Origin of the sequence: Streptomyces sp. NPDC047130 (genome assembly GCF_040643475.1) — a bacterium.
Taxonomy (GTDB): Bacteria; Actinomycetota; Actinomycetes; order Streptomycetales; family Streptomycetaceae; genus Streptomyces.
Map to the genome: position 1 here is coordinate 56,883 of NZ_JBEYUK010000005.1, position 111,289 is coordinate 168,171.

104 protein-coding genes and 2 pseudogenes (2 of these 106 only partly in view) are annotated in these 111,289 nt (G+C 73.1%); 48 read left to right on the forward strand and 58 right to left on the reverse strand.

Features of this window, described 5'->3' with window-relative positions:
- Positions 1-190, reverse strand: partial view of a methyltransferase domain-containing protein gene (locus ABZ836_RS09430; RefSeq protein ID WP_356132666.1) — the 5' end (the start) only. 557 nt of this gene lie to the left of the window's left edge; 190 of the gene's 747 nt are visible here — the first part of the coding sequence; the start codon lies at positions 188-190; its stop codon lies off the left edge, out of view.
- Positions 191-207: 17 nt separating this feature from the next.
- Positions 208-1,125, reverse strand: coding sequence for a ribosome small subunit-dependent GTPase A (gene rsgA / locus ABZ836_RS09435; RefSeq protein WP_361140945.1), 918 nt, complete (start codon positions 1,123-1,125; stop codon positions 208-210).
- Positions 1,126-2,214: 1,089 nt separating this feature from the next.
- Between rsgA and ABZ836_RS09440 the strand changes: the two genes are divergently transcribed.
- Positions 2,215-2,928 carry a PQQ-binding-like beta-propeller repeat protein gene (locus tag ABZ836_RS09440; protein WP_361140947.1) on the forward strand — a complete coding sequence of 238 codons (714 nt, stop codon included), beginning with the start codon at positions 2,215-2,217 and terminating at the stop codon, positions 2,926-2,928.
- Between the two features lie 643 nt (positions 2,929-3,571).
- Here ABZ836_RS09440 and aspT read toward each other — a convergent pair.
- From aspT to ABZ836_RS09460, 4 genes and pseudogenes are all read right to left on the reverse strand, one after another.
- Positions 3,572-5,275, reverse strand: a complete 1,704-nt coding sequence (gene aspT / locus ABZ836_RS09445; protein ID WP_361140949.1) for an aspartate-alanine antiporter — start codon at positions 5,273-5,275, stop codon at positions 3,572-3,574.
- A gap of 449 nt (positions 5,276-5,724) precedes the next feature.
- Positions 5,725-5,808: pseudogene (locus tag ABZ836_RS09450) on the reverse strand (sporulation protein); the annotation flags it as partial.
- Between the two features lie 503 nt (positions 5,809-6,311).
- Positions 6,312-6,779: an SRPBCC family protein gene (locus tag ABZ836_RS09455; protein ID WP_356132674.1), complete on the reverse strand. Its 468-nt coding sequence runs from the start codon at positions 6,777-6,779 to the stop codon at positions 6,312-6,314.
- Positions 6,780-7,092: 313 nt separating this feature from the next.
- Positions 7,093-7,641 (reverse strand): TetR family transcriptional regulator, encoded by a 549-nt coding sequence (locus ABZ836_RS09460; RefSeq protein ID WP_356132676.1) that lies wholly within the window; start codon positions 7,639-7,641, stop codon positions 7,093-7,095.
- Between the two features lie 105 nt (positions 7,642-7,746).
- Here ABZ836_RS09460 and ABZ836_RS09465 point away from each other — a divergent pair, with 105 nt between their 5' ends.
- Both ABZ836_RS09465 and ABZ836_RS09470 read left to right on the forward strand, forming a co-directional pair.
- Entirely contained in the window at positions 7,747-8,988 is a 1,242-nt protein-coding gene (locus ABZ836_RS09465; RefSeq protein WP_356132992.1) for an MFS transporter, read from the forward strand.
- A 321-nt stretch (positions 8,989-9,309) separates the two neighbouring features.
- Complete coding sequence (locus ABZ836_RS09470; protein ID WP_361140951.1) at positions 9,310-9,894, forward strand: hypothetical protein; 585 nt, start codon at positions 9,310-9,312, stop codon at positions 9,892-9,894.
- Positions 9,895-10,037: 143 nt separating this feature from the next.
- Here ABZ836_RS09470 and ABZ836_RS09475 read toward each other — a convergent pair whose 3' ends face one another.
- From ABZ836_RS09475 to map, 11 genes are all read right to left on the reverse strand, one after another.
- Positions 10,038-10,913, reverse strand: a complete 876-nt coding sequence (locus tag ABZ836_RS09475; protein WP_361140953.1) for an alpha/beta hydrolase — start codon at positions 10,911-10,913, stop codon at positions 10,038-10,040.
- Between the two features lie 474 nt (positions 10,914-11,387).
- Positions 11,388-11,588 (reverse strand): hypothetical protein, encoded by a 201-nt coding sequence (locus ABZ836_RS09480; RefSeq protein ID WP_356132682.1) that lies wholly within the window; start codon positions 11,586-11,588, stop codon positions 11,388-11,390.
- 177 nt (positions 11,589-11,765) lie between these two features.
- Positions 11,766-12,638 (reverse strand): hypothetical protein, encoded by an 873-nt coding sequence (locus ABZ836_RS09485; protein WP_356132684.1) that lies wholly within the window; start codon positions 12,636-12,638, stop codon positions 11,766-11,768.
- A 312-nt stretch (positions 12,639-12,950) separates the two neighbouring features.
- Entirely contained in the window at positions 12,951-13,211 is a 261-nt protein-coding gene (locus ABZ836_RS09490; RefSeq protein WP_356132686.1) for a hypothetical protein, read from the reverse strand.
- Positions 13,212-13,250: 39 nt separating this feature from the next.
- Positions 13,251-13,931, reverse strand: coding sequence for an SMI1/KNR4 family protein (locus ABZ836_RS09495; RefSeq protein WP_361140955.1), 681 nt, complete (start codon positions 13,929-13,931; stop codon positions 13,251-13,253).
- 95 nt (positions 13,932-14,026) lie between these two features.
- Positions 14,027-15,241 (reverse strand): PP2C family protein-serine/threonine phosphatase, encoded by a 1,215-nt coding sequence (locus ABZ836_RS09500; protein ID WP_361140957.1) that lies wholly within the window; start codon positions 15,239-15,241, stop codon positions 14,027-14,029.
- 193 nt (positions 15,242-15,434) lie between these two features.
- Positions 15,435-15,953: a hypothetical protein gene (locus ABZ836_RS09505; protein ID WP_361140959.1), complete on the reverse strand. Its 519-nt coding sequence runs from the start codon at positions 15,951-15,953 to the stop codon at positions 15,435-15,437.
- 34 nt (positions 15,954-15,987) lie between these two features.
- Positions 15,988-17,034, reverse strand: coding sequence for a PP2C family protein-serine/threonine phosphatase (locus ABZ836_RS09510; RefSeq protein WP_361140961.1), 1,047 nt, complete (start codon positions 17,032-17,034; stop codon positions 15,988-15,990).
- A 347-nt stretch (positions 17,035-17,381) separates the two neighbouring features.
- Complete coding sequence (locus tag ABZ836_RS09515; protein ID WP_361140963.1) at positions 17,382-18,887, reverse strand: oxygenase MpaB family protein; 1,506 nt, start codon at positions 18,885-18,887, stop codon at positions 17,382-17,384.
- Positions 18,884-19,594, reverse strand: a complete 711-nt coding sequence (gene uppS / locus ABZ836_RS09520) for a polyprenyl diphosphate synthase (RefSeq protein ID WP_361141192.1) — start codon at positions 19,592-19,594, stop codon at positions 18,884-18,886. The genes ABZ836_RS09515 and uppS overlap by 4 nt, the downstream gene beginning before the upstream one ends.
- Before the next feature lie 367 nt (positions 19,595-19,961).
- Entirely contained in the window at positions 19,962-20,729 is a 768-nt protein-coding gene (gene map, locus ABZ836_RS09525) for a type I methionyl aminopeptidase (protein WP_361140965.1), read from the reverse strand.
- Between the two features lie 61 nt (positions 20,730-20,790).
- Between map and ABZ836_RS09530 the strand changes: the two genes are divergently transcribed.
- Positions 20,791-21,069: a helix-turn-helix transcriptional regulator gene (locus tag ABZ836_RS09530; RefSeq protein WP_356132698.1), complete on the forward strand. Its 279-nt coding sequence runs from the start codon at positions 20,791-20,793 to the stop codon at positions 21,067-21,069.
- Positions 21,070-21,175: 106 nt separating this feature from the next.
- On the opposite strand, the gene ABZ836_RS09535 is transcribed toward ABZ836_RS09530, so the two are convergent.
- Entirely contained in the window at positions 21,176-22,123 is a 948-nt protein-coding gene (locus ABZ836_RS09535; RefSeq protein WP_361140968.1) for a helix-turn-helix domain-containing protein, read from the reverse strand.
- Positions 22,124-22,260: 137 nt separating this feature from the next.
- On the opposite strand from ABZ836_RS09535, the gene ABZ836_RS09540 reads away from it, so the two are divergent.
- Complete coding sequence (locus tag ABZ836_RS09540; protein WP_361140970.1) at positions 22,261-23,283, forward strand: saccharopine dehydrogenase NADP-binding domain-containing protein; 1,023 nt, start codon at positions 22,261-22,263, stop codon at positions 23,281-23,283.
- A 125-nt stretch (positions 23,284-23,408) separates the two neighbouring features.
- Entirely contained in the window at positions 23,409-24,239 is an 831-nt protein-coding gene (locus ABZ836_RS09545) for an aminoglycoside adenylyltransferase family protein (RefSeq protein WP_361140972.1), read from the forward strand.
- On the opposite strand, the gene ABZ836_RS09550 is transcribed toward ABZ836_RS09545, so the two are convergent.
- The gene (locus ABZ836_RS09550; RefSeq protein ID WP_361140973.1) at positions 24,167-24,712 is read right to left on the reverse strand and encodes a hypothetical protein; all 546 of its coding nucleotides are present in this window, start codon (positions 24,710-24,712) and stop codon (positions 24,167-24,169) included. The two genes, ABZ836_RS09545 and ABZ836_RS09550, sit on opposite strands and share 73 nt — an antisense overlap.
- Positions 24,713-24,818: 106 nt before the next feature.
- The gene (locus ABZ836_RS09555) at positions 24,819-25,913 is read right to left on the reverse strand and encodes a DUF2332 domain-containing protein (protein WP_361140975.1); all 1,095 of its coding nucleotides are present in this window, start codon (positions 25,911-25,913) and stop codon (positions 24,819-24,821) included.
- 84 nt (positions 25,914-25,997) lie between these two features.
- On the opposite strand from ABZ836_RS09555, the gene ABZ836_RS09560 reads away from it, so the two are divergent.
- Positions 25,998-26,339 carry a DUF6233 domain-containing protein gene (locus tag ABZ836_RS09560; RefSeq protein WP_361140977.1) on the forward strand — a complete coding sequence of 114 codons (342 nt, stop codon included), beginning with the start codon at positions 25,998-26,000 and terminating at the stop codon, positions 26,337-26,339.
- A 114-nt stretch (positions 26,340-26,453) separates the two neighbouring features.
- Here ABZ836_RS09560 and ABZ836_RS09565 read toward each other — a convergent pair whose 3' ends face one another.
- The 4 genes from ABZ836_RS09565 to ABZ836_RS09580 form a co-directional block, all read right to left on the reverse strand.
- Complete coding sequence (locus ABZ836_RS09565) at positions 26,454-27,893, reverse strand: GH1 family beta-glucosidase (protein WP_361140979.1); 1,440 nt, start codon at positions 27,891-27,893, stop codon at positions 26,454-26,456.
- Between the two features lie 64 nt (positions 27,894-27,957).
- A complete protein-coding gene (locus ABZ836_RS09570; protein ID WP_356132714.1) occupies positions 27,958-28,878 on the reverse strand; it encodes a carbohydrate ABC transporter permease in 921 nt (306 codons plus the stop codon).
- A 15-nt stretch (positions 28,879-28,893) separates the two neighbouring features.
- Complete coding sequence (locus ABZ836_RS09575; protein WP_361140981.1) at positions 28,894-29,886, reverse strand: sugar ABC transporter permease; 993 nt, start codon at positions 29,884-29,886, stop codon at positions 28,894-28,896.
- 93 nt (positions 29,887-29,979) lie between these two features.
- Complete coding sequence (locus ABZ836_RS09580; RefSeq protein ID WP_361140983.1) at positions 29,980-31,290, reverse strand: extracellular solute-binding protein; 1,311 nt, start codon at positions 31,288-31,290, stop codon at positions 29,980-29,982.
- Between the two features lie 326 nt (positions 31,291-31,616).
- Here ABZ836_RS09580 and ABZ836_RS09585 point away from each other — a divergent pair, with 326 nt between their 5' ends.
- A complete protein-coding gene (locus ABZ836_RS09585) occupies positions 31,617-32,633 on the forward strand; it encodes a LacI family DNA-binding transcriptional regulator (protein ID WP_356132720.1) in 1,017 nt (338 codons plus the stop codon).
- 58 nt (positions 32,634-32,691) lie between these two features.
- Here the strand turns inward: ABZ836_RS09585 and ABZ836_RS09590 are convergent, their stop codons facing one another.
- The gene (locus ABZ836_RS09590) at positions 32,692-33,459 is read right to left on the reverse strand and encodes a DUF899 family protein (RefSeq protein WP_356132722.1); all 768 of its coding nucleotides are present in this window, start codon (positions 33,457-33,459) and stop codon (positions 32,692-32,694) included.
- A 194-nt stretch (positions 33,460-33,653) separates the two neighbouring features.
- Here ABZ836_RS09590 and ABZ836_RS09595 point away from each other — a divergent pair, with 194 nt between their 5' ends.
- The 3 genes from ABZ836_RS09595 (at position 33,654) to ABZ836_RS09605 (ending at position 35,612) form a co-directional block, all read left to right on the forward strand.
- On the forward strand, positions 33,654-33,905 hold the full coding sequence (locus ABZ836_RS09595) for a ribbon-helix-helix protein, CopG family (RefSeq protein WP_361140986.1): 252 nt from the start codon (positions 33,654-33,656) through the stop codon (positions 33,903-33,905).
- Positions 33,905-34,294, forward strand: a complete 390-nt coding sequence (locus tag ABZ836_RS09600; protein ID WP_356132726.1) for a toxin Doc — start codon at positions 33,905-33,907, stop codon at positions 34,292-34,294. Before ABZ836_RS09595 ends, ABZ836_RS09600 begins: the two co-directional genes overlap by 1 nt.
- Positions 34,295-34,361: 67 nt before the next feature.
- Entirely contained in the window at positions 34,362-35,612 is a 1,251-nt protein-coding gene (locus ABZ836_RS09605) for an MFS transporter (RefSeq protein ID WP_361140988.1), read from the forward strand.
- 126 nt (positions 35,613-35,738) lie between these two features.
- On the opposite strand, the gene ABZ836_RS09610 is transcribed toward ABZ836_RS09605, so the two are convergent.
- Positions 35,739-36,215, reverse strand: a complete 477-nt coding sequence (locus ABZ836_RS09610) for a MarR family transcriptional regulator (RefSeq protein WP_356132730.1) — start codon at positions 36,213-36,215, stop codon at positions 35,739-35,741.
- Between the two features lie 30 nt (positions 36,216-36,245).
- On the opposite strand from ABZ836_RS09610, the gene ABZ836_RS09615 reads away from it, so the two are divergent.
- Together ABZ836_RS09615 and ABZ836_RS09620 are read left to right on the forward strand one after the other, a co-directional pair.
- Positions 36,246-37,331 carry a bifunctional NAD(P)H-dependent oxidoreductase/GNAT family N-acetyltransferase gene (locus ABZ836_RS09615; RefSeq protein WP_361140990.1) on the forward strand — a complete coding sequence of 362 codons (1,086 nt, stop codon included), beginning with the start codon at positions 36,246-36,248 and terminating at the stop codon, positions 37,329-37,331.
- Between the two features lie 252 nt (positions 37,332-37,583).
- On the forward strand, positions 37,584-38,882 hold the full coding sequence (locus ABZ836_RS09620) for a vanadium-dependent haloperoxidase (protein WP_361140992.1): 1,299 nt from the start codon (positions 37,584-37,586) through the stop codon (positions 38,880-38,882).
- Between the two features lie 103 nt (positions 38,883-38,985).
- Here the strand turns inward: ABZ836_RS09620 and ABZ836_RS09625 are convergent, their stop codons facing one another.
- The 4 genes from ABZ836_RS09625 to ABZ836_RS09640 all read right to left on the reverse strand — a co-directional run bounded on the left by ABZ836_RS09625 (position 38,986) and on the right by ABZ836_RS09640 (position 43,752).
- Entirely contained in the window at positions 38,986-39,690 is a 705-nt protein-coding gene (locus ABZ836_RS09625) for a helix-turn-helix domain-containing protein (protein ID WP_361140994.1), read from the reverse strand.
- A 90-nt stretch (positions 39,691-39,780) separates the two neighbouring features.
- Positions 39,781-41,109 carry a hypothetical protein gene (locus tag ABZ836_RS09630; RefSeq protein WP_356132736.1) on the reverse strand — a complete coding sequence of 443 codons (1,329 nt, stop codon included), beginning with the start codon at positions 41,107-41,109 and terminating at the stop codon, positions 39,781-39,783.
- A 135-nt stretch (positions 41,110-41,244) separates the two neighbouring features.
- Entirely contained in the window at positions 41,245-42,357 is a 1,113-nt protein-coding gene (locus tag ABZ836_RS09635; protein WP_361140996.1) for an ABC transporter substrate-binding protein, read from the reverse strand.
- A 216-nt stretch (positions 42,358-42,573) separates the two neighbouring features.
- The gene (locus ABZ836_RS09640; protein WP_361140998.1) at positions 42,574-43,752 is read right to left on the reverse strand and encodes an MFS transporter; all 1,179 of its coding nucleotides are present in this window, start codon (positions 43,750-43,752) and stop codon (positions 42,574-42,576) included.
- Between the two features lie 59 nt (positions 43,753-43,811).
- Here ABZ836_RS09640 and ABZ836_RS09645 point away from each other — a divergent pair, with 59 nt between their 5' ends.
- Positions 43,812-44,921, forward strand: a complete 1,110-nt coding sequence (locus ABZ836_RS09645) for a winged helix-turn-helix domain-containing protein (RefSeq protein WP_361141000.1) — start codon at positions 43,812-43,814, stop codon at positions 44,919-44,921.
- On the opposite strand, the gene ABZ836_RS09650 is transcribed toward ABZ836_RS09645, so the two are convergent.
- A complete protein-coding gene (locus tag ABZ836_RS09650; protein ID WP_361141194.1) occupies positions 44,837-45,274 on the reverse strand; it encodes a nuclear transport factor 2 family protein in 438 nt (145 codons plus the stop codon). The two genes, ABZ836_RS09645 and ABZ836_RS09650, sit on opposite strands and share 85 nt — an antisense overlap.
- Positions 45,275-45,425: 151 nt before the next feature.
- Between ABZ836_RS09650 and ABZ836_RS09655 the strand changes: the two genes are divergently transcribed.
- The gene (locus ABZ836_RS09655; RefSeq protein ID WP_356132744.1) at positions 45,426-46,001 is read left to right on the forward strand and encodes a PadR family transcriptional regulator; all 576 of its coding nucleotides are present in this window, start codon (positions 45,426-45,428) and stop codon (positions 45,999-46,001) included.
- A gap of 126 nt (positions 46,002-46,127) precedes the next feature.
- Here ABZ836_RS09655 and ABZ836_RS09660 read toward each other — a convergent pair whose 3' ends face one another.
- Entirely contained in the window at positions 46,128-47,027 is a 900-nt protein-coding gene (locus ABZ836_RS09660) for an NAD(P)-binding domain-containing protein (RefSeq protein WP_361141002.1), read from the reverse strand.
- A 51-nt stretch (positions 47,028-47,078) separates the two neighbouring features.
- On the opposite strand from ABZ836_RS09660, the gene ABZ836_RS09665 reads away from it, so the two are divergent.
- On the forward strand, positions 47,079-47,444 hold the full coding sequence (locus tag ABZ836_RS09665) for a helix-turn-helix domain-containing protein (protein WP_361141196.1): 366 nt from the start codon (positions 47,079-47,081) through the stop codon (positions 47,442-47,444).
- Between the two features lie 174 nt (positions 47,445-47,618).
- Here ABZ836_RS09665 and ABZ836_RS09670 read toward each other — a convergent pair whose 3' ends face one another.
- From ABZ836_RS09670 to ABZ836_RS09690, 5 genes are all read right to left on the reverse strand, one after another.
- Positions 47,619-49,121: an MFS transporter gene (locus ABZ836_RS09670; protein WP_361141004.1), complete on the reverse strand. Its 1,503-nt coding sequence runs from the start codon at positions 49,119-49,121 to the stop codon at positions 47,619-47,621.
- Positions 49,121-50,938: an IucA/IucC family siderophore biosynthesis protein gene (locus tag ABZ836_RS09675; protein ID WP_361141006.1), complete on the reverse strand. Its 1,818-nt coding sequence runs from the start codon at positions 50,936-50,938 to the stop codon at positions 49,121-49,123. Before ABZ836_RS09675 ends, ABZ836_RS09670 begins: the two co-directional genes overlap by 1 nt.
- Positions 50,935-51,462, reverse strand: a complete 528-nt coding sequence (locus ABZ836_RS09680) for a GNAT family N-acetyltransferase (protein ID WP_356132999.1) — start codon at positions 51,460-51,462, stop codon at positions 50,935-50,937. Before ABZ836_RS09680 ends, ABZ836_RS09675 begins: the two co-directional genes overlap by 4 nt.
- Positions 51,463-51,512: 50 nt before the next feature.
- Positions 51,513-52,826, reverse strand: a complete 1,314-nt coding sequence (locus ABZ836_RS09685; RefSeq protein ID WP_356132751.1) for a SidA/IucD/PvdA family monooxygenase — start codon at positions 52,824-52,826, stop codon at positions 51,513-51,515.
- A gap of 99 nt (positions 52,827-52,925) precedes the next feature.
- A complete protein-coding gene (locus tag ABZ836_RS09690; protein ID WP_356132753.1) occupies positions 52,926-54,473 on the reverse strand; it encodes an aspartate aminotransferase family protein in 1,548 nt (515 codons plus the stop codon).
- Positions 54,474-54,731: 258 nt separating this feature from the next.
- Between ABZ836_RS09690 and ABZ836_RS09695 the strand changes: the two genes are divergently transcribed.
- The 11 genes from ABZ836_RS09695 (at position 54,732) to ABZ836_RS09745 (ending at position 66,444) form a co-directional block, all read left to right on the forward strand.
- The gene (locus tag ABZ836_RS09695; RefSeq protein WP_361141009.1) at positions 54,732-56,903 is read left to right on the forward strand and encodes a penicillin acylase family protein; all 2,172 of its coding nucleotides are present in this window, start codon (positions 54,732-54,734) and stop codon (positions 56,901-56,903) included.
- The gene (locus ABZ836_RS09700; protein WP_356132757.1) at positions 56,900-57,511 is read left to right on the forward strand and encodes a GNAT family N-acetyltransferase; all 612 of its coding nucleotides are present in this window, start codon (positions 56,900-56,902) and stop codon (positions 57,509-57,511) included. Before ABZ836_RS09695 ends, ABZ836_RS09700 begins: the two co-directional genes overlap by 4 nt.
- Before the next feature lie 46 nt (positions 57,512-57,557).
- On the forward strand, positions 57,558-58,163 hold the full coding sequence (locus ABZ836_RS09705; RefSeq protein ID WP_361141011.1) for a dihydrofolate reductase family protein: 606 nt from the start codon (positions 57,558-57,560) through the stop codon (positions 58,161-58,163).
- Positions 58,164-58,267: 104 nt separating this feature from the next.
- The gene (locus ABZ836_RS09710) at positions 58,268-59,206 is read left to right on the forward strand and encodes an aldo/keto reductase (RefSeq protein ID WP_356132760.1); all 939 of its coding nucleotides are present in this window, start codon (positions 58,268-58,270) and stop codon (positions 59,204-59,206) included.
- Positions 59,207-59,224: 18 nt separating this feature from the next.
- On the forward strand, positions 59,225-59,572 hold the full coding sequence (locus ABZ836_RS09715) for a MerR family transcriptional regulator (RefSeq protein WP_361141013.1): 348 nt from the start codon (positions 59,225-59,227) through the stop codon (positions 59,570-59,572).
- Positions 59,573-59,645: 73 nt separating this feature from the next.
- Complete coding sequence (locus ABZ836_RS09720; RefSeq protein WP_361141015.1) at positions 59,646-60,611, forward strand: ATP-binding cassette domain-containing protein; 966 nt, start codon at positions 59,646-59,648, stop codon at positions 60,609-60,611.
- Complete coding sequence (locus ABZ836_RS09725) at positions 60,608-61,429, forward strand: ABC transporter permease (protein WP_361141017.1); 822 nt, start codon at positions 60,608-60,610, stop codon at positions 61,427-61,429. The genes ABZ836_RS09720 and ABZ836_RS09725 overlap by 4 nt, the downstream gene beginning before the upstream one ends.
- Positions 61,430-61,434: 5 nt before the next feature.
- On the forward strand, positions 61,435-62,016 hold the full coding sequence (locus tag ABZ836_RS09730) for a TetR/AcrR family transcriptional regulator (RefSeq protein WP_361141019.1): 582 nt from the start codon (positions 61,435-61,437) through the stop codon (positions 62,014-62,016).
- 639 nt (positions 62,017-62,655) lie between these two features.
- On the forward strand, positions 62,656-64,626 hold the full coding sequence (locus tag ABZ836_RS09735) for a tetratricopeptide repeat-containing protein (RefSeq protein ID WP_361141021.1): 1,971 nt from the start codon (positions 62,656-62,658) through the stop codon (positions 64,624-64,626).
- A 141-nt stretch (positions 64,627-64,767) separates the two neighbouring features.
- Positions 64,768-65,361 (forward strand): DinB family protein, encoded by a 594-nt coding sequence (locus ABZ836_RS09740; RefSeq protein ID WP_356132772.1) that lies wholly within the window; start codon positions 64,768-64,770, stop codon positions 65,359-65,361.
- Between the two features lie 192 nt (positions 65,362-65,553).
- Positions 65,554-66,444, forward strand: coding sequence for an NAD-dependent protein deacetylase (locus ABZ836_RS09745; RefSeq protein WP_356132774.1), 891 nt, complete (start codon positions 65,554-65,556; stop codon positions 66,442-66,444).
- Between the two features lie 195 nt (positions 66,445-66,639).
- Here the strand turns inward: ABZ836_RS09745 and ABZ836_RS09750 are convergent, their stop codons facing one another.
- A complete protein-coding gene (locus tag ABZ836_RS09750) occupies positions 66,640-68,391 on the reverse strand; it encodes a glycoside hydrolase family 6 protein (protein WP_356132775.1) in 1,752 nt (583 codons plus the stop codon).
- A 443-nt stretch (positions 68,392-68,834) separates the two neighbouring features.
- On the opposite strand from ABZ836_RS09750, the gene ABZ836_RS09755 reads away from it, so the two are divergent.
- Together ABZ836_RS09755 and ABZ836_RS09760 are read left to right on the forward strand one after the other, a co-directional pair.
- Complete coding sequence (locus tag ABZ836_RS09755; RefSeq protein ID WP_356132776.1) at positions 68,835-69,983, forward strand: cellulose binding domain-containing protein; 1,149 nt, start codon at positions 68,835-68,837, stop codon at positions 69,981-69,983.
- A gap of 222 nt (positions 69,984-70,205) precedes the next feature.
- Entirely contained in the window at positions 70,206-71,543 is a 1,338-nt protein-coding gene (locus ABZ836_RS09760) for a sugar porter family MFS transporter (protein WP_361141024.1), read from the forward strand.
- A 125-nt stretch (positions 71,544-71,668) separates the two neighbouring features.
- Here the strand turns inward: ABZ836_RS09760 and ABZ836_RS09765 are convergent, their stop codons facing one another.
- Positions 71,669-71,878, reverse strand: a complete 210-nt coding sequence (locus ABZ836_RS09765; RefSeq protein ID WP_361141203.1) for a hypothetical protein — start codon at positions 71,876-71,878, stop codon at positions 71,669-71,671.
- 166 nt (positions 71,879-72,044) lie between these two features.
- On the opposite strand from ABZ836_RS09765, the gene speB reads away from it, so the two are divergent.
- The 3 genes from speB to ABZ836_RS09780 all read left to right on the forward strand — a co-directional run bounded on the left by speB (position 72,045) and on the right by ABZ836_RS09780 (position 74,508).
- Entirely contained in the window at positions 72,045-73,121 is a 1,077-nt protein-coding gene (gene speB, locus ABZ836_RS09770) for an agmatinase (protein WP_361141026.1), read from the forward strand.
- Positions 73,122-73,214: 93 nt separating this feature from the next.
- The gene (gene trxA, locus ABZ836_RS09775) at positions 73,215-73,541 is read left to right on the forward strand and encodes a thioredoxin TrxA (RefSeq protein ID WP_361141028.1); all 327 of its coding nucleotides are present in this window, start codon (positions 73,215-73,217) and stop codon (positions 73,539-73,541) included.
- Between the two features lie 196 nt (positions 73,542-73,737).
- Positions 73,738-74,508 carry a Type 1 glutamine amidotransferase-like domain-containing protein gene (locus ABZ836_RS09780; protein WP_361141030.1) on the forward strand — a complete coding sequence of 257 codons (771 nt, stop codon included), beginning with the start codon at positions 73,738-73,740 and terminating at the stop codon, positions 74,506-74,508.
- 38 nt (positions 74,509-74,546) lie between these two features.
- On the opposite strand, the gene ABZ836_RS09785 is transcribed toward ABZ836_RS09780, so the two are convergent.
- On the reverse strand, positions 74,547-75,614 hold the full coding sequence (locus tag ABZ836_RS09785; RefSeq protein ID WP_356132782.1) for a glycoside hydrolase family 43 protein: 1,068 nt from the start codon (positions 75,612-75,614) through the stop codon (positions 74,547-74,549).
- 102 nt (positions 75,615-75,716) lie between these two features.
- Here ABZ836_RS09785 and ABZ836_RS09790 point away from each other — a divergent pair, with 102 nt between their 5' ends.
- Positions 75,717-76,709, forward strand: a complete 993-nt coding sequence (locus ABZ836_RS09790) for a phosphotransferase (protein WP_361141032.1) — start codon at positions 75,717-75,719, stop codon at positions 76,707-76,709.
- A gap of 82 nt (positions 76,710-76,791) precedes the next feature.
- Here the strand turns inward: ABZ836_RS09790 and ABZ836_RS09795 are convergent, their stop codons facing one another.
- Together ABZ836_RS09795 and ABZ836_RS09800 are read right to left on the reverse strand one after the other, a co-directional pair.
- Positions 76,792-77,268: a lamin tail domain-containing protein gene (locus ABZ836_RS09795; RefSeq protein WP_356132786.1), complete on the reverse strand. Its 477-nt coding sequence runs from the start codon at positions 77,266-77,268 to the stop codon at positions 76,792-76,794.
- A gap of 406 nt (positions 77,269-77,674) precedes the next feature.
- Positions 77,675-78,859 carry an FAD-dependent oxidoreductase gene (locus ABZ836_RS09800; protein WP_361141034.1) on the reverse strand — a complete coding sequence of 395 codons (1,185 nt, stop codon included), beginning with the start codon at positions 78,857-78,859 and terminating at the stop codon, positions 77,675-77,677.
- A gap of 107 nt (positions 78,860-78,966) precedes the next feature.
- Between ABZ836_RS09800 and ABZ836_RS09805 the strand changes: the two genes are divergently transcribed.
- The gene (locus ABZ836_RS09805; protein ID WP_356132790.1) at positions 78,967-79,548 is read left to right on the forward strand and encodes a TetR/AcrR family transcriptional regulator; all 582 of its coding nucleotides are present in this window, start codon (positions 78,967-78,969) and stop codon (positions 79,546-79,548) included.
- A 10-nt stretch (positions 79,549-79,558) separates the two neighbouring features.
- On the opposite strand, the gene ABZ836_RS09810 is transcribed toward ABZ836_RS09805, so the two are convergent.
- Both ABZ836_RS09810 and ABZ836_RS09815 read right to left on the reverse strand, forming a co-directional pair.
- The gene (locus ABZ836_RS09810; RefSeq protein WP_361141036.1) at positions 79,559-81,181 is read right to left on the reverse strand and encodes a hypothetical protein; all 1,623 of its coding nucleotides are present in this window, start codon (positions 81,179-81,181) and stop codon (positions 79,559-79,561) included.
- Positions 81,178-81,936, reverse strand: a complete 759-nt coding sequence (locus ABZ836_RS09815) for an ABC transporter ATP-binding protein (protein ID WP_361141038.1) — start codon at positions 81,934-81,936, stop codon at positions 81,178-81,180. The genes ABZ836_RS09810 and ABZ836_RS09815 overlap by 4 nt, the downstream gene beginning before the upstream one ends.
- Positions 81,937-82,084: 148 nt before the next feature.
- Here ABZ836_RS09815 and ABZ836_RS09820 point away from each other — a divergent pair, with 148 nt between their 5' ends.
- Positions 82,085-82,903, forward strand: coding sequence for a DUF2785 domain-containing protein (locus ABZ836_RS09820; RefSeq protein ID WP_361141040.1), 819 nt, complete (start codon positions 82,085-82,087; stop codon positions 82,901-82,903).
- Between the two features lie 57 nt (positions 82,904-82,960).
- On the opposite strand, the gene ABZ836_RS09825 is transcribed toward ABZ836_RS09820, so the two are convergent.
- Positions 82,961-83,386, reverse strand: a complete 426-nt coding sequence (locus ABZ836_RS09825) for a MarR family transcriptional regulator (RefSeq protein WP_361141042.1) — start codon at positions 83,384-83,386, stop codon at positions 82,961-82,963.
- Positions 83,387-83,546: 160 nt separating this feature from the next.
- Here ABZ836_RS09825 and ABZ836_RS09830 point away from each other — a divergent pair, with 160 nt between their 5' ends.
- The gene (locus tag ABZ836_RS09830; protein ID WP_361141044.1) at positions 83,547-85,685 is read left to right on the forward strand and encodes an MMPL family transporter; all 2,139 of its coding nucleotides are present in this window, start codon (positions 83,547-83,549) and stop codon (positions 85,683-85,685) included.
- A 258-nt stretch (positions 85,686-85,943) separates the two neighbouring features.
- Positions 85,944-86,126: a hypothetical protein gene (locus tag ABZ836_RS09835; RefSeq protein WP_356132802.1), complete on the forward strand. Its 183-nt coding sequence runs from the start codon at positions 85,944-85,946 to the stop codon at positions 86,124-86,126.
- A gap of 67 nt (positions 86,127-86,193) precedes the next feature.
- Here the strand turns inward: ABZ836_RS09835 and ABZ836_RS09840 are convergent, their stop codons facing one another.
- Both ABZ836_RS09840 and ABZ836_RS09845 read right to left on the reverse strand, forming a co-directional pair.
- On the reverse strand, positions 86,194-86,562 hold the full coding sequence (locus ABZ836_RS09840) for a SpoIIE family protein phosphatase (RefSeq protein ID WP_356132804.1): 369 nt from the start codon (positions 86,560-86,562) through the stop codon (positions 86,194-86,196).
- Positions 86,490-87,170 carry a CGNR zinc finger domain-containing protein gene (locus ABZ836_RS09845; RefSeq protein ID WP_361141047.1) on the reverse strand — a complete coding sequence of 227 codons (681 nt, stop codon included), beginning with the start codon at positions 87,168-87,170 and terminating at the stop codon, positions 86,490-86,492. Before ABZ836_RS09845 ends, ABZ836_RS09840 begins: the two co-directional genes overlap by 73 nt.
- Positions 87,171-87,230: 60 nt before the next feature.
- On the opposite strand from ABZ836_RS09845, the gene ABZ836_RS09850 reads away from it, so the two are divergent.
- From ABZ836_RS09850 to ABZ836_RS09860, 3 genes and pseudogenes are all read left to right on the forward strand, one after another.
- Positions 87,231-88,013, forward strand: a complete 783-nt coding sequence (locus ABZ836_RS09850) for an AzlC family ABC transporter permease (RefSeq protein ID WP_356132808.1) — start codon at positions 87,231-87,233, stop codon at positions 88,011-88,013.
- Positions 88,010-88,309 (forward strand): AzlD domain-containing protein, encoded by a 300-nt coding sequence (locus tag ABZ836_RS09855; protein ID WP_356132810.1) that lies wholly within the window; start codon positions 88,010-88,012, stop codon positions 88,307-88,309. The genes ABZ836_RS09850 and ABZ836_RS09855 overlap by 4 nt, the downstream gene beginning before the upstream one ends.
- A gap of 21 nt (positions 88,310-88,330) precedes the next feature.
- Positions 88,331-88,657: pseudogene (locus ABZ836_RS09860) on the forward strand (NUDIX domain-containing protein); the annotation flags it as partial.
- 310 nt (positions 88,658-88,967) lie between these two features.
- On the opposite strand, the gene araD reads toward ABZ836_RS09860, so the two are convergent.
- Positions 88,968-89,732, reverse strand: a complete 765-nt coding sequence (gene araD / locus ABZ836_RS09865) for an L-ribulose-5-phosphate 4-epimerase AraD (RefSeq protein ID WP_356132814.1) — start codon at positions 89,730-89,732, stop codon at positions 88,968-88,970.
- 312 nt (positions 89,733-90,044) lie between these two features.
- On the opposite strand from araD, the gene ABZ836_RS09870 reads away from it, so the two are divergent.
- On the forward strand, positions 90,045-91,118 hold the full coding sequence (locus ABZ836_RS09870; RefSeq protein WP_361141050.1) for a LacI family DNA-binding transcriptional regulator: 1,074 nt from the start codon (positions 90,045-90,047) through the stop codon (positions 91,116-91,118).
- Positions 91,119-91,280: 162 nt separating this feature from the next.
- On the opposite strand, the gene yjfF is transcribed toward ABZ836_RS09870, so the two are convergent.
- From yjfF to ABZ836_RS09890, 4 genes are all read right to left on the reverse strand, one after another.
- Positions 91,281-92,303, reverse strand: coding sequence for a galactofuranose ABC transporter, permease protein YjfF (yjfF, locus tag ABZ836_RS09875; protein WP_356132816.1), 1,023 nt, complete (start codon positions 92,301-92,303; stop codon positions 91,281-91,283).
- Positions 92,300-93,415: an ABC transporter permease gene (locus ABZ836_RS09880; RefSeq protein WP_361141053.1), complete on the reverse strand. Its 1,116-nt coding sequence runs from the start codon at positions 93,413-93,415 to the stop codon at positions 92,300-92,302. Before ABZ836_RS09880 ends, yjfF begins: the two co-directional genes overlap by 4 nt.
- Positions 93,412-94,971, reverse strand: coding sequence for a sugar ABC transporter ATP-binding protein (locus ABZ836_RS09885; protein ID WP_356132820.1), 1,560 nt, complete (start codon positions 94,969-94,971; stop codon positions 93,412-93,414). Before ABZ836_RS09885 ends, ABZ836_RS09880 begins: the two co-directional genes overlap by 4 nt.
- A 77-nt stretch (positions 94,972-95,048) precedes the next feature.
- Positions 95,049-96,044 carry an ABC transporter substrate-binding protein gene (locus ABZ836_RS09890; protein ID WP_361141055.1) on the reverse strand — a complete coding sequence of 332 codons (996 nt, stop codon included), beginning with the start codon at positions 96,042-96,044 and terminating at the stop codon, positions 95,049-95,051.
- A gap of 337 nt (positions 96,045-96,381) precedes the next feature.
- On the opposite strand from ABZ836_RS09890, the gene araB reads away from it, so the two are divergent.
- The gene (gene araB / locus ABZ836_RS09895) at positions 96,382-98,088 is read left to right on the forward strand and encodes a ribulokinase (RefSeq protein WP_361141057.1); all 1,707 of its coding nucleotides are present in this window, start codon (positions 96,382-96,384) and stop codon (positions 98,086-98,088) included.
- A 147-nt stretch (positions 98,089-98,235) separates the two neighbouring features.
- Positions 98,236-99,759 (forward strand): L-arabinose isomerase, encoded by a 1,524-nt coding sequence (araA, locus tag ABZ836_RS09900; protein WP_361141059.1) that lies wholly within the window; start codon positions 98,236-98,238, stop codon positions 99,757-99,759.
- A gap of 93 nt (positions 99,760-99,852) precedes the next feature.
- Here araA and ABZ836_RS09905 read toward each other — a convergent pair whose 3' ends face one another.
- Both ABZ836_RS09905 and ABZ836_RS09910 read right to left on the reverse strand, forming a co-directional pair.
- Complete coding sequence (locus ABZ836_RS09905) at positions 99,853-101,076, reverse strand: aminotransferase class V-fold PLP-dependent enzyme (RefSeq protein WP_361141061.1); 1,224 nt, start codon at positions 101,074-101,076, stop codon at positions 99,853-99,855.
- A gap of 98 nt (positions 101,077-101,174) precedes the next feature.
- Positions 101,175-101,810 (reverse strand): helix-turn-helix domain-containing protein, encoded by a 636-nt coding sequence (locus ABZ836_RS09910; protein WP_361141063.1) that lies wholly within the window; start codon positions 101,808-101,810, stop codon positions 101,175-101,177.
- Positions 101,811-102,004: 194 nt separating this feature from the next.
- Here ABZ836_RS09910 and ABZ836_RS09915 point away from each other — a divergent pair, with 194 nt between their 5' ends.
- Complete coding sequence (locus ABZ836_RS09915) at positions 102,005-102,772, forward strand: SDR family NAD(P)-dependent oxidoreductase (RefSeq protein ID WP_361141065.1); 768 nt, start codon at positions 102,005-102,007, stop codon at positions 102,770-102,772.
- Positions 102,773-102,907: 135 nt separating this feature from the next.
- On the opposite strand, the gene ABZ836_RS09920 is transcribed toward ABZ836_RS09915, so the two are convergent.
- Positions 102,908-103,255, reverse strand: a complete 348-nt coding sequence (locus ABZ836_RS09920; protein ID WP_356132832.1) for a DUF3140 domain-containing protein — start codon at positions 103,253-103,255, stop codon at positions 102,908-102,910.
- Positions 103,256-103,373: 118 nt separating this feature from the next.
- Here ABZ836_RS09920 and ABZ836_RS09925 point away from each other — a divergent pair, with 118 nt between their 5' ends.
- Together ABZ836_RS09925 and ABZ836_RS09930 are read left to right on the forward strand one after the other, a co-directional pair.
- Positions 103,374-103,595, forward strand: a complete 222-nt coding sequence (locus ABZ836_RS09925) for a hypothetical protein (RefSeq protein ID WP_356132833.1) — start codon at positions 103,374-103,376, stop codon at positions 103,593-103,595.
- A 58-nt stretch (positions 103,596-103,653) separates the two neighbouring features.
- Complete coding sequence (locus ABZ836_RS09930) at positions 103,654-106,293, forward strand: SpoIIE family protein phosphatase (RefSeq protein WP_361141067.1); 2,640 nt, start codon at positions 103,654-103,656, stop codon at positions 106,291-106,293.
- A 53-nt stretch (positions 106,294-106,346) separates the two neighbouring features.
- Here the strand turns inward: ABZ836_RS09930 and ABZ836_RS09935 are convergent, their stop codons facing one another.
- Positions 106,347-107,141, reverse strand: a complete 795-nt coding sequence (locus tag ABZ836_RS09935) for an SDR family oxidoreductase (protein ID WP_361141069.1) — start codon at positions 107,139-107,141, stop codon at positions 106,347-106,349.
- Between the two features lie 64 nt (positions 107,142-107,205).
- On the opposite strand from ABZ836_RS09935, the gene ABZ836_RS09940 reads away from it, so the two are divergent.
- Entirely contained in the window at positions 107,206-107,361 is a 156-nt protein-coding gene (locus ABZ836_RS09940) for a hypothetical protein (protein ID WP_356133012.1), read from the forward strand.
- Positions 107,362-107,404: 43 nt separating this feature from the next.
- Here ABZ836_RS09940 and dps read toward each other — a convergent pair whose 3' ends face one another.
- Both dps and ABZ836_RS09950 read right to left on the reverse strand, forming a co-directional pair.
- Positions 107,405-107,968, reverse strand: a complete 564-nt coding sequence (gene dps / locus ABZ836_RS09945; protein WP_356132838.1) for a DNA starvation/stationary phase protection protein Dps — start codon at positions 107,966-107,968, stop codon at positions 107,405-107,407.
- Positions 107,969-108,202: 234 nt separating this feature from the next.
- Positions 108,203-110,473, reverse strand: coding sequence for a catalase (locus ABZ836_RS09950; protein WP_361141071.1), 2,271 nt, complete (start codon positions 110,471-110,473; stop codon positions 108,203-108,205).
- A 351-nt stretch (positions 110,474-110,824) separates the two neighbouring features.
- Here ABZ836_RS09950 and ABZ836_RS09955 point away from each other — a divergent pair, with 351 nt between their 5' ends.
- Positions 110,825-111,289 carry the 5' portion of an FAD-dependent oxidoreductase gene (locus ABZ836_RS09955; RefSeq protein WP_361141073.1) on the forward strand. The gene runs 897 nt beyond the window's last position, so 465 of the gene's 1,362 nt are visible here — the first part of the coding sequence; its start codon is at positions 110,825-110,827; its stop codon lies beyond the right edge, outside the window.

A 111,289-nucleotide genomic window follows, 5' to 3' on the forward strand; every position in this document is an offset into this window, starting at 1 on the left:
CGGTGCCCGTGAAGCCCAGGTCGCGGGCCCAGGTGCACAGCATTTCGCCCGATCCGCTGGCCAGGTCGAGCACGCGGGTCCCGGCGGGGAGGCGGAGGGACTCGCCCAGGACGGCGAACTGGTCCGCGGTCAGCGGGTTGTGGATGCGGTGGTTGCCTTCGCGGATGGTGAAGATGCGGGGAAGGTCCATGACCTGATTCCTTTCCGTCATGCCTTGAAATTCGGGGACCGCTTGAGGGCGCGCACCTGGCGCGAGATCTGCTTCAGGGGCCGCTCCAGCTCGGCGCGCAGCCGCGCGTCGGTGCGGGCCGCGGCGTAGGCGTTCTCGCGCCGCAGCCGGTGGTAGCTGTCGAGGCGCCGCTGGTCGAGACGGCCCTCCTCGACGGCGGCCATAACCGCGCAGCCCGGCTCGGTGGCATGGGCGCAGTCCGCGAAGCGGCAGTCGTCCGCCAGCTCCGTGATCTCGGCGAAGGTCTGCTCCAGGCCCTCGTCGGCGTCGTGCAGGCCCACGCCGCGCAGGCCTGGGGTGTCGAGCAGGACCCCGCCGTGGGGCAGCGGCAGCAGTTCCCGCCACGCGGTGGTGTGCCGGCCCTTGCCGTCGCCGCCGCGCACCGCGCCGGTGGCCAGCAGGTCCTCGCCCAGCAGGCGGTTACCGAGCGTGGACTTGCCCGCGCCCGAGGGCCCGAGCAGGACGACCGTGCCCGACAGGACCGCGGTCAGCACGTCCAGGCCCTCGCCGGTGGTGGCGCTGGTGACCAGCACCTCCGCACCCGGGGCGACCTCGGCCACCTCGGCGGCCGCGGACGCGGGATCGGTGCACCGGTCGGCCTTGGTCAGCACCACCACAGGCACGGCGCCGCTCTCCCACGCCAGGGCGAGCATCCGCTCGATCCGCCCCAGCTTGAGCGGGTCGGCGAGGGAGACGGCTACCGCCACGGTATCGACGTTCGCGGCCAGCACCTGGGCCTGCGAGGTGCGCGACGAGGTGGAGCGGACCACCGCGGTCCGTCGCTCCAGCACCTCCACCACGGTGGCGGACGTCGCCGCGCCCGCCGGCCGGACGGCCACCCAGTCGCCGGTGCACGGCGCCAGCCGGTCACCGGTGCCTGAGGAGGGGAGGACCATTGCGCGGACTGGACCGGTCTCGGCGGCGATGTCGCACAGACCGCGCTCGGTACGCACGACACGGCCAGGGATCAGTCCCGCGTCCTTCGACGGACCGAAGGACCGCTCACGCTCCGTATCCCAGCCGTAGGCGACCAAGGTCGGGAAGCCCGGGGGGCGGGAGAGAGCAGATGGGTGTGAAGCGTGTGGGTTGAACAATTGAAGAGACCCTTGAGAGGGGGTCTCGCCGGACGTCAGACGTGCCGGAACCACTCCCGCACATGGGAGGCTGGCAGAGGAAAGGTCAGGCCGAGACCCGAGAGATGCGAACGAGTCGGGCACCGCACACAGCGGTGGTCACCACGACCGTCATCGCGCATCTCCTCCGATCTCCAGGAGTGGCCTGGTTGCCACTTCCATGGAAACCCTAGCATCTTCTGTGAGCTTCTGCGTCTGCCCCGGGTAACGCCGAGCTTCTTCTGAACAGCGCTTCAGTCTTCTCCGAGTCCCACGCATGTTGGTTCGAGGCGGGCTTTCCCTGCCGCGTGCGCCGGCCGACCTTGGCGAAGATCTTCTACTGCTCCCAGAACTCGAGCACGGCGTGCTCCTGGGCGGGCAGGTCGACCCGGGCGGGCACCTGGCGGCACGTCGCCGCTGTCGGTACGTGGGCGCTGTCATCAGCGGCTTCCTTCAACGGACGTCGCTGCCTTCTCGCGGTCCGCCATCGTCTCCTTGAGCGACGCTGATGATCACCGGTCCCATACGCTGTACGCCATCCGAGTGGCTGGACCAGGGGTGGGGATCCGTATGTCGGAGCGAACGAACAGCGACCGAAGAGGCGGCACGGCAGCGCCGAGAACGTGGCGATCCGTACTCCGTGGCCTGACCGCACTCGGCATCCTGCTCGCGATCGTGGTCGGCATCGCCTGGTTGTTCCTGGGCAACACGGGCTACTGGCCGGGGTCGTCGATGACGAACGGCCTGGGAGACCCCGGCCAACAATGAGGCACCCGAGGACAGCACCCACCAGGCCTGGCTAGTGCGCGACACCCTCGTCCGCGCCCGCTACGACGCCGTCACCGGCTTCGACGCCGCATCAGGCAGAAAGCGGTGGGAGTTCACCCCGCCTCGCCGCACCGACATCTGCGCCACCAGCTCCACCGCCGACGGCACCCACGTGCTGATCGCGTACGACGAAAGCCCCAGCACCCCGACGGGGGATGCTCCACCGTCGCCGCGCTCGACCTCACCGACAGCCGCGAGCTGTGGCACACCGCCCTCGTCCTGGCGAACGGGGACACCTACAACCGCATCGGCGCCCTTGCCGTGGGCGGCGGACTCTCCGTGGTCCTCGACACCGGAACCGGAAAGGACGCCCCCGCCGTCCGCGCCGTCGATCTGCACACCGGCTCCGCGCGCTGGACGGCCGAGGTACCGAAGGGCTGCGCCGCCTTCCGGGCGGCCACAGTGTCGAAGCGAGTCCTGGCCGTGCTGGCCTGCGGCGGGGAAATGAAGCTGGCCGCCTTCGACCTGGCCGACGGCAGTGAACAGTGGACCACGTCCCTCGGCACCCGCCACGGTGTCACCACCGACGCAAGCGTGACGATCACGGCCGCCGAGAGCCGATCGTGCTGCGGGTGGACGAGGGCGTCCGGGGCATCGACGCCTTCCTCACCTTCGGGCCGGATGGCCGTCTCGGGGCGCGGATCCAGGTCACCGGCGACAGTTTCGGTTCGATCGGCACCGACGTGGCCGTCTCCGACGGACGGCTCTTCGCGTTCACCGACGGCGGCAAGCGGGGGCTCCTCGCGGCGTTCGACCTGAAGACCGGCGACGAGTTGTGGCAGGCAGGCATCGGCGGCGCCGCCTACGTCGTCCAGGGACTGCACGCGAAGGCCGGCCAGGTCATGGCCACGCAGAGATCCTCCAAGTACGGAGACGTCCTGTACGTCTTCGACGGCGCCACCGGCAACGAAGCGGAGGACCGCGCATTCCGGGACAGCACGGGCTCCGTCGACGACCTACTCCGTACGAGGACCGGATCATCGCCATCCGCTCGGGCAGCCACGCCAAGCCCTTCACCGCGTACGAACGCTGGTGGTGGCCGCCGCCATGAACGACACCGGCCGTCCGCTCACTCGGCACCGGTACTCGTCCGGTACTGCAACGGTGCTGAGGGACGGTGGCGTCGTCGTTCGCAGTGGACCAGGTCGGCGTCCCACTCGATCCGGTTCGGCGGGCGGTGGAGCCGGTCCGGACCTGCGTGGCCGGCTTCCTCCGTCAGTGTCCAGCCGTTCTCCCGCTGCAGCGGGTTGTCGGCCCGCGCATGTCGGCTGTCGAAGGCGAAGTGCTCGGTGAGCATCTGGACCTGGGACTTGTCCTTGAGCCTGAACGGGGAGAGCTGTGCGAGGGTGCGGATCTCCTCACGGGTGAAACGGATCCCCGGGCACGGCGGGGTGTCCTTGCATCAGTGATGGAGGATGACGATGACCGCTCCCCAGATGGTGAGCAACACGTTGCCCACGGCGTAGGGGATGGTGTAGCCGAGGGTCGGAATCTGTGAGCGGGCCTGCTCGTTGACGGCGCCGATCGCCGCCGTGGTGGTCTGTCCGCCGGCGAGGACGCCCATGAGGACCGGGAATCGGATCTTCTGGATGTAGTGGCCGACGAGGAAGCCGACGAGGAGGGGGACGACGGTCGCGGCCGCGCCCCACAGCAGCAGTCCCCAGCCGGCGCTGGAGAGTCCGCCGGTGAAGCTGGGCCCGGCGTTGATGCCGACGACTGCGACGAAGAGGCACAGCCCGAGGGTGTCCATGAACCACTGGGCACCCGGCGGGACGTTGCCGAAGGTCGGGTACTTGCCGCGGATCCACCCGAAGACGAGGCCCATGATCAGGGCGCCGCCGGAGGTGGACAGGGAGATGGGCACCCCGGAGACGGTCAGCGCCGGAATGCCGACGCAGCCGCCGAGGAACACTCCGAGGCCGACCCACAGCATGTCGGTGGCGTAGGAGGTGGGGACCGGCTTGCCGATGGCCCTGACCGCAGGATCGACCAGGCGGCGGGGACCGGTGAGGACGAGGGTGTCGCCGTGTTCGAGCACGGTGGACAGACGGTAGGGGAACTGCGCGCCCGCCCGGTAGTAGCGGTCCAGGAAGACACCTGTCATGAAGGGCTCGCGCCGCAGTTGCGCGACGGTTCGGCCCAACTGTTCCTTGTTCGAGGCGACGACGTGCAGTGTCTCGGTGCGGTAACCGAGGAGTTCGACGTCGTCGGTCTCCGGCCCGAGGTGGGAGCGGGGATCGAAGTCGGTGAGGGAGCCGCGCAGCGCGCTCACGGCCACCACGTCGCCTTGGCGCAGGACAGTTTCCTGGGTGTGGTCGATGATCTGTCCGTCGCGCCGGACCCGGGTGAGGTAGATCCTGCGGCCGAGTTCCTCCTGCTGTCGCTCGAAGTCGCCGATGCTCAGGCCGGCCAGCTCAGGACGATCGAGGCGGTAGGCGCGCAGGACAACCTCGTAGTAGCCCTCCGCCTGGTCGGGGGCGTCGTCGGGTGTGTCCAGTTCCTTGGCCAGCTGGGCCGATTCCTGCGCCAGGTCGCGCCGGTAGACCCGAGGCAGTACGTCGGCCAGGAGCAGTGCGCAGAGGATCGTGCCGAGGGGGTAGGTGACTGCGTAGCCGACGGCGACCAAGTTCTCCTCGGCCTTGATCCGGGAGGCGGACAGACCTGGCAGGTTCCCGATGGCGTCCTGAGCCACACCGATGACGGCGGACTGGGTGAGGGCACCGCCGAGGAGGCCGGCCGAGAGCCCGGGTCCGTAGTCCAGCATGACGGCGAAACCCCAGGACACCAGGAGTCCCGCCACGCAGACGACGAGCGCGTTCACCACCTGCGGAACTCCGCCGCTGCGGAGGCCCCGGAAGAACTGGGGGCCCACCTTGTAACCGAGGGCGAAGAGGAACAGGGTGAAGAAGAGGTTCTTCACCGTGTCGTCGATGCCGACCTTGAACTGGGCGCCCAGCAGCAGTCCGGCCACCAGGCACCCGGTGACCGAGCCGAGGGCGACGGTCCGGTAGCGGATCCGTCCGAGAAGGAAGCCCAGGGCGACGGTGACGAAGATGAGCAGCTCGGGATGGGGATCGAAGACGTTGCGCTCGAGGAAGTCGATCATTGAGGGACGCTCCCAGCTTCCCAGGCATGCCGTTCACACCGCTGAGAACGACGGGGGCGGGGCGCCGCTTCTCCACCAGGTGGCCTGCCGCCGGACAGAAGGGGACCGCGATGTCCTGAATCGTCCTTGATCATTTACACGGCAGCCTCACTCCCAGACTCGAGGCGCATTCCGTAATACGGCACACTCCGGGACATTAGCATCGATACTTGCGCATACGACTCATATCGCCACGTAAGTGCCGAGGTGCTGGCACGCCTCGATGCCCCCGCGCACGTCGCCGGACGACGCGGTCGCCCAGGCGCCGCGCCGCAGACCCCTCCGCGAGCCCCGTGCCGCTCACGTCCGCGGGATCGATGACGAGGCCGGCTTCCTCCCGTGTCCCCCACCGGACACGCGACCGCGGAAGCCAACGCGGATGCTGGACCTGACCCTGCTGACGCCAGGACCAGGAAGATGACCTCCAGTTCCCGCATGGCGTGCGCGTACTGCGCGGCGGGGGTCAGTTCGATCTCCTGGCAGAAGGGCAGCTGCCCATGCGCGCAGGGCATGGACGGACGCAGCCGTACGCGGGCACGCCCATACCCTGCTGCACGCCACGGCCGCCCTGCCCACGGCGAACGCCCGAGCACATGGGGGGGTTGAGGGGCGCCGGTCGACGCAGGCGACATCGCCGCCGCCCGCCATGCCGGCCTGCAGGCCGCACAGCACTCGATCCGACGCGGCTGCCCCATCGTCTGCACCTGAGGTCCACCCTCGGTCCCACTGGTCTCCCGGCGCACATCACGCACCGCGCACGCGGTGCTCTGGAAGGTCCGCCGTGCGGGGACGACGTTGCGGCCCACGACGTCCTGCTGCACGCGGTCGTCCCAGGGACGTTCGGTGAGCACGACCTGCCCGCGGGCGGCCACGTCTCTGTGCGGGCCGGTGGTTTTCACCTGGCTCACCGTCGGAAATGCTGGAATCACAAGGCCACAGGTGTGATCGACCGCTTCTTCGACGACGTGGCGCTGGCCCGCGGCGCAGCCAACCCGGCTCAGCCGGCCGCTTCGACGTACGACGCCAGGTTGGACAGCGAGGAGGCGATCCCAGCCTCGTGGACCTCTTGGTCGATGCCGGACGGCACGTCCGTGGCTGTCACGGTCACCTCGGTCCCGTCACCGGCGGGAGCGAGGTGCCAGGTCATCGTCATGGTGCCCGCGTACGACGGATCGTCGGCCTCGAACACCGCCTGCTGCACCACGCGCTCCGCTGGCACCAGGTCGGCGAACCGGACGTCGACCACATCTGTCGCGTCCGACGTCTTGCCGGGGCTGTCGGAGGGGTCGAGGTGGACGAGGACCATCCGGAACCCTCCACCAGGCCGGGGATCCCACCGCTCGACCCGCCCGCGCATGCCGTCCGGCGGCAGCCAGACCTCGAGGGACTCACGGTCGAGGAGTGCGCCGTAGACGGTCGCCGGTGGTGCCGCGATCATCCGGGTTACGCGGTCTGTCCTGCCCATGGCCCGATCCTAGGACTGGGGACCCGCCAGGCCCATCCTTGTCGACCGACCCGCCGAAGGGGTCGGCCGGGAAGCGGGATGCGGGATGCGGGGTGCGGGACCAGCAAGGCGCATGACAGCCGGTCCGCAGGTCCTGACCGTTCCTCGTGGATGGCATGCGGTGGCCTCGCTCGCGGGGACGGCAGCCTGGGCGGCTTCTCCGGCTTCGGCCGGCTCCATGGTCGGCTGGTCGCCGGCGGCGGGCGAACCCCGGTGCGGTGGGAGCGTCTGGTGCGGCGCACCGGCGGGCGCGTTGCAGCCCGGGCGCGGGCTGTCACATGCTGACCGCGCGCACGACCGCGGCGACGTCCTCGCGGCTCATGGGTTCGGCATCCATGGAGTTGTGGATGCTCAGTCCCTCCACCAGTGCGTCCAGGGCCCGGGCGGTGCGCGCGTCGAAGTGCCGGCTCAGCGAGGCGCGGCTGGCCGCCATCCAGGACCGCATCACGTGGAGCAGCGCCGGGCAGCGCGAGGCGAAGGCGTACAGCTCGTAGCTGAGCACCAGTTCGCGTGGACTGCCCCAGAGCGTGCCGCAGATGATCTCCACCACGGCGGCTCGTGCTTCCTCGACGTTCTCGGCCGCCTCCAGCGGTTCCCGGTAGCGCGCGGACATCGATTCCGCGAGCCGGGTGAACGCTTCGACGAGCAACTGGTGCCTGCCCTCGAAGTAGTACGTCATCGACCCCAGGGACACCCCCGCCGCCTCTGCGATGCGTCGCTGGGTGGCCCCGGTGACGCCGTGCTCGGCGATGACGTCGAGGGCCGAGTCGATGATGCGGTCCCGGCGTCCCGGGTCGTTGGGACCACGCAAGCTGCCCGACATGATCTTCTCCTTTCCGGGGCCACCCCCCAGCGTGTACGTTCGTACACACTTACTCCGTAGGCGGCTGCGCCCGCGGTACCTCACGTCTGGATCGAGTCCGCAGTGATAGACCTGGCCACACGCCGCCGCCGTACGGCATTGTTCCTCTTCTTCCTCATGCCGGGCCTGTCGATCTCCTCCTGGGTGACCCGGACACCTGACATCAGGGATCAACTCGGTGCGTCCACCGCTGAGATGGGCATCGTGCTGTTCGGCCTGTCGGTCGGCTCGATGCTGGGCGTGCTCGGCTCCGGAGCGCTGGTGGCGAGATTCGGCACCCGGCCGGTCATGGGAGTGGGAACCGCCCTCGTCATCCTCAGCATGGTGGTGATCGGGTGCGGCGCTCTGTGGTCGTCGGCGCCCACCGTCATGGCGGGGCTGTTCCTCTTCGGCGCCGGCATGGGCGGCGGTGAGGTCGCCGTCAACGTCGACGGCGCCGAGGTCGAACGGATCACCGGCAGCACCGTCCTGCCCACCCTGCACGGCTTCTTCAGCCTCGGCACCGTCGCCGGGGCCTCGCTCGGCATACTGTGCACCGCCGTCGGCTTCCCCGTGCACTGGCACCTGGCAGCCGTCGCCGCCGTCACCACCGCGGCCTTCGTGTACGCCCTGCGTGCCATCCCTGACGGCGTCGGCCGCACGCGCGCCGAAAAGGAGACCGGCCCGGAGGGAAAGCGGCGTCGGCCCGCGGTCTGGAAGGACCGGCGTCTGGTCCTGATCGGCGGCATCGTCCTGACCATGGCCCTGGCTGAGGGAGCGGCCAACGACTGGCTGCCGCTGCTCATGGTCGACGGGCACGACATGGACCCCGCCCTCGGATCGGCCGTCTACGCCGGCTTCGCCGCGGCCATGGCGGTCGGCCGCTTCGGCGGAGGCTTCTTCATCGACCGCTTCGGCCGCGCACCCGTCGTCCGCGCCAGCGCGGTCTCCGCCGCGCTCGGCCTGGCCGTGGTCATCTTCTCCGACAACGCCGTCCTCGCCGGTGCCGCCGTCCTCCTGTGGGGGCTGGGAGCAGCACTGGGCTTCCCTCTGGCCTTGTCCGCCGCCGGCGACTCCGGCCCCGACTCAGCCGCCCGCGTCAGCCTCGTCGCGATGATCGGCTACGTCGCCTTCCTGGTGGGGCCCCCGGGCCTGGGCTTCCTCGGTGACCACTACGGCCTGCGCGCTGCGATGACCGTCGTCCTGGCATGCGTCGCCCTGGCCGTCTTCCTCGCCCCGGCCGTCGGCACCCGCCATGTGACACCGCCGCCTTCCGCCGACGCGCAGCACGAAGCGATCCCCGAACGGCACGACCGCACCGCCCCCTGACCGCCCTTGCCCACGTGATTCCGGCCGCGAACGACTTGTTCGGGCTCAACCGTCTGCGCCACTCAGGTCGCACAAGCGGCTGACGCCTCCCGGGTCCGGCGTCGACAGGCCCGTGCGGACACACACACCGGTGTGAATCGCGCACCTGCGGTGGTCTCACGCACTCCCTGGGCGCTTCCCCGCGTTCGCAGGACAGTGAGCGTCACGGAGGAGGCCCCTCCTCCGGGCGGATCACCCGTGCCGGGCCTGGGACGCAGACTCGCACGGCCGCCGTCGCCTCCACACCTGGGCCCTCACGGGGTTCACCGGAAGGACTTCACCATGGCGAAAGGTACCGGCACCGCACGCAGGATCAGTCCACGCACCGTGTTCACCGGTCTGACAGCGTTGCTGTGTGTGCTCGTCAGCCTCATGTCCGCCGCGGGTCCCGCCGGCGCACGCGAGAGCGGTCTGCTGGACGTCACCTGCACCCCGCCCAGCAGCAACACCGTCGTCTACAGCACGCCGTTGACTCTCGCCCCGCAGTCGGTCGGGCTGACGTCGTCCGTCCAACTCGGTCCGTGCGTCTCGGTGTCGACGCCCGCCCTCACCTCCGGAACCTCGGTCGTCAGCGCGCCGCCCGCGTCGCGCAGCTGCCTGGACCTGCTGTCGGCAGGCACGGAGACCAGGACGGTCACCTGGAACACCGGGGCCACCAGCGCCCTGTCGCTGAACCGGACCGTGACGGTGGCCGGCGCGGCCCTGGTGGTCACCTTCACCGGCACGGTCACCTCCGGGCTGTTCGCCGGAGACACGGTCCTGATGACCATCACCGGCCCCTCCACCGACATCACCCTGTGCACGCTCGGACTCGGCACCGTCCCCAGCACGTTCGGTCTGGTGACCCTGGAGATCACCTCCGCGTGATCCCGCCCGCCTCACCGGGCGGGGCGAGTGACCACCGCTGATGCCACAGGCACCGGCCCCTCGTCATCGTCGGCCCCGTCCTGAATCTGCTCAGCAGCAGTTCGGGCGGTGTACGTCCGGTGCGGCAGCGGGGCCGGGCGGGGTCAGCGTGTGGCGCGGTAGGCGGCTGTGATGTGGCGGGTCACGACGTCCGGGTGGGACATCATGACGACGTGTGAGGAGTCCTTGACCTCGACGGTCCTGCTCCCGGCGCGTTCCGCCATGAAGCGCTGCAGGGCCGGCGGGATGACGCGGTCGGTGCCCGCCACCACGTACCAGGACGGCAGGGACTTCCAGGCCGGCGGCCCGCTGGGCCCCGCCAGACCGCCCAGAGCCCCCGGACGCTGGGAGACCGCCATCACCCGGGTCACGGCACGCGGCAGGTCACCGGCGAAGACGTCGTGGAACTTCGCCGGGTCGATGTATCCGTCGGCGTCCCCGCCGCCGGGCAGCGGACGGGTCACGAGCGCGCCCTCGAGTTCGCTGCCGGGGAACCTGCCGGCCAGTTGCAGTGCGCTCTCGCCCTCGTCCGGTGCGAACGCGGCGACGTAGACGAGGGCCTTGACGTGGTCGTGGCCCCGGGCGGCGTTGGTGATGACTTCCCCGCCGTAGGAGTGGCCGACCAGGATCACGGGCCCGGGCAGCGTGGCGACGAGGGCGGACAGGTACGCGGAATCACCGGCGAGGTCGCGCAGCGGGTTGGCCGGCGCGATGACCTGGTGTCCGTCCTTCAGCAGCCGGGCGGTGACCTCGTTCCAGCCGGAGGCGTCGGCGAAGACGCCGTGGACGAGGACGACGGTGGTACCGGTGGGCCGGGCGGCGGCACCGTCCGCGACGGCGGCGGCCGATGAGGGTGCGGGCCCGGTGCCGGGGCCGGGGCGGGCGGAGGCAGGAGGTGCGGTGCCGAGGGTGAGGGCGGCGCCGCCCGCAGCGATCAGTCCGCCGAGCACACGGCGGCGGGGGTGGCCTTCAGGAGTCATCGCCGGGGGGCCTTTCGGTTCGGTCCAGCGGGCGGGGAGGTACGGCGGGCCGGGAGGTACGGCGGAGCCGAGGGCCGGGGCCGTAAAGGGGGCGCCGGCCTGGGACCGCTGCCGGAACCGATCGTTCACACCGGCTGCCGTGCGCCGGTCAGGCTCGCCGGTGGGGTCCCGGCGTTCACCCATGCCGGCGCCTGGACGGAGGGGGACGGGGGGACAGGGGCGCAGGGACACGTCACGCCGGTGGCCGGCGGAGCGCTTCGGGCTGTGCGGGGGTGCTCGGCGCGGCAGCCGCTTTCGGCGGACGTGCCAACAGCATGCGCGTCTCATCGACGATCCAGGCCGTCGGCTCCGCTCCGAGCGGCGCATCGCCGCATGTGACTCGCGGGACTCAGCGAATGGGTGCGGCCAGCGATGCTTCGTAAGGATCCTGCCGCGCTCCGACGGGCATCGCGGCGGGAGCCGGCAGGGGTGTGCTCACTGTGGTGCGGGCGGGCCGGAGCGGTCCGGGGTCGCGGGGTCCGGGGTGTGCCGCTGGGCGTCCTCGTCCGGTGTGTGTTCGCTGTCCTCCGGTTCGCCGGTGAGGCGGCTGGCGAGACGGTAGGCCACGGTCACGTCGCGGTACTGCTGTCCGGGCGTCACCCGCGGAGGAAGGTTGGTCCTCCTGGTACGCGACACCGACTCACGGGCTCCCGAGCCGGGGAAGGAGACCCTCGTTCGTGGGGTGACGGCGAAACGCAGACGCTCGCCGCGGACGACCGCGTCGAACGAGACGTCCGGGGCCGGGCCGGCAACGCCGGGAGGCTCGTCGGCGGACGGCTCGGGCGTGGGGGGAGGTGGCGCTGGGGTGTCCGTTCAGGGCGGTTCGCCGTGTTTCCCGGTACCGCGTCGGCCGGTGGGGCGCGGCGCCACAGCATCGTCCTCGGGGGCACGGCGCCGGCGCGAGGAACGCCGGTCCTCGGCACCGGAGCCGGCACGCGCCGACCGCTGCCGTCCAGCCGGCCGGTCGGCAGGGGGCGTGCGGCGCGTGCTGGACGCCGGCGGTGCGGCGGAAGCTCCCGCCCCGGTCCCGGTCCGGCGAGTCGTGTCACCGGCGCCCGCGACGGCACCGCCCGCCGCGCCGCCCACCTCCTCGACAGCTTCCGCCGCATCCGATCCGACGTCTCCGGCGAGTCCGCCGACTCCCCGGCCGACCTCCCCGACGGCCTCGCCCACGTCGTCCCCCACCGCCTCGACGGCGGTCCCGGCCGCCTCGCCGACACCGCCCACGGCCGTGCCGGCGCCCCGGCCCAGATCCTGCACGGCCGAGCCCATCCGCCGCACCAGATCCGCCATGATCTGCGGATTACGGTCGAGCGTGGTCAGCACCCGGTCGATGATCAGCGCGACGTTGTCCAGCCGGACCTTCAACCGGGCCTGCGCCTCCACCCCGGAGATCCCGAGATGCACCTGGCCCAGAGCGACATCGGCACCCACGTTCAGCTTGAGAAGGTCGAGCACCTCGGCCTGCAGGGACACGCGGGCCCGTAGATCCTCCACATCGAGATCGATCTCATCGACCCTCAGCTCCGGCACGTCGAGGAAGACGTCCGGATCCCCCTCGGGCGACGGACGGCCCACCGTGGTTCCGGCACCGCCTCCGGCCGGCAGGTCCTCGTAGTCGTAAAGTTCCGGCTCCTGCGCGGCACTCGCCGCGTCACCGCCACCGTTCTCGCCGTGCTGCCCCATCGCCGCGCCTCCACGAACTCGCCCGGGCGTTCCGTCATGCATGCACTGCTACCAGTCTGACGCGAACCATCCCGAAGCGACCAGAGCACCGCAAGTCACCGGAAACGCACCACACCCCACTCCCCCGCCCACCACAGGCGCCCCCGCCTCGGGAGCGGCAGGCAGCGGGAGCGCCGCCAGCAGAGCCGAACGGGTGAACCGGCGGGCGAGCGGGACCGCGGACGCGGGCCCGTACCGAACAAGGCACAGGCGGAGGGCGCGGCGCTGTGTCCCCGGGCGACCGTGCACGCCGCCGGAGGGAGGGGCCGCCCATCACGCGCGCCTCACGGCAGCCTGAACACTGTCGTAGGCGACCACCAGGAAGGTGACGTGCGCGGCACTGCCGGTGTGCCGGAACGTCGACGCGCCGAAGGAGCGGGAGTCCTCGCAGCCCGTGTTGCCTACCAGCGGACAGGCCTGCGCACGGTGGGCACCGCTCATCTCCACGGCCGGGGGCCGGGCGGCCACCTCCCACCCCGGCATCACCGCCCGGTCCGGCCGCCTCTCCGGGACCTGGTCCCTCGTCAAAGCCACCGCCGCAACCGACCAGCCAATCGGATCGGTCGGGGTGGCTCAGCCTGGTTCCCGTGCTGTCGCCTCGGCTTGACGCAGCCAGCCGGTGTACCAGGAGGCGAAAGTCATCGGCGTCCCGTCGTCATGCAGATGCGGCGCCAGATCGGTCTCGTCCGCGCGGTCGTCCCTCCACACGGTGCCCCGGTGGGGGCCGCTGACCACCAGCCAGTCACGCAGCGCGCACCCGCGGTGGGAGATGACGAAGGCGCCGACGGTGCGATCGGGATCGAACATGACAGCGTCCCAGCGTCCGTCCCACGCCTCCATGGCGTCGTCGAACTCCTCGCTCTCGTCGAAGTCCTCCTCCTCGGGGCACTCGGCCGCCAGTTCCTGCAGCAGCTCCGGGTCCGGGCCCTGCTCGGGAAACGGCTCGGCGAGCCGGGACAGATCCGCCAGTTCGGCGCCGTCGCCCTCCCACCGCCAGCGGCCTTGTATCCGCCGCACCGGGAACACCCCGTAACCGGGGCCCGCGCCGCCCGCTCCGACGCGCAGAAGGAAGGCACGGAAGTCGTCCGGCAACGTCACCTTCATCTGCGCCTCGAGCTCGGCGAGCTCGGTGTGGCCGAGCGGCTGCTCCAGCACCCATCGATGCCCTACAGCCCCGAACACGCCGCCACCCGCAGAGGACGACCCCAAAGCCTCGACCCGTTCACGGACTCCCGCCCACTGTTGATCGTTCATGAGCACACGGTAGGGACCCGCCGAGGAAGGTGGACCGGCCGGGCAGTCTCGTACCGCATGACCGACCGGGCGCTTGGCACCGCTGCTCACCCGGATCAGTCGGAGAGGTGGTCCTGGGGTCGCCACTCGATCAGGAGGATCGTGGCGTCGTCGTTCAACCGGTCGCCGTGGTGGTCGAGGATGTCGTGGATCAGCAGCCTCAGGATCTCCGCCGGACGCTGTCCCGCGGCGGCCGAGCGGATGATGAAGTCCGTGAACCGGGCCAGGCCGAACTCGTCGCCGCCGCGGCGCGCCTCCGTCACACCGTCCGTGTAGAGCAGCACCCGGTCACCGGGTTGCAGAGCCGCCTCGTGAACCGTACGGGCGGCACCCGCCCCGCCGACCAGACCGTGCAGGCCCATCGGGGGCTGCGGAGGGCGCTCCAGCGCCTTGTCCAGGACTCGCTGGCCCCGGATCAGCAGCGGGGCGGGGTGACCGCAGTTGATCCAGCGCAGCACCCCGGTCTCCGCGTCCAGCTGGCACACCAACCCCGTACAGAACTGGTCGGGAAGCCACTGGCCGAGAGCGCCGTCGACCGACGCGATCATGTCCGGCAGATCGGCACCCGACCGCCGAGCGTTACGGCAACACGCGATCGCGACGGCCGTCGTCAGGCCCGAGGCGAGGTCATGCCCCATCGAATCGAAGATCGCCGCGTGCAGGACGTTCCGCGTCAGCGAGTGGTCGAAGGCGTCCCCGCCCAGGTCGTAGGCCGGCTCCAGCACGCCCGTCGATGTCACCGACGTCGTCCCGATGCTCCGCGGCGGCAACAGGGCCCGCAGCATCTCCGTATGCACGTGCATCGACCGCGTGCGGATGCGCGACACGAACCAGTCGCTGTACGTGCGTTTCGACGTCACCACCATCGACAGCGTGTGCGCCAGCAGACGGCACCGGCGCAACCGCGTCGCGTCCATCGCCTCCGCCCGCACACCCAGCACGCCCAGCCGTTCCGCGCCGTCGACCAGCGGCAGCCACACCAGCAATTCGTCGAGCTGCTCCTCGACCCGGACCGACAGGGTCCGGTACGCCCACCCCGCGGCACTGTGATCCACGGGGTACGGAGCATCCTGCTCGTCCAGGGGGAGCAACACCCGCTGCTGGAGATCGACGAGGTACACGGCCGCACCCGACAACCCCATCACCCGGGCGCAACGGTCCACCGTCCCCGGCAACTGATACGGGACGATCGCATGGACATCCGCGAGCATCGACTCCAGCAACCGCTCGTCAAGACCGGAGACCCCCGCGCTCTCGAACTCGTCCGACATCACGCCACCTCCACACCCACCCCACTCTCACACGCACCACCCCGCGCCACACCCCGGCAACACCCGAACACGCCGCCCGGCCCGCACCGGCGCCCGGACGGGAACCGGAGAACCCCGCCGCGGGACGGGCGGACGACCGGGTCGTACCGCTCCACCTGTGAACCACCTGTGCATGGAGGAACGCCGTCGAGCGTCAGTCGTCCGCGGCGACGAGGAGCGTGATCCGCCCGGTCGAGCGGTCGACGAGCACGAACTCGTGGAATTGATCGTGCACGCGTCCCCAGTCATGAATCGCTTCATCGCCGAGTTCGGCGAGGTAGTAGATGTCATCGGCTGCGGCCACGCGGGCGAACACCTCCCGCTGCAGATCCTCCTCCAGGTCGGTGGGCACGTTCCGGAGAGGCTCCACCCAGTCCCGGATGATCCGCACGGCCTTTTCCTGGCCGATGGACCCGTACAGGTCGGGAGTGATCGACCGGAGCCAATAGGGACCGTGCCGGGTCCCGTCCGGCAGAACACCCCCACCCGCGTAGTCGTCGCGGAACTGCTCGTGCCCGATGAGTGCGGCAAGCAGTTCCCTGCCGTCAGCCGACTCCGCGGAGAAGCTCAGCTGCTTGATGTCGACCCAGCGAAAACCGTGCTCCTTGGGATCCGGCATAGAGCGTCGGAAGTTGATGAAAGTGTCGCCTTCGTGAACGAGCCCGTTGTCCATGGCGCCAGCCTAGGCAGCAGGCCCCCTGGCCGGGTCACGCCCGGGGGTCTGGGTGGGTGTCGGTGGGGCGGCGGACCGCGAGGAGGGCGACGTCGTCGGTGAGGCGACCGTGGGTGTGGTCGAGGACCGCGTCCAGGACCAGGGTCAGCAGACGGGCCGGAGCGACACCGGCCGGCTCGTCCGCGGCCAGCCGCTCCAGCCAGGTCCGCAACGGGAAGTACTCCCCCGTGGGGCTCCGCGCCTCCGTCACCCCGTCCGTCACCAGCAGCACCGTCTCGCCCCGTCCGAAAGGCACACGCCGCACCGCCGGCGTCATGCCGACCAGATCGGCCATGCCGATCGGCGCGCCCGCCTGCTCGGGCAGCCGCCGCACACCCTGCGGCCCGATCACCAGCGGCCCCTCGTGCCCGAAATTCACCACCTCCACGACATCGGCATCGTTCTCGGGAAAGGCCAGAACGACCGCGGTCGCGAAACGCTCCATGTCGTCACCGCAGGCCTCACGCAGGCGGTTGTGCCGGACCAGACCGTTGTCCATCCGCCATGCCACCACGTCCAGATCACGCTCGTGATAACCCGCCTCCCGGAAAGCACCGGTCACCGCACCGGCCGTCGACACAGCGGGCAAACCCTTTCCCTGGACGTCGCCCAGAACCACCCGCGCCCCGAAAGGGGTGTCCAAGACGTCGTAGAAATCACCACCGACTTGCGCCTCCACATCCGCCGCCTGATAACGCGCAGCGGAATCCACACCGCCCCACCCGGGCGGAATGGGGCGCAGAATGACCTCCCGCGTCGCCTCCGCGGAACTCTGCAAATGACGCACGTACGTATATGCGCGCACCCGCAGAATGGAGGTCAGAACGGCAAGAACCGAAGCCGTCACCTGCAGGAGGAAATCCTCCGTCCGGATCACCGCCTCCGGATGGACCACGTCGATCCACCGATTCAGCCCCAGAACCAGCACGGCGAAAAAGGCTGTCATCCACGGCGAGCACACACCCGCCGCAAGCAGAGGCACCATCAGCAGCCAATTCACGACACGAATCGACGGCCCCAACTCCCCCACCAGGAAAATCACCAGCAAACAACCCGCCGGCAACAACCACGCGACCCCGGAAGGGCGCCTCGGCGCGGGCCCGCCGTCTCCCGCCGGCCCACCCCCACCGAAATAACCACTGCGAAGAGCGCGCATCATCACCCACCCAGTCTCCACTCCGCCCACAACCCAGCAGGAACAACCACACCGAGCCGCAGTGCTTTTCCGACGGGGCCACCGATCGGGTGGTGGCCACCGTGCGGGGGGGCGGGGTCGAGCGGGCCGTCCGGGTGACGGTGAGGAGGAGGAGCGACCCACGGTACGGCTGAGGTCCGAGGACGCCCGCCGGTGCGGTGCGGGCAGGGGCGCCGTCGTGCGGACGTGGTGTGTCAGGCGTCGGCGAGGAGGGGGTCGTAGGGGGTGTTCGGCCGGCGGCCCGACATGAAGGAGAGGAAGTCGCCCACGAAGGCGCTGCGCCCGTAGGTGCCGTCGGTGGTGACCAGGTCACGGTGGAAGGCGGTGCGGAAGAGCGCGCGGTACTCGTCCGCGTCGATGGTGCCGTTGCCGTCCTTGTCGCAGGCGTCGAAGAGGACCTCGGCGACGCGGATGAGCGCGGGGCCGGCGAGGGACGGAACGGCGGCGGCGTACTCGTCGATGCCGACCCTGCCGTCGCCGTCCGTGTCGAGGCTGGTCTGGAGCTCCTTCCACCAGGCGGCGAAGGCGTCGTAGAGGCGGGTCTCCTCGGGCTCGTCCAGGTCGAGGCGGGTGGCCAGTTCGCGTGCCATGGCGGCGAGGTCGGGCCAGTCGAGGTGGCCGTCCCCGGTCTGGTCGAGCACCTGGTGGAAGAACTCCTCCGCCGAGCGGCGGCCCTCTCCGGTGGCCGTCGTGGTGGGCGGGACCGGGTCGGGGTGGGTCCCGGTGTCGCCGCCGAGGGGGGTGACGAGGCGGAGCAGGGCCGTGGCGCGCTTCACCCGGGCGCGCAGGGCGCTGACGGTCCGCGCCCGGGGGTCGTCGCTGTCGGGCGAGAGGGAGAGGGTCTCGATGATGGTCCCGGCGTCGATCCAGCCCTTCGGCAGGAAGCGGGCGAGGCCGGCGGCGAGGTAGGCGCCCTGCATGAGGGTGGGGGCGCCGGGCGTCTCGGGCAGGCCCGCCTTGCGCCGGTAGGACTCGGGCAGTGAGGCGACGGTGATCGCGCCGAGGAGCGGGCCGACGACGGCGCGGCCGGCCGCCCACAGGGTCGGCGCGCCGTCGAGCAGTGCCGGGGCGGGCAGGTGGTCGAAGAGCCGGAAGAGGATGACGCGGGCCGCTTCGGTGTCCTCCAGTTCGTCCTCGACGACCCGGTCGAAGTAGCGCCAGAAGTCGTTGAGGTTCTCGGGGAGCTCCCTGGCGTCGCCGTCGAGCGCGGCGAGGTAGGCGCGGTACTCGGCGTACGTGCGCTCCATGGTGTCCTGGTCGAGCGGTTGGCCGCTCAGCCGGCACATGGTGACGGCGCTCTCGAAGAGGGTGGCGACCACCCACGCGCGGGTCGGGCGGTCCATGGCGTCGTAGGCCCGGCCGCGGGCGTCGGTGCCGCTCATGCGGGCGTGCAGCCGGTTGAGGCGGGCGGCCTCCCGTTCCCGGACCGCGGGGTCGGCGTCGAACATGCGGCGCATGCTGACGAAGGTGTTGCGCAGCCGGCGCCAGGGGTGGGCGATGAAGGTGGAGTTCTCGGCGAGTGCGGCACCGACCTGCGGGTGGGCGGCTTCCAGGACGGTGGCGCGGATGAGGGCCAGCGCCCAGCGCGGGTCGTCGAAGAAGGCGCGGAACGACGAGTCCTCCGGCGACCGGGGTGTCCCCTCGGCCGCGCCGGTACCGGTACCGGTGCCGCTGCCGGTGCCTGTGCTTGCGGTTGTCATCGGGTGTCTCCGTTCGTCTGGGTCGGCACGCCGCCGAAGCGGCGGTCACGGCCCCGGTAGGTGTGCAGGCAGGCGAGGAAGTCGGGGGCACGGAAGTCCGGCCAGAGCACCTCGGGGAAGACCCATTCGGCGTAGGCCACCTGCCAGAGCATGAAGTTGGAGATGCGCTGTTCGCCGGAGGTGCGGATGGCGAGGTCGACGTCCGGGGTGTCGGGGAACGGCAGGTGGTCCGCGAAGAGTTGCTCGGTCACCTCGTCGGCCGGTGTCCCGGCGCGGATCAGCGACCTGGCGGCCTCGACGATGTCCCGGCGGCCGCCGTGGTCGAAGGCGACGGTCAGGGTCATCCCCCGGTTCTCGGCGGTGAGCGTCGCCAGGTCCTCGAAGTCCTGGGCCAGGTGGCGCGGGATGCGCGGGTCCGAGGCCCCGAGGAAGCGGCAGCGGATGCCGCGGGCGAGCAGCAGCGGCGCGTGCTTGCGGACGACCCGGCGCACCAGGCGCATCAGGTAGTCGACCTCGGGGCCGGGACGGCTCCAGTTCTCGGTGGAGAAGGCGTACAGGCTGAGCCACTGGACGCCGGCCGCCCGGGCGGCCTCGATGATGTCGACGACGGTGGTCTCCGCGGCCCGGTGGCCCGCCGTCCGGGGCAGCGAACGCTGCTGTGCCCAGCGGCCGTTGCCGTCCATCACGCAGGCCACGTGCCGCGGCACGGCACGGGCCGGCGCTTCGTGCCGCCGCTGCTCGGCGTCGTCCCCCGGGCCGGCGGGACGGTCCACCGTCGCCGCGCCCGCCTGCCGGATGCCGTGGTACGCCACGGCCGGTCCCGTGCCGCCCCGAGCGGCACGGTCGGCCTTCCCGCGTTCGGTCACTTCCACCCCGCGTCCCCCCTGTCACGCCCGCCCCACCGGGGCGTTGTCTGTGAGGAGTCTGGAGGCGTGGAGGGGGCGTGATCGGCCGAACGGGTGGGATGTCACCCTTGGGTCATGTGCGCGAGTCCTCGCGGGTGGGGGGCTTTCTCCGGTAAACGCGGATCGGTGATCTTTTCGGCCGCTGCCTCACCCGTCGCCGCGCGTGCGGTTAGAGGAGGGTGAGGATGCGGGGGCCTTCGTCCGTGACGGCGACGGTGTGCTCGATGTGGGCGGCGCGGCTGCCGTCGGCGGTGCGCAGGGTCCAGCCGTCGGGGTCGACCCGGTAGGCGTCGCGGCCGCCCGCCATCAGCATGGGTTCGATGGCGAGGGTCAGACCGTGGCGCAGGCGGTAACCGCGGCCGGGGCGGCCGCGGTTGGGCAGGTGGGGGTCCTCGTGCATCCGGCGGCCGATGCCGTGTCCGCCGAAGTCGGCGGGCATGCCGCAGCCGGCGGCGTGGGCGACCGAGCCGACGGCGTGGGAGATGTCACCGGTGCGGCCCCCGGCCCGGGCCGCGGCGATGCCGGCGTCGAGGGCCCGCTGGGTGGCGTCGATGAGCTCCAGGTCGGCAGGGCGCGGGGTCCCGACGGTGAAGGTGATGGCGGCGTCGCCGGTCCAGCCGTCGAGCTCGGCGCCGCAGTCGACGCTCACCAGGTCGCCGTCCTCGAGCCGGTAGGCGGTCGGGATGCCGTGGACCACGGCGTCGTTCACCGACGTGCAGACGACGGCCGGGAACGGGACGGGGGCGAAGGAGGGCTGGTAGCCGAGGAACGGCGAGCGTGCTCCGGCCTCGTCCAGGACCGCGCGGGCCGCCTCGTCGAGCTCCCGCAGCGACACGCCGACCCCGGCCGCGTCACGTGCCGCGGCCAGGGCGCGCGCCACGACGCGTCCCGCCTCCCGCATGGCGTCGAGCGCCGCGTCCGTCTTGATCTCGACCATGTGCTGTGACTCCCCGCATCCGGATGGACCCAATACTTATACCGGTATTAGTATCACGGTCATGGTGCGCACTCCACTGACCCCCTGGGAACGCGAACGCGGCGAGCGGTTCGGCGCGCTGCTGCGCCGGGCACGCGGCGACCGGAGCATGGCCGAGGTCGCCGCCGCGGCCGGTGTCTCCGCCGAGACCCTGCGGAAGATCGAGACCGGCAGGGCCCCGACGCCGGCCTTCTTCACCATCGCCGCCCTCGCCGCCGCGCTCGAGGTCTCCCTCGACGAGCTCGCGGCGGCCTGCGCGCACGAGGCCGAGCAGGCGGAACGGACGCCGCTGTCGGCGTGAGACGGCGTACCCCGCTCGCCCGTCGTGACGCGACGGCGCGGTTGCTCAGGGCACGGGTCCGTGGCCCCGGTGCGTCCCGGACGGCGCGGGGCGAGGCATGTGCTGGTCAGCCGAGGCGGGAGCGGAAGGTGCGCCGGTAGGTGTCCGGGGGGACGCCCACCGTCCGGTGGAAGTGGCGGCGCAGGGTGGTGGCGGTGCCCACGCCGGTAGCGGTGGCGATGGAGTCGATGCCGTCGTCGGTGGTCTCGAGCAGTTCCTGCGCGTGGCGGATGCGCTGGGTGAGCAGCCAGCGCAGCGGAGTGGTGCCCGTGACGGAGCGGAAGAGGCGGGTCAGGTGGCGGGAGCTCATCCCCGCCTTGCGGGCCAGGTCCTCGACGGTCAGCGGCTGGTCGATCCGTTCGACCGCCCACGGCAGCAGGTCGGCCAGCGGGTGGTTGTCGGGTGTGGGCACCGGGGTGGCGACGAACTGGGCCTGTCCGCCGTCCCGGTGCGGCGGGACCACCAGCCGGCGGGCCACCGCGTTCACCACCGCCGAGCCGCGGTCCAGGCGGACCACGTGCAGGCAGAGGTCCATCGCCGCGGCCTTGCCCGCCGAGGTCAGCACGCTGCCGTTGTCCACGTAGAGGACGTCCGGGTCGACCTCCACCCGCGGGTGGCGCGCCTTCAGTTCGTCCGTGTGCGCCCAGTGCGTCGTGGCGCGCAGGCCGTCGAGCAGGCCGGCCGCGGCCAGGACGAACGCGCCGGTGCACAGGGACACCACGCGGGCCCCCGCGTCGTGTGCCGCCCGCACCGCCGCCACCAGTTCGGCGGGCAGCGGCTCGTCGAGGTCCGCCCAGCCCGGCACGACCACCGTGTCGGCGTCCGCCAGGCCCTCCAGTCCGCGGTCCGGTTCGAGGAGGAACCTGCCGCTGCCCACCGGCCGCGGGCCGCACACCACCAGCTCGTACCACGGTCCGGTCACCGCCGCCGGCCGGCTCCCGAACACCTCGACGGCCAGGGCGAGTTCGAAGTTCAGCATGCCGTCGGTGACGGCGATCGCGACGGTGTGATCCATGTCCGGAAGTGTACGCATCGTGTCACTGCAGACACTCACGGATGGCCGACACCGCCCGACAGGATGGTCATCGACAGCGCGCACACCGCCCGGCGACCGCCGGCCACGGAAGGTGGCGCCGACACCGAGGAGACACCATGCGTGAGGTAGCCGTCTACGGGGCGTACGGGCACACCGGCCGGTTCGTGGTCGCCGAGCTGCGGGCGCGGGGTTACCGTCCCGTGCTCACCGGACGGGACGCCGAGAAGCTGAAGGCGCTCGCCGCCACCGAGGACGGGCTGGAGGTCCGTCCCGCCGCGGTCGACGATGCCGCCGCCCTCGACGTCGCCCTCGCCGGCACCGTCGCCGTCGTGAACTGCGCGGGTCCCTTCGCCGAGACCGCCGCCCCCGTGATCGAGGCCGCGCTGCGGGCCGGCATCCCCTACGTCGACGTCGCCGCCGAGATCGAGGCCAACGTCGACACCATCGCCCGGTACGCCGACCGGGCCCGGGAGGCCGGCACCGTGGTGGTTCCCGCCATGGCCTTCTACGGCGGTCTCGGCGACCTCCTGGTCACCGCCGCCCTCGGCGACCGGACCGACGCCGACGAGGTCCACGTCGCCTACGGCCTCAACAGCTGGCACCCCACCGCCGGGACGCGCGTCGCCGGCGCCGTCTCGCGGCGCCGCCGCGAGGGCCGCCGGGTCCGCTACTCGGGCGGCCGCCTGGAGTACCGTGACGACGCCGCCCCCACGCTCACCTGGCCCTTCCCCGAGCCGGTCGGTGCGCGCGAGGTCATCGGCGAGTTCTCCATGGCCGACATCGTCACCGTGCCCAGCCACCTCGCGGTGCCCGAGGTCCGCACCTACATGACCGTCGAGGCCGCCCGCGACATCGCCTCCCCCGACACCCCCACCCCCTCCGCCGCCGACGAGCAGGGCCGGTCCGACCAGACCTTCCTGGTCGACGTCCTCGTGCGCCGCGACGGGGTCGAGCACCGCGCCACCGCCCGGGGACGCGACATCTACGCCGTCACGGCCCCCCTCGCCGTCGAAGCCGTCGACCGGATCCTCACCGGCCGCACCCGCGCCACGGGCGTCGCCACCGCCGGGCGCGTGTTCGACGCCCCGGACTTCCTGCGGGCGCTGTCCGAGCACCTGACCGTCGAGCTGAACGACTGATCCCCGGGTGTTCCGGGTCGAGCCGCAACTGTTCGGACCGGGAGGGCAGGGGCGGCAGGTGGAGGATCTTGCGGCGTCCCGTGAAATGACGTGCGGCCGGACGCGGGAGCGGGGAGGCTGGACCGGTGGACGAGGGCCGGGAAGTGGTGCGGGTCGTGGGCCGGGTGCTGGGCGGCGACGTCGTCGGCTGCTACCTGTACGGGTCGTCCGTACTGGGAGGGCTGCGCCCGGCGAGCGACGTCGACGTGCTGGTCGTCACCCGCGGGCGGATGGACGAACCGCAGCGCCGGGAGCTCCTCGACGGGCTGCGGGCCGTCTCCGGCACGCGCGCCGGTGCGCGTCCGCTCGAGGTCACCGTGGTCGTGCGGTCCGACGTCCGGCCGTGGCGGTATCCGCCGACGGCCGACTTCCTCCACGGGGAGTGGCTGAGCGAGGAGTACGAGGCCGGGCTGGTTCCGCGACGGACGCCGATGCCGGACCTGGCCCTGACGATCACCATGGTCCTGTCCGGCGACCGCGCGCTCACCGGCCCCGCCCCGGCGCGGGTCCTCGACCCCGTCCCGCACGCCGACCTGGTGCGGGCCTCCGTCGAGGGGCTTCCCGACCTGCTGGACGAGCTGGCCACCGACACCCGCAACGTCCTGCTGACCCTGGCCCGCGTCTGGTACACGCTCGGCACGGGCCGGATCGCGCGGAAGGACACCGCGGCCGACTGGGCGCTCGCCCGGCTCCCGCCGGAGTTCCGCCCGGCGCTGGAGCACGCGCGGCGCCTCTACCTCGAGTCCGGTTACGCGGAGGAGTCGTGGAGCGAGGAGCTGCGCGCGGGGGTGCGGCCGCTGGCGACGCGGGTGCTCGCCGAGATCGACCGGCTGCGCCCGCCCGGTCACCCGCCGGCACGAGGGGCCTCCCGGACGAACGCGGCCAGTTCGTCGGCGGATTCCGGAGTGAGACGGTAGAAGCCCTGGAGGCCGGTCGAGTTCTCGAGGCGGTCGTCGACGACGTGCTTCAGCTGCCGTGTCCGCCCCTTGAGGTTGCGCCAGGTGAGGCGGGACAGGAGGTCCCCGGGGATGGGCAGGTCGAAGCGCACGGGCGTGGCGTCGACGTGCACGGGCTCCGCCCCGCAGCCGCCGGAGCCGAGCATCCACCAGTCGTCGTGGCCGGGGAACGGCGGGTCCTCCCAGGTCGCCCGCGGGGCTCCGCAGCACTCCTGGTGGTCCCGGTCGACCACGCGCATCCGGGTGACGACGTGGACGACGCACCGGTCGACGTGGAGCGCGTACACCTCGTCCCCGGCCACGGCCCGCGACCACGTGGGGAGGGAGGAGTGCACGCCGCTGAAGGCGACGGGCGGCCGCTCCCCCACCAGGCCGGCCTTGCGCAGCGCACTGCATCTCTCGTGGGTCCACAGGACGGTGAAGGCGTCGGTCATGCGGATCATCGTAAGGACGGGGTCCGACAGTGCGTTCGGGCCTGATGCGACGGCAGATCCCCTGGTGGGGCGGGGTGTCGGGGGAACCGGCCCGGCGGGCGGCCCGTCAGGCGCCGGTGTCCGCCAGCCAGGCCAGCAGCCGGCCCCGGGACCAGCAGCGGCCGACGGCCTCGACCGTCGTGGCGGGTCCGTCGTACAGCGCGATGCCGAGGATGCTGTGGCCGGAGGCATGGCGGTCGCCGAAGGTCGGTACCGACGGCGCGACGCCGACCCCCTCCGCCGACACCCACGCCACCGGCCGCCGCGCCGCAGCCTCGTCGAGGCGGTGCAGGAACCGCAGCCGGCTCTCGGGTGGAAGCCGCGCGAGCGCCCAGGCGGTGGTGACGACCGGCAGGGCGTCGGCGGGAACGGCGGCGAAGGCCTCGGGGAGCGTCTCCAGGGGGTCGCCGCGCACGAGCAGCGGAGGGTTCTGCTCCGTCAGCGCGATCTCGGCGTCGAGCAGGGCGGCCGCCTCGTGCCGGTCCGGCGGCAGGCAGGCGCGCAGCCACCCGGCCTCCTCCGCGTCGGTCACGTCGATCGGGTCGTGGTCCAGGCCGAAGCGCGCGGCCACCCGGGGCAGGTTCCGTACCGGGAGGGGCCGGTCCCCGACGACCCCGGCGGACTGCCGCACGGGCGAGGAGGCGTCGCCCAGTGTCTGGCCGTTGCCGTACGCGACGGTCGCGTGGACGGCGTTGAGGTTGAGGCCGGCGGAGCAGCCGACGTCGATCAGGGCGATCCGCGGGGCGCCGAGCCGGTGCGCGGCCTCGGCGACGAGCGGCAGGAGCACGGTGTGGCGTCCGGTCTCTTCGGCGCGGACCCGCCGCCGCCCGGCGATCGCCGCGACCTGGCCGGCCAGCCGCGGGAGGGCGGCGACGGCCGCGACGGCCGCCGCGTCGGGGTCGCCCGCGGTGTAGGCCGCCGCGAGTTCGGGGGCCTGCCCGGTCAGGGCGAGGTGGTGCAGGGCGGCGAGGACGAGCGCCGGCTGCCGCCGGCGGGCGGGCGCCTCCTCCACGGCCCGCAGGGCGGCGTCGGACGCGCCGACGGCGAGGGCCACCCGCTCGTACAGCGGCGAGACCCGTGCGGCGCCGGTCTTGCCGAAGCGCCGGAAGGCGTCGGCGAGGGTGCGGGGTTTCGGGGCGGTCGCGGGCCGGCTGCCGGGCATGCGGGGAGTCTAGGCGGCGGGGTGACCGGCTCGGAGCGGTTCCCGGGAGCCGGAGCCCAGCGCTTCGAACGTATACTCGATTGCGTGACCGATCCCGATGCCGAGCCCTCACGGCTCGCCCTTCTGCGCTTCCTCGAGCGGGTGCAGCAGCGCGACCTGGAGCGCACCCGGCGGTGGATCGCGCAGGAGGAGCAGCGGGCGGCGGCGGTCCGGGACCGCCGGGCCGACGGCTGCCCGGAGCCCGAGTGGCTGATCGAGCACGGGCTGACCGGCCGCTCCCCCGTCTACGTGCATGTGGGCGGTTGCTGGAGCGGCGGCAGGCGCAGTCGTGCCGTCGCCCGGGACCAGGCGCGCCGTGCCCTGGCCGACGGGATCCAGCCCTGCCCCCAGTGCCGGCCGGACACGGAGCTCGGCCTGCTGGAGTGAGGGGCCCGGGCCCCCGGGACACGGGCCCGCCCCCGGCCCGGGGGAGCGGGCGTTCGGGGGCGGGTCCGCGGTGCGGCGACGTGCGGGCTGTGGGACGCCGCACCAGGTCTCGGGTCAGGCTCCGGGGACGACGCCGGTGCGGGCGACCTCGGAGTACCAGCGGGCGCTGGCCTTGGGGATGCGGGTGCCGGTCGGGTAGTCCACGTAGACGGCGCCGAACCGCTTGCTGTAGCCGTAGCCCCACTCGAAGTTGTCCAGCAGGGACCACAGGAAGTAGCCCCGGACGTCCGTACCGTCCTCGATGGCGCGGTGGACGGCGGCCAGGTGGTCGCGCACGTAGTCGATCCGGGCCGGGTCGTTGACGTTGCCCTCGGGGTCGGCGTAGTCGTCGAAGGCCGCGCCGTTCTCCGTGATGATCAACGGGAGGTCGGGGAACTCGGTGCCGAAGCGGCGCAGCAGCTCGTACAGGCCGGTGGCGTCGACGGCCCAGCCCATGGCGGTGGTCTCGCCGGGCGGCTGGTGGAAGGCGACCTCGTCGGCGGCGGGCCAGGGGGTGTGGGCGCTGCGGCCGTGTCCGTCGGAGGTGTGGGTGCCCGAGCCGTCGGCGCGGGAGACCACGGTGGGCGTGTAGTAGTTGACGCCGAGGAAGTCCAGGGGCTGGTGGATCTGCCGGAGGTCGCCGTCGTGGACGAAGGACCAGTCGGTGAGCGTACCGGTGTCCTTGAGGAGGTCCTCGGGGTAGGCGCCCTCGAGCATCGGGCCGGTGAAGACCCGGTTGGCCAGCGCGTCGATGCGGCGGACCGCGTCCCTGTCGTCCTCGGTCCGGCTGAGGGGCCGCACGTGGTGGATGTTGAGCGTGACCGAGCACTGGGCGTCCGCCGGGAGCGCGGCGCGCAGCGCCTGGACGGCCAGGCCGTGACCGAGGTTGAGGTGGTGGGCGGCGCGCAGGGCGTCGACGGGGTTGGTGCGGCCGGGGGCGTGCACGCCGGAGCCGTAGCCGAGGAAGGCGCTGCACCAGGGCTCGTTCAGGGTGGTCCAGGTCTTGACCCGGTCGCCGAGGGCGTCGGCGGCCAGGCCCGCGTACTCGGCGAACCGCTCGGCGGTGGCGCGCTCGGGCCAGCCGCCGGCGTCCTCGAGCTCCTGGGGCAGGTCCCAGTGGTAGAGGGTGGCGACCGGCTTGATGCCCTTCTCCAGCAGCTCGTCGACCAGGCGCCGGTAGAAGTCGAGCCCCTTCTGGACGGCCGGGCCCCGGCCGGTGGGCTGGATCCGCGGCCAGGCCAGGGAGAACCGGTAGGCGCCGATGCCGAGGTCGGCCATCAGGGCGACGTCCTCGCGCCAGCGGTGGTAGTGGTCGGTGGCGATGTCTCCGGTGTCGCCGTTGCGGACCTTGCCCGGGGTGCGGGAGTAGGTGTCCCAGATGGACGGCGTGCGCCCGTCCTCGGCGGCGGCGCCCTCGATCTGGTAGGAGGCGGTCGCGGAGCCCCAGAGGAAGCCCTGCGGGAAGGTGAGGCCGGCGCCGGGGGTGGAGGTGGCGGCCTGTGCGGCGGTGCCCATGTTTTTCCTTTTCGCGTTGGGGGACGAGGGGGACGAGTGGGGGTTGCCTGGTGTGCGTTCTCCGTCAGCCCTTGACGGCGCCCGCCATGACGCCGCTGACGATCTGGCGGCCGAAGACGATGAACATCAGCAGCAGGGGCAGCGTGCCGAGCAGCGCGCCCGCCATGATGAGGGACTGGTCGCGGATGTAGCCGGCGCTGAGCTGGGTGAGCGCGACGGGGACCGTGGGGTTGGTCATGTCGAGCGCCACGAACGGCCAGAAGAAGTCGTTCCAGGCGTGCACGAACGTGATCATGAAGAGCACCGCCATCGCGGGGCGCGCGATGGGCAGGACGATGCTCCAGAAGATGCGCAGCGAGTGCGCGCCGTCGACGCGGCCGGCCTCGACGAGTTCGTCGGGCAGCGCCTCGGACAGGTACTGGCGCATGAAGAAGACGCCGACGGCGCTGACGAGGGTGGGGAAGATGACGGCGGGCAGCCGCTGCGACCAGCCCAGCTCGGCCATCATCATGAACAGCGGTACCACGCCCAGCTGCGGCGGCACCATCATGGTGCCGATGACCAGCATCAGCAGGATGTTGCGTCCCTTGAAGCGCAGCTTGGCGAAGGCGAAGCCGGCCAGCGTCGCGAACATCACCGTGGACATGGCGATGACACCGGCCACGATCAGGCTGTTGATCATGGCCTGGCCCATCGCCGCCTCGTCCCAGGCGCGGGCCAGGTTGCTGAAGAGGTTCGGGCCCGGCAGGAACGGCGGCGGCGTCTCGCTCACCCGCGTGTTGTCGGTGGAGGCCGCCACCATCGTCCAGTACAGCGGGAAGATCGACAGGAGGGCCGTGATCCCGAGGAGGATGTAGGCGAGCGGGCCGGCGTGGTGCTGGCGGCCGGCGCCCTGGCGCAGGGAGATGCGGCCGGTGGGCGGCTTGGCCGGGTCGGCGGTCCGGGCCGGCGTCTTCGTCGGGACCGGGAGGCTTTCTGTGGTCATGGAGGTCTCTCCTGGTCAGGACGTGCGGGAGCGCAGGCGCTTGATCAGTGCCTGGGCCGCGAAGACGATGATGAGGAGGAGGAACATCGCCCAGGCGACGGTCGCCGAGCGGCCCATCTGGTAGTTCTTCCAGCCCTCCTCGTACAGCAGCAGGCCCAGCGTCTGGTACTGGTTGTCCACGCCGCCGGAGATGCCGTTGGGGCCCTGGCCGAAGATGAGCGGCTCACCGAAGAGCTGGGTGGCGCCGATGGTGGACAGCACGATGGTGAAGACCACGGTGGAGCGGATGCCGGGCACCGTGACGTGGATGAACTGCTTCCAGCGCGAGGCTCCGTCGATGGCCGCGGCCTCGTAGCGCTCGGCGGGGATGGCCTGCATGGCGGCCAGGTACAGCAGGGCGTTGTATCCGGTCCAGCGCCAGATGACGATCGTGGAGATGGCGAGCTGGGCGGGCCACTTGTCGCCCTCCCAGTTCACCGGGTCGATGCCGAACAGGCCGAGACCCCAGTTGATCATGCCGAAGTCACGCTCGAAGATCATGGTGAACACCAGGGCGGCGGCGCCGACCGAGGTGGCGTAGGGCACGAGCGAGGCGACCCGGAAGAACAGCGAGCCGCGCATCCGGTAGTTGAGCAGGTGGGCGAGGCCGAGCGCCATCAGCAGCTGCGGCACCGTGGAGATGATGCCGATGGTGATGGTGTTGCCGAGCGCGTTCCAGAACCGCGTGTCGCTCCAGAGTTCGACGTAGTTGTCGAACGCCACCCACTCCATGATGTCCAGAGTGGCCAGTTCCACCCGGTGCAGGGAGATCCACGAGGTGTACACGAGCGGGTAGAAGCTGAACGCGGCGAACACGACGAAGAACGGCGCCACGAACACGTAGGGCGCGCCCTTGACGTCCAGCCGGTGCAGCAGCGCGCCGCGACGGCGACGGCCGCCGTCGCCGGCCTTCGGGGCAGGGCCTTCGCGTCCCTCGCCGATCTGAGCCTTGGTGGTGGAGGTGGCCACCGGACTTCCTTCCTGAGAGCAGAGGTACGAGCCGGGGTCCGGGCCCGCCGGTGTGCGTCACCGGCGGGCCCGGGCTGCCGGGAGGAGCTACGGTCAGCCGACCGCCTTCTCGATGCGCTCCGAGGTGGTCTGCCACGCCTCGTCCCGCGGCGTTCCCCCCTCGACCAGGGCCAGGCCCTGGGAGAAGATGTCCTTGATCGAGCCGTCCTTGCGGCCCAGGACCTGCTCGTCCGGGATCTCCTGGGCGGCCTCGCCGAAGATCCTGCCGATCGGGGCGCCGCTGAAGTACTCAGAGGTCCGGTCCTTGACGGCCGGGTCCTCGAGGGCCACCTGCGAGGAGGGCACGCTGCCCTGCTGCTTGAAGATGTGGGCCTGCTGCTCGGGGGCGGTCAGCCAGGCGACGAGCTTCTTGGCCTCCTCCTTCACCGGGCTGGCCTCGACCACGCCGAGGAAGGAGCCGCCCCAGTTGGCGCCCTTGGGGGCCTTGGTGACGTCCCACTTGCCCTTGTGCTTGTCGCCGGCCTTCTCACCGATGTGGCCGAGCATCCAGGCCGGACAGACGGTGGTGGCGAAGGTGCCGTTGGACAGGCCCGGGTCCCAACCCGGCTGGAACTGCGGCAGCTTGGCGGACAGGCCGGACTCCGCCGCCTCGGTGGCGAGGTTCCACGCCTCCTCGACGGCCGGGTTGTCCTGGTAGATCAGCTCGCCCTGGGCGTTGTAGAACTGCTCCGAGTGGCCGTAGATCATGGCGTTGAACAGGCCGCTGGAGGCGTCGATGTAGGCGACCTTGCCGCCCTTGTGGTTCTTCTTGAAGGTCTTGCCGACCTCCACGAACTTGCCCCAGTCGCCCTCCCACAGCTTGGCGACCTCTTCGCGGTCGGTGGGCAGACCGGCGGCCTCGAAGTGGTCCTTGCGGTAGCAGACGGCCATCGGGCCGATGTCGGTGCCGAGGCCGAGGACCTTGCCGTCCTTGGTGGTGATCTGCGCCTGCTTCCAGGGCAGGAAGTGGTCGGTGTCCGCCATCCCCTTGAAGTCGGCGAACTTGTCGGCCTGCGTGTCGACGATCTCCTTGGCCCGGCCGATCTCGATGCCCTGGATGTCCTTCAGGCCCTTGCCGGCCGCCAGCTTGGTCTGCAGCGCGGTGTAGTAGGTCTGCTCGTCGCCGGCCACCTCGGCCTGGATGTCGACGTTGGGGTTCTCCTTCTCGTACTGCTCGATGAGGCCGGTCTCCTTGAAGCCCATCACCCCGTACATGCCCATGGTGATGACGACCTTGCCGTCCTTCTTGCCGCCACCGGTGACGGACTCGTCGCCGCCGCCGCAGCCGGCGAGGAGCGACATGGCGCCGACGGCCGCGACCAGCGCGACCGCTTTCGTACGCAACGACCTGTTGACAGGGGTCATGTTTCTTCCTCCAAGCGACGGCGCTGACGCACCGGAGTTACGAGGTCTGTAAAGAGCCACGGCAAGCGGGACGGTTCAGGGCGAACGCGTCTGAATCGCCGGGTGGGAACGTTCCCAACGCGTGGTGGGAACGTTCCCACCGGCGGATGGAACACTCGTACGTACGACCGCTCATGTCAATATCGTGAAACCAACTTGTTGCCGGGACCGTGCTCGCGGTTCAAGGGAGCGTGCTCGCACCGGTGGCCGTCCGGGCCGCCGGGCGTCTGCCACAATTGCGGCGATCATGCTCGCGGTCGATGCCGCGGTCGCCGAGGGAGAAGTGCATGTCACAGGGCCGCCCGCCCACGATCAAGACCGTCGCCGCCCGTGCCGGAGTGGGGCGGACCACGGTCTCCCGCGTCCTCAACGGCTCGGAGCTCGTCAGCACCGAGGCGCGGGCCCGGGTCCTGAAGGCGATCGAGGAACTCAACTACGTTCCCAACTCGGTCGCCCGGGGTCTGGTGACCAGCCGGACCGAGTCGGTGGCCCTGGTGATTCCCGAGTCGGAGAGCCGGCTCGGTTCCGAGCCGTTCTTCGCCGCGCTGATCCGCGGGGTCAGCGGGGCGCTCACCGAGACCGGCACCCAGCTCCAACTGGTGCTGGTGCGGGACCAGTTGGAGCGGGATCAGCTGACCGCCTCGATCGCCACCCGCCGCGTGGACGGGGTGCTGCTGGTGTCGGTGCGCGCCCAGGAGCGGGTGGCGGCCATGCTGGAGGAGATGCGGCTGCCCACCGTGCTGGCCGGCCGCCGCGGCGAGGACGAGCGGCTGAGCTACGTCACCTCGGACAACGTCGGCGGAGCCACGGCGGCGGTCGGCCACCTGCTGGACCGGGGGCGGCGCCGGGTGGCCACGATCACCGGCGCCCTGGACATGGACGTGGGCGTGGGCCGGCTCGCGGGCTGGCGCCTGGCGCACGAGCGGGCGGGCCTGCGGGCGGACGAGTCGTTGGTGGAGGCCGGGGACTTCTCCGAGGAGGGCGGTCGGCGGGCGATGCGTTCACTTCTCGAACGCGCGCCGGATCTGGACGCCGTCTTCGCCGCGTCCGACCTGATGGCGGTGGGGGCCCTGGCCGAGCTGCGCTCGCTGGGGCGACGGGTGCCGGACGAGGTCGCGGTCGTCGGCTTCGAGGACTCCGTGCTGGCCCGGCACACCAATCCGCCGCTGTCGACGGTGCGTCAGCCGGTGGAGGAGGTCGGCCGGACGATGGCGCGGATCCTGCTCGCGGAGATCGCCGACGCGGACGCGGAGCGGCAGCACGTGACGCTGCCCACGGAGCTGGTGGTGCGGGAGTCCTCCTGATCCGCGCCCGGGCCGGGGCCGCGGTCCGTCGCGCCTGGGGCCGCGGCGGGCGAGGCGGTCAGTGGTAGGGGCCGTGGCGGCCGAGGGTGTCCACGGGGGTGGCGCCGGGGCGGGTCCACTGGGGCGCCGGTCGGCTCGTCGGGCCCCAGGTCGCGTTGCCGTCCGCGTCCGTGCGCCAGTACCAGCACGGCTCGTTCCCCTCGGGCCGCCCCTCGGGCTTGTCCTCCCACGCCTCGCCGCGCCCGTAGGGCGTCATGTCCAGCAGGCCCATGGAGCCGTTGGCGCGCTCGGTGCCCCGGCCGGTGGTGGCGTACGTGAGGAAGGTGCGCTCCCCGTCGCGGAGGTAGGAGGTGAGGTACCCCATGCCGCCGCCGACCGGCTCGTCCAGGCCGCGCACCGAGTACCAGGGCTGGGTGTAGCCCATGAACGCGGTGTACGAGGCGATCTCCTCCCAGGGACCCGTGGTCACCAGGGCGAACGAGACGCCGCGGGCGTTGAGGTACACGGCGTCCCTCAGGTGCCAGGCGGTGGTGGTGCAGCCCTCGCACTGGCCCTGGGGCGGAGCGCCGTCGTACCACATGTGCTTGTACACGACGAGCTCCTCCCGCCCCTGGAAGAGGTCGAGGAAGGGGACCGGCCCGTCGCGGCCGACGACCTCGACGGTGCCGTCGAACTCGACCATGGGCAGCCGGCGGCGGGCCGCCGCGATGGCGTCCCCTTCGCGGGTGTGGGCCTTCTCCCGGACCAGGAGTTCGTCACGGGCGGCCTGCCAGGTGGCCCGGTCGACGACGGGCGGGCGGCCGGGGAGCTCGCCGGCGCTGGTCATGGTGTCCTCCGTGGGGGCGTGGGGCCGTGGGGCCGTGGTGTCGGGTCCACTGTCCCGTGCCGGGGCAGCGGTCGCCGGGCGGCCACCCCGACGGTTCACCGGTACAGACCCCCGCGGTGGCCGGAACTCATCGCCGGTCCCGGCCGGAAACCGGGCGTCTTCGCCATGTACAGCGTTCGCTGTACGCTGGACCCATGTCGAAGTCCGTGACCATCCGCGTCCCCGACGAGGTGCACGCCCGGCTGCAGGAGCGGGCGGCCCGGGAGGGCAGCACCGTGACGGCCATCCTGACCGAGGCCGCGCTGCGCGACCCCCGGCTCTCCGACCCCGCCTCGCTGGCCCGTGCCGCGGCGTGGGTGCGGCACCACGCGCAGGAGTTCGCCGAGGCGTTCCCCGAGGAGGAACCGGCCGTCGGCCCGCGCGGCGGCGAGGCCGACGCCGCCTGATGGAACTCCTCGTCGACCTGGCGTGGCTGCTCGAGCGCCAGGCACTGCTCATGCCGCACGAACTGGACGTGGCCGACTACTCCGCCCTGGCCGCCGCCGTCCAGCGGCACCGGGTCAACACGCCGCGCATCGGCTACGAGCCGGACAACGCCTGGCGTGCCGCGGCGCTGCTGGTGACCATCGCCCGGGAGGAGCCGCTGCCCGCCCGCAACTCGTTCTTCGCCGCGCTGGCGGCCGTGGAGTACATGGCGCGGGCCGGGGAGCCGGTGGAGCCGCCGCGGGGGGCGCTGCCCGATCTGCTGAGGCGGGTGCGGACGTACGGGGTGGACGTGTACGCCACCGCCGAGTCGCTGCGCGCCTGGAGGGTCCGGCCGCCGCACCGGGGGTGACGGCTGCCTGCCCGGCGGGGGCCCCAGGTCCGCGGAGTGCGTGGAGTGCGTGGGAGAGGCGTACGGCATGGAGCGCAGGGGGGTGTCGGCTCAGCGGTTCGGGTGGTTCCGGGCGGCGTACGCGGCGAGTGCGTACGGCACCTGGCTCGGGTTCGGGGCGTTCCCCCTGATCGCGATCACGGTGCTGGACTGCGGTCCGGCCGAGGTGGCGGCGCTGGCCGCCACGGGGCGGGCGGTGGGGGCCGTGGCGGCGGTGCCGATCGGGCCGTGGGTGGAGTTCCACCGCAAGCGGCCGGTGATGGTGGCGACCGCTCTGGCCCGCTGCGTGGCCCTGGTGAGCGTTCCCGCGGCGTACGCGCTCGGACTGCTCGGGTTCACGCAGTTGCTCGTGGTCTCCGTGGTCGTCGCGGCCTCCACCATCGCCTTCGGCGCGGCCTGCGGGGCGTACCTGAAGGAGGTGCTGCCGCCGGAGGAGCTGCTGGTGGCCAACGGGCGGCTGGAGTCGACGACCTGGACGGCGACCCTGGTCGGGCCGCCGCTGGGCGGGATGCTGACCGGGGTGTTCGGGCCGGTGACGGCGGTGCTGGCCAACACGGCCGGCCACCTGCTGTCGGCGTTGGGCGTGGTGGCCGTGGGTGGGGCGGAGCCTCGCCCGGAGCGCGCCCCCGCACGGCGGATGCGCGCGGGTGAACTGCTGGCCGGCTGGCGCCATGTGCTGGGCCATCCGGTGCTTCGGCCGCTGTTCCTCAACGCGGTGGTGGTCAACGGGCTGATCATGGCCGCCGAGCCGCTGCTCGCCGTCCTGCTGCTGGGACCTCTCGGGTTCAGCCCGTGGCAGTACGGGCTGGCCTTCGCCGCCCCGTGCGTCGGCGGGCTGGTGGGCTCACGCCTGGCCCGCCGACTCGTGGCGCGGTACGGGCAGCGCCGGGTGCTGCTCACGGCGGGTGCGGCGCGCGTCTGCTGGCCGTTGGGGCTCGCGTTCGTGCGGCCCGGGGTCGGCGGTCTGGTGCTGGTGATCGTCGTGCAGTTCGGCCTGGTGACCTGCTGTGCCGTGTTCAACCCGGTCCTGGCCACCTGCCGGCTCGAGCACACCGGCCGGGACAAGGTGGCCCGCACCCTGTCCGCGTGGTCGGTGAGCAGCAGTCTCACCATCGCCGCGACGACCGCGGCCTGGGGCCTGCTGGCCGCCGCGACGGGGCCGCGTGCGGCGATCGGTGCCGCGGGGGTCCTCCTCCTCGCCACTCCCCTGCTGCTGCCGCGCCGTGCGGGCGCGGCGGGTCGGTCCGGGGTGCGCGAGGAGGAGGCCGGCGCCGGCTGAGGGCGGCCGGGCGCGCGCCGGTGCCGCGTGCAGCCGGTGCCGCCGTGCAGCCGGTGCCGCGATGGTGCCGGTGCGCCCAGGACAGCCGGTGCCGCGGTGGAGCCGGTTCGGCCCGGGCTCCGGGGGTCACTCCCCGGCGTCCTGGACCTTCGCCGCGATGCGTTCGAGGGCCTGGAGGTCCTCGGGCGTCAGCCGGTCGACGAAGTGGCGCCGGACCGAGTCCAGATGGGCGGGGGCGGCGGCCTCGAGGGTCTCCATGCCGTCGTCGGTGAGCACCAGGAGGCAGCCCCTGCCGTCCGCCGGGTCGGGCTCGCGCCGCAGGAGCCCGCGCGCCTCCATGCGGGTGGCGTGACGGGAGAGCCGGCTGCGCGACCACCGCATCTTGGTGGCCTGTTCCCGCAGGGTGCTGGTGCGGTCCGGCCGTTCGGACAGCGTGCTGAGCACCTCGTAGTCGGGCTCCGAGAGCCCGACGGCCGCCAGGTCACGGGCGGTCGCGGCCTGGACGGCGATCACCATGCGGCGGTAGGCGCGCCAGGCCCGTTCCTCGTCCTGATTCAGCCAATTCACGGTCCCGGCCGACTGGTTCTCCGTATTCGTTGACATGGAACCAATCTACTCCGTACTTTCATTTCCATGTCAACGAAAACGATGCGTGTCCTCGTCCTGGTCTGCAGCACCCGTCCCGGCGCCCTCGGCCCGGTGGTCGGCAGGTGGCTGACCGAAGTCCTCGAGCCCCGTGCGGGCGAACTCGACGTCGAACTCGTCCCGGTCACCCTCGGCGAACTGGCGCTGCCCTTCCTCGACGAGGAGGAGGAGCCGGCCTCGGGCGTCTACGCCCACGAGCACACCCGCAGGTGGAGCGCGCTGGTGGACGGCGCGGACGGCTTCGTCGTGGTCACGCCGGAGTACAACTACGGGATGCCCGCGCCGTTCAAGAACGCCCTCGACTACCTGACCCGCGAGTGGGCGTGGAAGCCGATGGGCTTCGTCAGCTACGGGCACACCTCCGCGGGCACCCGCTCGGTGCAGCACGCCAAGCAGGTGGTGACCACGCTGCGTCTGGTGCCGCTGGGCGCCACGGTGGCCCTGCGGATCCGCGACGCGGTGGAGGACGGACAGGTACGTCCGAACCCCGCGCTCGCCGCGTCGGCCGTGGGCCTCCTGGACGAACTGGTCCGGGTGTCGCACGCGCTGCGCCCCCTCCGTGAGCGGGCGCGTCCCGGCCTCCCGGCGGGACCGCTGCCGGGCTCTTACCTGCGCCCGCTGACCCCGGACGACGCCGCCGAGGTTCTGATCCTGCAGCGGTGCTGCTGGGTGGAGGAGGCCGTCGCCAACGAGAGCCTGGACATTCCGGCCCTGCACGAGTCGCTGGAGCAGGTGCGGGAGTGGCTGGGAACCTGGCGGACCACCGGCCTGTGGCGGGACGGCCGCCTGCTGGGGATGGTGCGCAGCCGTCGTGACGGGACGGACTGGCACGTGGGCCGCCTGGCGGTGGTGCCCGACCTGCGGGGCCGGGGGCTGGGGCGCGAGCTGCTGCGGATCGGCGAGGCCGGCGCCGGGGCGGCGTGCCGCCGGTTCGTGCTGCACACCGGCGCGCGCAGCGAGCAGAACATCCGCCTCTACCGCGGTGAGGGGTACCGGATCGTGCCCCTGCCGGAGGACGACGGCACGGTGTCGTTGGTGAAGGACGTGAACTCCGCGCCGGTTCCGGTCGGTTGAGGAACGACGGGGGTGCGGGGCGGGGCGGGTCCGGCGCGGGCGGGGGGCAGGCGGGTGAGTGCGGCGGTCGTCCGGCACGGGCGGCGAGGCCCGCGTTGCGGCCCGCGCGGTGCGGAGCCGCGGTCGGGAGGCGGCGTCCGCACGAGCCCCGCGCGCCTCGACGCCGTGTACTCCGACCGGGCCGTCCGAGGTGCCCCGGGGCGCGACGGAGCGCAGAGTTCTGCCGGGGGAACTGGTGCGAGGAGCCTCACGATGCGCAGGAGAACCCGGTGGGCGTCGCCCGCCCCCTTGATGCGACTGGCCGTCGGTCTGGCCGTGCTCGCGTCCACCCTTCCGGTCGCGGCGGCCGTGGCCGCGGAGCCGGGTGCGCCCCCGGCCGCCCGGGACCCGGCCGTGGTGGCGCGGTGGATGCGCGTCGCCGCGGAGACGATCGAGACCGAGGTGGACGGCACACCGCCGGACCGGATGTTCTGGGAGGCGTACGCCGCGACGGCCGTGTACAACGCGGTGACCGGGATCGAGGGGCGGTACGCGCCCTACCGGTGGCGGGCGCACGCACCGCGCGGGGCGTCCTCCGCGGCCGCCGCCGCGAGCGCCGCCCACCGGCTGCTGCGTCACTACTTCCCCGGCTCGGCGGCCAAGCTGGACGCGGCCTACTCCGCGACCCTGGAGCAGATCCCCGACGGGCGGGCCGAGACCGAGGGCGTCGCCTTCGGCAGACGTGCGGCAGATCACTTCGCGAAGCTGCGCGAGCGGGACGGGCGAAACGCTCCCGTGTCGTTCGACAAGCCGCCCGCGCCCGGGGTCTGGCGACCGGCCCCGCCGGCCTTCGCACCCTTCTCCAACGCCTGGCTCGGGCGGATGCGGCCTCTGCTGCTCCACTCCCCCGCCCAGTTCCGGCCCGGACCGCCGCCGGCGCTCGCCTCGGAGCGTTATGCCCGGGACCTCAACGAGGTGAAGGCGTACGGCGCCAGGGAGAGCACCGTCCGTACGCCGGAGCAGACGGACACGGCGCGGTTCTTCACCGAGCTGGACGTGCCCGGCGCGCTGGGCGACCACGCGGCACGGCGCCGTCTGGACATCGCCGACACGGCCCGCCTGTACGCGGCGGTGCACGCCGCCCAGGCCGACGCGATCGTCGCCGCCTGGGACGCCAAGCTGCACTACGGGACCTGGCGTCCGGTCACCGCCATCCACCTGGCCGACACGGACGGCAACCCGGCCACCGAGGCGGACCCCGGCTGGGAGCCCCTGCTGCCCACGCCGGCCCATCCGGACTACCTGAGCGGTCACGCCGCCACCGCCGGGGCGCTGACCGGCGTGCTCACGGGGCTGCTGGGCCACGACCGGATCGACCTCACCATCCGCTCCGTGCGGGGTGGTTCGACGCGGCACTACGAGCACGCCGGGCAGTACGACCGGGACGTGGTCGACGCCCGGGTGTTCGCCGGCATCCACACCCGCTCGGCCGACACCGCCGCCAACCGGGTCGGGCACCGGGTCGCCGACCGGGCCCTCGAACGGTACTTCCGGCCGGTCCGGCACCGGTGAGGGCATTGGTGCCGGCACCGGCACCGGTGCCGGTCACGCGCGGCGGCGCCCTCTCGTCCCTGCCTGCCGCCCCTGCCTGCCGTCCGGCCGGCGGGTCGTCAGCTCAGGCCGCCTGCCGGTCCTGGGACGCGGGGACGTCGGCGCCCAGCAGTTCCCGGAACGCCTCGGCGCCCTCGGCGGTGACCGCCAGGGCGCGCCCGCTGCCGATCCGTCTGACCCACCGGCGCTCCAGCGACGTCGTGCACAGCGCGGCGCCCAGGGTTCCGGCGAGGTGCGGGCGGCGCTCGGTCCAGTCCAGGCAGCTCCGCACCAGCGGGCGCCGACTCCCCGGGGGCTGCTCGAAGCGCAGCGCCTCGGCCGCCCACGCGCGGCCCGCTGCGGTGACGGCGAGCCCGGAGTCCACGGACACCAGGCCGCGGGCGGTCATCGCATCCGTGAGGGCAACGCCCAGGGCTCCCGCGAGGTGGTCGTAGCAGGTGCGGGCGCGGGCCTCGGCGCTGCGCCTGACCGATTCCCGCAGGTTCCGCGGCGGGCGCGGATCCTGCGAACCGTAGAAGGCCAGGCTCTCGATCAGCGCGGCGACCTCCGGCCCGGCCAGCCGGACGTAGCGGTGCCGGCCCTGGCGTTCCTCGGCCAGTACGCCGCCCGCGATGAGCCGGGAGAGGTGCTCGCTGGCGGTGGAGGGCCGCACGCCGGCGTGCCGCGCCAGTTCGCCGGCGGTCCAGGCCCGGCCGTCGAGCAGGGCCTGGCAGAAGGCCGCACGGGTGCGGTCGGCGAACAGGGCGGCGGTATCGGCGAGCGGCGGCATGACTTCATGATGCCGCAGGGACGGTTCGGGGAACGCCGAACGGTCGACGTCCGGGGTCAGGGCTCCGAACCGTCGACGTCCGGGGGCCGGTCACGCGTCCCGGTGGCGGGCACACGCCGAGCGGAGTTCCTCGAGCAGGTCCGGGTACCGCTCGCCGTACGTGTGCACGGCGTGCCACACCGCGCCCAGTGCGGCGCGGAGCGGGTCGGTGTCCGCCGCGGCGACCACGGCCGTGACGGCGAGGTGCTGCTGCGAGACCCGTGTGGTGACCCTCGGACCGTCCGCGCCCCGCGTGACCATGACGGCGCCGCCCGCGGCGGGCACGGCGGGTGCGGCCGACGCGGCGGGCCCGTTCGGCACGAACGCGCCGAGCCGGCGGCCGAGACCGGGGCGGGCAGGCGTCGCCTCTGCCGGTCGCGCGGCCGGGACCCATGTCCACGCGGCGCTCTCGTGCGTGGCCGGCCGGTACGGGGGCCGCTCGGGAGGCTCCGCAGGGCTCGAGGAGCGGTGCGGCACCCGGGGGTCGGACGTCAGCGTCTCCCGCAGCCGGTCCGGGTCGTCGAACGGCGGTGGCAGCGGGTGCCCCCGCGTCAGCGCGCCGAGCGCCCGGGCGACCCAGGGAACCGCGGTCAGGTCCGCCGTCTCGCAGGCCCGCCGGGCGGCCAGCAGTGCCACCGCGCGCTGGGCCTCGGGTCCCAGCGTGTCCAGGGTGTGCGCCAGGTCGCTGTCGTGGCGGAGCAGCGGCCGGGCGGCGTCGGCCATGGTGCGCAGCCTCTCGCCGGGCAGGCGCCCGCCCCACGTCCACCGCTCCCGATCCAGCCGCCGCTCCTCCGCCGCACGCTCGGCCGCCTGCCGGGCCAGGCGTTCACGCTCGGCCCGCTGCTCCGGCGTGGGCGGCGGGGGAAGTTCGCGCGCGAACCGGTGCCAGTGGGCGGCCTGGCGGGACGTCTCGCGGAGGATACGGTCCGGACCCGGTGGCGCGGGCCAGAACTGGAGCAGGTACCGCTCCGGCTCCGTGCTCGGTCCGGTGTCGTGCTCGCGGCCCTGGTCCATGCCGCGGGCGCAGTACCGCACCCGGTGGTCGGCCGGGGCGAGACCGAGGTCCCAGGCTGCTTCGCCCGCCCACTGCACCAGGCGGGTGCTGGCCGACACGGGGCGGAAGGACACCTCGACCACGTCTTCCCAGGCCGGGTCCGGTGGCGGAGGCGGCTCCTCGTGGACCTCGACGGTGAAGGCGACCCTGCCCGTGTGAAGTCCGGTGGTGAGCCAGAGCGCGCCCGGCACCGCGGCCCCGCACAGCCCGGCCGTCCGACCGGCGAACGCCTCGGCGAGGCCTTCCGTGCCTGTGCCGTCCGGATCGCTCTCGACGTAGATCTGTCCGTAGGCGACGAACACCTCGCCCGTGACCGGTCTGCGCATGACCACTCCTTCCGCTCGTCGCCCGGCGCGGCGGTCCGTGCGGGGTCCGACGCACCGTCACCCGTCCCATGCTGCCGCCCGGCACCGACAACCGGGCGGCGGACGGGCGCGGCCTGCGGACGGCCCGACCGGGCGTCAGCCGGTGAAGAGCGTCCGGAGGTGGTCGGGCCGCTCGGGGTCGCGGTCGGCGACGGCGACCGGGGGCCAGGTCCACTGCCAGACGTCGCTGCCCGGCGGCCGGGAGAAGCGGACCGTGCCACGGGTGCCCTCGACTTCCAGGTGCGGCCAGGACGCGGCGAGGTCCGCCCGGTCCGTGCCGTGGGTGCGCAGCGCGTGGGCGAGGACGGTCACGGTGTCGTAGCCCTCGAAGGCCACGAACGAGGGGGACGCGGTGAGCCGCTCCCGCAGGGCGGCGCCCACCCGTGTGCCGAGCGGTCCGAGCCGCTCGGGCAGGTAGCGCAGGAAGGGGACGCCGGTGCCCGACCGGCCCAGCAGTGCCGCCCAGTCGGCGAACTCGGGCTGGCCGGCGGGGGCGCCGAGGGTGAGGCCGGCGAGGCGCGGGTCGCTGCGGACCGCTTCGACGACGGGCACCGCGGGTCGCGGGTGGCCGACGAGGAGCAGCAGGACGGTGGCGCCGTCGGCGGCGAGTTGGGCGCACAGGGCGTCGGGGGTGAGGGCGCGCATGTCGAACTCGGTGACGGTGCCCCCGCGTGGGGCGACGTGGTCGCGGAGGACGCGGGCTCCCGCCGCCCAGTAGGCGCTCGGTTCGGCGGCCAGGGCGATGCGGCTGTGCCCGGCGGCGAGCAGGAAGTCGGCGTAGAGCCGCCAGCCGTGGGACTGGGCCGGGGCGATACGGGCTACGAGGTCCGTGGGTTTCTCGGTGAGGTCGTCGAGGACCGCCGAGGAGCAGAGGAACGGCAGCCCCAGGGCGTCCGCCGTGGTGGCGACCGCCTGGGCGACGACGCTGTGGTACTCCCCCGCGAGGGCCGCCACGCCGAGGCGGTCGAGCTCGTCCACCGCCGCCGCGGCCCGCCGGGGGTCGGCCGCGGTGTCACGGACGATCAGTTCGAGCGGCCGCCCGCCGATGCCGCCGCCGTCGTTCACCTCGCCGGCGGCCAGCTCGGCCCCGGCCAGCAGGTGCCGGCCGGCCTCCACCCAGCCGGGCCGGGTCAGGGGGACGAGTAGGCCGATCCGGACGGGAGACACGCCGGTCCCCCGGGTTCCGGGTGGGGAGGCTGTTGGGTCCATGCTCCGACCTCCGGTGCACCGATGGAACTGCGGCCACCCGAACGGCTGGTCGTCTCGGCGGCTTCACGATCCGCTCGGGCGCGCAGCCTATCCCCGCGCGGGCCCGCGATCCAGGCTTGTGCCGCCCTCGTGGACGCGAACCTCCGAAGTCCCGCGCGTGCGCCCGCACTTCGCGCCGCGGGAGAGCCGGCTCGGCCCGGCGACGGGAGAGCCGGCTCAGCCCGCCGCGGGGGCCGGTGCGCGTCCTCGCAGGCCGGGGGCGAGAGCCAGGGTGACGGCGACGGAGGCGAGCGCCATCGCCGTCATGGCCACGGCGGGTGTGGTGAGTTCGGCGACGGTGCCGGCGAGGAGGGCGCCGATCCCCTGGAGGGCGAGCAGGCCGGAGGAGTGCAGGCCGAGGGCCTGACCGCTGAGTTCGTCGGGGGTGAGCCGCATCAGGCGCTCCTGGAGCAGCAGGCTCGCCGAGAAGCCCACGGAGGCCAGGGTCACCGCGGCCAGCGCGGCGGGGAGCCCGGGCTCGAGGAAGAAGAGCAGGTAGGGGGCGGCGAGCAGCAGCCGCAGGGGTGCGCCGAGCCGTTCCCGCCACCGGGGCGGGAGGAAGCGGCCGGCGATGGTGTCGCCGGCGAGCATGCCGAGGGCGGCGAAGGAGAAGAGGAGTCCGGCGTGTTCCGGGTCGTAGGAGACGAACAGGGATTCGCAGCCCACCACGAGCCCGTTCGGTACCCACAGCGCCAGGTAGACGTGGCGGCGGGGAGAGGAGGACCAGAGGCGCGCGTTGACCCGCCAGGTGGCCGCGGCGGACGGGCGGCCGGTCGCCCGGGGCGGGCGGTCGGTGAGGCCGAGGCGGGTGACCGCCGCTGCGGTGACGTACAGGAGCGCGGCGACGAGCAGGGCGCCCTGCGGTGAGAGGAGGGCGACGAGGACGCCTCCGAGGGCGTAGCCGCAGATCTGGAGGGTGCCGACGGCCATGTTGAGCACCGAACGGCCCAGCAGGTAGCCGTCCTTGGTGAGGATCTCGGTGAGCAGGCCGTAGCGGACGCCGCCGCCCACGGAGGCGATCAGCCCTTCGGCCGCCAGGACCGCGAAGATCACCCATATCGGCACGGCGGGGATCGCCTGGACCGCGGTGGCCGTGGCGAAGATCAGGGGGAGGCCGGTCATCGCGGCCCGCGGGCGCAGGCGGTCGGCCGCCGACAGCAGCGTGGCGGCGCCGACGAGTTGGGCCAGGGACGGCCCGAACATGGCGAGGGCGGAGAGCAGCGGGGAGCCGGTGGCGGAGTGGACGAGGTTGCCGAGGGCGAGGCCGGCCACCGTGGTGGCGGCCACGGAGAGGGCGGTGCCGGCGAAGAACGGCGTGAACTCGGGCGTGCGGAAGAGGTCCCGGTAGGTGCGCATGGCGGGAGTGTCCGAGGCGTCACCGCGGCGGCGTTAATGTTTCGCGGGGAGGCGAAAGCATGGGTCTGTGGCTGCTGGACGCGGACACGTTGGCGCGCGGCCGGTTCGTCCTGTCGCCGCTGGCCGAGACGGTCGCCGCGCTGATGGACCTGGACCAGGCGGTGGCCTTCCATCCGGGACAGCGCGGGTGGCTGGCGGCCCATCTGCCGGCGTTCCGCGAGCGGTTGGCCGGGGACGCGGTCGCCGCGGCGGTGGTGGCAGCCGGGTTCCGGTCCAGCTGGCTCGCCGACTTCCTCATCCCGACCCCGGTGGGTGAGGGCGTCCCGGACGTCGACGAGGAACTGCGGCGGGTCCGTGGCACCCCGCCCGCCAGGGCCCGCGCCGACCTGGCGCTCGCGCTGGGCGGCGATCGGCTTCCGCCCGAGCTGTACGGCGACGACGTGCCCGAACGGGCGGCGGCCCTGCTGGAGTGGGTCTGGACGGAGACGGTCCTGCCGGACTGGGAGCGGCGGCGGCAGGTGCTGGAGGCCGATGTGGTCGCCCGTACGCGGCAGCTCGGCGACGGCGGGTGGGCGGCGGCCCTCGACGGGCTGCGCCCCCGGACGCGCTGGCTGGGCGAGGGCCGGTTGCAGATCAACGCCTACGACAATCCGCCGCGTGACATCCGTGGCTCCCAGCTCCTGTTCGTGCCGGTGTCCTCGCGACGCGGCTGGGTGAGCTGGGACGAGCCGCACCGGTACGCCGTGGTGTACCCGTGCTCGGGTGTGCTGGCCGGGGCGGAGGAGCGGCCCGCGCCCGAGGCGCTGCGCGCCCTGCTGGGCGCGGGGCGTGCCCGGATCCTCACCCTGCTGGCGGCGCCGATGAGCACCTCCCAGGTGACGGCGGCGACCGGGATGGCGCTGGGCTCGGTGGGGCGGCATCTGAGGGTGTTGCTGGACGCGGGACTGGTGCGGCGACGGCGCGCGGGACGGTGGGTGCTGTACTACCGGGCCGAGGTGGGTGACCTGCTGGTCGAGGCCGCCGGGGGCGGGCGGCCCGCGCGGGCGCGGACGGGCACGGCCCCGCGCCCGTCCGGCGCGGCCGGTCACCGCCCGGTGGGCGCCGGTACCAGTCCGTCCTCGGCCAGCCCGGCCAGGACCGCCTCGCCGAGGGCGTGCACGGCAGACTGAGGGCGGACCATGACGGTGAACTCCTTGATGCGGCCGTCGTCGTCGAAGTGCAGCAGGTCGATGCCGTGGATGCCCTTCCCGCCGGCCTTGGCGCGGAAGAGCAGCACCGCGGAGTCGGCGGTGCCGCCGTCGCCGCTGGTCTGCGAGGTGCCGGTGAATTCGCCGACGTAGTGGAAGTCCTCGAAGACGCGCAGCAGGACCCCGAAGAGGCCCATCACCATGGGCCTGCCCTCGAACGGGGTGAACTTCACCGGGCTGTAGAGGCGGATGTCCTCGGTGAACAGGTCCTGGAGCGCCGCGAGGTCACGGCGGTCCACGGTGGCGCGGAAGAGGTCTGCGGTGCTCGTGCTCATGGCGGTCAGCTCCCGGTACCGGTAGTCATGAAATTGACTAGTCAGATTCATGACTACCATAGGCCGGAGCCGGACGACAGAGGCAGCACGGCAGCACGACCGAGGCAGCACGGCAGAAGCAGCACGACCGAGGCATGGGGAAGGCGACGCGATGGCGCTACGGCACGCCGTGCTGGCGGCACTGCTCGACACGGAGCTCAGCGGTTACCAGCTGGCCAAGGCGTTCGACCTGGGGGTGGCGAACTTCTGGCACGCCCAGCCGCAGCAGCTCTACGCGGAGCTGTCCCGGCTGGAGCGGGACGGGCTGGTCGAGGGGCGCGAGGTGGTCCAGGAGAGCCGTCCCAACAAGCGCCTGTTCCGGGTGACGGAGGCGGGTCTGGCGGAGCTGGAGGGGTTCACGGCCGCCTCCGCGAAACCCTCGTTCGTCCGCGACGACCTGCTCGTCAAGGTCCAGGCGGCCGACCACGTCGACACCGGGGTACTGATCGCACGACTCGAGGAACGCTCCGCCGCCGCCCGGGCCAAGGCGGACCTCTTCGGCGCGCTGCTGCGCGGGATGCGCGGCGACCGCACGGAGGAGGAGTTTCTGCGTGACGGCGACCGCGTCGGGCCCTACCTGACCTGCCTGCGCGGCCTGGCCTTCGAGGAGGGCAACCGCGACTGGTGCGAGCGGACCGTCGCCGTCCTGCGGGCGCGGCGAGCGGCTCGCGGGCGGACGCCGGGGTAGGGACGCCTGGGCAGGGACGCCGCGCTCCGCCGGACGCAGGCAGGGGCAGGCAGGGGCGGGGGCAGAGGCACAGGCGGCCTGGTCGACGCGTCCTCCCCCCTCCCCCCTCCCCCGCCCCCAGGGACCTCAGCCGCGGCGCCCCATGAGGTCCACGAGCCGGGTGAGCTCGTCGCCTCCGTGGCCCAGTCCGATGGCCCGGCGGGCCAGGCCCTCCGCCGAGCGGATCACGCTCGCGTCGATGCCGTGGGCCTCCGAGGTGTGGACGATGTGGGCCATCGTCGACGCCGCCGAGGTGAGCGGGTTGACCCTGGCGGCGTACGTGCCGTTGTCCACCTCGACCGCGGCCTCCTCGAAGGCGGGCGGCAGGATGGCGCCGATGCCCTTGGCGAACGGGGCCAGCTCCTGCGCGCCGATGCCCTCTGCCCGGGCGACGGCCAGCGCGTGCATGTAGCCGGTCATCGCGGTCCACCAGATGTCGAGCAGCGCGATGTCGTACGCGGCCGCCCGGCCGATGTCCTCGCCCAGGTGGGTGTGGGTGCCGCCGAGTGCGTCGAGCACGGCCCTGTGCTCCCGGTAGAGCTCCTGCGGGCCGCTGTGGATGAGGACCGCGTGCGGCGTGCCGATGGTGGGAGCCGGCGTCATGATCGCGCCGTCCAGGTAGCGGACGCCGTGCTCGGCCGCCCAGGCCGCGGTCCCGCGGGCGCGGGCGGGAGTGTCGGCGGACAGGTTGACGACGGTGCGGCCCTTGAGCGCGGTGGCGACCTCGGGGCGCCGCAGCACGGAGTCCGCGGCGTCGTAGTTGACCACGCACACGACGGTCAGGTCGCTCGCGGCCACCGCCTCCTCGGCCGATCGGACGCCGACCGCACCGCGTGCGGCCAGTTCCTGGTCCCGCCCCGGTGTTCGGTTCCAGACGGTGGTGGTGAACCCGGCGTTCAGGAAGGCGCTCGCCAGGGCCCGGCCCATCGGACCGAGACCGAGCACCGTCACGGTGGGCCGGGGGGTGGGCTGGACTGCTGCGGACATGGTTCAACTCCTGCTTAGAATCGGCACGACCGAGGAAACGGGGTGGTGGTGATGGTGCGCAGCCGGGCACAGGACCCGAACGTCTGCGGGGTGACCGCCGCGATCGCCGTGATCGACGGCAAGTGGAAGACGGGTCTGCTCTGGGCGCTCGAATCCGCTCCGAGGCGGCCGGGGGAGCTACGCAGACTGCTGCCGGGCCTGAGCGAGAAGGTGCTGACTCAGGCGCTGCGCGACATGGAGGCCGACGGCCTCGTGCACCGGGAGGTGCACGACGTCCTTCCGCTGAAGACCGTGTACTCCCTGACGGAGTTCGGCCGGGACCTCTCCGAGGCCCTGGCGCCCCTCTCGGACTGGGGCCACCGCCGGCTGGACATGCTCGCCGCGGGGCTGTCCGCGGAGGAGGGTACGGCCTCCTGACACATCGTTCTCCTCCGTTCCCTCCGGTTCGGACGGCCCCTCGACCGCGCACCACCAGGTTCCCCCGGCTGCCGCTCGCCGCCAAGTACGCACAAAAAAGTGGCTGTGCCGCGGGCCGTGGCACGGCCGCCCCGGCAGTGCCCGCCGCTTGCTCCCCCTGCGGCGGGCCCGCCCCTACGGGTGCCCCACCGCGCCGATCGCGACCCCGTCCTCCGCGGGTCCCGCCCGTCCCTTCCCGTGCCGGGCGCGGTGCAGCAGGTACGCGGTGGCCAGTCCTCCCGCCACGACCGCCGCCGCCCCCAGGGCCTGCCCGGTGCGCGCCGCCGCCGCGAAGGCGTCCAGCACGGCCGATCCGCTCTCCGCACCGGCGCCTTCCAGCACCGCGGCCAGCGACGCGGAACCGGCCGACCCGGGCTCCTGCGCGGCGAGACGGCTGCTGACGACCGCGCCGAGAACCGCCACGCCCAGACTGCCCCCGACCTCGCCCATGGTGCCGTCGACGGCCGCGCCCGACCCCGCCCGGTCCGCGGGGATCGAGCCCATCACCGCGGCGACGATGGCCGGGTTGGCGATGGCGCAGCCCACCCCCATCAGCAGCAGTCCGGCCAGCAGCACTGGGTAGCCGCCCCGGTCCAGCACGCCGGCCACCGCGAACCCGGCGGCCAGCAGGCCCATGCCGAGGGCCACGGCACGGACCTCGCCGAGCCGGGCGATCATCCTCGGTGCCACACCGCGGATGTTGAGGACCACCACGCTCAGCGGGAAGGGCGCCATGTACAGCCCGGCCTCCAGCGCGGAGTAGCCCCGGACGTACTGGAGTTGCTGGGCGAGCAGGAACAGCGCCCCCGCGCTGCCGAAGCTGATCAGCAGGACCCCAGTGACCGCGCCGGTGAAGCGGGGGTTGCGGAAGAGCTGGGGCGCCAGCACGGGGTCGGCGCAGCGCCGCTCCCACACCACGAGCGCGGTCAGCGCGACCGCCGCGGTCGCGGTGGCGGCGAGTACCGGGAGGGAGCCTGCGCCGTGCTCCGGCCAGGAGGTCACCGCGTGCACCAGCGCCACCACGCCGATGGCGGACAGGACCGCGCCGGCCACGTCCGGGCGCCCGGCCCCCGCCCGCCGCGACTCGGGGATGAGCCAGCGGGCCGCGGCGAGGCCCAGCAGGGCCACCGGCACGTTGATCAGGAAGATCGCTCCCCACGAGAAGTGCGAGAGGATCAGTCCGCCGAGCGGCGGCCCGGCCGCGAAGCCGAGGCCGTTGACCGCCGCCCAGATGCCGATGGCCCGTACGCGCTCGTCCTCGGGGAAGACGTGGACGACCACCGCGAGGGTGGTGCACGTGATCAGGGCGCCGCCCACCCCCATCCCGGCGCGGGCGGCGACGAGCTGTCCGACGTCCTGGCTCAGTCCGGCCGCCAGGGAGCACACGCCGAACAGGGCGAGCCCGGTCAGCAGCAGCCGGCGCCGTCCGTAGCGGTCGGCGACCGCGCCGGCGGCCAGCAGCAGCCCGGCCTGGGCCAGTGGGTAGGCGTTGACCACCCACTGGATCGCCGCCATCCCCGCGCCCAGTTCCCGCGAGAGCGTGGGGACGGCGACGTTCAGCACCGAGTTGTCCAGGACGACGACGAGCTGCACCAGGCAGACCACGCCGAGGACCGCCGCCCGCCGGTCGGCGCGCATCACCGGGCAGGGGCGAAACGGGCGATGGGATTGGCGAGTTCGCCGACGAGCTGGAGCGCGGCGGAGGGGTCGGCGAGGTCCACCATCTGGCGGTTGTCGCGCAGTTGGAGGCGGTTGAGGCAGGACAGCGCGAAGGTCTTCGCGAACGGGTCGTGACGCCGGAACCGCTCGGCGAGGTGGGGAACGGCGTCCTGGTAGTCGGCGACGCAGTCGGCGACCGTCTGCCAGAAGGCGTCCTCGGACAGCGTGCCGGCTTCGTCCAGGAGGGCGGCCAGGTAGCGCAGGAAGCCGTCGAAGACGTCGGTGAAGATGGACAGCAGCCGCATGTCCTCCGGGACGTCGGCGCGTACACGCCGCACGGCCGGCGGCAGGTCCGCCTGCGGGTCCATGACCACGATCTCCTCGGCGATGTCCTTGAAGACCGCGCGCACCACCGCGCCCCGCTCGTCGAGCACCAGGATGACGTTCTCGCCGTGCGGCATGTAGGCGAGGTCGTGGGCGTAGAAGCTGTGCAGCAGCGGCACGAGGTACGCGTCGAGGTAGCGGCGCAGCCACTGCCGCGCGGGCAGGCCGCTGCGGGAGATCAGCGCTGCGGCGAAGGACGCGCCGTCGCGGTCGGCGTGCAGGAGCGCGGCCATGGTGAGGACCCGCTCGCCGGGCGCCAGCGAGGGCACCGGGCTCTCCCGCCACAGCGCGGCCAGCATCTTGCGGTACGGCGAGTAGCGGTCGGTTGCCGCCTCGTACCGGGGGTTGCGGTACCCGATGGCGGCGTGCTCGCGGATGATGGTCAGCCCGGTCCCGCGCAGCACCGGATCGGAGGCGATCAGCTCGGCCAGCCAGTCGTTGATGGCGGGCGTCGCCTCCATGTAGGCGGCCGAGAGACCGCGCATGAAGCCCATGTTGAGGACGGACATGGCCGTCTTCACGTAATGCCGGTCCGGGCGGCTGGTGTTGAAGAAGGTGCGGATGGACTGCTGCGCCTGGTAGAGGTCCGTGCTCTCGCCGAGCGGGACCAGGTGCCGGGTGGCGATCTCCCCGGCGAAGGTCACCGCCAGCTTGTTGGTCCACTGCCAGGGGTGCGCGGGGAAGAGCAGGTAGTCCGCGGGGTCCAGTCCGAGGCCGGTGAGCACGCCTTCGAGACGCGCGCGTTCCTCGGTGCCCAGCTCCTGGGCGATCAGGGTGTCGTAGTCGATGTCCGCGCAGCTGGTGAAGGTGGCGCGGTCGCGGTGCGCGGCGAGCCACATCAGGCGGACCGGCGCCCCGGCCTCGGGGGCGTAGGCGTGGAACTCGGCGATGTCGAAGCCGATCCTGCCGTTGTTGGCGACGAAGCCGGGGTGTCCCTCGGTCATGCTCGCCTCGACGGTCTGGAAGTCGGCGAGCACCAGTTCGTCCGCGGTCGGCGCCGGCCGGGAGAGCTTGTAGGCGGTCGAGGAGAGGGTGGAGCTGAGTTCTTCCAGGTAGACGGGCAGTACCTCGTCGCTCAGCCCCAGCGTGGTGCGCAGCTCGAGGACGAGTTCGAGGGCGTCCAGCGGGGCTTCGGAGCCGGAGCGGTGCCGGGTGAGGGAGCCGGCGTCGATCTGCCAGTGGTCCAGGGCCATCGTGCGGGCGGCGAAGCGGTACTCCGTGGCGCCGTCGTCGGACCGCACGGAGTAGTGGCCGTCAGCGGCGGGCTCCGGGGTCAGCAGCCGCTCGTGGGCGAATTCCGCGAGCGCCTTGCGGACCAGCGCCCGGTTGGCCGCCGACCACAGCTCGGGGCGCAGGTGGCCCACGTGCTCCAGGGCGGTGGTGGTGTCCCGGTGGGGCGGGGCGGCGGTCATGCGTCGGCTCCTTCGGTGGCGGCCGTGAACTGTTCCCTGGTGCAGAAGCTGAGCAGGGCGGTCTTCTCGGGCTTGACGAGCGGGCCTTCGGGGACGAACCCGACGAAGGCGTTGAGGGCGTGGACGGCGGTGTTGCGGATGTCCGGCTCGACGACGACGCGGCGCGCCGAGGGGTCCTCGAAGAGGAAGGCCATCACGGTGGTGATGACCGAGCGGGTGAAGCCGTGACGGGGGGTGGCGGCCGGGGCGCACAGGAAGTGCATGCCGACGTCCCCCGGCCGGGCTTCGTACAGCCCGGCCAGCTCCACGCGTGCCGGGTCGTAGCGTTCGACCAGGAAGCACGCTTCGCCGTCGAGGGCGCCGAGGAAGGCGTCGTGGTGGGGGTGCCGGACGATCGCGTCGTAGGCCTCGACGACCTCGGCCGTGCTGAGACCTCCCATCATCCAGTAGGCGGCCTTCGGGTCGGTGACCCAGGCGTGCAGCAGGGCGGCCTCACGGGCCGGGTCCAGCGGGTGCAGCGACATGGTGCCGAGGGGGGTGGGCCGGGAGTGGAGCGCGGGGGTCGCGGGACGGGTCACGACACCACGCCCTCGGGTGCGCCGAACTCCTGGAAGGCGATGGACTTCTCGATCGGGTAGACCTCGCGGCCGGTGAGCTCGCGGATGATCCAGCTGTTGCGGTAGGGGCCCATGCCGAGGTCGGGCGAGGTCACGCTGTGCGCGTGGGTGGCGCCGTTCTGCAGGAACACGCCGCGGCCGGTGACGTCGACGCTGTAGTTGCGGGCCACGTCCAGGCGTCCGCGGCCGTCCCACCGCAGCCGGTCGCGGACCGGGTCGAGGAAGGCGGGCGGCCGGTAGGCGTAGCCGGTGGCCAGGACCAGCCCGTGGGTGAGGAGGGTGAAGTCCCGGTCCTGCTCGTCGTGGTGCAGTCCGAGTTCGTACCGGTCCTCCGCCTCGTCGTGGCGGGCGGTGCGCAGCGAGGTGTTGGTGAAGAGCCGGGCGGGCACCGGGCCGTGCACGCTCTTCTGGTAGAGCAGGTCGAAGATGTTGTTGATCAGCTCGGCGTCGATGCCCTTGCTGAGGCCCTTCTGCTCCGCCTCCAGCCGGTAGCGGGTCGCCTCGGGCAGCGCGTGGAAGTAGTCCACGTACTCGGGCGAGGTCATCTCGAGCGTGAGCTTGGTGTACTCGAGCGGGAAGAAGCGCGGCGAGCGGGTCACCCAGTTGAGCCGGTAGCCGTGGGCGTCGATGTCGCCGAGCAGGTCGTAGAAGATCTCCGCCGCGCTCTGGCCGGACCCGATCACGGTCACCGACTCCTTGGCCTGCAGCACCTCCTTGTGCTGCAGGTAGCGGGAGTTGTGGACGGCGTCACCCGGCAGGTCACGGCAGGCGGGCGGCAGGTGGGGAGGCGTGCCCGTGCCGAGCACCAGGTGCCGGCCGCGGTGGCGGACCCGGTCGCCGTCGGGCCGTGCGGAGGTGACGACGTAGACGCCCTCCGCCTCGTCGAACTCGACCCGCTCCACCTGGTGGCCGAACCGCACGGAGGGCAGCTGGGCGGCGGCCCACCGGCAGTAGTCGTTGTACTCGGCGCGCACCGGATAGAAGTTCTCGCGTATGTAGAACGGGTAGAGCCGTCCCTTCTCCTTGAGGTACTGGAGGAAGGAGAAGGGCGAGGTCGGGTCGGCGAGGCTGACGAGGTCGGCCATGAACGGGGTCTGCAGCGTCGCGAAGTCGAGCAGCATCCCGGGGTGCCAGTCGAACTGCTCACGGCTCTCCAGGAAGACGCCGTCGAGGTCGTCCACCGGCGCGGTGAGGCAGGCCAGGCCCAGGTTGTACGGGCCTAGGCCGACCGCGACGAAGTCGTGCACGGGCTCGGTTGCGGGCTGGGACATGCGTGTCTCCCAAAGCACTGATGGTGGGGGCGGTGGTGGCGTGCGGCTCGCGTCCGCCGGGCCGCGGCCGGGCCGGGGAACGGGCGGAGCGGGGTGCCGTCAGGCGACGTCGTCGGCGGCCGTGGCGCGGGGAGCGGCCCCGACGAACTCGGCGGCGTGCGCCGCGAGGAGGTCGAGGACGTGGGCGACGTCGTCCGAAGTGGTGCTGGGGTTGAGGAAGGTGCACTTCAGGAAGTGCCGCCCGTCCACCTTGGTGCCGGCGACCATGCCCTCGCCGGAGGCGGCGAGCGCCTCGCGGGCGTACAGGTTGGCCTCGTCGGCGAGATGCGCGTCCTGCGCGGCGGGGAGGTAGCGGAAGACGACGGTGGAGAGCTGGGAGCGGCCGACCACCTCGAACCGGGGGTCGTCGGCGAGCATGTCGTGCACGGCGCCCGCCAGGTCCACCACCTCGTCGAAGAGGGCTCCCACCCCGTCCGCGCCCATGACGCGCAGGGTCATCCACAGCTTCAGCGCGTCGAAACGGCGCGTGGTCTGCAGGGACTTGTCGACCTGGTTGGGGATCCTGCGCTCGGCCATCCGGGCGGGGTTCAGGTAGTCGGCGTAGTAGGTCGCGTGCGACATCATCCGGCGGTCGCGGACCACCACGGCGCTGGAACTCACGGGCTGGAAGAAGGACTTGTGGAAGTCCACGGTCACCGAGTCGGCGCGTGCGATGCCGTCGAGCAGGTGCCGGCGGGTCGGCGAGACCAGCAGGCCGCAGCCGTAGGCGGCGTCCACGTGGAGCCAGGCGGAGGCCGCCTCGCAGACGTCCGCCGCTTCCGCGAGGGGATCGATGCTGCCGAAGTCGGTGGTGCCGGCGGTGGCGACCACGGCCATCACGGTCAGCCCCTCGGCGCGCAGGCGGTCGCACTCCCGGCGCAGCGACGCCCCGTCCATCCGCCGGTCGGCCGTGGTGGCCACCTGCACCACGGCCTCCATGGGCAGGCCGAGCATCTTGGCGGACTTGCTGACGCTGAAGTGGGCCGCCTCGGAGGCGAGCACCCGCATCCGCGGCAGCAGGGCCTGACGGGCCTCGGACGTGCGGGCCCCGGCGCGGGCGAAGGCCTCCTCGCGGGCCAGCACGAGCGCGTGCAGGTTGGACTGGGTGCCACCGCTGGTGAAGATGCCGTCCGCGTCCAGTCCGAAGCCGATCCGCCCCGCCGTCCAGTCGATGAGGCGGCGCTCGATCAGGGTGGCACCGGCGCTCTGGTCCCAGGTGTCCATGGAGGAGTTGACCGCGCTGAGGACCGCTTCGCCGAGCAGGGCCGGGATCACGACGGGGCAGTTGAGGTGGGCGAGGTAGCGCGGATGGTGGAAGTAGACGGCGTCGCGGAGGTAGAGCCGCTCCAGCTCGGCGAGCGCCGCCGCGGAGTCGCCGAGCGGCCGGTCCAGGTCGACCTGCTCGACCTCGGGACCGAGCGCGTCCGGGCTGATGCCGGTGAACGGTCCCTTGGCTCCCGTCACGCTGGACGCCGCCGCGTCCACGCCCAGGATCAGTGCCTCGCGGTAGGCGTCCGCCGTGGGCGCGCCGAAGAGGTGCCGCCGGGCTTCGGCGCCGGGCGGTGAGACGGGGCGCTGCGTGGGGACAGTCTTGCCGTCAATGGTCATGTCAGCCTTCTGGTGGGGAACAACAGGGCCTAGTTAGGTTAGCCTCACCTAACCATTACTTGCCTCACCTGTCGACACCGCCTCCCGCGACCGCCCGGACGGTTGTCGCCACCGCGACCTCATGGCTAAGGTTAGGCTCACCTAACCGAATGTCAATGGTCCGTTCCGCAATCGGCCGAAGATCGCGGTTATCGGCAACTTTCGAAGAGGCGTGAGGCTTTGACGTCTCGTGAGCACACCCAGCCCGAGGAGCCCGGCTTGCCCACAGCCCGCCATCGCATCCACCGCGACCCGTACGGCATCCCTCACGTCTGGGCCCCCGACGCGGCTGCCCTCGCGCACGCCCAGGGTGCGGTGACCGCACGCGACCGCGGCTGGCAGATCGAGGTCGAGCGGCACAGGGCGCTGGGCCGCTCGGCCGCCTTCCTCGGCCCGGAGCACCTGTCATGGGACGTCCTCGCCCGTCGCGCCCGGCTCGCCGACACCGCCCGGCGGTGCTACGAGGCGCTCGACGAGGACACCGCCGCCTGGGTCCGCGCCTACGTCGAGGGAGTGAACGGCGCGCTGCCGGAAGCGGCCCGCCGGGCGCCCGAGTTCGCCCGCACCGGTCTGCGTCCGGGCCGCTGGGAGCCGTGGGCGCCGCTGGCCGTGTGGCTCTCCCACCACCTGCTCTTCGCCGGTTTCCCGGCGAAACTCTGGCGCGATCGTGTCGCTTCGGCTCTCGGGCCCGACGCGGTGGCGTCCTTCGCCACCGACGGGCCGGGCACCGCGGGCAGCAACGGCTGGCTCCTCGCCCCGGAGCGCACCACCACAGGTGCGGCGCTCCTCGCCGGCGACCCGCACCGCTTCATCGAGGCGCCGGGGGTCTACCAGCAGATCCGGCTGGCGTGCCCGCGGTTCGACGTGGTGGGCCTCGCGGTACCGGGCGTGCCCGGCATCGCCCACTTCGGTCACACGGGGCATGTCGCGTGGGCCATCACCAACGCCATGGCGGACTACCAGGACCTCTACCGGGAACGGCTGCGCCGGGTCCGGCGGCCGGACGGGACAGCCGCGGTGGAGGCGTGGGGGCCGGACGGCTGGGAGCCCGCCGACGTCCGCACCGAGACCTTCCTCGTCGCGGACGGCGATCCGGTGGAGGTCGAGACGGTGGAGACCGCCCGGGGACCCGTCGTGCTCCAGGGGGCGATACCCGACGCGTCGGAGGAGGTCGCGGAGGTCCCGCAGGCCCCCACGCGGGCCGGCGGCACCGGGCACGCCGCGACGCACCCGCGTGACCGGGGGGCGGCCCTCGCCCTGCGCCTGCCGGCGAGGGTGCTGGGCGCGCTCGGCTTCGAGGCACTGCCCGCCCTGCTGCGGGCCACGACCGTCGCCGACGTCGACGCGGCGTGCGACGCGTGGGTGGAGCCGGTCAACGTGGTGATGGCCGCGGACACCTCGGGCGGGCTGCTGCACCGGGTCGCCGGAGCCGTCCCGGTCCGCGCCGACGCCAACCGGCGGGGTCCCGTCGACGCGTGGGACCGGGGCGCGGCCTGGTCGGGCGGGTGGGAGGCGATGCCGCGCGCCGACGTCTCCGACGGCCGGGCCGTGATGGCCAACGCCCGCGGTCTGGCCGCGCCGCTGGGCGCGGAGTTCGCCGCCGCGCATCGAGCGCGCCGGATCGCCGAGCTCCTGGATTCCCGGCCGCGCTGGTCGCCCGCGGACATGCCGGTCGTGCACACCGACACCTACTCGCGGAGCGCGGCGGTGCTCCTGGCGCGGCTGGTGGAACCGTTGGAGGGGCTGTCGCCCCGGGCCGCGTCGCTGCGGCGCGAACTGGACGGCTGGGACCACCGCATGGACGCCGGCTCGCGGGGGGCCGCGGTGTTCGCCGCGTGGCGTGGCGCCCTCGCACGTCGGCTGGCCGGTGACCCGGCGCTGGCGGCCCTGGCGCCCCGCCCGGACGATCCCGAGATCTTCCTGCCCTGGCTGTCCCTCCTCGGCCGGATCGGACACGCACTGGAGAACCTGACGGTGCCGGGGGCGCTGCCCGCGACGGTGGACGTTCCGGCCCACTCGCGTGCGGCGCTGGAAGAGGTGGCCCGCGACGGCGCACCCGCGAGCTGGGGCGAGACCCACCGTCTGGCCGCCTGGCAGGCGCTGCCCGCCGACGCCTCCTCCCCCGAGCCGCCCGCTGTGGAGGGTGACCACGACTGCGTGATGTCCTCCTCGAGCGTGCCGGGACTGACCGATCTGAGCGCCCGCGCCTCCGCCGCGCGCTTCGTGTGGGACCTGGCGCGCAGGCAGGACAGCGCCTGGATCGTTCCCCTGGGCGCCTCGGGCCTCCCCGACGACCCCCATGCCCACGACCAGCTCCCGCTGTGGCTGCGCGGCGAGCTGGTCCCCGTGATCACCGACTGGCACCTGCTCACCGAGGAGACACCGGCATGACGGAACCCGCCCCGGCCCCGACGTCCCAGGAGTCCGCCGCACCCCCCGGGCCCGTCCACGCGCACGTCTGCCGGGTGGCCGGCTTCGGCACGGTCGCCTTCCGGGTCCTTGACCCGGAGCGTGACGCCGTGGTCGTCCACCGCTGGGTGGACGACGAGCGCGCCCGGTTCTGGGGCATGGTCGGACACACGGTGGAGCGGGTGCGTGACATCTACGCCTTCGTGGACTCCCTGGAGACCCACCACGCCTACCTGATCGAGCACGACGGCCGTCCCGCGGGACTGCTGCAGACCTACGACCCCGAGCACGACCCGCTGGGGGAGCACTACGAGGTGCGACCCGGCGACTTCGGGATCCACTTCCTCTTCGCGCCTCCCGTCACCGCGCCCCGCAGCGGCCACGGCGGCGCCCTGTTCGGAGCCGTCCTCGACTTCGTCTGGTCCGATCCCGCGCACCTGCGGGTGGTGGCCGAACCCGACGTCCGCAACGACCGGTCCCGCAGGCGGCTGCGCCTGGCGGGGTTCACGGAGGGCGCCGAGGTCGCCCTGGACCACAAGCGGGCCCGCCTGTACTTCCTCGAACGCGGGCGCCCGTCCGCCGGGCGATGAGTTCCGGCCGGCCGGGCGGTCCACCCTTCGACGAAGGGAGCGCGTCATGCGCGAGATCATCGTGTGCACATTCCTGACGCTGGACGGCGTGATGCAGGCGCCCGGCGGCCCGGACGAGGACCCGGAGAGCGGCTTCGAGCAAGGGGGCTGGCAGAAGCCGGTGGACGACGAGGAGGTCGGCGCGGCCGTCGCCGGCTGGTACGCGGACTTCGACGCGATGCTGCTCGGCCGCAAGACGTACGAGATCTTCGTCTCGTACTGGCCGAAGGCCGATCCCGCCGACCCCTTCACCGACCTCATGAACGGCATGCGCAAGTACGTCGCCTCCCGGACCCTGACCTCGGTCGAGTGGCGGAACTCCACGCTGCTGGAGGGCGACGTCGTCGACGCCGTCCGCGAGCTGAAGGCGTCCGAGGGCGGCCCGATCAGTGTCGTCGGCAGCGGGGACCTCGCCCGGACCCTGATGCGGCACGGCCTCGTCGACGAGTACCGGCTGACCATCCACCCGGTGATCGTCGGCACCGGCAAGCGGCTGTTCGCCGACGGGACGGTCCCCACCCGGCTGGAACCGGTCAACGTCTCCACGACGAAGGGCGGCACCGTCGTCGGCGTCTACCGGGTGAACGGAGAGCCCGACCACGACAGTTACTGAGCGCTCCGGACCCGCGGCCGGGGACCCGCGCCGGAGGAGCCGGGTCCCCACGCGGAACGTCACAGCTTGACCTGGAGCGCGCTCCAGCTCCCAGCATGGTCGTCATGCATCACACGACCTCTCAGATCGTCCTGGGCACGATGGACTTCGGCACCCGGGTCTCCCGTGACGACTCCTTCGCGATCCTCGACGCGTTCGTCGCCGGCGGCGGTGTCTGGCTGGACACCGCCAACTGCTACACCTTCTGGAACGACCCGAGCGGTGTCGGGGGCGCCAGCGAGCGGGTGATCGGCGAGTGGCTCAGGGCCCGTCCCGGGATCCGCGACAGCGTGCGGATCGCGACCAAGGTCCGGCAGAACCCGCTCGTCCCGCACGTCTGGCCCGAGAGCGCCGAAGGGCTTTCCCCCCGTGCCGTGCGGGAGGGCCTGACCGGGAGCCTGGAGCGGCTCGGCGCCGACCACGTGGATCTCCTCTGGGCCCACGCCGAGGACCGCTCCGTGCCGCTCGAGGAAACGGTCGGCGCCTTCGGCGAACTGGTGGCGAAGGGCCTCGCCCTGCGCATCGGGGCGGCGAACCACGCCGCCTGGCGGGTGGAACGCGCCCGCGGCCTCGCGCGGGAGCAGGGCGTGGAACCGTGGAGCGCCCTGCAGCTCAGGCACTCGCTCGCGCAGCCACGGCCGCTCACCCCGCTCGCGGAGGCCGGCCACCGCATGCTCACCGCGGAGGACCTCGACCTCGCCCGGACCGAGGGGCTCGCCGTCTGGTCGTACAGCTCCCTGCTCTGGGGATCGTACGTACGCCCGGACAAACCCCTTCCGCCGGTCTACGATCACCCGGGGACGACCCGCGTGCTCGCGGTCCTGGAGGAGATCGCCGGCGAGCTCTCGGCCACGAGGAACCAGGTGGTCCTGGCCTGGCTGATCCGGCAGGGGATCGATCCGATCGTCGGTGCGAGCCGGGTGGAGCAGATCGAGGAGGCGCTCGCCGTGCGGCAGGTACGCCTCGACGACGAGCACCTCGCGCGTTTCGCCGAGGCGCGCTAGGCAGCCGCGAGGAGCCCGATGACCACGTTCACCCCCGCCGCGGCCGCCGACCGCACCGGCGTGTCCATCGACACGTTGCGCTACTACGAGCGTGAGGGCCTCATCGGCCCCGTCCGGCGCTCGTCCGGCGGCCGCCGGGAGTACACGGAGGACGACGTCTTCTGGATCGGCCTGGTCACCTGCTTCCGCGAGGCGGGCCTCGGCATCGCGGACCTGCGGGAGTTCGTCGCCCTGCTGCGCTCGGAGCGCTCGTCGGAGGACCGCGTGGCCTTCCTCCGCGAGCGCCGTACCGCGCTGGAGCAGCGGGTGGCGGCACTGCACCGGGCGATGGACGTCCTCGACGACAAGATCGCCTACTACAGCTGAGCGGGGCCGTCGCGGGCGGGGCCGGTCGAGCGTCGCCTTGCAAACCTACCTATCGATAGGTAGGTTTCACGGCATGGACAACGCCACCACCCCCTCCATCCGTGCCGTCGGGCTCGGCCGGGACTTCGCCGAGCACACGGCGGTGGACCGGCTCGACCTGGAGGTGAACCCGGGAGAGGTCTACGGACTGCTCGGCCCCAACGGCTCGGGCAAGAGCACCACCGTCCGGATGCTCACCACCATGCTCCGCCCTTCCCGCGGCACCGCCCGGGTCGCCGGGGCCGACATCACCCGCGACCCAGGAGCCGTCCGCCGCCGCACCGGGGTCGTCCTCCAGGGAACGGCTCTCGACCCGCTGATGTCCGCGCGGGAACTGCTGCTCCTGCAGGGGCGCCTCCAGTCGCTCACCGCTCGCCGGGCACGGGCGCGGTGCGCCGAACTGCTCACCGCCTTCGACGCCCGGGACTTCGCGGACACCCCGGTCGGCAGGCTCAGCGGGGGCCAGCGCCGCCGGGTGGACCTCGCCGTCGCGCTGGTCCAGCGCCCCGACGTCCTCTTCCTGGACGAACCCACCACGGGGCTGGACCCGGCGAGCCGCCGGGGCCTGTGGGACGAGATCCGCGCCCTGTCCGCCGACCACGGAGTCACCGTCCTGCTGACCACGCAGTACCTGGAGGAGGCCGACCAGCTCTGCGACCGCGTCGGCATCCTCCGCGCCGGACGCCTCGTCGCCTCCGCCGCCCCGCACGTCCTCAAGGAGCAGGTCGGCGAACGCGTCCTGACCCTGCGCTTCGGCGACGCCCTGGCGGCCGGCCGCGCCCGGGAGCTGCTGGCCGCCAGGGGCGAGCGGCTCCACACGGTCGAGGCCGCCCCGCACTCGGTGGGCATCCGGCTCGCGCGCCCCGGAGCGGACGGCGAGACGCTGCTCGCCCTGGCCTCCGCCGGCCTGCACGCCGCGTCCCTGACCGTCGACGAACCCAGCCTGGAGGACGTCTTCCTCCGCCTGGCCCTCTCCCCGGAAGGTTCCCTCGCCGCATGAGCACGACCGCCGCCACCACCACCGCCCCCGCGGGCCCGGCCCCCTCGCCGAAGTCGTGGGCGGCCCTGGGACCCTTGACCGCCCGCTCGCTCAGATCCTGTCTCCGGACGCCCGCCCTGCTCCTGTCACCTCTCCTCACCAGCGCGTTCTTCATGGTCATCTACGAGGGGCAGCTGTCCTCGGTGGCCGCCGCGACGGCCCCCGGTGGCCGTTACGTCGACGTGGTCCTGCCGCTGTGCCTGCTCACCACCGCCTTCACCGGCGGCGCGGCCGCAGGACAGTTGCTGGTCAGCGACATCGGCTCGGGCTACCACGCGCGGCTCTGGCTCACCCCGGTCGGCCGCTGGACCCTCGTCACCGCCCCGGTCCTGGCGGGGGTGGTCGTGCTGACCGCCCAGGCGGTCGCGCTCACCGGTCTCGGACTGCTGCTCGGCCTGGACCCCGTCTCCGGCGCGCCGGCCCTCCTGGCCCTCGTCGGCGCCACCGTGCTGCTGGGCACCGGGTTCCTGCTGCTGGCGGCCGCGGTCGGCCTCCGCACCGGCAGCAGCTCGGCGGTCGGCTCCGTGACCCTGGTCTTCTTCCCGCTCTCCTTCTTCACCGCCACCTTCGTCCCGCGTGACCGGCTCGGGGGCTGGATGGCCTACGCGGCCGACCTGAACCCGCTCACTCCGCCGCTGGAAGCCATGCGCGGTCTGCTCACCTCGCCCTGGCACGAGCAGGACCTGCTGCCGGGCGCCATCGTCGCCTTCGTCATCCTGGGGGTGGGCGCCGCCGCGGCCCGCCTCGCACTGACCCGCCGTACCCGGACAGGAGTCTGACCACCATGCCCCGCCAGACCGACACCCGCGCCCGTGCCCGCGACGAGTTCGCCCGTCGGCTCGCCGACTACGGCTACCTCGGCGTCTCCCTGGACGACATCGCCAAGGCCGTCGACATTAGGAAGGCCAGCCTCTACCACCACTTCCCCGGTGGAAAGCCGGCCCTGTTCATGGAGGTGGCCGACCACTACACCAAGGAAGCGTCCGCCCTGCTGCACAGCGCGCTGGCCACGCCCGGCACCCTGCGCGACAAGCTCCTCGCGCTCGCCGCCTCGTACGCCGAGGGCACCTACAACTCCCAGCTCAGCAACCAGATCTACTACGCGATCCGCCACCTCGACGACGACCAGGGCGCCGAGGTCTCGCACGCCTACGTGCGCGGCCTCATCCAGCCCGTCACCGACCTCATGGCGCGGGCGGTGGCCACGGGCGAGCTCCGGGAGGCCGATCCGGCGTTCCTCGCCACGGCCTTCCTGGAGCTCGCCGGCACGGTTCAGCCTCCCGAGGAAGGATGCGCCCCGTCCGCCGTCGACCGTCTGGCCCAGGACGTCGTCGACCTCTTCCTGCGAGGAGCCGGCCCGGAATGACGACCACCCTGCCGCTGGAGGGGCGGACGGCCTGATCACCGGTGCCGGCCGGACGGGCGGGACCGGCGCGGCGGTGGCGCGGCGCCTGGCCTCGGTGGGGGCGAGCCTGGGGCTCCACCACCACCGCCCTCACGACAGCGGCCCTCCGTGGGGCGCGGACGACCTCGACCGGATCCTGGCCTCCGTGCGGGACCCTCCGATCCCGGGCGCGGAGCTGCACGACCTGCCCGGTGACCTGGCCGAGCCGGGCGCGCCCGAGGAGCTGGCCGACCGGGCCGTGGAGGCCGCGGGCCCTCCGGACGTCCAGGTCTGCGACCACGCCCGCTCGGGCGGGGACGGCTCCCTCGCGGACATCACGGCCGAGCAGCTGGACGGTCACCGGGCCCCCGACGCGCGGTCGGTGCTGCTGACCAAGGCGTTCGCCGCCCAGCACGAGCCGGCGAGGTCGCGTACGCCGCCGCGAAGGCGGCCCTGGCCGGGCCGAGGGCGGCTTCCGCCGCTGGTGACGTCACGGAAGCCCTGGTCACACCCCCGCACGACCGGTCGTAGGATCTGATCGTACGAGGGGGCGGGGACCCGGCGAAGGCCGCGGGATCCCACGGGCGGGGGTCCGGCCCGTGGACGGGGGGCACGGTGGTGATGCGGGAGGACCGGCGGGCGAGCGGCCTCGCCGCGCGCCGGGAGCGGGCGCGGGCCGTGGCGGCGGAGGGCGACCCCGCGCGGGCCGTCGAACTGATCGCGGCGGTCGTCGACGACAGCCGCCGCATCCTCGGTCCCGACCACCCGGACACCCTCCTCGCCCGGCACTGCCACGCGGACCTCCTGGACGACGCCGGAGGCACCCGCGAGGCGGCCGGCCTGCACGCGGCCGTCGCCGCCGACCGCGCCCGGGTGCTCGGCCCCGACCACCCCGACACACTCCTCAGCCGGCACCTGCACGCCTACTGCACCGGCGCGACCGGGGCGGCCGAGGAGGCCCTGCGCCTCCACGCCGCGCTGGCCGCCGACCGCTCCCGGATCCTCGGGCCCGACCACCCGGACACCCTGTTCAGCCGAGGCGAGCACGGGTACTTCCTGGAGCTGACCGGCCGGGCGGCGGAGGCGGTGGCGGTCAACGCCGCGGTGGTGGCCGGGCGGACACGGGTGCTCGGGCCCGGCCACCCGGAGACCCTGATCAGCCGGCAGAACCACGCGTCCAGCGTCGGGGAGGCGGGAGACCCGGCGGAGGCCGTGCGCCTGTACGACTCCCTGATCGAGGACCGGACCCGGACGCTCGGAGCCGACCACCCGGACACGCTGGGCCTTCGGCACGCCCACGCCTACTTCGTCGCCGCGGCCGGGGACCCGGCGCGAGCGGCGCGGCTGTACCTTCCGCTCGTGCGGGACGGCACCCGGGTCCTGGGGCCCGACCACCCGGACACGCTGCTGAGCCGCCACAACCACGCGGACTTCCTGGACGACGCCGGAGGCACCCGCGAGGCGGCCGCCCTGCACGCCGCCCTCGCCGCCGACCGCGCCCGGGTCCTGGGCCCCGACCACCCCGACACACTCCTCAGCCGGCACCTGCACGCCTACTGCGCCGGTGAGTCCGGCGACGCGGAGGAAGCCCGGCGTCTCCACGCGGCCCTCGCCGCCGACCGCGCCCGGCTCCTGGGCCCGGACCACCCCCACACGCTGCTGAGCCGGCATGCCCACGCGCTGGCCGTCGGCCTGGCCGGGGACCGGGAGGAGGCCGCGCGGCTGCTCGCCGCGGTGGTGGAGGACCGGACCCGGGTACTGGGACCGGACGACCCGGAGACGCTGCTGAGCCGCCACGAGCACGCCTTCCAGGTGGCCCGGACCGGTGACCAGGACCACGCGGCCCTGCTGTTCGCCTTCGTCGCGCAGGACCGTGCGCGGGTCCTGGGCCCGGACCATCCGCACACCCTGCTCACCCGCGGCGAGCACGCCGGCTGCGTCGGCGATGCGGGCAGCCCGTGGTCGGGCGCGGAACTGAGCGCCGCGGTGGCCGAGGACCGTGCCCGCGTGCTGGGGCCCGATCATCCGGACACCCTGGAGAGCCGCCACCTCCACGCCTCCTTCCTGAGCGACACGTGGCGGACCGGGGAGGCGGTGCGTCTGTACGAGGCCGTGGTCGCGGACCGCACGCGGGTGCTGGGAGCCGACCACCCGGGCACGCTGGTGAGCCGGCACAACCACGCATACGCGGTGGGCAGGAACCGTGAGGACGACTACGCCGCCCTGCTGTTCGCCTTCGTCGTGCAGGACCGCACCAGGGTGCTCGGGGCGGACCATCCGCACACCCTCGTCAGCCGCAGCGAGCACGCGCGGTGGCTGGGCCGGACCGGGCGGCACCTCGCAGCGGCGGAGCTGCACGCGGGAGTGGTCGAGGACCGCACCCGGGTGCTCGGCACCGACCACCCCGACACCCTCGTCAGCCGGCACCTGCACGCCACGGCCCTCGGTGACCTCGGGGACCTGGAGGAGGCGATGCGGCTGCTGGCCGCGCTGGTGGTCGACCGTGCCTGGGTGCTCGGTCCGGAGCACCCGGACACCCGGCTCAGCCGGACGGCGCACGAGCGGTACGCGGCGCGGCTCGCGATGTGGTGACGGTCCCGGGCGGCACCGGGAGTTCACGGAAGTCGGGTGACCGGGTCACGGTCTGCTCCTAGGCTGATCCCGTGCCCGCGCCGAGGCCCGCGCTTCCGCGGCCTCCACGCCGAGGCGGGCCGACGACCAGGAGGTGCGGCAGTGGGCGCCCCATCGGCATGCGACGAGTGCGGCTTCGTCTACGACCTGGAGATGGCCTCCGCGGTGCCCTCGCTCGCCGAGGCCCACGCGGAGGAGTTCGCGGACCTGATGGCGGGCGACCCTGCGACCCTGCGGACGCGCTCCGCCCCCGCGGTGTGGTCGCCGCTGGAGTACGCGTGCCACGTCCGCGACGTGCTGCTGGTCCAGCGGGAGCGGGTGCTCGCCGCGCGGCGTGCCGACACGCCGTTCGCCGAACCGATGGGACGCGACGAGCGGGTCGAGCACGACGGCTACGCGCGGCAGCGGCCCTCCGACGTGGCGCACCAGGTCAGGACGGCGGCACAGCTGTTCGGCAACGTGCTGGACCTCCTCTCCCCCGCCGACTGGGAGCGGACGCTGGTGTACACCTACCCCCGGCGCGCGGAACGCCCGCTGAGCTGGGTCGCCGTGCACACCCTGCACGAGCTGCGGCACCACCTCCTCGACGTGCGCCGTCAGCTGCGGGCGGCCGCCCCCACCGGCGCCTCCACCGGTACCGACGCCGATGCCCCCACCGGTAGCGACGCCGGCGTCCACGGGGCCTCCGGCCGGTGAGCGCGGTGGCGGTGGTGGGAGCCGCGGTGCCGGGCCCTCGCCGCGTTCGAGGCCGTCCCCGGGCTCTGCGCGGGGCGGGACGACGCGCGGACACGGTTCCTGTTGGCCCTGGCCGAAGACTGAGGCCGCGCCACGCCGCGCCGCGGGCGGGGTGGGGTGGGGGCGGGCCGGGGGCTTCCGTACGCTGGCGGCATGCGCATGCGTCCCACCTTGAGCTGGACCCCGCCGGAGGATCTGCCGCCGGGCACGACGGATCCGGGGCCGGTGGCCGACGCGCTGCGCGCCGGCGGGGTGCTGGTGCTCAGCGGGGCGGGCATCTCGACGGAGTCGGGCATCCCCGACTACCGGGGCGAGGGCGGGAGCCTCAGCCGGCACACGCCGATGACCTACCAGGACTTCGTCGCCGACGCCGGTGCCCGGCGGCGGTACTGGGCGCGGAGCCATCTCGGCTGGCGTACGTTCGGCCGCGCGCACCCCAACGCGGGGCACCGCGCCGTGGCGGAGTTCGAGGCGCAGGGCCGCCTCACCGGCGTGATCACCCAGAACGTCGACGGGCTGCACCAGGCGGCGGGCAGCGAGGACGTCGTGGAGCTGCACGGCAGCCTGGCCCGCGTCGTGTGCCTCACGTGCGGGACGATCAGCCCGCGCGCCGAGCTGGCCGAGCGGCTGGAGGCGGCGAACGTGGGATTCGCGCCGGTGGCGTCCGGCCTGAACCCGGACGGCGACGCCGACCTCAGCGACGAGCAGGTCGGTGACTTCCAGGTGGTGCCCTGCACCGTCTGCGGGGGCGTCCTCAAACCGGACGTGGTGTTCTTCGGGGAGAACGTTCCGCCGCGGCGGGTCGAGCACTGCCGCCGCCTGGTGCACGAGGCGACCTCGCTGCTGGTGCTGGGGTCGTCGTTGACGGTGATGTCCGGTCTGCGGTTCGTGCGGCAGGCGGCCGACGCCGGGAAGCCGGTGGTGATCGTCAACCGGGACCCGACCCGGGGCGACCGGTACGCCCTCACCCGGGTGGCACTGCCGTTGGGGCCGACGCTGAGCACGGTGGCCGGACAGCTGACGGCCGACGGGCACCGGCCGTGACCGGCCGCTCCTCCGGAAGGACCCCGCCATGTCCGCGGACACCGTGACGTCGGCCGAGCCGCTCGAGATCCGTTAGGCCGCCCGCTCCGACCGGGTGCGGCTGTCGCGGCCGCCCGACCCGGTGGGCCGGCGGCACGCAGGGGGCCGCCCGCCCCGCCGCGAGGCGGGACGGGCGGCCCTGGTGCGTCGCCGGTGTCAGGACAGCGGCGGGTAGGCGTTGGCCATCAGCTGCTGGAACTGCGCCGAGAACCACTTGCCCGACAGGGGCGCGTTGGGCAGCGCCCCCGACATGCTGTTGCCGTTGCGCGCGTTGCCCGTGTAGGTCGGGTCGCACATGCGGTCGAAGCCCTTGCCCTCGTCGTTGTCGATCACCTGGCTGGCGCCGTCGGACTCACCCGGCGGCTTCATCCAGACGTAGGCGTCGATGCCCGGCTCGGGGTTGGCCTTCGGCCGCTCACCGAGACCGGCCCCGGACTGGTTGCACCAGTTGCCCAGGTGGATGCGCCGGTCGACGCGGCCGCCGTTGACGTAGGCGTCGACACCGGTCGTCGGACCGGCCGCGGTGGGACGCGCGGAGCCGCCCCAGCCGTTGCGGGAGGTGTCGATCAGGAAGCCGATGTTGCTGGGGAAGCCGGACTGGATCAGCTTGTCCCGGAAGCCCTGGGCGAAGGACAGCTCGTCCACGTACTGGTTCCAGTCCACCCACTTGGACTGGCGCACGGTCGTGCCGTTCACCGAGTCGGTGACCTTGAAGTACGGCTCCTTCAGGGCGCTGTAGTTCGCCGTGTTCACGATGAAGCCGTGCACGTCGGACAGCTGGGCGCCATTGCTGGTGGCCGTGGTCTTGAACAGGTCGGCCGTCGGGCCGAGGTTGGTGTCCCAGCCCAGCCAGCCGTGGTGACCGGCGTCGATGTAGTTGTAGACGTTGGGGATGTCGCCGAAGACGTCCAGCGCGTAGCCGATGCCCTTGACGTAGTTCCCGTTGCTCTTCATCGTGTCGCAGGCGGGCACCGCGGTGTCACGGCCCGAGACGTTGGTGATGAGGTTGGGCAGCGAGTCCACCTCGATCGTCGTGACGATCCGCAGGGACGCGTACTTCGGGTCCTTGAAGATCGCGGCGATCGGGTCGATGTACTGCGTCTTGTACTTGTCGATCTCCGTCGCGCCGAGTTCGCCGTTGGAGGCCAGCGCGGCGCAGTCACGGCCGGGCAGGTTGTAGATCACGAACTGGATCACCAGTTCGCCGGAGCCCTTCTGCTCCAGGGCCTTGTCCAGGTGCGCGCGGGCGCCCATCGCGCCGTTGGCGCCGTTGATGGCGGCGATCCGGTCCAGCCAGACACCGGTCGGCTGGTTCGCGATCCTGGAGCCACCGGGCTCGGCGGCGGCCTTGGCTGCCCAGTCCGGGTTCACGTACACCTTCGCGCCCGTGTACGGGTTGTCCACCTTGGTGCCCGGCGGGTTGGTGGTGGGCGGCGGCGACGTGGGCGGCGGGGTGGTGGGCGGCGGAGTGGTCGGCGGGGTGCCTCCGCCGTCGACGTCGCAGGCCACGCCGTCGAGGGTGAAGGCGCCGGGCGCCGCGTTGGTGCCGCTGTAGGAGGCGTTGAAGCCGAAGCTCACGGACGCCCCGGTGTTCAGCTGGCCGTTGTACGACTCGTTGGCCGCGGTGACGGCGGTGCCGCTCTGGGTGACCTTGGCGTTCCACCCCTGGCTGACCTTCTGGTTGCCGGCCCAGTTCCAGCCGAGCTTCCAGGAGGACTTGGCCGACGAGTTGTTGGTGAGGGTCACGTTGGCGGTGAATCCGCCGCTCCACGAGGACTGCACCTGGTACTTCACGGTACAGGCCGCGGCGGCTGCGCCCACGGTCGAGGGCTGCATGGCGGACGCCACTCCCGCGGCCCCCGCGACCATCGCGAAGGCGGAGAGTAAGGCTGTTCTGGTACGGCGCATCGTGTGCGGGTCTCCTTGTCCGTGCGGTTCGACTCCGCCCGGCATCCGGGAGCACGCCGCGTCACGCCGTCGGGCGGGAACACGGGACGTTCGCATGGAGCGACTCCTGGCAGGCCGGACACGTACAGGCGGACGTGTCGACTGAAAACGGAATCGCTCCCACTGGTACGGAGGACGTTAGCGGTCAACTCCTGTAGACGTACAGATGTGTGACAACCATTTTGCCCGCCGGTCACCGCCACGTGTCTTCGAATCTTTTCGAACCTCCCCACACCTTGACCACTCACGGCGCCGGCCACACCATGGGAGCGCTCCCACTGGTGCACCACCCCCCACACGGCCCTCGCACGGGCCGCCGCACCCCCACTCAAGGAGTGATGCGCGACCGGCTCCGAAACGCCCTGTCCCATCCCCCACCAGCACGTTTCGATGAAGGGACCCGCATGTCCGCCCTGTTGTCCAGGCTTCGCGCCCTGCATCCCGCACTGGCCGCGTTAGTCCTGACAATCGCCTCGCTGACCTCGGTCGGCCTGGCGACGACGTCGGCCCAGGCCGACACCCTGATATGCGACCAGTACGGCTCCACCACGATCCAGGGCCGCTATGTCGTGCAGAACAACCGCTGGGGGACCAGCGAGCAGCAGTGCATCAACGTCACCGACACCGGCTTCCAGCTGACGACCGCCAACGGCTCCGTCCCCACGAACGGCGCCCCCAAGTCGTACCCGTCGGTCTACAACGGCTGTCATTACACGAACTGTTCACCGGGCACCAACCTGCCGAAGCAGATCAGCACGATCTCCACCGCGCCGAGCAGCATCTCGTACTCCTACGTCAGCAACGCGGTGTACAACGCCTCCTTCGACATCTGGCTGGACCCGTCCCCGAAGAAGGACGGCGTCAGCGCGACCGAGATCATGATCTGGCTCAACCGGGTCGGCCCGATCCAGCCGATCGGCTCGCAGACCGGGACCGCCACGGTCGCCGGCCGCACCTGGGAGGTCTGGACCGGGAACAACGGCGGCAACGACGTGATCTCCTTCGTCGCCCCGTCCGCGCTGAGCAGCATGAGCTTCGACGTCATGGACTTCGTGAACCAGGCGATCTCCAAGGGTCTCGCCCAGCGGTCGTGGTACATCACCAGCATCCAGGCCGGTTTCGAACCATGGCAGAACGGCGCGGGTCTGGCCGTGAACTCCTTCTCCTCCACGGTCAACTCCGGTGACGGCGGCTCCACCCCGCCGCCCACCACTCCCCCGCCGACCAACCCGTCCGGCTCCTGCAAGGTGACCAACACGGCCACCTCCTGGCCCGGCGGCTTCACCTCCAACATCACCGTGACCAACACCGGCTCGACGGCGGTCAACGGCTGGCGGGTGGGCTTCACCCTGCCGTCCGGGCAGTCCGTCACCAACGCCTGGAACGCCACGGTCTCGCCGAGGTCCGGCGCCGTGACGGCGACCAACACCTCGTCCAACGCGCAGATCGCGCCGGGCGCCAGCCAGTCGTTCGGCTTCCAGGGCACCTACTCCGGGTCCTTCGCCAAGCCGACGGCGTACACCCTGAACGGCACGGCCTGCACGGTGGGCTGACGGCCGCCCGCACTCCCCTCCCCCTGACCGGGCCCCGTCCCACGCCGCACGCGTGGAACGGGGCCCGGTCGCTTCGCTGCCGCCGCCTCGATCCACCCGGCCTCCCTCGGCTCGCTCGCCGTCGCCCGGGCGGTCGGGCGGACGGCACGACCGCCGCCGCGTCCGTAGGCCGAACGGACGCTTTCCGTGTGCGTCTCCCGGCGCGGTGGCACCCCTCACAGGGTGAGCGCTGACGACTTCCCCGCGGACGGAACAGCAGGCGGCCGACCGGACACCGGCCGCGAACGGGCGGCCGTCCCCCGCCGGGCATGGCTCCTGGCGGGGCTGACCGCCGCGCTGACCTGCGTGCTCTACGGCTACAGCAGCGGTGTCGTGGCCGGCGCCCAGCTCTACTACACGCCGCGCTTCGACCTCTCGACGGGTCAGCAGGGCTTCGCCGTCTCCTCCTTCCTGCTCGGCGCCGTCCTCAGCGCCCTCACCGCCGGACGGATCAGTGACCGGATCGGCCGCCGCCGCATGCTCCTGCTCGGCGGTCTGCTCTTCGGCGCCGGTCTGCTCGCCTGCGCGCTCGCCCCCGGCTTCGGCCTGTTCCTGGCCGGGCGCATCGTCCAGGGCCTCGCGGCGGGCATCGCCTCCGCCCTCGTCCCCGTCTACCTGTCGGAGATCGCGGACGCCGGCAACCGCGGCCGCATGGGCCTGCTCAACCAGCTGGGCCTCACCCTGGGGCTGTTCCTGTCCTACGTCGTCGCCCTGGTCCTCTCCGGCTCGGGCGACTGGCGGTGGATGTTCGGCGCGGGGGCGGTGGGGGTCGCGGTCTTCCTGCTCCTGTCCCCCGCGCTGCGGGAGTCCCCCGCCTGGCGGCGGAAGCCGAAGGCCGGCGAGCGGAGCCGGACCGCCGGCGGCGACGAGCCCGCCGCCGCCCTGTCCGACCTCTTCACCCCCGCCGTCCGTCCGGCCCTGGCCATCGGTGTCGTGCTGTGCGCCCTGCAGCAGCTGTGCGGGATCAACGCGGTGCTGTACTTCGCCCCGACCGTCATCCGGACCACCGGCCTGTCGGCGTCGAACTCGATCCTCTACTCGGTCTTCATCGGCGCGCTCAACCTGGTCATGACCTTCGTCGCCGCCCGCCTGATCGACCGGTGGGGCCGGCGACCCCTGCTCCTGCTCTCCGTCGGCGGCATGCTCGCCACGCTGATCCCGTTGGGCGCCTGCTTCGTCTGGGACCTCTCCGGGCAGAGCGTGATCGCGCTGCTCTGCCTGCTCGGCTACGTCGCCTTCTTCGCGATCGGCGCCGGCCCGGTGATCCTGCTGCTGGTCTCCGAGCTGTTCCCGCCCGGGATGCGCGCGCGGGGCGCGAGCCTGTGCATGGCGGTGAACTGGATCTGCAACTTCCTGGTCAACCAGTTCTTCCTGAATCTGGTCCACGGCATCGGCGAGGGCCAGACGTTCTGGCTCTTCGGCGCGCTCTGCCTGCTCGGCCTGGTCTTCGTCGCCCGCGCGGTCCCGGAAACGCGGGGCCGCACCGACACCGACATCGCACGCGCTCTCCGCGGCGCCTAGAGCGTGTCGACCTGGCCGGGGAGCGTGTGCCGGCTGTCCGTTCCGCTCCTGGCGCCGACGCAGAGGATCTCGTCCTGCCGCCCGGAGATGGATCCGCTCACGGCCGCTCCCGCGGCCGGCAGCGCTCAGGTGTCGTACTCGCCGTTCCACGGACTCGAGAAACCCGACCTGTCCGGATAGAGCTCGGCCCGGTCGTCCTCGCCGTCCTCGCCGTCCTCATCGGCATGACACTCCGTGACGAGGCCGAAGAGCACCCCCTGATCGCTGTGATCCGGCAGCAGGGGGACGGCTTGTGCGCGCGTGGCGTTGCGGGCCGGTCCGATCAGCTGTGTCATGAAAGCTGAGGGCGGTGAGACCCCTGTTCTCCTCCAGCCCGGCATGCAGCTCCGTGGTGGGCGCACAGGGGCCGTCGGCTCGCCGGAACGCGCTCCGCCCCGGGCGGAAACCGTCACGCGCAGGACCCCGTCCCACCCGCGCGTTCCGAGAGGCAGGCGGAAGGCCATGCAGAATCCACCCGTCACCATGTTCGGACCCCCGATCACCTTTCTCGGCGTTCCGGCCTGCGACCTCGACGACCGGGACTCCTACGCCGACGCGGACGTCGTGGTCCTCGGAGCCCCTCTCGACGGCGGGACCTCCTACCGCTCCGGCGCACGGTTCGGCCCGTCAGCCCTCCGTCAGGCGTGCTACCTCCCTCAGGACGGATCACGGCCGAGCCTGGCACTGCGTGTCGACGCCCTGAAGGACCTGAAGGTCTACGACGCCGGTGACGTGGTCCTCTACAGCGGTGACATGGCGGAGTCGGTCGAGCACATCGAGGCGGCCGTCTTCAGGATCGCCTCTTCAGGTGCCGTCCCCATCGTCCTGGGCGGCGACCACACCATCGCCTGGCCGGACCACACCGGCGTCGCCCGGCACCTCGGCTTCGGCAAGGTTTCCATGATCCATTTCGATGCCCACGCCGACACCGCCGACACCCAGTTCGGCTCTCTGGTGTCGCACGGCACCCCCATGCGCCGCCTCATCGAATCCGGCGCCCTGCGCGGCGACCGCTTCCTGCAGATCGGGCTGCGCGGCTACTGGCCGGACCCGCCGATCCTGCAGTGGATGGCGCAGCACGGACTCCGCTCCTTCGAGATGACCGAGATCGTCGAGCGCGGCCTCGACGAATGCCTCGCCGAGGCCGCCGGCATCGCTGTCGACGACTGCGAGGGAGTCTTCCTCTCGGTCGACGTCGATGTCGTCGACCCCGGCTCGGCTCCCGGCACAGGCACCCCCGAGCCCGGCGGGCTCTCCCCCCGGCAGCTCCTCGACGCGGTCCGGCGGCTCTGCTACGAACTGCCCGTCGTCGGCCTGGACCTGGTCGAGGTCTCACCGCCCCACGACCACGCCGACGTCACCGCCCTGCTCGGCAACCGTGTCGTCCTCGAAGCCCTGTCCGCCATCGCGCGACGCCGCAAGGACCGGCGCGACGGCACCACCTGGGACCGCCGCGAACCGCTGCTGCACGGGCGGGACACCGACGAGCAACTTCGGCAGATCGACGACGGCCGCCTCCACGGCCACACCCACCGGTAGTTGGTCCTTTCGGTGGCATCGGCCGGAGGCCCGCCACGGGAAGGGGTGCGTGGGCGTTGGGCATCCGGTGGACAGCCACGACGAGGAGATCCGATGTCTGAGCAGATCGTGCATGTGACCGACGCGTCGTTCGAGCCTGACGTGATCAGTTCGGACCGACCCGTTCTGCTGGACTTCTGGGCGCCGTGGTGCGGGCCGTGCAGGACGATCGCGCCCCTCCTCGACGAGGTGGCCGCGGATTATCGCGACAGGATCCGGGTCGCGAAGATCAACGTGGACGAGAACCCGGTGACACCGGCGAGGTTCGGCGTCCGAGGCATCCCCACCCTGATCCTCTTCAAGGGCGGTGTCGTGTCGCAGACGAAGGTCGGTGCGCTGTCGAAGGCCCAGATCACCGCGCTTGTCGACAGGCACCTCTGACCGCTGCAGGGCGCACCACCGACGCCCTCCGGCCGCGCTGCCGAAGATGCGCACCCGCCTGTCACGCCCACCGTTCGCACCTGCCGGGGCGTCACGCTCGGCCCGACGGGAAATGCTTCGACCGCGTGCGCGGCCGCCCCTTACTGTTGCGCCTTCCCGTCGATCGCGGCGGGGTGTGAGGAAGGCGGAGTGTGGGATGAAGAGCGGTCGGGCGGGGACGCGGATCCATCTGATCGGCGGTGGCCGGGACGAGGCCGTCGCGCCGGTGCTGTACGGGCCGTTCCTGCGGGACGCCGGTGAGGGGGCGCGGGTCGGCTGCCTGCTGGTCGACGAGGGCGACGGCGACGGGGAGGCCCAGTTCGCCCGGTTCGCCGACGTGCTGACGCGGAGCGGGGACTGCGTGCCGGTGCCGCTGCTGGTGCCGGTCGGGGGCCGTGCCGACGCGGGGCTGCTGGACGGCTTGGACGCGTTGTTCGTGGGCGGTGGGCTGACCCCCGCCTACCAGGAGGCGCTGGCCGGCTGCGGCAGGGAGTTGCGGGAGCTGCTGGTCGAGCGCGCGGTGCCGTACGCGGGGTTCTCCGCCGGGGCCGCCGTGGCGGCGCGGGACGCGGTGGTGGGCGGCTGGCTCGACGACGGGGTGCCGGTGTGTCCGGAGGACTGCGCGGAGGACCTGGAGGAGGTCGACGTGCGGCCCGGACTGGGGCTGGTCCCCTTCACCGTCGACGTGCACGCCGCCCAGTGGGGCACGCTGCCGCGGCTGGTGTCCGCCGTCCGGCGCGGCCTGACGGCGCGGGGGGTCGCGCTGGACGAGAACACGGCGCTGCGGGTCACCCGGGACGCGGACGCGGATGATCCGGTCGCCCGGGTCGAGGGCGCCGGCTGCGCCCACCTGGTGCTCCGTGAGGCGCACGGCGACGGGGTGGTGGTCCGCTCCTACCGGCCGGGGGCTGTCCTGCCCGCCCTGTGACCGGCCTGCCCGCGCCCTCGTCCCGGGGGCCGGCGCGGTCACTCGAAGAACTTGAGGCTCCACCCCGTGTCGGCGGTCGCGCCGGGGACGTTGGCGCGGCGGTAGGTGGTGTTGCCCCACCAGCAGAACGAGCCGGTGTACCAGTAGCGGTTCTCCCAGGCGTACGGGGTGCCCTTCGGCACGGCGTGGAACATGAGGGGGAAGGTGGGCCCGGCGGGAGGGCTGGTCGCGATGTCCCCGTCGAGCAGGACGAAGGTGTGGTGGCCGGGACCGTTGACGTGGAGGGTGGGGTCCCAGCCGGACATCATGGTGGACCGGTTGGATCCGAACAGGCAGCCGTTGGACTTGTACCAGTCCCACACGTGGGTGGGGTCGCCGCCCGCCCGCAGCCTGAGGTCGGCCAGGCAGTACTGGTCGCTCCAGCTGCCGTTGGCGGAGTACACGATGTGCAGTTGCCCGTTGGGGTCCTTGATCGCCTCGGGGCTCTCGTTGATGTAGGGGTTGCCGACCACCCGCTCCCAGCCTTCCCTCGGCTGGGAGATGATGTGGCGGCCGCCGGTGGGGGTGGTCGGGCTGCTCATGCGCGCGATGTACAGGTTCTGCTCGACGTTGGTGTCGCCGGCCCAGCCCGACCAGACGAACCACCGCTGCCCGTTGAAGGTGAACAGCGTCCCGTCGATGGCCCACTTGTCCTCGGGCAGGGCGAGTTTCGTCTCGGCGGTGTATCCGCTGTCGGGGGCGGCTGAGCTGATCACGTACATCCGGTGGGCGGATCCCCGGCCGGCCGTGAAGTAGATGTAGTAGCGGCCGCCGTCCCGCACGATCTCGGGGGCCCACACCTCGCCCAGGTTGCGGGTGTCGGACCAGACCTGGCGGGCGGTGGCCGAGGCGAGCCCTCCGGTGGACGAGGCCTGCCGGACGGCGATGCCGGTGCCGGTGGACTGGACGGAGATGTAGGTGCCGCCGACCCGCAGGACGCTGGGGTCCGCTCCGCGGACGGCCGTCTGCCCGGCCTCGGCGGTGGGCGCGGACGTCAGCGACAGCGCGAGGGCCAGGACGAGGGAGAGGGCGAAGGCTGCTGCGCCCGACGTCCGAGGAAGTCTCATGGCTTCCCTTTCTTCCGGTGGGGGGTGGCGAGCGATGTCTACCCACGACTGGCGTGTGAACATGTCAAAAGCGGGGCCCGGTCGACCACTGGTGTGCGGAGCATGACGGACGACGGCAGCGGTTCGGCAGGAGTGACGGCGGTGGGCGCCACCGACGGCCGGGGCTGGGCCGGGACCCGCGCGTGGGTGGAGCGGAACCTTCCCGCGGGGCACCGTGTCCGCGCGGTGAGCCCCTTGCGCGGCGGCTGGACATCACGGATGCTCCGCCTCGACGTCGAGGGGGACCGGGGTGCGTGTGCGCTCGTGCTCCGCTCCTTCGTCAAGCCGTTCTTCGCGCAGCACGCGCTCGGCCTCCTGACACGGGAGGCGGACGTCCTCCGGCTCCTCGCCGGCACCGGCGTGCCCGCCGCGCGCCTGCTGGGCGTGGACGCCACCGCCGAGCACTGCGACCACCCGTCGCTGCTGATGTCCCTGCTGCCGGGGCGGCCGAGGGTGGACGGGACGGGCGTCGAGCGCCGTTCGGTGCTCCTGGCCGGGCAGTTGGCCCGCATTCACGCGCTGCGCGTCCCGGAGGGGGCCAGGCCGCGCACCTATCAGGCGTGGACCGACCCGGACTCGGTGCGGCTCCCGCGGAACCCCACGCGGCCGGAGGTGTGGCGGCGGGCGGTGGAGGTGATCCGGCGCCCGGCGCCCCCGTACCGTCCGTGCTTCCTGCACCGGGACTACCACCCCGGCAACGTCCTCTTCACGGGCGACGGGGACCAGCCGGCGGTCTCCGGTGTCGTGGACTGGGTGGAGACCTCCTGGGGTCCCGCCGACCTGGACGTGGCCCACTGCTCCACCGCGCTCGCCCTCCTCCACGGCGTGGAGGCCGGGATGCGGTCGGCCGACGACTACACCGCGGCCGGCGGGATCCTCGACGAGGACCCGGCCGGCCATCTGTACTGGCGCGTGCTGGACGCCCTGGCCTTCGCCCCGGACGCCGGGAAGGTCGCCGGCCCCTGGCGGGAACTGGGGCGAAAGGACCTGACGCCGGACGTCCTCACCCGGCGCCTGGAGCGGTATGTGCACGCGCTCCTCGTCCGGTACGGCTGACGTCCGCCATGACATGCGAAAGCGCCGGCCGCACCCCCGGGAGAGAGGGGTACGGCCGGAGCTCCTCACGCGCGGCGGCGGGTCAGCGGCGTCCTCCGCGGCCCCAGCGCTCGATGTCGACGGTCCGGCCCCGGAAGTCCCTCAGCACGGCCGTGTCGGAGTGGTTGTCCCACATGTAGTTGCGGCGGTCCATGTACACGTGGCCACGGCCGTCGCGGCCGACCCCGGTGTGCACGATCACGGAGGAGCGGGCGGGCAACCGGACGTCCCCGAACCGGAAGGTCCCCCGCTCGTCGTTGCGCAGGGTCCAGCCCCGCAGGTTGACGGAGTCCCGGCCCGTGTTGGTGAGGCGGACGATCTCGCCGTTGAGCGAGCGGTTCGAGTGGTCGTCACGGCCGGGGCTGTTGGCCTGCACTCCGGTGATGCTCACCGACGGACCGCGGCGGTCGCGGTGGTCGCGGTCACGGTGGTCGTCGGCGGAGGCCGGCATCGCGAAGGCACCGAGAGCGGCAGCCGCGGCGAGGGTGCCGGCGGCCAGGCGGCGGAAGTTACGAGACAAGAATCGCTCCTTCGTGCTGGCCCCGGCCGACGGGCGACGACCCGTCGGCCGGGGCTGTGTGCGTTCCCGGCGGGACTGCCGAGGACCCACATCCTGCCGCCGCGAGCGGGGCCGAAATGGCCCGAGTCAGGCGCTGTTACCAATCACGGACATTCGCGTTACTTCCCTATATGACTCACAATCTCACCCACACGGGTGAGACCGTCAGTTACCTTTCGAATGCATCGATACCGCCGACAGCAAGGAAGAAACGGTTCTTCCCTGGCGTAGGGCGACGCATCGCCCCGCCTCTCCCGATCCCTTACAGCGCTGTTACCGAAGCTCCGCATCGCACCGAACACCTGAGCCCGTCGACCGCGTCCGTCGAATGCGCGACCGACCCCTCTCCCCGGCCCGGCTCCCCGGTTCACCGGGACGGAGACCGCGAACTCCCGCGCAGTTCCGCGTCCTGGGGCGGCCTCCAGTCGGCGATGCCCTCGAAGCCTCGGAGGAAGAAGGCCGGCCCGGTGCGGGACACCGCGGTGACGACGGTGTTGCGCAGGGCCACCGCGGGGCGGTTGCGGAGCATGGACAGCCGCCCCGCGCCGACCGCCTTGCGGACCAGGGCGGACGTCCGGGGCAGCCTGGCCGCCGTGTAGGCGGGGAGGTCGTCCAGGTGATGGGCCAGCACGACGGCGTCCTCGACGGCCTGGTTGCCGCCCTGCCCCAGGGACGGCGGCATGGCGTGCGCGGCGTCACCGACCAGCGCGACCCGGCCCCGGTGGTGGGCGGGCAGCGGCCTTCGGATGTGGTGGACGTCGTGGCGCAGCACGTCCTCGGGGCGTGCGGCGGCGATGACGGACGGGATCGGCTCGTGCCAGTCGCCGAACAGCCGGCGCAGCTCGGCCCTCTCGTCGTCGGCGGCGCGGCCGCCGGCGGGGGTGAGGGCCGCGGCGTACGCGTAGACCCGGCCGTCCTGGAGGGGGTGGGTTCCCCACAGGCGGCCGCGCCCCCAGGTCTCGTGGGAGGCGAACCGGGCGCCGGGCACGGGGATCATGAGCCGCCAGGTGGTGAAGCCGGAGTACACGGTGCCGGGGTGTTCGGGGAAGAGTGCGGCGCGGACGCGGGAGTGGATGCCGTCGGCGGCCACGACCAGGTCCGCGGTGAGGTGGCCGTCCGGGGTGGTCACGCGGGCGGGCCGGTCGGCGTCGCCCGGATCGGCGAGGGCGGCCGGGCAGGCGGTGCGGATCACGCCCTCGGGGAGCCGTGCCGTGAGGATGTCGACCAGGGCGGCGCGGGGCAGCAGGACCAGGGGGTCGCCGAAGCGTTCGGTGACGGCGGCGACGTCGGTCCGGGCGAGCCACCGGCCGGCCGGGGTGCGCATGCCCCCCTCGCCCTGCCAGGCGGCCAGGGCCCTGACCTCGTCGCCTACGCCGATCACGTCGAGCGCGCTCAGGGCGTTGGGCGCGAGCGAGATCGCGGCCCCGACCGGCGCGAGGGAGGGGGCGCGTTCCAGGACGGTCACCTCCCGTCCGGCCCGGCTCAGGGCTACGGCGGCGGTCAGACCGCCGATCCCGCCTCCGACGACCAGCACGCGCGAGGACTGTGACATGGCTGCTCCTCCTTCGCCCCTGAGGCCGGGACCGGCCGGGAACTACACCCGTAGTACCCCTGGCTCCGAAGTTACTACAGGAGTAGTGAGACCGGTAGGTTGGTGGCATGCCCGCACCGATGTCCCGTGCCCTGGTCGTCGCCGACACCGCGCTCGCCCTGCTGGCCGAGCGCGGCATGCGAGGGCTGACGCACCGGGCGGTGGACGAGACCGCCGGCCTTCCGCACGGTTCCACCTCGAACGTCGCCCGCACCCGGCTGGCACTGCTGGAGCTGGCGGTCCGCCGGCTGGCCGAGCGGGAGGCCGGGGTCCTGGCCGTCGACGAGATGCCGGATCCGCGGGGCGGCAGGGAGCGGCTGGTCGACGCCTTGGCGCTCGCGGTGCACCGCTCCCTGACCGGCAACCGTGACCTGCTGGTCGCCCGCTACGAACTCGCCCTGGAGGCGACGCGCCGCCCTGAGCTGCGTGCCTACTTCGACGCGGCCGGCGCCCGCTTCCGGGAGACGGCGACCGCCCTGGTCGCGGGGCTGGGTTCTCCGGAGCCCGCCCGGCACGCGCTGTCGCTGGTGGCCTGGGCGGACGGTGTGATGTTCTCCTGCGCCGCGGGCTCGTACCACGCGGACCCGCCGGACCAGGACGCGCTGCGGAAGGACCTCAGGGAGCTGTTCGCCGGGATGCTGGGCGACTGAGGGCCCGCGGTCAGCCGCCGTGCTGCCGTGCGGCGCGCCCGGACGGTCCGCGTGACGAGCCCGCTTCGCCCAGCACCATGGCGTTCAGCAGCCCGGGGCCGCGCCGGTCCAGCAGGCGCCCGGTGAGGGCGGGGGCCGAGGACAGCGCCGCCAGGGCCAGGAGGAGACCGGCGAGGACGGTCGCCCACCACGCTCCGGCGGCGGCCCCCACGGCGCCGGGGAGCACCGCGGCCAGCAGCACCGCGGGGAAGATCGTCATCTGGCCCCCGGTCGGGTCGCCCGCACGCTGGCCCGGATACACACGGGCGCGCGCGTCGGTGCCCACGGCGGGCATCACCACGGCCAGCAGCGGCGCACCCACGCTCCCCACCGCCGCGGCGGCGACCGCCCCGAACACCGCGGCGTTCCCCAGCGGCGAGCCGGTCACGGCCCACAGGACGCCCGCGAGCACGACCGACGGCACCCCGAACAGCAGCCCCCACGCGACCGTCCGCCCGCGCACGTCGGCCCTCGACGCGCCCGGCGTGACGAGGAGTTGCCACAGGGCGGTGCCGTCCAGGGCATAGGTGTTGATCGCCACCATGGCTCCGAACACCGCCAGTGCGGGACCCGCCAGCGGCAGTGCCCAGTGCCAGCCCGTCGCCCCGACGATGAGGGCCATCAGCAGCGGTGTCAGCCAGGCGCTGCGCAGTTCCACGCCGCGCGCCGGGTCGCGGAACCAGGTGGCGAGCTCCCGGGCGACGACCGCGGACACCTGGGGAGTGGCCAGGGGCAGGGGCCGGCCCTGGCCGGGGGCGGTGGGCCGGGACGGGGTCGCCCGGCGCGGCGGTCTGCGCAGGGCGACCGCCGTGAGGGCGATCCAGGCGAGGTGCAGCAGCAGGCCGCAGACCAGCAGGCCGGCCAGCGGCGGGAGGACCGCGCCCGGCCCGAGTCCGTCGCGGGCGGCGAGGGCCGCGCGGTACCCCCAGCCGGTGGGCAGGGCGGCCAGGACGTCGACCACCGGCCCGGGCGCCACGTCGAGGGACGGTGCGACGAAGGTGGTCCGGCCGTCGCCGAGGCGAGGGAGCAGCCAGGCGGCGACCGGCACCCATCCGGCGAACGACACGGCGAGCATGGCGGCCGTCTGGACCGCCGCCAGCGTGATTCCGGCCCGGGTCTGCAGCAGGCCGGCGGTCAGCACCGCCACGGTCCTGCCGGCCCAGAGGAGGAAGTAGAGCTGGGCCAGGACGGCCGTGACGGTGATCGCCGTGGCGGCCGGTCCGCCCGGTGCGGCGAGGACCGGCAAGGAGGCCAGGCAGACCAGGGTGATGACGGTGCCGACGCCGAGCGGTTCGGTCCACGACAGGGAGCGGGCGAGCTGCCACGGCCGGACCGGATACCCGCGCAGCCACGCCAGCGGGACGAACGAGGGGTCGTGGCGGGGCTGGACGAGGGGCCCGAAGAGCCACATGCCGCCCCACACGGTGAGCGCGACCGCGATCCAGCCCTCGTGGAGCGTCCCGCGCGCCGAGGCCCAGGCGGCCGCGACGACCAGGGCGGCCAGGGCCAGCCCGCCGACCAGGCCGAAGCCGCGTTCGTCGTGCGGGCCGTTGCGGAGGAGGCGCAGCCTCAGCGCGAGCAGCGTCCGCGTCACGCCAGCCACTCCAGCGCGCGGACCGGGTCGGCGCCCACCAGTTCCACGAAGCGCCGGTTGAGGGTCGTGCCGGCGGCCACGTCCTCGACCGTCCCCTCGACCAGGACGCGACCGCCGGCCACCACGGCGACCCGGCGGCAGTTGCGCTCGACGAAGTCCATGATGTGGCTGGAGAGCACCACGGTGCCGCCGCCTTCGACGTACTGCCGCAGCACGTGCTCGATGGAGTGCGCGGACACCGGGTCGATGGCTTCGAAGGGCTCGTCCAGGACCAGGACGCGGGGCCGGTGCAGCAGGGCGAGCGCCAGGTTGATCTTCTTGCGCATGCCGGTCGAGTACTCCACGATCAGCGTGCGCGGGACCGCGTCCAGCCCCAGGATCTCCAGCAGGTCGGCCGCCCGGGTACGCCAGCCGTCGTCGAGCCCCCGCAGGCCGGCGCTGTAGCGCAGGACCTCGGTGGCGGTCAGCCGCTCGGGCAGGGACAACCCGTCCATCATCACGCCGAGTTGGGCCAGGGCGGCTTCGCGGTCGGTGGCCAGGTCGTGCCCCGCGATCCTGATCCGTCCCGAGGTGGGCTGCCGGAGTCCGCACACGGCCGTCAAGGTGGTCGTCTTTCCCGCGCCGTTGGGGCCGACGATGCCGTAGAACATGCCCGCCGGAATGGTCAGGCTGAGCCGGTCGACGGCGAGCGAGGTGCCGAACCGCTGGGTGAGGTCCGTCATCTCGACGGCGGGAACGCTGGGCGAGTCGGGCACGGGTGGGACTTCCCGGTCAGGTCGGAGGAGGAGGGAACGGGGCGGGGGCGCGTACCCGATCATCGTGCAGGAGGGACCGGCACCGGAAGTGATTTCCGGCCGGAAACCCGATCATCGCTGCGGGACCGGGGTGTGGGAGTCTGGCGGCATGACTGGTGACCTCGTCGACTGGCCGTCGCTCGCGGCGGACGGTTTCCGCCGGCCCGCCGGGGTTCCGGCGGCCCGGCTGGCCGCCGAGGTGTCGGTCATGCTGGCCTCGCCCGATCCGGTGGTCCGCGACGACCGTGCCTACGCGGCGGCCTCGCGCTGGATCAGGGAAGGGCATTTCGACGAGGTGCTCGAGGAGTTGGGCGACTCGGCCGCCGGCCGGTTCGCGCATCCCGAGGTGCAGGCCAGGACGTTCGCGCCGCTGACCCTCTCCCTGGTCCTGTCCCGGGAGGCCGCGGAGCCGGGCCTGGTGACCACGGCGGCGGTCACGCGCTGGTACGGGTCGTTCTCGGCCTGGTACCCGGCGGAGGCGGACACCCGCGGATGGGACGAGGCGCTGGGGTGGCTCCACGCCGTGGCGCACGGCGCGGACGCCGCCGCCGCGTTCGCCGAGGTGCTGCCCCGACTCCGCCCGGATCTGCTCGAGTTGTGCGCCCGGCGCATGACGGCGCCGGACGTCCCGTACCGCTACGGGCAGTTGGAGGACGCGCGTCTCGCCCGGGCGGTCACGCGGATCCTCACGGGCCCCGGGCTGACGCGGGAGCAGTCCGTCGGATGGCTGGACGTGGTCGCCAGGGCCTTCGAGGGCGGCGGGCCGGGTCCCGTACCGGTCTGGGCGTTCAACACCTTCGCCACCCTGCAGTCGCTCCATCTGCACCTGGCGCGGGGCATCGCGGGCGAGGGTGTCCCCCGGCACGCCGAGGCGGTCGCCTCCCGTGTGGCGGACATCCTCCGGCTGCCGTACCACTGGCTCGGCTGAGCGCGAAGAGCCCTCCCCGGCCCGATCACCCCGTACGCGGCCCCCGGCGGGCGCCGCTCACGGTGGGTCGCGGCGCAGCCGGGCGAGTTCGGCGTTCATCTCGGCCAGGAAGCGGACGACGACCGTCAGCTCCTCGGTGCTGAAGCGGCTCCGGGCGGCATCGGTGCTCCTGGCCAGTGGCCGGAAGTAGTCCATGGCGAGGCCACGGGCCGCCGCCGCGTAGTGCAGGTGGACCACGCGGCGGTCGCCGGCGTCCCGGACCCGGCGGATGTGTCCGGCCCGCTCCAGCCGGTCGAGGCAGGCGGTGACCGCGCCGGACGTGAGGTTGAGCTGCTTGCGCAGCCGCCCGGGCGTCATGGGACCGGACTCCTCCTCGGGGTCCGCGTCGGCGTCCAGGATGGCGATCAGCGCCTGCATGTCGGTGAGGTGCAGGCCGTGCGCCTGCGCGAACTCCTGGACGATGCGGTTGAACTCGCTGTTCATCCGGCGCAACAAAACGGCGAACGCCTGCAACCCGGTGGGGTCGTCCGCCGGAAGAGACGCAAGGGGCACACCGGAACCGCTCATCCCCCCAGCTTAGTACCTCTCGATGATTGAGATACTTTATGATCGAGTTACTTCCTCCACGCACGATGGGATTCGCATGAGTACCGCACCACGACGGGCCCGCTGGCTCGTCCCGCTCGTCCTGCTGCTCGTCTGGCTGGGGGTGGGCGGCGCGCTCGGCCCGTACGCCGGCAAGCTGGGCGAGGTGGCCACCAACGACCAGGCCTCCTTCCTGCCCCGTAGCGCCGAGTCCACCCGCGTCCTGGACGCCGGCGCGGCCTTCGACCGGTCCGAGAGCGTGCCGGCCATCGTGGTCTGGACCGCGGACGGGGAGCGGCTGTCGGAGGACCTGCAGGCCGAGGCCACCCGCGCGGTCGCCGCCCTCGCCGGCCGGCCCGGGATCGTGGAGCGCCCCTCCCCCGCGCTGCTCTCCGAGGACCGCGAGGCGATGCAGGCCGTCGTCCAGTTGGCGCCCGACCTGGAGGACGAGCTGCCGGCCGTCCTCGCCGCGATCGACAAGGCGGCCGACGGCGTGCCCGGCACCACGGCGCAGATCGCCGGTCCCGCGGCCAGTCAGGCCGACCTGTCGGACGCCTTCGCGGGCATCGACGGACTGCTGCTGGGTGTGGCGCTGGGCGCCGTGCTGCTGATCCTGCTGCTGGTCTACCGCAGCGTGCTGCTGCCGTTCCTGATCATCCTGGGGTCGGTCTTCGCCCTGGGCGTCGCGTGTGCCGTGGTGTACGCGCTGGCCGACCGGGACCTGCTCCGGGTCGACGGGCAGGTGCAGGGCATCCTGTCCATCCTGGTGATCGGCGCCGCCACCGACTACGCCCTGCTGCTGGCCGCGCGGTTCCGCGAGGAACTCGCCCTGCGCGGCGACCGCTTCGCGGCCGCGGCCGCCGCGGTACGCCGCTCGTTCGGGGCGATCACCGCCAGCGCCGCGACCGTGGCGCTCGGCCTGCTGGCGCTGCTCGCGAGCGACCTCACCAACAACCGCGCGCTGGGACCGGTCGGCGCCATCGGCATCGCCTGTGCCGTGCTCACGACGCTGACCTTCCTGCCGGCCGCGCTGGCGCTGGCGGGCCGCACCGCGTACTGGCCGTCCAGGCCGAAGCCGCCGGAGGAGAGCGCCGAGGGCAGTGGCGTGTGGCGCCGGATCGCCAGGACGGTGGACGGCCGGCCGCGCCGGACCTGGGTGGTGACGGCGCTCGTCCTGACCGCCTGCGCCGCCTTCGCGCCTTCCCTGTCCTCCCGGGGCGTGCCGCTCGACGAGATCTTCGTCAACGACGCGCCCTCGGTCGCCGCGCAGCGCACGCTCGGTGAGCACTTCCCCGGCGGCTCCGGCAACCCGGCCGTGATCATCGCCGACGCCGACCGCACGGCCGAGGTGACGGCCGCCGCCCGGGACACCGACGGTGTGGCGGACGCCGACGCCGTCTCCGCCTCCGGACGCCCCGGCGCGGGCCGGCCGCTCGTGGTGGACGGACGGGTGCGCATCGACGCCACCCTGGAGGCCTCCGCCGACAGCGACGCGGCCAAGGCGACCGTCGAGCGCCTGCGGGAGCGGGTCCACGCCGTCCCCGGCGCCGACGCGCTGGTCGGTGGGTACACGGCACAGCAGTACGACACCCAGGAGACCGCGGCCCGGGACCGGGCGGTCATCGTGCCGATCGTGCTCGCCGTCATCCTGCTGATCCTGATGGCGCTGCTGCGCTCCCTGCTGGTGCCGGTGCTGCTGGTGGCGACGGTCGGGCTGAACTTCCTGGCCACGCTCGGGGTCTCCGCGCTCGTCTTCGAGAACCTGCTGGGCTTCAGCGGCACGGACGCGTCGGTTCCGCTGTACGGCTTCGTGTTCCTGGTCGCGCTGGGCGTCGACTACAACATCTTCCTGATGTCCCGGGTGAGGGAGGAGGCGCTCGTCCACGGCAACCGGCAGGGCGTGCTCCGCGGCCTGACCACCACCGGCGGGGTGATCACCTCGGCGGGTGTGGTGCTCGCCGCGACGTTCGCGGCCCTGATGGTGATCCCGCTGGCCTTCCTGGTGCAGATCGCCTTCATCGTCGCCTTCGGTGTACTGCTGGACACGCTCGTGGTCCGGTCGCTGCTGGTGCCGGCGCTGGTGATCGACGTCGGGGAGCGGGCGTGGTGGCCCAGCGCCCTGGCCAGGAAGGGCCCGGCGAAGGCGCCGGCGGCCGACGCCGCGGCGCCGCCGGCCGAACGGGCGCCGGCCGAGTAGGTCCGCCGCCGCCCTGCCCGGACCACCGGGCGTCCGCCTCCTCCGCGGACGCCCGGTGGTCCGGCCGCTCCGCGGGGCGGTCGATCAGCCGTTGTGGCGGAGGCCGGGCGGACGGAGGCGAGCAGACGGAAGCCGGGCGGACGGAGCGCCTTGTCGTGGTGGGTGTCGCCGCCGGGCCCCACGGCGCGTGCGTCAGGGTGTCGTCAGGACTTCCCCCGGCAACGGCCGACCTGCCGTACGCGCCCCTACAGTGCGACCATGAGCCGACACGACGGACGTCTGCCGTTCGACCACCGCGTACGCCGTTGTTCGGTCGCGCTCTTCGCCGGCGCCTCCCTGGCCAGTGCCCTCGGGCTGGCGCTGGGCAGCATGTGGCTGCTCGGCGCGGGCGCCTGGCTCCTCATCGCGGCCTTCCTCCTGGAACTGGTCTACCGCCCGTGACCCGACCCGGCCGCGAGGCCTGCCCCGCGGCGGCCCGCACCGCTTGTGCCGCACTACGGGCCGCTCCTCACGCGTCGGAGCGGATCAGCAGCAGGGCGATGTCGTCGTACCGGGGCCCTGAGGCGTGGGCGTGTCGCAGCAGGCCCTCCGTCGTCCGGTCCAGGTCGGCGGGATCCATCAGGGACAGCTTGTGCGGGCGGTAGGCGTGGTCGCTGTCGATGCCGAGGAGCAGCCCCGGCGGCAGGTCCACCGTCTCCGTGCGCCCGTCGGGATGCCGCAGGAGCGGCGGTACGTGCCCGGCGTTGGCGGTGTGGGCCTTGTGAGCGGTGACGATTCGCTTCCGGCTCCTTCTCTTCCGGACGGTCAGCCGCTCTGCCGGGTTCGGGCGTAGTGGCGTCGGGCCCGGTCCCGGTTGCCGCAGTCTCCGGCGCTGCACCAGCGCCGGGTGCCGTTGCGTGAGCGGTCGAGGAAGAACCAGCCGCAGCCGGCGCCTTCGCACCGCCGCACCCGGTCCAGGCCGTCTCCGCCGAGGAGGGCCTCCGCCCGCAGCGCCAACTCGTGCCGGAGGCCGTCGAGGGCGTCCAGGGTGTCGAGGTCGGGCTTCCAGCGCAGCGGGAAGGAAGGGGCCGGGGCACAAGCCCGACGGACCCGGGTCAGGACCTGCCGCAGGGTCTCCCACTCCGCGGCTGGGGGTTCCGCGTCGTCCACGAGGGCGTCCAGGACCGGCAGGAGGGTGTCGCGCAGGTCCACGAGTGCCGCGGTCGCGGTCTCGGCGCGCGCGGGCGCCGCCGCGGCGGCGCGGAGCACGGCCTCCGCGCGGTCGGAGCCGAACAGGCCGGCGGCGACCGCCCAACGCGCCCACGCCTGCGCCCCCTGGACGCGGTCAACCGTGCGCGCGGGGTCCAGACGCCAGGCGACGGTGTTGGCGAAGTCGAGCACCGGGTGTCCGCCCACCAGGGACACACCGGGCCCGTGGAGGCCGCCGGGGGCGGTGGCGGGCCGGGGGGCGGAAGTCGGGAGGGCGGCCGGCTGCTGATGCGTCACGCCCGCATCGTAGTCCACCATCTAACAGTCAAAAGGGATTACGGCTGTTAGCTTGACTCCATGGACAGTCCTCGGGCGGCGCACGCCGCCGCTTCACCGCGCGCGAGTTTCGTCTCCGGGTTACGCACGGGAGCGGGGCTGGCGGCCGCCGCCTTCCTTCTCGCCGTCAGTTTCGGCGCGGTCAGCGCCTCGCAGGGGTGGGGTCGGCTCGCGCCGGTGGTCTGCTCGATGGTCGTCTTCTCGGGCTCGGCCCAGTTCGCCCTGCTGGCGACCCTCGGTGCGGGCGGCGGCCTCGTGGGCGCCGTGACCTCGGCGGCGCTGATCAACGGTCGCTTCGTGCCGATGGGCATCGCCGTGGCCGGTGACCTGCGGGGCGGCCGGTTGCGGCGTGCCCTGGAGGGCCAGGCGGTGGTCGACGGGTCGTGGGCGGCCGCCCACCGCGGCGGCGGCCGGTTCGACCGGTACCTGCTCTTCGGGGCCACCGCGGTCCAGTGGCCGGCCTGGGTGGCCGGGACGGCGCTCGGGGTCGCGGTGTCCCCCGACCCCGGCCTCCTGCACCGGCTGGGACTTGACGTGCTGACACCGGCGCTCTTCGTGGCGCTCCTGTACGAGGAGGTGCGCCGGGAACGGAGCAACCGGCTGCCGGCGTTTCTGGGCGCGCTGATCGCGGCCGGTCTCGTCGCCTTCCTGCCCACGGGCCCCGCCCTCGTCGGCGCGGCACTGGCGGCGCTCGTGGCCCTGGCCCGGCGGACCGGCCGGACGGTCGTCCGGCCGCCCGAACCGGCCGGGGAACCGGACCCGCCCGGACGGCCCGTCCCCTCCGACGACGGAGGCGCACGATGACTCTGTGGCTCGCCATCGGCGCCGTCGCCGTTCTCAGCTTCGCCTGCAAGGCGTTCGGCCCCGCCCTCTTCGGCGGGCGCGCGCTGCCTGCGCGGACGCGGGCGGTGATCGCCCTGACCGCCCCGGCGCTGCTCGCCGGATTCGTCGTGGTGGACGTTCTGGGGCCTCGCTGGAGCACGGTGGACCTCACCCTGCTCGCCGGGCTCGTGGTCGTGCCGGTGCTCGCCCGGTGCCGGGCCCCGCTGCCGGTGTCCCTGGCCGCCGCGGTCGCCGTGACGGCGCTTCTGCGCATGTGAGGGAGCGAAGTGATCTCAAGGATGGATACGACGCACCGGCCCGCCGCACGGATCGTCTGCTTGGACGCCGCTCACCGCGTGCTGCTGCTGCGGTGGCGCGACCCGTTCGACGGCGCCCGGTTGTGGGAGCCGCCCGGCGGCGGGATCGATCCCGGCGAGACCCCCTTGGCGGCGGCGCGGCGGGAACCGACCGAGGAGACGGGGCTCGACGCGGGGGCCGTGGCCGACCGGTCGGTGCCGGTCGAGCGTGACGTGCGGTGGAACGGCAGGCGGTACACGGGGACCGAGCACTTCTTCCTCGCGCGGTTCACCGCGGAGCGACCGGCGCTCGTGCGGTCCGGGCTGATGCCGGACGAGCAGGTCGCCCTGGAGGCGCACGCCTGGGTCGCGTGGTCGGAGCTGGAGTCCCTGGCGGAGCCGGTCAGCCGCCAAGCCTGCTGTCCGAGCTCGGGGCACTGGTCCCGGACGGTCCGTGGGGCTCCGGTGCGTGACGGGGCGTCCGGCGCGGGGCCGCGCCGGGGCGGCCCCGCGGCGGAGCGGCCCCGCGCATCGGCCTCGGGGACGCCCTCGCCGCCGCCGGGCTGCGTCCGGCGGCGGACGTGGTGCTGCATCGGGGAGGGCGGGGGACGACGGGGAACGGACACGGACGATGGGCGCCTCACCCGGCGGATGACGGCTGCGCGGCTCCGACGGCGGGCGTGGCCGCCGGGTTGCCGTAGTAGGCGCCGGGGCCGTGCTTGCGGGTGTAGTGGCGTTCCAGCAGGTGGCGCGGGGGTTCCGGGGCGGCGCCGAGGCGGGCGCCCAGGGCGAGGGTGTGGAGGGCCATCTCCGCGACGGCCTCGCAGACGACCGCGTTCTCCAGGGACGCGGTGGCCGTCGGCCCCCAGGTGAAGGGGCCGTGGCGGGAGACCAGGGCGCCGGGGACCTCCTCGGCCCGCCGGGGGTCGTCGCCGAGCATCGAGACGATCACCTGGCCGGTGTTGTACTCGTAGTCCACGGCGCACTGTTCGGGCGTGAGGTCCTCGGTGACGGGCACGGGCCCGTTGAAGGTGTCGGCATGGGTGGTGCCCAGGACCGGGATGGGCAGGCGGGCCTGGGCGAAGGCGACGGCGTGGGTGGAGTGCGTGTGGGTGACCCCGCCGATGAAGGGGAACGCCCGGTAGAGGCACCGGTGGGTCTCGGTGTCGGTGGACGGCCTGAGACGCCCCTCGACGACCCGGCCGTCGTCCAGCGACACCACGACCAGGTCCTCCTCGGTGAGGTCGGCGTAGGAGACCCCCGAGGGCTTGATGACGAAGACACCCGCCTCCCGGTCGACGCCGCTGACGTTCCCCCAGGTCAGGGTCGCCAGGCCGGCCTCGGGTATCCGGAGGTTGGCCGCCAGGACCTCGCGGCGCAGGGTCGTGAGGGGAGTCTCGTGCACTGGGCTCTCACCGTCCTTAGGGGGCGGCGGAGAGTTCCGGGTGCGATTCCCCGATCACACGGAACCCTGCGCCGATATGGGTGGCCCCCGAATTGTGAGCGCTAACATGTCGTGGACTCAAGGGTGAGGACGAAGTTGGGGCGGACGAGGTCGTGGTTGGCTGAGATCATGATGTGAGCGCTCGCACGACGCCCTCGCACGACGCGTTCGCGCGCAGCGTTCGCACGGTGGCCTGCGGGCCGGTTCGCACTCCGGGCGCCGCCGGCGCGGGACGGCGCCCCCGGGCGAACCGCAGTCGAGGAAGGAAAGAGATTGATCCAGGTACCGGACGGCTCCAAGGCGCCGACCATGGCGGACGTCGCCCGGGTCGCCGGCGTGTCGCACCAGACCGTCTCGCGTGTGCTCAGCGGCCACCCGAACGTCAGCGCCAGGACCCGCGCCGCGGTGACGGAGGTCGTCGAGAAGCTGGGCTACCGCCGCAACTCGGCGGCCCGCGCGCTCGCGACGCGGCGCACGCACACGCTGGGGGTCATCGCGGTGAACACCACGCTGCACGGGCCCGCCAGCACGCTGGCCGGTGTGCAGGAGGCGGCACGGGAGCGGGGATACCTGACCACCGCCGTGACGCTCCGGGCGGCCACCGAGGAGGCGTTGAACGAGGCGGTGCAGCAGCTGGTGGGGTGGGGCGTGGAGGGGATAGTCGCCATCACCCCCTGGCGCGACGCGGTGCGGGCGCTGGCGGCGCTCGAGGCGCCGTGCCCGGTGGTCACCGTGGAGGGCGGTCACGACCTCGACCTTCCCGGCGTCGCGCTGGACCAGCACCTCGGGGCGCGGATGGTGACCGAGCACCTGCTGACGGCCGGTCACTCCACCGTCTGGCACGTGGCGGGGCCCGAGGACTGGCTGGAGAGCGAGGCCCGGACGGCCGGGTGGGAGGCGGCGCTCCGGGACGCCGGGGCGGAGGTTCCTCCGCTGCTGCGGGGCGACTGGAGTCCGCTGTCGGGTTACCAGGCGGGCCAGCAACTGGCCGGCCGGGTGCTGGCGTCGCCCGCCCAGGGAGGCGCCCTCACCGCGGTGTTCGTCGCCAACGACCAGATGGCGCTCGGGGTGCTGCGGGCGTTCCGCGAGGCGGGGCTGGACACGCCGGCGGACGTGGCGGTGGCCGGGTTCGACGACATCCCGGAGGCGGAGTTCTTCCCGCCGCCGCTGACGACGGTCCGGCAGGACTTCGCCTCGCTCGGGCGCAGCAGCATCGGCCTGCTGCTGGAGCACATCGAGGGCACGGCCGGGGGGACGACCCACCTGACGCTCGCCCCCGAGCTGATCGTCCGCGCCAGCACGGCGCGTCGGCGCGCGGCCACGGCCGGCAGAAGGGCGTCGGACTGAACGGCGTTGCACCGAACGGCATTGCACTGAGCGGCGCCGGACCGAACGGCGTAGAACCGCGCCGCGCCGGACTGAACGGCGCCGGCCGGCGCGCGAGTGCCGCGCGGCCCGCGGTGGGTGCGGGCCGCGCGGCGTGAGGCCGGCCGGGGAGGCGGCCGTGCCTCAGTCGGCGGCGCGGCGCCCGGTCATGAGGCGCTGCAGGACGATGAAGACCAGCAGCAGGCCCCCGATGACGATCCGGGTCCACCAGGAGCTGAGCGTGCCCTGGAAGTTGATGACCGTCTGGATCATGCCGAGGACGAGGACGCCGAGGGCGGTGCCCAGGACGAAGCCGGAGCCGCCGGTGAGCAGGGTGCCGCCGATGACGGTGGCGGCGATGGCGTCCAGCTCCATGCCCATGGCGTGCAGGGCGTAGCCCGACAGCATGTAGAAGGTCATCAGGACGCCCCCCAGCGCGGAGCAGAGGCCGCTGATCGCGTAGACGGCGACCTTGGTCGGGCCGACCGGGAGGCCCATCAGCCGTGCGGACGCCTCGTTGCCGCCCAGCGCGTACACACCGCGGCCGAACCGGGTGTGGTGGAGCACCACGAAGGCGGCGAGCAGGACGACCAGGGCGATGACCACGGAGACGGAGACGAAGAGGCCTCCCGCGCCGTAGAGGCGTGCCTGGGCGATGCCGGCCGTGGTGGGGTCGTCGATGGTGATGGACTCGGTGCTGATCGTGTAGCAGAGGCCGCGGGCGAGGAACATGCCGGCCAGGGTGACGATGAACGGCTGGATCTCGAAGGTGTGGATGATCCATCCCATCAGCGCTCCCCCGGTCGCGCCGATCGCCAGCACGAGGGGGATCACGGCGCCGAGCGACCATCCGTGGTGCTCGACCAGCGAGGCGGTGATCATCGTGGAGAGGGCGACCATGGAGCCGACGGACAGGTCGATGCCGCCGGTGAGGATCACGAAGGTCGCCCCGACCGCCACCACCAGCAGGAAGGCGTTGTCGATCAGCAGGTTGAGGACCACCTGCGCGGAGAAGAAGCCCTCGTAGCGCAGCGACCCCACGGTGAACATCGCCAGCAGCAGGACCGCCGTGACGAGGAGGGGGACGCGGCTTCCGGCGCGCCGGGAGCCGGCGAGGCCGAACGGGCGGGTGAGCCGCGCGGCGGCGTTCGCGGTGCCGGTGCTCATGCGCGGGCCTCCTGGTGCTCGCCGGCGGGGGCCGCCGTGGTGTCGGTGCGGGGGGACGGCGCCTTGTGCCCGCGGGACACCTTGGCCCGGAAGACCGGCGACTGCACCAGGCAGACGGCGATGACCACGAAGGCCTTGAAGACGAGGGTGGTCTCGGGCGGGACGCCGAGGGTGTAGACGGTGGTGGAGAGGGTCTGGATGATCAGCGCGCCCAGGACCGTGCCGCCGAGGGAGAAGCGGCCCCCGGTGAGGGCGGTTCCGCCGATCACGACGGCCAGGATGGCGTCGAGTTCGATCCACAGACCGGCGTTGTTGCCGTCGGCGGCGTTCACGTTGGAGCTGATCATCAGGCCGGCGACGGCGGCGCAGAGGGCGCTGAAGACGTAGACCAGGGTGAGCAGGCCGGCCGCGCGGATGCCGACGAGGCGGCCCGCCGCGGGGTTGCCTCCGACGGACTCGATGAGCAGGCCGAGGGCGCTCCTGCGGGTGACGACGGCGGTGAGCGCGACGACGGCGGCGGCCAGCAGGACGGCGAAGGGGAGCGTGAGCCAGTAGCCGCCGCCGATCAGGTGGTAGGCGTCGTTGCTGACCGTGATGATCTGGCCGTCGGTGATCAGCTGGGCCACTCCTCGGCCGGCGACCATGAGGATGAGGGTGGCGACGATGGGCTGCACACCCAGCCGGGCGACGAGCAGCCCGTTACAGAGGCCGAGGGCGACCGCCACCGCCAGCGCGACGGCCACGGCGGTCAGCGCGGTGCCGGCGCCGGTGGGGTCGTCGGAGGTCGCGATGTGCTCGCAGGCGAGCGCGCCGGCGATGGCGACGGTGGAACCGACCGACAGGTCGATGCCCCGGGTGGCGATCACCATGGTCATCCCGAGGGCGACCAGGGTCAGCGGCGCGCCGAACTGCAGGATGTCGATGAGGCTGCCGTACAGGTGTCCGTCCTGCAGGCGGATCGAGAGGAAGTCGGAGGTGAAGGCCAGGTTGCCCAGCAACAGGGCGATCAGGACGAGCGCGGGCCACAGCAGCCGGTGGCCGGCGAGCCGCCTGAGGAGGCCGGGCCGCGGCGGGGCGCCGGACGCCGGGGCCTTGGGGGTCCGGTGGGTCATGAGTCCGCTCCGGTGGCGATGGTGGCCAGAATGCGGTCGGGGGTGACGCTGTCGTCGTTGACGAGGGTGGCCACCATGCGGTGGTCGCGGAGGACCGCGACGCGGTGGCTGAGGCGCAGCACCTCTTCGAGTTCGGCGGAGATGAAGAGGACGGCGGTGCCGTCGGCGGCGAGGCGTGCGACCAGCTTCTGGATCTCGGCCTTGGCTCCGACGTCGATGCCGCGGGTGGGCTCGTCGAGGATCAGCAGCCGTGGTTCGGTGAGGAGCCAGCGGGCGAGCAGGACCTTCTGCTGGTTGCCGCCGCTGAGGTTGCGGAGCTGGGCCTCGGGGTCGGCGGGGCGGATGTCGAGGGCGTCGATCCAGCGCCGGGTGAGTTCGTCCTGGCGGGCGCGGGAGAGGGGGCGGGTCCAGCCGCGTGCGGCCTGGAGGGCGAGGACGAGGTTCTCGCGGACCGTCAGTTCGGCGAACACCCCTTCCGCCTTGCGGTTCTCCGAGCAGAAGGCGATGCCGCGGGCGATGGCGTGGCGCGGGGTGCGGAGGCCGACCGTCTCGCCGTCGACGGTCACCTGGCCGGCGTCGGCGCTGTCGGCGCCGAACAGCAGCCGGGCGGCCTCGGTGCGTCCCGACCCGAGGAGTCCGGCGAGGCCGATGACCTCGCCGGGGTGGACGTCCAGGTCGTAGGGTTCGACGGATCCCTTGCGCCCGAGGCCGCGGGCGCGCAGGAGCGGTTCGCCGGTGGCGCGTTCGGCGGCCTCCTCGTGGGCCTGCTCGGAGAGTTCGTCGAGGGTGGCGAGTTCGCCGCCGATCATGCGCTGCACCAGCGTGACCGGGGTGAGCTCCTCGACGGCGTACTCCCCCACGAGGCGTCCGTTGCGGAGCACGGTGACGCGGTCGCAGAGGTCGAAGACCTGGTCCAGGAAGTGGGTGACGAAGAGGATGGCCACGCCGCGGTCCCGCAGGCGGCGGACCAGGGTGAAGAGCTGGGCGACCTCCTCGCGGTCGAGGCTGGAGGTGGGTTCGTCGAGGACCAGCACCTTGGCGGAGACGTCGACGGCCCGGACGATGGCGACCAGTTGCTGGACGGCGAGCGAGTGGGCGCCGAGCGGGGCGGAGACGTCGAGGTCGAGGTCGAGCTCGGTGAGGAGTTCGGCCGCGCGCCGTTCGAGCGCCGACCAGTGGACCAGGCCGAACCTGCGGGGCTCGCGTCCGATGAGGATGTTCTCCGCCACGGAGAGGTTCGGGCAGAGGTTGACCTCCTGGTAGACGGTGCTGATGCCCGCCTGCTGCGCCTGGAGGGGGTCGGAGAACGTCCGGGGCCGGCCGTCGACGAGCAGGGTGCCCTCGTCGGCCGGGTGGACGCCGGTGAGGACCTTGATCAGGGTGGACTTGCCGGCGCCGTTCTCGCCCATCAGGGCGTGGACCTCGCCGGGCAGGAGCCGCAGGGCGACCCCGTCCAGGGCGAGGACGCCCGGGAACTGCTTGCGGATGCCGGTGGCCTCGAGGACCGGTTGCGGCCGGTCGGCGGCCGGGCTCCGCGGGGTGGACGGGGCTGCCATCCGCCCCTCCTCTCACTCTGGAGACGGAGCGCCGGGGGAGGCGGTGGCGCGTGCCTCCCCCGGCGCCGTGCGACGCCTCAGTACTTGCGGGTGGGCAGGGCCTCGGCCGCCTGGTCCTGGGTGAAGACGCCCTCCTCGACCTCGACCCGGGGCGGCACCTCCTCGCCCGCGGCGACCTTCTTGGTGAGGTCCATGAGCTGGTCGCCGAGGAGCGGGTTGCACTCGACGACGACGTTGATCTTGCCTTCGGTCATGGCGACGAAGGCGTCCTTGATGCCGTCGACGGAGATGACCTTGATCTCCTCGCCGGGCTTCCGGCCGGCCTCCTCGATGGCCTGGATCGCGCCGAGCGCCATGTCGTCGTTGTGCGCGTAGAGGACGTCGATGTCCTTGTGGGACTTGAGGAAGGCCTGCATGACCTCCTTGCCTTTGGCGCGGGTGAAGTCGCCGGTCTGGGAGGCGATGATCTTGAACTTGTCGTCGCCCTCGACGACTTCGGCGAAGCCGGCCTTGCGGTCGTTGGCGGGCGCGGAACCGGTGGTGCCCTGGAGCTCGACGACGTTGACCGGGCCCTGGTCGTCGGCGAACTCCTTGGTGAGCCACTCACCGGCCGACCTGCCCTCCTTGACGAAGTCCGAGCCGAGGAAGGTCTTGTAGAGCGAGGTGTCCTTGCTGTCGACGGCGCGGTCGGTGAGGATCACCGGGATCCCGGCGTCCTTGGCCTCCTTGAGCACGGTGTCCCACCCGGACTCGACCACCGGCGAGAAGGCGATCACGTCGACCTTCTGCTGGATGAAGCCGCGGATGGCCTTGATCTGGTTCTCCTGCTTCTGCTGGGCGTCGGAGAACTTCAGGGTGATGCCGGCCTTCTTCGCCGATTCCTGGATCGACTTGGTGTTGGCGGTCCGCCATCCGCTCTCGGCGCCGACCTGGGCGAAGCCGAGCGTGATCGTGCCGTCGTCGCCGCCGGCGCCGGGCTTCTGCGACTCGGGGGCCTGCGTGGAGCAGGCCGTCAAAGCGGAGGAGGCGAGGAGCAGGACCGTGCTGAGCGCGAGAGCGGCTTTGCGGGCCATGGGAGTGTCCTTTCGGGTGCACGGAGGTGCCGTGGATGCGACCGAGCACCGGCCGCGCGAAGGGCGGCCTCCCTCGTGGAGGGGGCGCGCCGTCGCATTGTGAGCGCTAACAAGACAGGTCTTCAATCCCCTTGCGCAGGTTATCTTTCCGTTACAAGCCGTCACCGACCGGCGACCGTCGGCTCGCCACCTGCGCCCCGTCGCACCACAGCCCGCTGGGCGCACACCTCTTGCGCCGAGTGATTGTGAGCGCTAACACTGCGGTGTCCGCCACCGTCGCCGCCTCACGGGCCTCCACGGCCCGTCGCCGCTGCAAGACCGTCCGAAAGGCACCTCCGTGACCTCCGCCTCCCGCCCCGTGTCCCTCTCCGCCCCCGCCGGTCTCCCCCGCGGCGCCGAACCCTGCACCGTCGGGATCGACTTCGGCACGCTGTCGGGCCGTGCCGTGGTGGTGCGGGTGCGGGACGGCGAGGAACTCGCCTCGGCCGTCCACGAGTACCGGCACGGCGTGATCGAGGAACGTCTGCCCGGCACGGACGCCCCGTTGCCGCCGGACTGGGCGCTGCAGCATCCCGAGGACTGGGTCGACGTCCTGCGGGAGGCGGTGCCCGCCGCGGTGGCGGCGGCCGGGATCGACCCCGGCGCGGTCGTCGGTGTCGCCACCGACTTCACGGCCTGCACGGTCCTGCCGACGCTGGCCGACGGGACCCCCCTCGCCCGCACCTCGCTCTCCGGACGTCCGCACGCCTGGCCCAAGTTGTGGAAGCACCACGCCGCCCAGCCGCAGGCCGACCGGATCAACGCGCTGGCCCACGAGCGGGGCGAGCCGTGGATCGGCCGGTACGGCGGGAAGATCTCCGCGGAGTGGCAGTTCGCCAAGGCGCTCCAGGTCCTCGAGGAGGATCCCGAGGTCTACGCGGCGTGTGCCCGGTGGATCGAGGCGGCCGACTGGATCGTCTGGCAGCTGACCGGCGAGGAGTCCCGCAACACCTGCACGGCCGGCTACAAGGGCATCCACCAGGACGGCCGCTACCCGGACGAGGAGTACCTGGCGGCCCTGAACCCGGCGTTCGCCGACTTCGCCCGGACCAGGCTGGAGTTCCCGCTCTCCCCGCTGGGCTCACGGGTGGGGTCCCTCACCGAGGAGGCCGCGGCGTGGACCGGGCTGCGGCCCGGCATCGCGGTGGCCGCCGGCAACGTCGACGCCCATGTCACCGCGGCGGCGGCCCAGGCGGTCGAGGAGGGGACGCTGCTGGCCATCATGGGCACCTCGACCTGCCACGTCGTCAACGCGTCGGTGCTGGCGGAGATCCCGGGCGTCTGCGGCGTGGTGGACGGCGGCATCGTGGAGGGCGCCTACGGCTACGAGGCCGGCCAGAGCGCGGTCGGCGACATCTTCGCCTGGGTGCTGCGCCAGGGCGTGCCGCGCGAGTACTACGCGGAGGCCGCCGAGCGGGGCGAGGACCTGCACGAACTGCTGACCCGCCGGGCCGCCGCCCAACCGGTGGGCGCGCACGGCCTGGTGGCGCTGGACTGGCTGAACGGCAACCGCTCCGTCCTGGTCGACCACCACCTCTCCGGAGTGGTCGTGGGACTCACCCTCGCCACCCGTCCCGAGGACCTGTACCGCGCCATGCTGGAGGCCACCGCCTTCGGCACCCGGCTGATCGTCGAGACCCTGGAGAGCGGCGGCGTGCCGGTCCGCGAGTTCGTCGTCGCCGGCGGGCTCGCCAGGAACGAGCTGCTGATGCGGATCTACGCGGACGTGCTGCGCCGCCCGGTCTCGGTGGCCGCCTCCCGGCAGGGGCCCGCCCTCGGTTCGGCCATCCACGCCGCCGTCGCCGCGGGCGCCCACCCCGACGTGCGCACCGCGACCGCCGCCATGGGACGGGTCCGCCGCGATGTCCACCGCCCCGACGCCGCGCGGGCCGACGCCTACGACGCCCTGTTCGCCGAGTACCGGCTGCTCCACGACCGGTTCGCGGACGGCGGCCAGTTGCACCGCCTGCGCGCACTGCGCGACACGGCCCTCGCCGCGGACTGAACCCTCCGCCTCCGCGCGCCCTGCGTCGGTCCCCGCCCGCCCTCCGTCAGCCCTCGTCCCACCCTCCCGTCAGCCCTCGTCCCACGCCCTCCCGTCAGCCCCTCGCCCGCCTTCCGTTTTGCCCATCGACGCCACCAGGAGCACCCTGTGCCGAGCCCCCGCCCCTCCGCCCGCGAGATCTGGTTCCTCACCGGCAGCCAAGGGCTGTACGGGGAGGACACCCTGAAGCAGGTCGCCGAGCAGTCGCGGCAGGTCGCCGCGGCGCTGACCGACGCGCTCCCCGGCACGGACGGCACGCCCGCCCGTGTCGTCTGGAAGCCGGTGCTGACCGACGCCGCCGCCATCCGCCGGGCCTGTCTGGACGCCGAGGGCGACGACCGGTGCGTCGGCCTGATCACCTGGATGCACACCTTCTCCCCCGCGAAGATGTGGATCGCCGGCCTGGACGCCCTGCGCAAGCCGCTCCTCCACCTGCACACCCAGGCGAACGTGGCCCTGCCCTGGGACACCATCGACATGGACTTCATGAACCTCAACCAGGCCGCCCACGGCGACCGGGAGTTCGCCCATGTGCAGGGCCGGGTCGGCGTGCCGCGCAAGACCGTGACCGGCCATGTGAGCGACCCGGTGACGGTCGCCCGGGTGGTCGCCTGGGCGCGCGCCGCGGCCGCCCGCGCCGAGCTCGCCACCCTCAAGGTCGCCCGCTTCGGCGACAACATGCGCGACGTCGCCGTCACCGAGGGCGACAAGGTGGAGGCGCAGCTGCGGCTCGGCGTCTCGGTCAACACCTACGGTGTCAACGACCTGGTCGAGGTGGTGGACGCCGTGGAGGAGCACGCCGTGTCCGCCCTGGTGGAGGAGTACCAGGACGCCTACCGGCTGGCGCCCCGGCTGCGCTCCGGCGGCGATCGGCACGACGCGCTCCGGTACGCGGCGCGGATCGAGGCCGGGCTGCGTGCCTTCCTCGGCGAGGGCGGCTTCGGCGCCTTCACCACCAATTTCGAGGACCTGGGCGGACTGCGCCAGCTCCCCGGCCTGGCCGTGCAGCGGCTGATGGCCGACGGGTACGGGTTCGGCGGTGAGGGCGACTGGAAGACGTCCGTCCTGCTGCGGGCGCTGAAGGTGGCCGCCGAGGGTCTGCCGGGCGGCACGTCCTTCATGGAGGACTACACCTACGACCTCACGCCGGGGAACGAGCTCGTCCTCGGCGCCCACATGCTCGAGGTGTGCCCGTCGGTCGCCGCCGGGACGCCGAGCTGCGAGATCCATCCCCTGGGCATCGGCGGCCGGGAGGACCCCGTCCGCCTGGTCTTCGACGCGGCCCCCGGCCCGGCCGTCGTCGTGGGCCTGGCCGACCTCGGCGACCGGTTCCGCCTGGTCGCCAACGAGATCGACGTGGTCCCGCCGCCGCATCCGCTGCCCGCGCTGCCGGTGGCCCGGGCCGTCTGGCGGCCGCGGCCGGACCTGCGGACGTCCACGGAGTCCTGGCTCACCGCCGGCGGCCCCCACCACACCGTGCTCAGCACGGCCCTCACCTCGGAGCACCTGGACGACCTGGCCGAGATGCTGAAGGTCGAGCTCGCGCTGATCGACGCGGGGACCACCACCCGCCGCTTCCGGAGCGAACTGCGCTGGAACCAGGCCTACCACCGGCTGGCCCGCGGCCTGTAGGCGGTGGCGGCGGGGGGCGGGGAGTCGCGCGGGGTCGCGCGGAGCCGCAGGGAGCCGCAGGGGCCTCGCGGGCGCAACCGCGGGGCCCCGGGGTCAGCGTCGGCGCTCGCGCGCCCAGTCGGTCAGGACGGGAACGCAGGTCTCCGCGAAGTGCTCGTAGTCCTCGGGCGTGTTGTAGGCATGGGCGGACAGGCGCAGGTAGCCGGTGCCGCCGAAGCTGGTGAAGGCGGCCATCACGCGGAGCTCGCGGGCGGCCTCCTCGCGCAGGGCGTCGGCCTCCTCGCGGGTGGCTCCCAGACCCCCGGGGAGCCGCACCAGGCGCAGCGCCGGGGCGGGCATGGCGACGCGGACGGTGTGGTCCTCGCCGGTGAGGCGGGTGAAGGCGTCCGCGACGGTCCGCTGGGCGTGGTCGGCGAGGGCCGTGACGTAGGCGCGCACGGTGTCCCACCCCCAGGTGTCCTCGACGAACGCGAGGGCGGCCGGCGCGGCCAGGTAGTGGGTGGCGTCGATGGTGCCCTGGTGGTCGAACCGGTCGGGGAAGGGCGCCGGGGCGCCCCAGGAGTCGATCAGGGGGTGCAGGTCCTGGCGCCGCTCGGTGCGGGCGACCAGGGCGGCGGTGCCGCGCGGGGCGCAGGGGAACTTGTGGAGGTTGCCGACCCAGTAGTCGGCGTCCAGGCCGGCCAGGGGGTCGGCGAGCATGCCGGGCGCGTGGGCGCCGTCGACGAGGAGGGTGACGCCACGACGGCGGGCCTCGGCGGCGATGCGGTCCACCGGCATCAGCCGGGCGGTGGCGGAGGTGATGTGGTCGACGACGGCCAGCGCGGTGCGGTCGGTGAAGGCGTCGGTCACCGCGCGGCAGGCCTCGTCGGCGGTGGCGTCCAGCGGCACGTGGACGGTGCGCACGGTGCCGCCCCAGCGGCGGGCGAGGCGGGCGGCGCCCATGGTGACGGCCCCGTAGCCGTGGTCGGTGACCAGGATCTCGGCGCCCGGGCGGTGGGGGAGGCAGCCGAACACGACGCTGGCGCCGCCGCTGGCGTTGGGCACCAGCGCCGTCTCCTCCTCGCCCGCGCGCAGGAAGGCGGCGATCTCCCGGCGGGCCTCGGCGATCCGCTGCGGCTGGACCGGGAACCACTCGACGGGCGACTCCTCCATGCGGCGGCGCAGGGCGGCCTGGACCTCCTGCGCGGCGCGGGGCACGGCGCCGAAGGAACCGTGGTTGAGGTGGCGGACCCTCGGGTCCAGCGACCAGGCGGACGCCGCGGGGCGTCCGTCGGGCAGCTGGAGGGGGGCCGGGGCCGTCAGGGGTTCGGTGCTCACGGGACTCCAGGTCGGTCGTCGTTGCCGGACACGATCGCACAGGGCCGCACGGCACGGGACGGCGGAGTCCCGCGGCCGGGGACGGCGGGAGCGGGGGTTCAGTCGGGCAGGGCCGCCGTCGCCAGCGCGGCGCGCAGCACGTCCCGGAGCGGGGGCGCGCCGGGGGCGCCCCCTCGGTCGGCCCACTCCTCCACGCCGGTCCGCAGGGCGACGTTGAGGGTGCCGGCCCGGACCCGGACGGCGAGGTCGGGCGGGCCGCCCCCCTGGCGTTCGGCGAGGATCGCGGCGAAGGCGTCGGCGGCCTCGGAGTGGATCTGGAGCCACACGGCGCGCAGCCCGGGCTCCCCGCGGGTCAGGCGGACCAGTTGGGCCACCTCGGCGCTGTCCGCGGGATCGGGGGCGTCGTCGTCCAGGCCCAGGGCCTCGACGAGTGAGGCCCCCGGTGGCCAGGCGCGCAGCCGTTCCGCGAACTCCTCGAGCCCGGTGGTCAGCAGGGGGCGGACGCACTCCTCCTTGGACGGGAAGTAACGCCAGAGCGTCCGCGTGGAGAGGCCGGCCGCGGCGGCGATCTCCTCGGCGGAGGTGCCGGCCACTCCCCGGTCGGCGAAGAGGCGCACGGCCTGCCGGGCGATGTCCAGGCGGGTGGCGGCCTTGCGGCGCTCGGTCAGGGGCGGCCTGCCGGTGCGCCGGGCCGTGGAGCGGGTGACGGGTGCGGCGTCTCGGGTGGGCTCCATCGCTTCCTTCCTCGCCGTAGCGTGGGGAGGGCCGCGGGTGGGGTCCTGGCCGCGGATCGTGTCGTGGAGCTGTCACTTTACGTCACCACTTTCTGGCACCACATGCCTTTATGGCACGACGCGCCAATAAGTTGTACGGTCGTCCCTGTGACCGTCGCCGCTGGGGCGGCGTGCGCTGTGAGGAGCACCAGGAAATGAGCAACGTGACCGGCCTGGCCGGCAAGAGCGTGATCGTCACCGGCGCCGGTTCCGGCATAGGCAGGGCCGCGGCCCTGCGGTTCGCGGCGGAGGACGCGAAGGTGCTGGTCGCCGACCTGAACGAGGAGACCGCGCGGGAGACCGTGGAACTGATCGCCGCCGCCGGCGGCACCGCCGTCGCGGTCACCGGCGATCTCGGTGACCAGGCCGTGGTCGACCAGGTCGTGCGGACGGCGGTCACGGAGTTCGGCACGGTGAACGTGCTGGTCAACAACGCGGGCATCATGGACCGGATGTCCGCCGCGGCCGACGTGTCGGACGGCGAGTGGGAGCGCGTTATCCGCGTGAACCTGACCGCCCCGTTCCTGCTGACCCGTGCCGCGCTGCCGCACATGCTGGCCGCCGGCGGGGGCGCGATCGTCAACACCGCCTCCGAGGCGGGTCTGCGCGGCAGCGCCGCCGGCGCCGCCTACACCGCGTCGAAGCACGGCGTGGTCGGCCTGACCAAGAACCTCGCGGTGATGTACCGCGGCCAGGGCATCCGCGCCAACGCCGTCGCGCCGGGCGGCGTCGCCACCAACATCAAGGTGGAGGCGGAGCAGGGCGCCCACGGTCCGGCGACCATCGCCCCGTACTTCAACAACATCGGCTCGGTGACCTCCGCGGAGGACCAGGCCGCCGCGATCGTGTTCCTGGCCTCCGACGCCGCCGCCGGCGTCAACGGCGCGATCCTGCCGGTCGACAGCGGCTGGGCGGCCGTCTGACCCGCGCCGCCACGCCGCACGGCGCCCGGTCTCCCCTCCTGGAGACCGGGCGCCGGCGCGACGCCGGGGTACCGGCCGCCACGGCGGGGCGCGGCCGGCCGTCGGGACCCGTCGGCGCGTGGCGTTCCGGGCCCGTCAGGTGGAGACCGGCTTCAGCGGGTCGTGTCCCAGGGTCATCAGCCGGTGGCGCCAGTTCGCCTGGCCCGCCGTGGGCTCCATGTCGACGCCCCGTTCGGCGGTCACCGTGTCGACCACCTTCCGCATCACCCGGAGGTCGTCGCCGGTCAGGTCCACGCGGCGCTTGCCCAGGATCTCCAGCACCCGCCGGCCGTTGTCGGTGCCGGCCTGGTCCGGGAGTTCCTCGGTCCGCTCGCCGGCGGAGCGCGTCATCAGCCACTCCTGGAGCTCTCGGGACGTCATGTTGACCACGCTGTGGAACTCGTTCCACAGGGCGTCCAGTTCCGGGTCCCGGCGGTCACCCATGGTCATCGCCTCCTTCCGTCCACGGTGTTCGGTGGCACGGTCCGGGTTGCCCACGGCCCGCCTCGGAAACGGACGCCCTCCGGATGCGGGCCGGGTCCCGGCGCACGATGCTGGAGCCATGTCCGAAGAGGCAACGCGGGTCGTCGTCGAGCCCCCCGGGCCGTCGGGCGGCCGGCGGGTACGGGTGGACGGGCGCGTGCTCGGCACCGCCTACTCGCTGCGTGACGTCACGGCGTTCCTCCAGGAGGCCGGCCTCCAGGGATGGGACGAACTGGACGTCGCCGGCTCCGACCTGATCGAGTGGCGCGGCGGAGGCCCCGACACCTGGACGGAATCGTGATGTTCCACCGTCATGTCGGGTGGGCTGCGCCGGGACGCTGCGGGTAGAACTGAGGCCTATGCGACCACTGGGCCGATCAGGCGTTCTGGCGCGGCGGAGCGTCGCCGCGCAGGTCTTTGTCGTACACGTGGTCATCGTCCTGCTGCTGGTGATCGCCGCGGTGGCCGCGCTGGTGCTGCAGGGACGGGCCGCGAGCGAGGAGGAGGCCCGCAACCGTTCGCTGGCCGTCGCCGTCTCCTTCGCCGACGCGCCGGGGACCTGGGAGGCGCTGGGCGCCCCCGATCCCACGGCGGTGCTGCAGCCCCGGGCCGAGGACGTGCGGCGGCAGGTGCCGGTGGACTTCGTGGTCGTGATGGACACCGAGGGCATCCGCTACACCCACCCCCGCGAGGACCGGATCGGCAAGCGGTTCGTCGGCAGGATCGAGCCCGCCCTGCGGGGCGAGCCGGTGGTCGAGGAGATCAACGGCACCATCGGCAGGCTGGTCCAGGCGATCGTGCCGGTGCGCGACCCGCAGGGCCGGGTGGTGGGGCTGGTCTCGGCGGGCATCACCGTGGAGAACGTCGGCAACACCGCCGACCGCCAGCTGCCGCTGCTGCTGTGGGCCGCCGCGGCGGCGCTCGTCCTGGCCACCGCCGGCACCGCGGTGGCCGGCCGCCGGCTGTTGCGGCAGACGCACGGTCTCGGACCGCGCGAGATGACCCGGATGTACGAGCACCACGACGCGGTCCTGCACTCCGTGCGGGAGGGCGTGGTCATCGTGGGCGCGGACGGCGAGGTGCTGCTCGCCAACGACGAGGCGCAGCGGCTGCTCGGCCTGCCCGAGGACACCGGGCGGCGCCGGATCGGCGAGATGGGTCTCGACCCCGACGTCGCCGGCCTGCTGCTGTCGGGGCGGGTGGCCACCGACGAGGTCCACCCGGTCGGGGACCGCCTGGTCGTGGTGAACCAGCGGCCGACCCGGCTGCGCGGCGGCCCGTCGGGCTCGGTGGCGACGCTGCGGGACTCCACGGAGCTGCGGGCGCTCTCCGGCCGCGCGGAGGCCGCGCGGGAGCGGCTGGACCTGCTCTACGCGGCGGGCCTGGGGATCGGCACCAGCCTGGACGTGCGCCGGACCGCGGAGGCCCTCGCGGACCTGGTGGTCCCCCGGTTCGCGGACCACGCGACGGTCGACCTGTTCGACTCGGTCCTCGACGGCGACGAGCCGTCGGCCCGCCCGGACCCGGCTGCGGCGCTGCGCCGCACGGCCCTGGCCGGGGTCGACCGGGCCCCGCTCTTCCCGCTGGACGCCCAGATCCGGCCGGACGGCTCCTCCCCGCAGGCGAGGGTGCTGCGGTCCGGCCACGCGCTGCTGGAGCCGCGGCTGGAGGAGTCGGAGCGGTGGTGGGGTCAGGAACGTGAGCAGTGGACCGATCTGCTCGAGCACGGCATCCACTCGCTGATCGCTGTGCCGGTGCGGGCCGGTGGTCAGGTCCTCGGCGTCGTCGGGTTCTGGCGCGACCGCCGCAAGGAGTCCTTCGACGAGGAGGAGCTGGCGGTCGCCGAGGAGCTGGTGACCCGGGCCGCGGTGGCCATCGACAACGCCCGGCGGTACACCCGCGAGCACGGCATGGCGGTCACCCTGCAGCGGAGTCTGCTGCCGCGCCGGCTGCCGGACCAGGACGCGCTGGACGTGGCGTACCGGTACCTGCCGGCCCAGGCGGGGGTGGGCGGCGACTGGTTCGACGTGCTGCCGCTGTCGGGGGCGCGGGTGGCGCTGGTGGTGGGCGACGTGGTGGGCCACGGCCTGCACGCGGCGGCCACCATGGGGCGGCTGCGCACCGCGGTGCACACCTTCAGCGCCCTGGACCTCCCCCCGGACGAGCTGCTGGGGCTGCTGGACGAGCAGGTCGCGCGGATCGACCAGGAGGAGAACACCGGCGTCGGCGCGCAGATCACCGGGGCCACGTGTCTGTACGCGGTCTACGACCCGGTCTCACGGCGCTGCGTGATGGCGCGCGCGGGCCATCTGCCGCCCGCGGTGGTGCGGCCGGACGGCCGGGTGGACTTCCTGGAGGTCCCGGCGGGACCGCCGCTGGGGCTCGGCGGCCTGCCCCACGAGACGGCCGAGGTGGAGCTGGAGGAGGGCAGCCGGCTGGTCCTGTACACGGACGGACTGGTGGAGGAACGGGACCGGGACATCGACGCCGGTTTCGACCTGCTCCGGGAGTCGCTGGAGCGGGCCGGCGAGTCGCCCGAGGAGACCTGCCAGGGTGTCCTGGAGGGCGTGGCGCCGCGCCCGACCGACGACATCGCGGTGCTGGTGGCGCGGACCCGGGCGATCGGGCCGGACCGGATCCGCACCTGGGACGTGCCCCAGGACCCCTCGGCGGTGGGCGAGATCCGGGCGGCGGCCGCGCGGCTGCTGACCGAGTGGGGGCTCGAGGAGCAGGCGTTCACGACGGAGCTCATCCTCAGCGAGCTGGTCACCAACGCGCTGCGGCACGGCAGCGGGCCGGTCCGGGTCCGGATGCTGCGGGAACGCGAGCTGATCTGCGAGGTGTTCGACGCGGGCAGCACCGCCCCGCGGCTGCGGCAGGCGGCCAACTTCGACGAGGGCGGGCGCGGCCTGTTCCTGGTGGCGCAGCTCGCGGAGCGGTGGGGCACCCGGTGGACGTCCGAGGGCAAGATCATCTGGGCGGCCCAGCCGCTGCCGTGACGGCGGCGGGCCTCGTGCGCCGGCGAAGGCGCCGGTGACCTCGCGGGCGCGGGTCAGGGCAGGATCGCGTCCACGTAGCCGCCGTCGACGCGCAGCGCGCCGCCCGTGGTGGCCGACGCCTGGTCGGAGGCGAGGTAGACGACCATGTTGGCGATCTCCTCCGGCTCGATGAGCCGCTGGAGCAGGGACTGCGGCCGGTGCTCCCGCATGAAGACGCGCTGGGCCTCGTCCCAGGGCAGGGCGGGGTCGACCAGCTCGCGGACGAACGCCTCCACTCCCCCGGTCCGGGTCGGTCCGGCGATCACGGAGTTGACGGTCACGCCGGTGCCGGCGGCCTCCTTCGCGAACCCGCGGCCGACCGCGAGCAGCGCGGTCTTGGTCGTGCCGTAGTGGATCATCTCGGCGGGGACCACGACGGCGGAGTCGCTGGCGATGTACATCACCCGGCCCCAGCCGCGTTCCTTCATGCCCGGCAGCAGGGCTCGGGTGAGGCGGACGGCGGCGAGGACGTTGACCTCGAAGTGGCGCCGCCACTCGTCGTCGGTGATCTCCAGGGCCGGCCGCGCGCCGAAGATCCCGAGGTTGTTGACCAGGATGTCGGCGTCGGGCAGGGCCCGTACGGCCGCCTCGGCGCCGTCCTCGGTGGCCACGTCGGCCGCCACGGGCACGAACCGCCCGTCCGGCACCTGGCGCCGCAGTCCGGCGACCGCGCGCTCCAGGCGTTCCGGGTCGCGGCCGTTGACGCCGACGGTCGCCCCGGAGCGTGCCAGACCGGCGGCGACGGCGGCGCCGATGCCCTGGGAGGAGCCGGTGACCAGGGCGGTACGGTGGGTGAGGTCGATGTGCATGCCGACGGGGTACCCGCTGTCCGGGGCGCGACGCCCCGGGTTCACCCGTACAGGAGGACATGTGATGGCAATGTCGACGATGCTGCGCCGGCTCAAGCAGTGGTCCGCCACCCCGCAGGGACGGCGGACCATCGAGCAGGTGCGCCGGGCCGCGGCCGATCCGCGCAACCGGGCGCAGGCGCGGCGGCTGCTGACCCGTCTGCGGACGCCGCGCCGCTGAGCGGCGGGGCGTCCGCGGGGGCCGGCGCCGCCGCGGCGGGGGGTCAGGAGACGTCGCCGCCCGCGGAGGCGCCGTCCTTCTCGGTGGAGGCGTCGGCGGTCGCCAGGGTGCCGCCGGCGCTCTCCAGGTGGGCGCGGACGAACCACTGGAACTGCTCCAGGTCGCGCAGCTGCTCGATCAGCAGGTCCTCGGTGGCGGGGTCGATCTCGCCGGCCGTCTCGACGGCCTCGCGGACCGCCTCGATGATGCCGGTGTAGACGACGTCCAGGGCCCCGAGGTGGGCGATGGCGTCGGCGCGGCCGATGGAGTAGTCGTCCCAGGTCCGCTCCTTGACGAGCGTGCCGGGCGTGCCCTGGGCGACGCCGCCCAGGGCCGCCACGCGCTCGGCGACGTCGTCGGCCATGTCGCGGACCCGGTCGACCTGCGGGTCGAGCATCTCGTGGACGGCGATGAAGTGCGGCCCGACGACGTTCCAGTGGACGTGCTTGAGCGTCAGGTGGAGGTCGTTGAGGGCGTGCAGCCGCAGGCGGAGCAGGTCGATCAGCGTGCGGGCGTCGTCCGTGCTCAGGCCGGGGACGGTGTACTTCGGGGTGGGAACGGTGGCCATGGCTGTGGTGCCTCCTTTGATGATCGTGGGGTGATGCTGGCCTCGTGCCCCGGCAGGGCGATCCCATTCGTCCCGTTTCCTCCGACGGGCCGCCACGGGGGACGGTGGCCCGTCGGAGGACGGCACGCGGGCGGACGGCCGGTGCACGAGCGGCGGCGGCCCCACGGGCCGCGGGGCCGCCGCCGTCACGCGTCGGAAGGGGCGGACCGCCGGAGGGGCCGGACCGCCGGAGGGTCAGACGGTGGTCGGGAAGCGTTCCCAGACGCGGTGGGCGCCCAGGAGACGGCTCAGCTTCTCGAGGGTCGCGGGACCGTTCTCGCCGATCACGACGCCGGGGGCGTCGGCCGGGATCCCGGCGGACGCCAGGGCGGCGTCGCCGCCGCCCCACGCGCCGATCGCCTTGCCGTGCCGGAAGGCCTCGGCGAGCAGCAGGACCACTCGCGGGTCGACCGGGCCGGCCTGCCCCGCGGAGGGGGTGGCCTTGGCGTCCCGGGCGCCGAAGGCGTCGTTGCCGACGGCGGGCGTCCCGACGACCATCACGGCGTCGAACTCGGTGGAGCGGGCGGTGACGAAGGTGCGCTGCGGCTTCAGTCCGCCGCTGCCCAGGGGACCGCCGGTCGGGGCGATGATCAGCGGCACCATGCCCGCGCCGAGGACCGCCTCGCGGACCGTGGCGACGCCCGCGAGGTCGGCGTCGGGGGCGGCGACGATGCCGATCAGGCGGCCGTCGGCCGGCCAGGTCTGTCCGACCTGGGAGAGCGCGGGGCTGGGCTGCACGTCGGCGAGCGGCACGGTCGGCTCGGGCGCGGGGAGGCCCAGGCCCTCGGCGACCTTGGAGCAGAGCACCGGGTCGATGTTGGCGAGGACCTGGAGGTTGCGCTCCTTGATCGCCTGCTCGTAGCACTTGCCGAGCTCGAAGGTGTACGCGGCGATGATGTGCTCGCGCTCGACGGGGGTCATGGAGAGCCAGAAGCGGCGCGCCTGGCTGAAGTGGTCGTCGAAGGTCTCGGACTGGGCGCGGACCTTGACCGACGCCGGCAGCTCGACCGGCACGTCGACGAAAGCTCCCGTGTCGGCGCCCGCGGTGAACGGGCAGCCGCCGTCGAGCGAGTTCGGCCGGTAGGGCGCGACCCCGCGGTGGACGGCGGTCTGGTGGAAGCCGTCGCGCTGCATGTCGTTGACCGGGGCGTGCGTCCGGTTGATCGGGATCTGGTTGAAGTTGGGGCCGCCCAGCCGGGTGAGCTGGGTGTCCAGGTAGGAGAAGAGCCGGCCCTGCAGCAGCGGGTCGTCGGTGACGTCGATGCCGGGGACGAGGTGGCCGACGTGGAAGGCGACCTGCTCGGTCTCGGCGAAGAAGTTCGAGGTGTTGCGGTTGAGGGTGAGCAGGCCGATCGGCTGGACCGGGGCCATCTCCTCGGGAACGAGGTTGGTCGGGTCGAGCAGGTCGATGCCCTCGAACATCTGGTCCGGGGTGTCGGGGAAGGTCTGGATGCCCAGCTCCCACTGCGGGTAGGCGCCCGACTCGATGGCGTCGAAGAGGTCGCGGCGGTGGAAGTCGGGGTCCACGCCGTTGACGATCTGCGCCTCCTCCCAGACCAGGGAGTGCACGCCCAGCTTGGGCTTCCAGTGGAACTTCACCAGCGTGGTCTCGCCGGCGGCGTTGACCAGGCGGAAGGTGTGGACGCCGAAGCCCTCCATCATCCGGTAGGAGCGGGGGATGCCCCTGTCGGACATGTTCCACAGGGTGTGGTGGGTGGCCTCGGTGTGCAGGCTGACGAAGTCCCAGAAGGTGTCGTGGGCGCTCTGGGCCTGCGGGATCTCGCGGTCCGGGTGGGGCTTTCCGGCGTGGATGATGTCCGGGAACTTGATCGCGTCCTGGATGAAGAAGACCGGGATGTTGTTGCCCACCAGGTCGAAGACGCCCTCGGTGGTGTAGAACTTCGTCGCGAAGCCGCGGGTGTCGCGGACCGTGTCGGAGGAGCCGCGGGAGCCGAGGACGGTGGAGAACCGGACGAAGACCTCGGTCTCGATGTCCTTGGCGAGGAAGGCCGCCTTGGTGACGGAGGCGGCGGTGCCGTAGGACTGGAAGACCCCGTGCACACCGGCGCCGCGGGCGTGCACCACGCGCTCCGGGATGCGCTCGTGGTCGAACTGCATGATCTTCTCGCGCAGGTGGTGATCCTGGAGCAGGACCGGCCCGCGCGGGCCCGCCTTGAGCGAGTGGTCGGTGTCGTGGAGGCGCACGCCCTGCGCGGTGGTCAGGTAGGCGCCGCCCTGCGCCACCTTGGCCTGGTCCACGCCCGTGGCCTGACCGGTGGGCGAGACCGTGGCGGGTCCGCGCTGGTCGGGCTTGGGCGGCAGCGGCTCCCTGGGCTCGGTCGGTTCGGCCACCGACGGCGACTCCGGTCCGGGCTTGCCGGGCACGCCGTCCTTCGGGCCGGTGACGGCGGGGTCGTCGCCGGTGATCTTCTGGGCAGCCCTCTTCAGGGGGTTGCTCTCGCTCATGCCTGGTCAGTTCCTTCGCTCTCGCCTGTCGCGGGCCGCCGGAGGCGGCAGGACCTCCCTCAACTGGTGACACGGAGCGTCGGACCAAAACATGAATTCACCCAGGATGATTTCCGTATGCAGCCATCCGCCGGTCCCGGCGGCGTTCGGCGCCCGCACCGACGGGCGGGTGAGCAGACCGACGGGCGGGTGGGCGGGCCCACGGGCGGTAGGATGATCACGCCGCCCTTGTGGGCACGCCTCGCATAAGGCCGGCTTATGGGTCCATAAAGCGGACCCGTATTCAAGGTTAGGTTTGCCTTAGTTTAGGCTTCCCATCGAGTCAGTTCATCGCTCGAAGGGAAATCGCACATGTCCCGCCCCCTGCGGGTAGCCATCGTCGGGGCCGGTCCCGCCGGCATCTACGCCGCCGACGCGCTGCTCAAGTCCGAGGTGGCCGCCGACCCCGGCGTCTCCATCGACCTCTTCGAGCGGATGCCCGCCCCGTTCGGCCTCATCCGGTACGGCGTCGCGCCGGACCACCCGCGGATCAAGGGCATCGTCACCGCGCTGCACCAGGTCCTCGACAAGCCCCAGATCCGCCTCTTCGGCAACGTCGACTACCCGAACGACATCACCCTGGACGACCTGCGCGCCTTCTACGACGCGGTGGTCTTCTCCACGGGCGCCACGGCCGACCGCGCGCTGCCGATCCCGGGCGTCGACCTGGACGGCTCCTACGGCGCCGCCGACTTCGTCTCCTGGTACGACGGCCACCCGGACGTCCCGCGCACCTGGCCGCTGACGGCCGAGAAGGTCGCCGTCCTGGGCGTCGGC

Excerpts from the sequence above, each read along its gene's own strand:
- ABZ836_RS09530 (WP_356132698.1), top strand. The coding sequence starts at position 20,791 with ATGGTGCGCACTCCACTGACCCCCTGGGAACGCGAACGCGGCGAGCGG.
- dps (WP_356132838.1), bottom strand. The coding sequence starts at position 107,968 with ATGGCCACCGTTCCCACCCCGAAGTACACCGTCCCCGGCCTGAGCACG.
- ABZ836_RS09540 (WP_361140970.1), top strand. The coding sequence starts at position 22,261 with ATGCGTGAGGTAGCCGTCTACGGGGCGTACGGGCACACCGGCCGGTTC.
- speB (WP_361141026.1), top strand. The coding sequence starts at position 72,045 with ATGCAGAATCCACCCGTCACCATGTTCGGACCCCCGATCACCTTTCTC.
- ABZ836_RS09625 (WP_361140994.1), bottom strand. The coding sequence starts at position 39,690 with ATGCCGCCGCTCGCCGATACCGCCGCCCTGTTCGCCGACCGCACCCGT.
- ABZ836_RS09585 (WP_356132720.1), top strand. The coding sequence starts at position 31,617 with ATGTCACAGGGCCGCCCGCCCACGATCAAGACCGTCGCCGCCCGTGCC.
- ABZ836_RS09890 (WP_361141055.1), bottom strand. The coding sequence starts at position 96,044 with ATGGCCCGCAAAGCCGCTCTCGCGCTCAGCACGGTCCTGCTCCTCGCC.
- ABZ836_RS09940 (WP_356133012.1), top strand. The coding sequence starts at position 107,206 with ATGGCAATGTCGACGATGCTGCGCCGGCTCAAGCAGTGGTCCGCCACC.
- trxA (WP_361141028.1), top strand. The coding sequence starts at position 73,215 with ATGTCTGAGCAGATCGTGCATGTGACCGACGCGTCGTTCGAGCCTGAC.
- ABZ836_RS09660 (WP_361141002.1), bottom strand. The coding sequence starts at position 47,027 with ATGTCCGCAGCAGTCCAGCCCACCCCCCGGCCCACCGTGACGGTGCTC.
- ABZ836_RS09915 (WP_361141065.1), top strand. The coding sequence starts at position 102,005 with ATGAGCAACGTGACCGGCCTGGCCGGCAAGAGCGTGATCGTCACCGGC.
- ABZ836_RS09645 (WP_361141000.1), top strand. The coding sequence starts at position 43,812 with ATGGGTCTGTGGCTGCTGGACGCGGACACGTTGGCGCGCGGCCGGTTC.
- ABZ836_RS09765 (WP_361141203.1), bottom strand. The coding sequence starts at position 71,878 with ATGACACAGCTGATCGGACCGGCCCGCAACGCCACGCGCGCACAAGCC.
- ABZ836_RS09535 (WP_361140968.1), bottom strand. The coding sequence starts at position 22,123 with ATGGATCACACCGTCGCGATCGCCGTCACCGACGGCATGCTGAACTTC.
- ABZ836_RS09755 (WP_356132776.1), top strand. The coding sequence starts at position 68,835 with ATGTCCGCCCTGTTGTCCAGGCTTCGCGCCCTGCATCCCGCACTGGCC.
- ABZ836_RS09910 (WP_361141063.1), bottom strand. The coding sequence starts at position 101,810 with ATGGAGCCCACCCGAGACGCCGCACCCGTCACCCGCTCCACGGCCCGG.
- ABZ836_RS09485 (WP_356132684.1), bottom strand. The coding sequence starts at position 12,638 with ATGGGGCAGCACGGCGAGAACGGTGGCGGTGACGCGGCGAGTGCCGCG.
- ABZ836_RS09565 (WP_361140979.1), bottom strand. The coding sequence starts at position 27,893 with ATGGGCACCGCCGCACAGGCCGCCACCTCCACCCCCGGCGCCGGCCTC.
- ABZ836_RS09550 (WP_361140973.1), bottom strand. The coding sequence starts at position 24,712 with ATGACCGACGCCTTCACCGTCCTGTGGACCCACGAGAGATGCAGTGCG.
- ABZ836_RS09715 (WP_361141013.1), top strand. The coding sequence starts at position 59,225 with ATGACCACGTTCACCCCCGCCGCGGCCGCCGACCGCACCGGCGTGTCC.
- ABZ836_RS09505 (WP_361140959.1), bottom strand. The coding sequence starts at position 15,953 with ATGGACAACGGGCTCGTTCACGAAGGCGACACTTTCATCAACTTCCGA.
- ABZ836_RS09690 (WP_356132753.1), bottom strand. The coding sequence starts at position 54,473 with ATGACCATTGACGGCAAGACTGTCCCCACGCAGCGCCCCGTCTCACCG.
- ABZ836_RS09950 (WP_361141071.1), bottom strand. The coding sequence starts at position 110,473 with ATGAGCGAGAGCAACCCCCTGAAGAGGGCTGCCCAGAAGATCACCGGC.
- ABZ836_RS09500 (WP_361140957.1), bottom strand. The coding sequence starts at position 15,241 with ATGTCGGACGAGTTCGAGAGCGCGGGGGTCTCCGGTCTTGACGAGCGG.
- ABZ836_RS09555 (WP_361140975.1), bottom strand. The coding sequence starts at position 25,913 with ATGCCCGGCAGCCGGCCCGCGACCGCCCCGAAACCCCGCACCCTCGCC.
- ABZ836_RS09460 (WP_356132676.1), bottom strand. The coding sequence starts at position 7,641 with ATGTCGGGCAGCTTGCGTGGTCCCAACGACCCGGGACGCCGGGACCGC.
- ABZ836_RS09620 (WP_361140992.1), top strand. The coding sequence starts at position 37,584 with ATGCGCAGGAGAACCCGGTGGGCGTCGCCCGCCCCCTTGATGCGACTG.
- ABZ836_RS09495 (WP_361140955.1), bottom strand. The coding sequence starts at position 13,931 with ATGAACGATCAACAGTGGGCGGGAGTCCGTGAACGGGTCGAGGCTTTG.
- ABZ836_RS09595 (WP_361140986.1), top strand. The coding sequence starts at position 33,654 with ATGTCGAAGTCCGTGACCATCCGCGTCCCCGACGAGGTGCACGCCCGG.
- ABZ836_RS09850 (WP_356132808.1), top strand. The coding sequence starts at position 87,231 with ATGGACAGTCCTCGGGCGGCGCACGCCGCCGCTTCACCGCGCGCGAGT.
- yjfF (WP_356132816.1), bottom strand. The coding sequence starts at position 92,303 with ATGAGCACCGGCACCGCGAACGCCGCCGCGCGGCTCACCCGCCCGTTC.
- ABZ836_RS09780 (WP_361141030.1), top strand. The coding sequence starts at position 73,738 with ATGAAGAGCGGTCGGGCGGGGACGCGGATCCATCTGATCGGCGGTGGC.
- ABZ836_RS09835 (WP_356132802.1), top strand. The coding sequence starts at position 85,944 with ATGAGCCGACACGACGGACGTCTGCCGTTCGACCACCGCGTACGCCGT.
- ABZ836_RS09615 (WP_361140990.1), top strand. The coding sequence starts at position 36,246 with ATGTCAACGAAAACGATGCGTGTCCTCGTCCTGGTCTGCAGCACCCGT.
- ABZ836_RS09675 (WP_361141006.1), bottom strand. The coding sequence starts at position 50,938 with ATGACCGCCGCCCCGCCCCACCGGGACACCACCACCGCCCTGGAGCAC.
- ABZ836_RS09630 (WP_356132736.1), bottom strand. The coding sequence starts at position 41,109 with ATGCGCAGACCGGTCACGGGCGAGGTGTTCGTCGCCTACGGACAGATC.
- ABZ836_RS09470 (WP_361140951.1), top strand. The coding sequence starts at position 9,310 with ATGGCGAAAGGTACCGGCACCGCACGCAGGATCAGTCCACGCACCGTG.
- ABZ836_RS09735 (WP_361141021.1), top strand. The coding sequence starts at position 62,656 with ATGCGGGAGGACCGGCGGGCGAGCGGCCTCGCCGCGCGCCGGGAGCGG.
- ABZ836_RS09745 (WP_356132774.1), top strand. The coding sequence starts at position 65,554 with ATGCGCATGCGTCCCACCTTGAGCTGGACCCCGCCGGAGGATCTGCCG.
- ABZ836_RS09730 (WP_361141019.1), top strand. The coding sequence starts at position 61,435 with ATGCCCCGCCAGACCGACACCCGCGCCCGTGCCCGCGACGAGTTCGCC.
- ABZ836_RS09635 (WP_361140996.1), bottom strand. The coding sequence starts at position 42,357 with ATGGACCCAACAGCCTCCCCACCCGGAACCCGGGGGACCGGCGTGTCT.
- ABZ836_RS09515 (WP_361140963.1), bottom strand. The coding sequence starts at position 18,887 with ATGACAACCGCAAGCACAGGCACCGGCAGCGGCACCGGTACCGGTACC.
- ABZ836_RS09680 (WP_356132999.1), bottom strand. The coding sequence starts at position 51,462 with ATGTCGCTGCACCCGCTGGACCCGGCCCGTGAGGCCGCCCTGCTGCAC.
- ABZ836_RS09685 (WP_356132751.1), bottom strand. The coding sequence starts at position 52,826 with ATGTCCCAGCCCGCAACCGAGCCCGTGCACGACTTCGTCGCGGTCGGC.
- ABZ836_RS09605 (WP_361140988.1), top strand. The coding sequence starts at position 34,362 with ATGGAGCGCAGGGGGGTGTCGGCTCAGCGGTTCGGGTGGTTCCGGGCG.
- ABZ836_RS09855 (WP_356132810.1), top strand. The coding sequence starts at position 88,010 with ATGACTCTGTGGCTCGCCATCGGCGCCGTCGCCGTTCTCAGCTTCGCC.
- ABZ836_RS09805 (WP_356132790.1), top strand. The coding sequence starts at position 78,967 with ATGCCCGCACCGATGTCCCGTGCCCTGGTCGTCGCCGACACCGCGCTC.
- ABZ836_RS09580 (WP_361140983.1), bottom strand. The coding sequence starts at position 31,290 with ATGACCCCTGTCAACAGGTCGTTGCGTACGAAAGCGGTCGCGCTGGTC.
- ABZ836_RS09720 (WP_361141015.1), top strand. The coding sequence starts at position 59,646 with ATGGACAACGCCACCACCCCCTCCATCCGTGCCGTCGGGCTCGGCCGG.
- ABZ836_RS09705 (WP_361141011.1), top strand. The coding sequence starts at position 57,558 with ATGCGCGAGATCATCGTGTGCACATTCCTGACGCTGGACGGCGTGATG.
- ABZ836_RS09800 (WP_361141034.1), bottom strand. The coding sequence starts at position 78,859 with ATGTCACAGTCCTCGCGCGTGCTGGTCGTCGGAGGCGGGATCGGCGGT.
- ABZ836_RS09825 (WP_361141042.1), bottom strand. The coding sequence starts at position 83,386 with ATGAACAGCGAGTTCAACCGCATCGTCCAGGAGTTCGCGCAGGCGCAC.
- ABZ836_RS09790 (WP_361141032.1), top strand. The coding sequence starts at position 75,717 with ATGACGGACGACGGCAGCGGTTCGGCAGGAGTGACGGCGGTGGGCGCC.
- ABZ836_RS09700 (WP_356132757.1), top strand. The coding sequence starts at position 56,900 with ATGACGGAACCCGCCCCGGCCCCGACGTCCCAGGAGTCCGCCGCACCC.
- ABZ836_RS09925 (WP_356132833.1), top strand. The coding sequence starts at position 103,374 with ATGTCCGAAGAGGCAACGCGGGTCGTCGTCGAGCCCCCCGGGCCGTCG.
- ABZ836_RS09880 (WP_361141053.1), bottom strand. The coding sequence starts at position 93,415 with ATGACCCACCGGACCCCCAAGGCCCCGGCGTCCGGCGCCCCGCCGCGG.
- ABZ836_RS09930 (WP_361141067.1), top strand. The coding sequence starts at position 103,654 with ATGCGACCACTGGGCCGATCAGGCGTTCTGGCGCGGCGGAGCGTCGCC.
- ABZ836_RS09590 (WP_356132722.1), bottom strand. The coding sequence starts at position 33,459 with ATGACCAGCGCCGGCGAGCTCCCCGGCCGCCCGCCCGTCGTCGACCGG.
- ABZ836_RS09920 (WP_356132832.1), bottom strand. The coding sequence starts at position 103,255 with ATGGGTGACCGCCGGGACCCGGAACTGGACGCCCTGTGGAACGAGTTC.
- map (WP_361140965.1), bottom strand. The coding sequence starts at position 20,729 with ATGGTCGAGATCAAGACGGACGCGGCGCTCGACGCCATGCGGGAGGCG.
- ABZ836_RS09650 (WP_361141194.1), bottom strand. The coding sequence starts at position 45,274 with ATGAGCACGAGCACCGCAGACCTCTTCCGCGCCACCGTGGACCGCCGT.
- ABZ836_RS09640 (WP_361140998.1), bottom strand. The coding sequence starts at position 43,752 with ATGCGCACCTACCGGGACCTCTTCCGCACGCCCGAGTTCACGCCGTTC.
- ABZ836_RS09655 (WP_356132744.1), top strand. The coding sequence starts at position 45,426 with ATGGCGCTACGGCACGCCGTGCTGGCGGCACTGCTCGACACGGAGCTC.
- ABZ836_RS09820 (WP_361141040.1), top strand. The coding sequence starts at position 82,085 with ATGACTGGTGACCTCGTCGACTGGCCGTCGCTCGCGGCGGACGGTTTC.
- ABZ836_RS09610 (WP_356132730.1), bottom strand. The coding sequence starts at position 36,215 with ATGTCAACGAATACGGAGAACCAGTCGGCCGGGACCGTGAATTGGCTG.
- ABZ836_RS09665 (WP_361141196.1), top strand. The coding sequence starts at position 47,079 with ATGGTGCGCAGCCGGGCACAGGACCCGAACGTCTGCGGGGTGACCGCC.
- ABZ836_RS09785 (WP_356132782.1), bottom strand. The coding sequence starts at position 75,614 with ATGAGACTTCCTCGGACGTCGGGCGCAGCAGCCTTCGCCCTCTCCCTC.
- aspT (WP_361140949.1), bottom strand. The coding sequence starts at position 5,275 with ATGATCGACTTCCTCGAGCGCAACGTCTTCGATCCCCATCCCGAGCTG.
- ABZ836_RS09830 (WP_361141044.1), top strand. The coding sequence starts at position 83,547 with ATGAGTACCGCACCACGACGGGCCCGCTGGCTCGTCCCGCTCGTCCTG.
- ABZ836_RS09600 (WP_356132726.1), top strand. The coding sequence starts at position 33,905 with ATGGAACTCCTCGTCGACCTGGCGTGGCTGCTCGAGCGCCAGGCACTG.
- ABZ836_RS09725 (WP_361141017.1), top strand. The coding sequence starts at position 60,608 with ATGAGCACGACCGCCGCCACCACCACCGCCCCCGCGGGCCCGGCCCCC.
- ABZ836_RS09750 (WP_356132775.1), bottom strand. The coding sequence starts at position 68,391 with ATGCGCCGTACCAGAACAGCCTTACTCTCCGCCTTCGCGATGGTCGCG.
- ABZ836_RS09935 (WP_361141069.1), bottom strand. The coding sequence starts at position 107,141 with ATGCACATCGACCTCACCCACCGTACCGCCCTGGTCACCGGCTCCTCC.
- ABZ836_RS09885 (WP_356132820.1), bottom strand. The coding sequence starts at position 94,971 with ATGGCAGCCCCGTCCACCCCGCGGAGCCCGGCCGCCGACCGGCCGCAA.
- ABZ836_RS09570 (WP_356132714.1), bottom strand. The coding sequence starts at position 28,878 with ATGACCACAGAAAGCCTCCCGGTCCCGACGAAGACGCCGGCCCGGACC.
- ABZ836_RS09475 (WP_361140953.1), bottom strand. The coding sequence starts at position 10,913 with ATGACTCCTGAAGGCCACCCCCGCCGCCGTGTGCTCGGCGGACTGATC.
- ABZ836_RS09455 (WP_356132674.1), bottom strand. The coding sequence starts at position 6,779 with ATGGGCAGGACAGACCGCGTAACCCGGATGATCGCGGCACCACCGGCG.
- ABZ836_RS09710 (WP_356132760.1), top strand. The coding sequence starts at position 58,268 with ATGCATCACACGACCTCTCAGATCGTCCTGGGCACGATGGACTTCGGC.
- ABZ836_RS09670 (WP_361141004.1), bottom strand. The coding sequence starts at position 49,121 with ATGCGCGCCGACCGGCGGGCGGCGGTCCTCGGCGTGGTCTGCCTGGTG.
- rsgA (WP_361140945.1), bottom strand. The coding sequence starts at position 1,125 with ATGGTCCTCCCCTCCTCAGGCACCGGTGACCGGCTGGCGCCGTGCACC.